At 62.0% G+C, this 82,067-nt stretch carries 76 protein-coding genes and 1 pseudogene (1 of these 77 only partly in view); 35 read left to right on the forward strand and 42 right to left on the reverse strand.

Annotation, left to right across the window (positions count from 1 at the left end; all coding sequences use genetic code 11):
* The 5 genes in view from ACNFG0_RS11085 to ACNFG0_RS11105 are tightly spaced (at most 10 nt apart) and all read right to left on the reverse strand, a layout consistent with a single transcriptional unit that may run on beyond the window.
* Window positions 1-424: the 5' portion of an SCO family protein gene (locus tag ACNFG0_RS11085; protein ID WP_196154762.1), read on the reverse strand. 209 nt of this gene lie to the left of the window's left edge; only the first 424 of its 633 coding nucleotides appear in the window; it begins with the start codon at window positions 422-424; its stop codon lies beyond the left edge, outside the window.
* On the reverse strand, window positions 421-1,320 hold the full coding sequence (gene cyoE / locus ACNFG0_RS11090) for a heme o synthase (RefSeq protein WP_196145148.1): 900 nt from the start codon (window positions 1,318-1,320) through the stop codon (window positions 421-423). Before cyoE ends, ACNFG0_RS11085 begins: the two co-directional genes overlap by 4 nt.
* Window positions 1,305-2,378, reverse strand: coding sequence for a COX15/CtaA family protein (locus tag ACNFG0_RS11095; protein WP_196145149.1), 1,074 nt, complete (start codon window positions 2,376-2,378; stop codon window positions 1,305-1,307). Before ACNFG0_RS11095 ends, cyoE begins: the two co-directional genes overlap by 16 nt.
* Window positions 2,379-2,388: 10 nt before the next feature.
* A complete protein-coding gene (locus ACNFG0_RS11100) occupies window positions 2,389-2,973 on the reverse strand; it encodes a hypothetical protein (RefSeq protein WP_416764822.1) in 585 nt (194 codons plus the stop codon).
* Entirely contained in the window at window positions 2,939-3,682 is a 744-nt protein-coding gene (locus tag ACNFG0_RS11105) for an SURF1 family protein (protein WP_416764823.1), read from the reverse strand. Before ACNFG0_RS11105 ends, ACNFG0_RS11100 begins: the two co-directional genes overlap by 35 nt.
* Before the next feature lie 63 nt (window positions 3,683-3,745).
* On the opposite strand from ACNFG0_RS11105, the gene ACNFG0_RS11110 reads away from it, so the two are divergent.
* The gene (locus ACNFG0_RS11110) at window positions 3,746-3,949 is read left to right on the forward strand and encodes a twin transmembrane helix small protein (protein ID WP_196145152.1); all 204 of its coding nucleotides are present in this window, start codon (window positions 3,746-3,748) and stop codon (window positions 3,947-3,949) included.
* A 72-nt stretch (window positions 3,950-4,021) separates the two neighbouring features.
* Here the strand turns inward: ACNFG0_RS11110 and ACNFG0_RS11115 are convergent, their stop codons facing one another.
* From ACNFG0_RS11115 to coxB, 4 genes are read right to left on the reverse strand one after another with little or no spacing between them, the layout of a single operon-like run.
* Window positions 4,022-4,909 carry a cytochrome c oxidase subunit 3 gene (locus ACNFG0_RS11115; RefSeq protein ID WP_196145153.1) on the reverse strand — a complete coding sequence of 296 codons (888 nt, stop codon included), beginning with the start codon at window positions 4,907-4,909 and terminating at the stop codon, window positions 4,022-4,024.
* A gap of 16 nt (window positions 4,910-4,925) precedes the next feature.
* Entirely contained in the window at window positions 4,926-5,492 is a 567-nt protein-coding gene (locus tag ACNFG0_RS11120; protein ID WP_196145154.1) for a cytochrome c oxidase assembly protein, read from the reverse strand.
* Between the two features lie 9 nt (window positions 5,493-5,501).
* Window positions 5,502-7,091, reverse strand: coding sequence for a cytochrome c oxidase subunit I (gene ctaD, locus ACNFG0_RS11125; protein ID WP_196145155.1), 1,590 nt, complete (start codon window positions 7,089-7,091; stop codon window positions 5,502-5,504).
* Between the two features lie 43 nt (window positions 7,092-7,134).
* Complete coding sequence (gene coxB, locus ACNFG0_RS11130) at window positions 7,135-8,262, reverse strand: cytochrome c oxidase subunit II (RefSeq protein ID WP_196145156.1); 1,128 nt, start codon at window positions 8,260-8,262, stop codon at window positions 7,135-7,137.
* Window positions 8,263-8,638: 376 nt separating this feature from the next.
* Between coxB and ACNFG0_RS11135 the strand changes: the two genes are divergently transcribed.
* The 4 genes from ACNFG0_RS11135 to ACNFG0_RS11150 all read left to right on the forward strand — a co-directional run bounded on the left by ACNFG0_RS11135 (window position 8,639) and on the right by ACNFG0_RS11150 (window position 12,756).
* The gene (locus ACNFG0_RS11135) at window positions 8,639-9,280 is read left to right on the forward strand and encodes a hypothetical protein (protein ID WP_196145157.1); all 642 of its coding nucleotides are present in this window, start codon (window positions 8,639-8,641) and stop codon (window positions 9,278-9,280) included.
* Between the two features lie 149 nt (window positions 9,281-9,429).
* Window positions 9,430-10,773, forward strand: coding sequence for a CHASE2 domain-containing protein (locus ACNFG0_RS11140; RefSeq protein WP_196154756.1), 1,344 nt, complete (start codon window positions 9,430-9,432; stop codon window positions 10,771-10,773).
* A 34-nt stretch (window positions 10,774-10,807) separates the two neighbouring features.
* The gene (locus ACNFG0_RS11145; protein ID WP_196154755.1) at window positions 10,808-11,167 is read left to right on the forward strand and encodes a hypothetical protein; all 360 of its coding nucleotides are present in this window, start codon (window positions 10,808-10,810) and stop codon (window positions 11,165-11,167) included.
* Window positions 11,164-12,756 carry a M48 family metalloprotease gene (locus tag ACNFG0_RS11150; protein ID WP_416764825.1) on the forward strand — a complete coding sequence of 531 codons (1,593 nt, stop codon included), beginning with the start codon at window positions 11,164-11,166 and terminating at the stop codon, window positions 12,754-12,756. Before ACNFG0_RS11145 ends, ACNFG0_RS11150 begins: the two co-directional genes overlap by 4 nt.
* Window positions 12,757-12,804: 48 nt before the next feature.
* Here the strand turns inward: ACNFG0_RS11150 and ACNFG0_RS11155 are convergent, their stop codons facing one another.
* The 6 genes from ACNFG0_RS11155 to prlC form a co-directional block, all read right to left on the reverse strand.
* On the reverse strand, window positions 12,805-14,334 hold the full coding sequence (locus tag ACNFG0_RS11155) for a SulP family inorganic anion transporter (RefSeq protein ID WP_416764826.1): 1,530 nt from the start codon (window positions 14,332-14,334) through the stop codon (window positions 12,805-12,807).
* A gap of 185 nt (window positions 14,335-14,519) precedes the next feature.
* Window positions 14,520-15,239, reverse strand: coding sequence for a carbonic anhydrase (locus ACNFG0_RS11160; RefSeq protein WP_196145159.1), 720 nt, complete (start codon window positions 15,237-15,239; stop codon window positions 14,520-14,522).
* A 309-nt stretch (window positions 15,240-15,548) separates the two neighbouring features.
* Window positions 15,549-16,607, reverse strand: coding sequence for a PA0069 family radical SAM protein (locus ACNFG0_RS11165; protein ID WP_416764827.1), 1,059 nt, complete (start codon window positions 16,605-16,607; stop codon window positions 15,549-15,551).
* An 80-nt stretch (window positions 16,608-16,687) separates the two neighbouring features.
* Window positions 16,688-18,703, reverse strand: coding sequence for a M3 family metallopeptidase (locus ACNFG0_RS11170; protein ID WP_416764829.1), 2,016 nt, complete (start codon window positions 18,701-18,703; stop codon window positions 16,688-16,690).
* Between the two features lie 127 nt (window positions 18,704-18,830).
* Window positions 18,831-19,112 carry a YheV family putative zinc ribbon protein gene (locus ACNFG0_RS11175; RefSeq protein WP_196145162.1) on the reverse strand — a complete coding sequence of 94 codons (282 nt, stop codon included), beginning with the start codon at window positions 19,110-19,112 and terminating at the stop codon, window positions 18,831-18,833.
* Window positions 19,109-21,160 (reverse strand): oligopeptidase A, encoded by a 2,052-nt coding sequence (prlC, locus tag ACNFG0_RS11180; RefSeq protein WP_196145163.1) that lies wholly within the window; start codon window positions 21,158-21,160, stop codon window positions 19,109-19,111. Before prlC ends, ACNFG0_RS11175 begins: the two co-directional genes overlap by 4 nt.
* Window positions 21,161-21,263: 103 nt before the next feature.
* Between prlC and ACNFG0_RS11185 the strand changes: the two genes are divergently transcribed.
* Together ACNFG0_RS11185 and ACNFG0_RS11190 are read left to right on the forward strand one after the other, a co-directional pair.
* Window positions 21,264-21,806: a gamma carbonic anhydrase family protein gene (locus tag ACNFG0_RS11185; RefSeq protein WP_416764830.1), complete on the forward strand. Its 543-nt coding sequence runs from the start codon at window positions 21,264-21,266 to the stop codon at window positions 21,804-21,806.
* 149 nt (window positions 21,807-21,955) lie between these two features.
* Window positions 21,956-22,606, forward strand: a complete 651-nt coding sequence (locus ACNFG0_RS11190; RefSeq protein ID WP_196145165.1) for an HAD family hydrolase — start codon at window positions 21,956-21,958, stop codon at window positions 22,604-22,606.
* A gap of 247 nt (window positions 22,607-22,853) precedes the next feature.
* Here the strand turns inward: ACNFG0_RS11190 and ACNFG0_RS11195 are convergent, their stop codons facing one another.
* Window positions 22,854-23,945: an aminopeptidase gene (locus ACNFG0_RS11195; protein ID WP_196145166.1), complete on the reverse strand. Its 1,092-nt coding sequence runs from the start codon at window positions 23,943-23,945 to the stop codon at window positions 22,854-22,856.
* Between the two features lie 66 nt (window positions 23,946-24,011).
* Between ACNFG0_RS11195 and ACNFG0_RS11200 the strand changes: the two genes are divergently transcribed.
* Together ACNFG0_RS11200 and ACNFG0_RS11205 are read left to right on the forward strand one after the other, a co-directional pair.
* Window positions 24,012-24,425 (forward strand): hypothetical protein, encoded by a 414-nt coding sequence (locus ACNFG0_RS11200; RefSeq protein ID WP_196145167.1) that lies wholly within the window; start codon window positions 24,012-24,014, stop codon window positions 24,423-24,425.
* Between the two features lie 77 nt (window positions 24,426-24,502).
* Window positions 24,503-24,916 (forward strand): hypothetical protein, encoded by a 414-nt coding sequence (locus ACNFG0_RS11205; RefSeq protein WP_416764832.1) that lies wholly within the window; start codon window positions 24,503-24,505, stop codon window positions 24,914-24,916.
* Between the two features lie 100 nt (window positions 24,917-25,016).
* On the opposite strand, the gene ACNFG0_RS11210 is transcribed toward ACNFG0_RS11205, so the two are convergent.
* A complete protein-coding gene (locus tag ACNFG0_RS11210; RefSeq protein WP_196154747.1) occupies window positions 25,017-25,250 on the reverse strand; it encodes a DUF1161 domain-containing protein in 234 nt (77 codons plus the stop codon).
* Between the two features lie 78 nt (window positions 25,251-25,328).
* Window positions 25,329-25,754: an OsmC family protein gene (locus tag ACNFG0_RS11215; RefSeq protein WP_416764833.1), complete on the reverse strand. Its 426-nt coding sequence runs from the start codon at window positions 25,752-25,754 to the stop codon at window positions 25,329-25,331.
* Window positions 25,755-25,905: 151 nt separating this feature from the next.
* Here ACNFG0_RS11215 and ACNFG0_RS11220 point away from each other — a divergent pair, with 151 nt between their 5' ends.
* Window positions 25,906-26,910, forward strand: coding sequence for an LLM class flavin-dependent oxidoreductase (locus ACNFG0_RS11220; RefSeq protein WP_416764835.1), 1,005 nt, complete (start codon window positions 25,906-25,908; stop codon window positions 26,908-26,910).
* Between the two features lie 121 nt (window positions 26,911-27,031).
* Here the strand turns inward: ACNFG0_RS11220 and ACNFG0_RS11225 are convergent, their stop codons facing one another.
* Together ACNFG0_RS11225 and ACNFG0_RS11230 are read right to left on the reverse strand one after the other, a co-directional pair.
* Window positions 27,032-27,253: a DUF1161 domain-containing protein gene (locus tag ACNFG0_RS11225; RefSeq protein WP_196145172.1), complete on the reverse strand. Its 222-nt coding sequence runs from the start codon at window positions 27,251-27,253 to the stop codon at window positions 27,032-27,034.
* Window positions 27,254-27,359: 106 nt separating this feature from the next.
* A complete protein-coding gene (locus ACNFG0_RS11230) occupies window positions 27,360-27,575 on the reverse strand; it encodes a dodecin (RefSeq protein WP_042121737.1) in 216 nt (71 codons plus the stop codon).
* A gap of 153 nt (window positions 27,576-27,728) precedes the next feature.
* Here ACNFG0_RS11230 and ACNFG0_RS11235 point away from each other — a divergent pair, with 153 nt between their 5' ends.
* A complete protein-coding gene (locus ACNFG0_RS11235; RefSeq protein WP_084855216.1) occupies window positions 27,729-28,052 on the forward strand; it encodes a DUF883 family protein in 324 nt (107 codons plus the stop codon).
* On the opposite strand, the gene ACNFG0_RS11240 is transcribed toward ACNFG0_RS11235, so the two are convergent.
* Entirely contained in the window at window positions 28,049-28,945 is an 897-nt protein-coding gene (locus tag ACNFG0_RS11240; protein ID WP_196145173.1) for a LysR family transcriptional regulator, read from the reverse strand. The two genes, ACNFG0_RS11235 and ACNFG0_RS11240, sit on opposite strands and share 4 nt — an antisense overlap.
* A gap of 199 nt (window positions 28,946-29,144) precedes the next feature.
* Between ACNFG0_RS11240 and trpB the strand changes: the two genes are divergently transcribed.
* Both trpB and trpA read left to right on the forward strand, forming a co-directional pair.
* Window positions 29,145-30,362: a tryptophan synthase subunit beta gene (gene trpB, locus ACNFG0_RS11245; protein WP_196145174.1), complete on the forward strand. Its 1,218-nt coding sequence runs from the start codon at window positions 29,145-29,147 to the stop codon at window positions 30,360-30,362.
* Window positions 30,359-31,168 (forward strand): tryptophan synthase subunit alpha, encoded by an 810-nt coding sequence (gene trpA / locus ACNFG0_RS11250; RefSeq protein WP_196154744.1) that lies wholly within the window; start codon window positions 30,359-30,361, stop codon window positions 31,166-31,168. The genes trpB and trpA overlap by 4 nt, the downstream gene beginning before the upstream one ends.
* 106 nt (window positions 31,169-31,274) lie before the next feature.
* Here the strand turns inward: trpA and ACNFG0_RS11255 are convergent, their stop codons facing one another.
* A complete protein-coding gene (locus tag ACNFG0_RS11255; protein WP_196145176.1) occupies window positions 31,275-31,607 on the reverse strand; it encodes a DOPA 4,5-dioxygenase family protein in 333 nt (110 codons plus the stop codon).
* A 53-nt stretch (window positions 31,608-31,660) separates the two neighbouring features.
* Between ACNFG0_RS11255 and ACNFG0_RS11260 the strand changes: the two genes are divergently transcribed.
* Window positions 31,661-32,278 (forward strand): NAD(P)-dependent oxidoreductase, encoded by a 618-nt coding sequence (locus tag ACNFG0_RS11260; protein WP_416764838.1) that lies wholly within the window; start codon window positions 31,661-31,663, stop codon window positions 32,276-32,278.
* Window positions 32,279-32,408: 130 nt separating this feature from the next.
* Here the strand turns inward: ACNFG0_RS11260 and ACNFG0_RS11265 are convergent, their stop codons facing one another.
* Window positions 32,409-33,308 carry a choline sulfate utilization transcriptional regulator gene (locus tag ACNFG0_RS11265; RefSeq protein ID WP_196145178.1) on the reverse strand — a complete coding sequence of 300 codons (900 nt, stop codon included), beginning with the start codon at window positions 33,306-33,308 and terminating at the stop codon, window positions 32,409-32,411.
* A 109-nt stretch (window positions 33,309-33,417) separates the two neighbouring features.
* Here ACNFG0_RS11265 and betC point away from each other — a divergent pair, with 109 nt between their 5' ends.
* The 3 genes from betC to ACNFG0_RS11280 all read left to right on the forward strand — a co-directional run bounded on the left by betC (window position 33,418) and on the right by ACNFG0_RS11280 (window position 37,586).
* Entirely contained in the window at window positions 33,418-34,935 is a 1,518-nt protein-coding gene (gene betC / locus ACNFG0_RS11270) for a choline-sulfatase (protein ID WP_416764839.1), read from the forward strand.
* Between the two features lie 14 nt (window positions 34,936-34,949).
* Window positions 34,950-35,876 (forward strand): choline ABC transporter substrate-binding protein, encoded by a 927-nt coding sequence (gene choX, locus ACNFG0_RS11275; RefSeq protein WP_416764840.1) that lies wholly within the window; start codon window positions 34,950-34,952, stop codon window positions 35,874-35,876.
* 144 nt (window positions 35,877-36,020) lie between these two features.
* A complete protein-coding gene (locus tag ACNFG0_RS11280; RefSeq protein WP_416764841.1) occupies window positions 36,021-37,586 on the forward strand; it encodes a SulP family inorganic anion transporter in 1,566 nt (521 codons plus the stop codon).
* 132 nt (window positions 37,587-37,718) lie between these two features.
* Here ACNFG0_RS11280 and ACNFG0_RS11285 read toward each other — a convergent pair whose 3' ends face one another.
* The 3 genes from ACNFG0_RS11285 to hemF all read right to left on the reverse strand — a co-directional run bounded on the left by ACNFG0_RS11285 (window position 37,719) and on the right by hemF (window position 40,131).
* Window positions 37,719-38,192 (reverse strand): hypothetical protein, encoded by a 474-nt coding sequence (locus tag ACNFG0_RS11285; protein WP_416764842.1) that lies wholly within the window; start codon window positions 38,190-38,192, stop codon window positions 37,719-37,721.
* Window positions 38,193-38,369: 177 nt separating this feature from the next.
* The gene (gene aroE, locus ACNFG0_RS11290; protein WP_416764844.1) at window positions 38,370-39,194 is read right to left on the reverse strand and encodes a shikimate dehydrogenase; all 825 of its coding nucleotides are present in this window, start codon (window positions 39,192-39,194) and stop codon (window positions 38,370-38,372) included.
* Window positions 39,195-39,219: 25 nt separating this feature from the next.
* A complete protein-coding gene (hemF, locus tag ACNFG0_RS11295) occupies window positions 39,220-40,131 on the reverse strand; it encodes an oxygen-dependent coproporphyrinogen oxidase (protein ID WP_196145184.1) in 912 nt (303 codons plus the stop codon).
* Between the two features lie 136 nt (window positions 40,132-40,267).
* On the opposite strand from hemF, the gene ACNFG0_RS11300 reads away from it, so the two are divergent.
* Window positions 40,268-41,245 carry an NADPH:quinone reductase gene (locus tag ACNFG0_RS11300; RefSeq protein WP_416764846.1) on the forward strand — a complete coding sequence of 326 codons (978 nt, stop codon included), beginning with the start codon at window positions 40,268-40,270 and terminating at the stop codon, window positions 41,243-41,245.
* Between the two features lie 121 nt (window positions 41,246-41,366).
* Here the strand turns inward: ACNFG0_RS11300 and ACNFG0_RS11305 are convergent, their stop codons facing one another.
* Complete coding sequence (locus ACNFG0_RS11305) at window positions 41,367-41,924, reverse strand: L-threonylcarbamoyladenylate synthase (RefSeq protein ID WP_196145186.1); 558 nt, start codon at window positions 41,922-41,924, stop codon at window positions 41,367-41,369.
* A gap of 37 nt (window positions 41,925-41,961) precedes the next feature.
* Window positions 41,962-43,059, reverse strand: a complete 1,098-nt coding sequence (dprA, locus tag ACNFG0_RS11310) for a DNA-processing protein DprA (RefSeq protein ID WP_416764848.1) — start codon at window positions 43,057-43,059, stop codon at window positions 41,962-41,964.
* Window positions 43,060-44,441: 1,382 nt separating this feature from the next.
* On the opposite strand from dprA, the pseudogene ltrA reads away from it, so the two are divergent.
* The 6 genes and pseudogenes from ltrA (at window position 44,442) to ACNFG0_RS11340 (ending at window position 50,778) form a co-directional block, all read left to right on the forward strand.
* Window positions 44,442-46,148 (forward strand): annotated as a pseudogene (gene ltrA, locus ACNFG0_RS11315) (group II intron reverse transcriptase/maturase).
* Between the two features lie 108 nt (window positions 46,149-46,256).
* Window positions 46,257-46,763 carry a peptide deformylase gene (gene def / locus ACNFG0_RS11320; RefSeq protein ID WP_176511735.1) on the forward strand — a complete coding sequence of 169 codons (507 nt, stop codon included), beginning with the start codon at window positions 46,257-46,259 and terminating at the stop codon, window positions 46,761-46,763.
* A gap of 59 nt (window positions 46,764-46,822) precedes the next feature.
* On the forward strand, window positions 46,823-47,755 hold the full coding sequence (gene fmt, locus ACNFG0_RS11325) for a methionyl-tRNA formyltransferase (protein ID WP_416764850.1): 933 nt from the start codon (window positions 46,823-46,825) through the stop codon (window positions 47,753-47,755).
* Entirely contained in the window at window positions 47,752-49,062 is a 1,311-nt protein-coding gene (gene rsmB / locus ACNFG0_RS11330; RefSeq protein WP_196145189.1) for a 16S rRNA (cytosine(967)-C(5))-methyltransferase RsmB, read from the forward strand. Before fmt ends, rsmB begins: the two co-directional genes overlap by 4 nt.
* 21 nt (window positions 49,063-49,083) lie before the next feature.
* Window positions 49,084-50,457, forward strand: a complete 1,374-nt coding sequence (trkA, locus tag ACNFG0_RS11335; RefSeq protein ID WP_196145190.1) for a Trk system potassium transporter TrkA — start codon at window positions 49,084-49,086, stop codon at window positions 50,455-50,457.
* 12 nt (window positions 50,458-50,469) lie between these two features.
* Window positions 50,470-50,778 (forward strand): tetratricopeptide repeat protein, encoded by a 309-nt coding sequence (locus tag ACNFG0_RS11340; RefSeq protein ID WP_416764851.1) that lies wholly within the window; start codon window positions 50,470-50,472, stop codon window positions 50,776-50,778.
* A 132-nt stretch (window positions 50,779-50,910) separates the two neighbouring features.
* On the opposite strand, the gene ACNFG0_RS11345 is transcribed toward ACNFG0_RS11340, so the two are convergent.
* Entirely contained in the window at window positions 50,911-51,798 is an 888-nt protein-coding gene (locus ACNFG0_RS11345) for a lysophospholipid acyltransferase (RefSeq protein WP_196145191.1), read from the reverse strand.
* A gap of 41 nt (window positions 51,799-51,839) precedes the next feature.
* Window positions 51,840-52,391, reverse strand: coding sequence for a DNA-3-methyladenine glycosylase I (locus ACNFG0_RS11350; protein ID WP_196145192.1), 552 nt, complete (start codon window positions 52,389-52,391; stop codon window positions 51,840-51,842).
* An 87-nt stretch (window positions 52,392-52,478) separates the two neighbouring features.
* Here ACNFG0_RS11350 and glyQ point away from each other — a divergent pair, with 87 nt between their 5' ends.
* The 4 genes from glyQ to ACNFG0_RS11370 all read left to right on the forward strand — a co-directional run bounded on the left by glyQ (window position 52,479) and on the right by ACNFG0_RS11370 (window position 56,843).
* Window positions 52,479-53,426: a glycine--tRNA ligase subunit alpha gene (gene glyQ / locus ACNFG0_RS11355; protein WP_084855238.1), complete on the forward strand. Its 948-nt coding sequence runs from the start codon at window positions 52,479-52,481 to the stop codon at window positions 53,424-53,426.
* Window positions 53,423-55,477: a glycine--tRNA ligase subunit beta gene (glyS, locus tag ACNFG0_RS11360; protein WP_196154731.1), complete on the forward strand. Its 2,055-nt coding sequence runs from the start codon at window positions 53,423-53,425 to the stop codon at window positions 55,475-55,477. The genes glyQ and glyS overlap by 4 nt, the downstream gene beginning before the upstream one ends.
* A 3-nt stretch (window positions 55,478-55,480) precedes the next feature.
* Window positions 55,481-56,008 (forward strand): D-glycero-beta-D-manno-heptose 1,7-bisphosphate 7-phosphatase, encoded by a 528-nt coding sequence (gmhB, locus tag ACNFG0_RS11365; RefSeq protein WP_196145194.1) that lies wholly within the window; start codon window positions 55,481-55,483, stop codon window positions 56,006-56,008.
* Between the two features lie 64 nt (window positions 56,009-56,072).
* Complete coding sequence (locus ACNFG0_RS11370; RefSeq protein WP_196145195.1) at window positions 56,073-56,843, forward strand: lysophospholipid acyltransferase family protein; 771 nt, start codon at window positions 56,073-56,075, stop codon at window positions 56,841-56,843.
* Window positions 56,844-57,035: 192 nt separating this feature from the next.
* Here ACNFG0_RS11370 and ACNFG0_RS11375 read toward each other — a convergent pair whose 3' ends face one another.
* Together ACNFG0_RS11375 and ACNFG0_RS11380 are read right to left on the reverse strand one after the other, a co-directional pair.
* Window positions 57,036-58,658, reverse strand: a complete 1,623-nt coding sequence (locus ACNFG0_RS11375) for an MFS transporter (RefSeq protein WP_416764853.1) — start codon at window positions 58,656-58,658, stop codon at window positions 57,036-57,038.
* 96 nt (window positions 58,659-58,754) lie between these two features.
* Window positions 58,755-60,404 (reverse strand): GMC family oxidoreductase, encoded by a 1,650-nt coding sequence (locus ACNFG0_RS11380; RefSeq protein ID WP_416764854.1) that lies wholly within the window; start codon window positions 60,402-60,404, stop codon window positions 58,755-58,757.
* A 259-nt stretch (window positions 60,405-60,663) separates the two neighbouring features.
* Between ACNFG0_RS11380 and ACNFG0_RS11385 the strand changes: the two genes are divergently transcribed.
* Entirely contained in the window at window positions 60,664-61,551 is an 888-nt protein-coding gene (locus ACNFG0_RS11385; RefSeq protein ID WP_196145198.1) for a LysR family transcriptional regulator, read from the forward strand.
* Here the strand turns inward: ACNFG0_RS11385 and ACNFG0_RS11390 are convergent.
* Genes ACNFG0_RS11390 through ACNFG0_RS11400 form a run of 3 tightly spaced genes read right to left on the reverse strand, consistent with a single transcriptional unit; the run spans window position 61,540 to window position 64,560 of the window.
* Window positions 61,540-62,358, reverse strand: a complete 819-nt coding sequence (locus tag ACNFG0_RS11390) for a sulfite exporter TauE/SafE family protein (RefSeq protein WP_416764855.1) — start codon at window positions 62,356-62,358, stop codon at window positions 61,540-61,542. The genes ACNFG0_RS11385 and ACNFG0_RS11390 overlap by 12 nt on opposite strands.
* Window positions 62,355-63,635, reverse strand: coding sequence for an NAD(P)/FAD-dependent oxidoreductase (locus ACNFG0_RS11395; protein ID WP_416764856.1), 1,281 nt, complete (start codon window positions 63,633-63,635; stop codon window positions 62,355-62,357). Before ACNFG0_RS11395 ends, ACNFG0_RS11390 begins: the two co-directional genes overlap by 4 nt.
* Before the next feature lie 40 nt (window positions 63,636-63,675).
* On the reverse strand, window positions 63,676-64,560 hold the full coding sequence (locus ACNFG0_RS11400) for an MBL fold metallo-hydrolase (protein WP_196145201.1): 885 nt from the start codon (window positions 64,558-64,560) through the stop codon (window positions 63,676-63,678).
* A 224-nt stretch (window positions 64,561-64,784) separates the two neighbouring features.
* On the opposite strand from ACNFG0_RS11400, the gene ACNFG0_RS11405 reads away from it, so the two are divergent.
* On the forward strand, window positions 64,785-66,083 hold the full coding sequence (locus ACNFG0_RS11405) for a sigma-54 interaction domain-containing protein (RefSeq protein WP_416764858.1): 1,299 nt from the start codon (window positions 64,785-64,787) through the stop codon (window positions 66,081-66,083).
* 365 nt (window positions 66,084-66,448) lie between these two features.
* On the opposite strand, the gene ACNFG0_RS11410 is transcribed toward ACNFG0_RS11405, so the two are convergent.
* The 7 genes from ACNFG0_RS11410 to dnaA form a co-directional block, all read right to left on the reverse strand.
* Window positions 66,449-68,818: a TOTE conflict system archaeo-eukaryotic primase domain-containing protein gene (locus ACNFG0_RS11410; RefSeq protein WP_416764859.1), complete on the reverse strand. Its 2,370-nt coding sequence runs from the start codon at window positions 68,816-68,818 to the stop codon at window positions 66,449-66,451.
* A 190-nt stretch (window positions 68,819-69,008) separates the two neighbouring features.
* Window positions 69,009-69,608 carry a hypothetical protein gene (locus ACNFG0_RS11415; protein ID WP_328311498.1) on the reverse strand — a complete coding sequence of 200 codons (600 nt, stop codon included), beginning with the start codon at window positions 69,606-69,608 and terminating at the stop codon, window positions 69,009-69,011.
* Between the two features lie 5 nt (window positions 69,609-69,613).
* Window positions 69,614-70,771 (reverse strand): ImmA/IrrE family metallo-endopeptidase, encoded by a 1,158-nt coding sequence (locus tag ACNFG0_RS11420; protein WP_230390373.1) that lies wholly within the window; start codon window positions 70,769-70,771, stop codon window positions 69,614-69,616.
* 399 nt (window positions 70,772-71,170) lie between these two features.
* Entirely contained in the window at window positions 71,171-73,591 is a 2,421-nt protein-coding gene (gene gyrB / locus ACNFG0_RS11425; protein ID WP_196145205.1) for a DNA topoisomerase (ATP-hydrolyzing) subunit B, read from the reverse strand.
* Window positions 73,592-73,595: 4 nt separating this feature from the next.
* Entirely contained in the window at window positions 73,596-74,699 is a 1,104-nt protein-coding gene (gene recF / locus ACNFG0_RS11430; protein ID WP_416764861.1) for a DNA replication/repair protein RecF, read from the reverse strand.
* 15 nt (window positions 74,700-74,714) lie between these two features.
* Window positions 74,715-75,818: a DNA polymerase III subunit beta gene (gene dnaN, locus ACNFG0_RS11435; RefSeq protein WP_416764863.1), complete on the reverse strand. Its 1,104-nt coding sequence runs from the start codon at window positions 75,816-75,818 to the stop codon at window positions 74,715-74,717.
* Window positions 75,819-75,858: 40 nt separating this feature from the next.
* A complete protein-coding gene (dnaA, locus tag ACNFG0_RS11440) occupies window positions 75,859-77,391 on the reverse strand; it encodes a chromosomal replication initiator protein DnaA (protein WP_196145208.1) in 1,533 nt (510 codons plus the stop codon).
* 581 nt (window positions 77,392-77,972) lie between these two features.
* Here dnaA and rpmH point away from each other — a divergent pair.
* The 5 genes from rpmH to mnmE all read left to right on the forward strand — a co-directional run bounded on the left by rpmH (window position 77,973) and on the right by mnmE (window position 81,904).
* The gene (gene rpmH / locus ACNFG0_RS11445) at window positions 77,973-78,107 is read left to right on the forward strand and encodes a 50S ribosomal protein L34 (protein WP_003253163.1); all 135 of its coding nucleotides are present in this window, start codon (window positions 77,973-77,975) and stop codon (window positions 78,105-78,107) included.
* 13 nt (window positions 78,108-78,120) lie between these two features.
* Window positions 78,121-78,525: a ribonuclease P protein component gene (gene rnpA, locus ACNFG0_RS11450; RefSeq protein ID WP_196145213.1), complete on the forward strand. Its 405-nt coding sequence runs from the start codon at window positions 78,121-78,123 to the stop codon at window positions 78,523-78,525.
* Complete coding sequence (yidD, locus tag ACNFG0_RS11455; RefSeq protein ID WP_011536514.1) at window positions 78,518-78,763, forward strand: membrane protein insertion efficiency factor YidD; 246 nt, start codon at window positions 78,518-78,520, stop codon at window positions 78,761-78,763. The genes rnpA and yidD overlap by 8 nt, the downstream gene beginning before the upstream one ends.
* Window positions 78,764-78,765: 2 nt before the next feature.
* Entirely contained in the window at window positions 78,766-80,448 is a 1,683-nt protein-coding gene (gene yidC, locus ACNFG0_RS11460) for a membrane protein insertase YidC (RefSeq protein WP_196145209.1), read from the forward strand.
* 85 nt (window positions 80,449-80,533) lie between these two features.
* The gene (gene mnmE, locus ACNFG0_RS11465; RefSeq protein ID WP_416764866.1) at window positions 80,534-81,904 is read left to right on the forward strand and encodes a tRNA uridine-5-carboxymethylaminomethyl(34) synthesis GTPase MnmE; all 1,371 of its coding nucleotides are present in this window, start codon (window positions 80,534-80,536) and stop codon (window positions 81,902-81,904) included.
* Window positions 81,905-82,067 lie beyond the last annotated feature (163 nt).

Below are 82,067 nucleotides of genomic sequence, written 5' to 3' on the forward strand. Positions count from 1 at the left end.
TCACCCCGACGAAATCCTTGTCGAAGTAGCCCAGGTACTGCTTGAGCTGGTTCGGCGTGTCCCGGTTCGGGTCGACGCTCACCAGCACCACCCGCAGGCGCTCCAGCGCCTCCTTGGGCAGCTCGCTCTTGACCTGGCGCAGCTGGGCCAGGGTGGTCGGGCAGATGTCCGGGCAGTAGGTGTAGCCGAAGAACAGCAGCGACCACTTGCCCTTGAGTTCATCCAGCGCCACCGGCTGGCCGTCCTGGTCGGTCATCTTCACATCCGGCACGCTGCGGCTCTGGGGCAGTAGGATGATGCCGGCATCGATGAGGTCGGCAGGGTTGGCCTGGCCGCGGTCGTTGAGCACCTTGTTCACGGTCAGGCCCAGGATCAGGGCGACCACGGCGACGAGGATGAAGACGGTTTTCTGGGTTCGGGTCATAGGCTCGGCAACAGGTAGTGGTCCAGAAGCAGCGCGATGAACAGCAGGAACAGGTACACGATGGAGTACTTGAAGGTGCCGATCGCGGCGTGCGGCTGGGTGCCACGGTACAACACCCAGGCCCAACGGACAAAGCGCAGGCCAAGCGCCAGGGCACAGGCCAGGTACAGCAGGCCACTCATGTGGATGACGAACGGCAGCAAGCTCGCCGCCAGCAGCACGAAGGCATAGAGCAGGATGTGCAGCTTGGTATAGCGTTCGCCATGGGTCACCGGCAGCATGGGGATGTCCGCCTTGGCGTACTCCTCCTTGCGGTGGATGGCCAAGGCCCAGAAGTGCGGTGGCGTCCAGGCGAAGATGATCAACACCAACAGCAGCGGTTCGGCGCTGACGTGCCCGCTCACCGCCACCCAGCCCAGCAAGGGCGGCATCGCGCCCGCCAGGCCGCCGATCACGATGTTCTGTGGCGTGGCCCGCTTCAGAAAGCCCGTGTAGATCACTGCATAGCCGACCAGAGAGCCCAGCGTCAGCCAGGCGGTCAGGGCATTGGTGAAGACCAACAGCACGGCCATGCCCAGCAGCGCCAAGGCCAGGGCGAACGCCAGCGCCGGCATGGGCGCAACCCGGCCCTCGGCCAGGGGGCGTTTGTGGGTACGGGCCATCAACGCATCGATGCGCCGGTCCACCACGTGGTTGACCGCCGCCGCACCCCCTGCGCACAACGCGATACCGAGGTTGCCGAATACCAGCACGGTCCAGGGCACGCCGGCACGGGTGGCGAGGAACATGCCCACCAGGGACGTGATCAGCATCAGCACCACCACCTTCGGCTTGGTCAGCTCCAGGTAGTCGCGCCAGCTGGCTTGTCGCCTGCCTTGATCTAGAAGCGTCGCCACGACTCATGCCTCATCTGGGGAGTGATCGCCACGCCCGCCACCGGCGTCAGACGCCAGCCATGGCCCACGCGGACCTTATCGACCACGCGGATGCGGTAGTTGACCAGCACCATGCACAGCAACAGCAGGGCGCCACCGGCGTTGTGCGCCACCGCAACGCCCAGGGGCAGGTGCAGCAGCACGTTACTGATGCCCAGGCCCACCTGCACCGCCAACGCCAGCAACACCAGGCGCGCCAGCGCGGTGAGGCCGTTGCGATGCAGTTTCCAGCTGAGCAGCAACAACACCGCGACCACCATCAGGGCACCGAGGCGGTGGCTGATGTGGATGGCCGTGCGCGCATCGCTGTCCAATTGCCCGCCCAGGTAGTTGGGCCCTACGTGCTGGGTCAGGTGGAAACCATTGCTGAAATCCGCCGCCGGCCACCACTGACCATGGCAGGTGGGCAGGTCGATACAGGCGACCGCCGCGTAATTGGCGCTGACCCAGCCCCCCAGGGCGATCTGCCCGATGACCACCAGCAGGGCCAGCGCCGCGATTCGGCGCAGGCTCAAGGGCAGCTTGGGCAACGGCGCAAAGGCCCGGGACAGACGCAGCGACAACAGGAACAACAAGCTCAGGGTGGTGAAGCCGCCCAGCAGATGGGCCGTGACCACCTGGGGCCAGAGCTTGAGCGTGACTGTCCACATGCCGAACGCTGCCTGGGCGAGCACCACGCCAAGCAACAGCAGCGGCAGGCGATACGGCTGGCCATCACGGGCATGGCGGCGCACTGCCTGGAACGCCAGCAGCGCGATCACCGTCGCCAAGGTACCGGCGAAATAGCGATGGACCATCTCCGCCCAGCCCTTGGCCTGTTCCACCGGATGGTCCGGGAAGCGCAGCTCGGCATGGGCGAGCTGCGCTTCGGTCTTGGGCACGCCGATGAAACCGTAGCAGCCCGGCCAGTCCGGGCAGCCGAGGCCGGCATGGGTGAGCCGGGTGTAGGCGCCGAGCAGGACGACCAGCAGTGCCAGCAGGGTGGCGAATACAGCGAGACGGTATCCGGGTCTGGCCATGGGTGGCCTCCTAGCCGATGTTGGACAGCTTGAGCAGATGGCGCAGATCGTCCAGCACATGCTTGCCGTTAACCTTGGCGTCGTAGCGCAGCACCAGGTTGCCGTGGGGGTCGACGATCCACAGCTGCGGGCCCGGCTCACTGACGTTCTGGCCGTAGCGCTGGGTATCCAAGGAATAGCGCTGCAACTGCGGGTATTCGCGGCCCAGCAAGGCCTGGTAGTCGGCCGCTAACGGTTGCGCCGTGGCCAGTGCATGGCTGGCACGGGCGGCATCTCGGCCCAGGCCGATCTGGATCTGCCGCGCCAGGTACACCAGTTGCTGGCAATCCGCGGCGCAGGCCGACGGCGCGCTGACCAGCAACTGCCAGCGCGTCTCCTGGGCATCGATGCCGATATCGCTCCGGCCCTGGCCGTTGCCGATCATCTGGCCGTGGTAGCTGCGGCCGTCCGGCACCCAGAACTTGAGCTTGTACATGCTGGTGGCGAGGATCATCGGCCCCAGCACCACCAGCAGGATCAGGATCAGCTGCAAACGCCCGCGTGCACGGGGTTTGTCGCGTTCAGGCATGTCCAGTGGACTCGTTGCGGCGCCCATGGTCGTTCTCCTTTTTCTTGTCACGCCAGCCGAAATAAAGGAAGAGCAGCACCAGTGCCGTGGCCAGGGCAAACCACTGCACGGCGTAGCCCAGGTGTTTTTCCGGGCCCATGGCGACCACCGGCCAGTCCAGCCGATAGCTGGCCGGGCCCGGCTCCAGGCGCAGTTCATGGGCGAAACCTTCACGGCCCAGTTGTTGCCACAGTTGGGCCGGGTCGATGGCGGTCAGCAGGTGCGGCCACTGGCCGCCCACCGGATCGGGGTGCAGCTGGAAGGCCGCGCCGGGCGCGACGTAGACCGAGGCTTCGAGGGCCAGCGCCTGATTGGGGGTGTCGAAGCGCACGGGCTCACGGCGATCTGGCCAAGGCAGCCAACCGCGGTTGACCAGTAGCCACACGCCGGACGCCTGGTCATGGAAAGGCTGCAGCAACTCGACGCCTGCCCGGCCATCGCGCATGCGGTTGTCCAGCAGCAGGCTGTGCTCGCCGTCGAAACGTCCGTACAGGTGCACGCGGCGGTAAGCCGGGTCAGGCACCTGCGCCAGCTGCCCGCTGGCCAACGGCGCTTCGACTCGGCGCTCGGCATGGATGGCCAGCAGCGCCCGCTTCTCGTCAGCTCGCCCCAGTTGCCAACAGCCGAGCGCAATCAGCCCTGGCAGTAGCGCGAGCACCACCAGGGTCGGTACCCAGCCTGGGCGAAACGGCCTCACCACAGCCTCGTCAGGCCGATCGCTATACTGATGTTCATCATTGCATCCCCCCGGAGTTTCGCCATGCTCAAGGCCGCGATTGTCCTGATGCTGTTGGCTACCATCGCCAGCCTGTTCAGCGGCCTGGTGTTCCTGGTCAAGGACGACGACCACTCGACCCGCCTGCTCAAGGCCCTGACCGTACGGGTGGCCCTTGCCACGCTCACCATCGCCCTGGTGGCCTGGGGCCTGATCAGCGGCCAGCTGGTGTCCCACGCCCCCTTCTAATCCCTACACCGCCCCCTTTTGTAGGAGCGGCCTTGTGCCGCGATGGGGCGCGCAGCGGCCCCAAATCCGATATCAGAGCACATACACAAAGATGAACAGCCCCACCCACACCACATCCACGAAGTGCCAATACCAGCTGGCCGCTTCGAAACCGAAGTGCTTGTCGGGGTCGAAGTGCCCGCGCAAAACCCGCACGAACATCACGATCAGAATCAGGGTGCCCAAGGTCACGTGAGCCCCGTGGAATCCGGTGAGCATGAAGAAGGTCGCGCCATAGATCCCCGACCCCAGGGTCAGCCCCAGCTTGGTATACGCCTCGTGGTACTCGTAGGCCTGCAACGCCAGGAACGACAGGCCCAGCAGAATGGTCAGCCCGAGCCAGAGTTTCAGCGTGCCGCGATGGTTCTTGCGCAGCGCATGGTGGGCGATGGTCACCGTCACGCTGGAACTGACCAGCAGGATGGTATTGATCAGCGGCAGGTGCCACGGGTCGATGATTTCCTTCGGTGGCGGGAACAGCTTCGGGTCCGGTGTATGCAGCAGTGGCCAAGCGAACTCGAACGTCGGCCAGAGCATATGGGCGATGCCTTTGTGCCCCTCGCCACCCAACCAGGGCCCAGCCAGCACCCGCACGTAGAACAGCGCACCGAAGAACGCCAGGAAGAACATCACCTCGGAGAAGATGAACCAGCTCATGCCCCAGCGGAACGAGCGATCCATCTGCGCGCTGTACAGCCCCGCACGGCTTTCCTTGACCACCGCGCCGAACCAGCCGAACAGCATGTAGGCCAGGAACAGCGCGCCGATGAAGAAGATCAGCGGCCCATGGGACTCGGGGTGACCGGCCTTGAGGTCGTTGAACCAGGTAGCCAGGCCGAACACCGTGATGAACATGCCGATCGTCGCGATGATCGGCCACTTGCTCTGCGCCGGGACGTAGTAGTGCTCGTGACTTGCCATTGCTGTTCTCCTTCCCTTAACGGGCGCCCTGGTCGTCCTGGGCCGCGATACGGGCGACCGGCGGGTGGCGAGCGGTGATGTCGAACAAGGTGTAGGCCAGTGTCAGGTGCTTCACGTTGGCCGGTAGGTCGCGGTCGACGATGAACCGCACCGGCATCTCGATGCGTTCGCCAGGCTGCAGCACCTGCTGGGTGAAGCAGAAGCACTCGGTCTTGTGAAAGTACGCCGCGGCCTCGGCCGGGGTGATGCTGGGAATCGCCTGGGCGCTCATGGGCTTATCGGTCGGGTTGCGGGCCACGAAGACCATCTGGTTCACCGCCCCGGGGTTGACTTCCAACTGATCGGCCGTGGAGTGAAACTCCCAGACCATGTCGCTGGCGTTGGTCGACATGAACTGCACCCGCACCGTGCGCGTCGGGTCGCTGACCTGGCTGCCCTCGTACTGCCCGCCGGTCTTGCCGTTGATGCCGAACGCCCTGCACATCACGTCGTAGATCGGCACCAGGGCGAAGCCGAAGGCGAACATCACCACCGTCAGCATCAACAGGCGGCTGACCAGGCGCTTGAGCGAGAGGCTGTTCATAGCCCGGCCCTATTTCACTTCCGGCGGAGTCTGGAAGGTGTGGTAAGGCGCCGGCGATGGCACCGACCATTCCAGCCCGTCGGCGCCATCCCAGGGCTTGGCCGGTGCCGGCGCGCCGCCACGGATGCACTTGATGACGATGAACAGGAAGAAGATCTGCGTAGCGCCGAACATGAAGGCACCGATCGACGACACCATGTTGAAGTCGGCGAACTGCAGGTTGTAGTCCGGTATGCGCCGCGGCATGCCGGCCAGCCCAACGAAGTGCATGGGGAAGAAAGCCAGGTTCATGCCGATGAACGACAGCCAGAAATGCAGCCTGGCCAGGGTTTCGTCGTACATGTGCCCGGTCCATTTCGGCAGCCAGTAGTAGGCCGAGGCGAAAATACCGAAGATCGCCCCCGGCACCAGCACATAGTGGAAGTGGGCGACCACGAAATAGGTGTCGTGGTACTGGAAGTCCGCCGGGGCGATGGCCAGCATCAGGCCGGAGAACCCACCGATGGTGAACAGGATGACGAAGGCGATGGCGAACAGCATTGGCGCTTCGAAGGTCAGCGCCCCCTGCCACATGGTGCTGACCCAGTTGAACACCTTCACCCCCGTGGGCACGGCGATCAGCATGGTGGCGTACATGAAGAACAGCTCGCCCACCACCGGGATGCCGACCACGAACATATGGTGGGCCCAGACGATGAACGACAGGAAGGCGATGGCGCCGGTGGCATAGACCATCGAGGTGTAGCCGAACAGTGGTTTGCGCGAAAACGCCGGGATGATCGAACTGACCGCACCGAACGCCGGCAGGATCATGATGTACACCTCGGGGTGGCCGAAGAACCAGAACACGTGCTGGAACAGCACCGGGTCACCGCCCCCGGCCGCACTGAAGAAGCTGGTGCCGAAATGGATGTCCATCAGCATCATGGTCACCACGCCGGCCAGCACTGGCATCACCGCGATCAGCAGGAACGCGGTGATCAGCCAGGTCCAGACGAACAGCGGCATCTTCATCAAGGTCATGCCGGGTGCGCGAAGGTTGAGCACGGTAGCGATCACGTTGATGGCGCCCATGATCGAGCTGATACCCATCAGGTGGATGGCGAATATAAAGAAGGTCACGCTGGCCGGTGCATACGTGGTCGACAGCGGCGCATAGAACGTCCAGCCGAAGTTCGGCCCGCCGCCGGGGCTGAACAAGGTCGAGACCAGCAACAGGAAGGCCGCCGGCAGCAGCCAGAAGCTGAAGTTGTTCATCCGTGGCAGGGCCATGTCCGGCGCGCCGATCATCAGCGGGATCATCCAGTTGGCCAGGCCGACGAAGGCCGGCATCACGGCGCCGAACACCATGATCAAACCGTGCATGGTGGTCATCTGGTTGAAGAACGCCGGTTCCACGATCTGCAGCCCAGGCTGGAACAGCTCGGCGCGGATCACCATGGCGAAGGAACCGCCAAGCAGGAACATGGTGAAGGCGAACCACAGGTACATCGTGCCGATGTCCTTGTGGTTGGTGGTCAGCACCCAGCGCATCAAGCCCTTGGCCGGGCCGTGAGCATGGTCATGGCCCTGGGCGTGGTCGTCGATCACTGCACTCATGTCCTGTCTCCTGCAATCCATTGATTGCCGCGAGTAACCCGGTTCATTGCGCTTCGGCCTGCTTGAGCGCCAGCACGTCCTTCGGCGTGACCATGTCACCCTTGTTGTTGCCCCAGGCGTTGCGCTCGTAGGTCACCACGGCGGCGATATCGACTTCCGACAGCTGCTTGCCGAACGCGGCCATGGCGGTGCCGGGCCGGCCATGGAACACCACGTTCAGGTGCTCTTCCTTGGGCCCGGTGGCGATCTTCGAGCCTTTGAGCGCCGGGAACATCGGCGGCAGGCCCTGGCCCTCGGCCTGGTGACAGGACACACAGGTGGTGTGGTAAACCTTGTCGCCCCGTTCGACCAACTCCTCGAGGGTCCACTCTTTGCTGGTCAGCTCCTTGAGCTTGGCCGCCTCGGCCTTGCGCTCGCCAAGCCAGGTGTCGTAGTCAGCCTTGGACTTGACCTCGACCACCACCGGCATGAAACCGTGGTCCTTGCCGCACAGCTCGGTGCACTGGCCGCGGTAGATGCCGGGCTTCTCGATGCGCGTCCAGGCCTCGTTGACGAAGCCGGGGATGGCGTCGCGCTTGACCGCGAAGGCCGGCACCCACCAGGAGTGGATGACATCGGCGGCGGTCACCAGGAAGCGCACCTTGGCGCCGACCGGCAGTACCAGCGGCTGGTCCACTTCGAGCAGGTAGTGCTCATCCTTGGGCGCCTTGTTGTGGATCTGCTCGGCGGGGGTGGCCAGGTTGCTGAAAAACTCCACGTCCTGCCCCAGGTACTTGTAGTGCCACTTCCACTGGTAGCCGGTGACCTGGATATCGATGTCCGACTCGCTGGCATCGTAGATGTCGATCAGGGTCTTGGTGGCCGGGATGGCCATGGCCACGAGGATCAGGAAGGGGACAACCGTCCAGAGGATTTCCACCCAGGTGTGCTCGTGGAAATGCGCAGGTTCCTGGCCCGTGGAGCGGCGGTGGATGACCATCGACCAGAACATCGCGCCGAACACCACGATGCCGATGACCACGCAGATCCAGAAGATGGTCATGTGCAGGTCGAACACGGCGTTGGAGACTTCCGTCGCCCCCGGTGCCATGTTCACGGTCCAGGCGGCATGGGCCTGGCCAAACACCAACCACAACAGGAGGCCCATCCAGACATGTGGATGTCGCATCATTGCGGGTTCCCCTTATCGTTCTTGTTGTCCCGGAGGCGTGGACGACCTTACGGCTAAGGAGGGGTGGGTGGCCAAGACTGCCTGGCTTCGACGACCGAGCCCCTGCAAACGGCAGTCGGGCCTCATCAACGAATCACGTTCACCGGGAGTATAGACAGCGACCAACGGCACGCAACGGCAGCCATGAAATCAACTTCATCGATTCACGCAATCGTTTGAAAGCCTTGCAGTTACTGGGATGGAGCAAAATGATGGCACATTGATATAACCACAGCGACACACGTGTCTCGGGGTTATAACAAATGCGTCTTAGGCATTCTCACAACCGAGCTAATTTAGTGTCTTCCGTTTGTAACGCCTTGTCCCTGGAGTTGTCATGAACATCGCTGCTGTGCGCGAGCAGATCACCCACGCCCATCAACATGAGGGCCAGACCGGCCAACTGAAACAGCGTCTGGAACAACAACTGCCGCATCTGCATCCTTCGATCCATCTGCCCGAGCAGGATGCCCAGGGTACCTTGGCGCGCTTCGTCAGCGCCTACATCGACCAGGTTCCGGAACTGCTGGAAGCCGCCCATGAGGTGGCCCGCGAGGCTGGCATCGAGTCGCAGATCAGGCCGGTACTGAAGATCGCCGAAGCCTATTTCCTGCAACCGCCCAGCGTCATGCAAGGCCATGTCGGCCTGGACTGCCTGCTGGACGAAGCCTACCTGGCCCATCGCCTGGTCGAAGAGGTCAATGATCTGTACATCCGCCATTTCCAGCAGCCATTGATCCCAGTAGACACCACTGTGGCCAACCTGATCGCCCACCAACTGATCGGCGAAACCTTCGCCAACCAGCTCGATGAAGTGGTGCATCATTCGGTGGACCAGATGCTCGACGACGAGAGCTTCGCCGTGGAGTCGGTCGAAGCCTACCGAGAGAAACTCTGCAGCCCAGAGACCGGCGCCGCCTGGAAGCGCTGGCCATGCCTGTCGCGCCAGCTGGGTGTGGAACTGGGCCAGCCGGCTTGAAATGACGTCTACAGGTCACAGGCCGAGCATTGGCCTGTAGCCCCTGAATCCTCGGCCCAGGGACAGGGCCGTCACAGCCAGACTGATGGCACTTTCGCATCATTGAAAGGTGATGGCAAAATGACGCCATTCAACTGTCTGAGACATGGATGCTCACGTTATCGCCCTTGGTCCTGCGCCAATTGCTGTTTGGCTTCGCAGTCGTCCTCATCGCCTTACTCGATCCCTTCGGCCTGGCCAGCGCCACGGATGATGCGTCTTCCCGTTGGTTGAACCGGCTGTTGGCCAGCTGGTACGCAGAAAAAGGCCAGCAACAGGTAGTCGTCATTCTGATCGACGACGCTTATCTGCAGCGCAACCAGACCTATTGGCCACTGCCTTACAGCGAGCAAAGCAAATTGTTCAAACGCTTGCTCGCCTACAAGCCTGGCGCGGTTTTTATCGACCTGCTGTACAGCCATGACCATTCCCGGAAGCCCCCCGACCAGGCGCCGCGGATGGAAAGCCAATTGCTGGCCAATGTCTTGGAACGCTATCGACGTCAAGGCATTCCTCTTTTTCTGGCCAATACCGGTTTGTCCGCAGACACCCAAGGCGCAGTCAATGCCTTGCCACAGTTTGCAGAGGTCAGCGAACCCGCCTTGGTGAGCTGGAGCGGCCATGGAAACCAATATCCCCTGGCTGTGCCCACCGCGGTCGGCGTCTTGGAGACACCGGCCCTGCAGCTTTACCGCGAATATTGCCGCCACCATGCCTGCGCACCGTTGCCGGCCGATGCCATTGCCGCGGCACGCTTGCCCGACATGACGGTGCAGTGGGGGCTGAAGCAGTCGCCGTCGCAGGCAAAGGTTTCGGATATCAGTGAATGTTCCTTCCCTGGCCTGGCCGACCAGTTGTTGCACGCGGTGTTCTGGAAGCTTGGCAACCAAGCTCAGGCGAACTGCGCCTATAGCTTGACTTTGTCGGCCAGCGATCTTGAAGCCACGGACGCCGACGATCAAGCGCTGCTCAAGCAACTACTGGCCGGCAAGTTGGTGCTGGTAGGTGCCCGTATTGCCGGGACCGGCGACGTCACGCTCTCACCGCTGCATGGGAAAATAGCCGGCGTGTATGTCCATGCGATGGCATTGGACAACCTGATCAATTGGGGCATGGGCTATTACCGATCGACGCAGAGCCTGGCCGAACTGGGTATACCCGGCACTGGCTCAGTGGACGTGCTGGATGTAGGCGAGTTGTTGTTGCTGGCGCTCATCGCCGGCCTCAAGGGTCGACTGGAAAGCCCGGTATTGAGCCTCTCGCAAACCGCAAACCGACGCCGCCTGTTGCTTCAACCGCTCGCAGCCTGGGGTGTGGTGCTCACGCTTGTGCTGGGCCTGAGTGCGGCACTTTGGCGATGGAATTTCACACCCGCCAACGTGCTCGGGCTGCTGCTGCTTTCCCTTACGTTGTTCAAAGCCAGGGTTCAGGCTCTGCTGGAGGACAAGGCGTGAGCAAATCTGGATTAGATACTCAAGGAGATCAGAGATGAATAAGGCTTCCCTTTTCCTGATGTCGGCGCTGTTCAGCCAGAGCCTTCTGGCATCCCCGATCGTGGATGCATTTCTTGCCGACCCGGTTACCGTCCTGGATGACCAGGGTAGGTTGCAGCGCGAGGTAGCACGCAACGGCCTCCCGCAAACACTGCCGGTGTTGCAGTACAACAAGGAACTGGACTTGGTGCAGGTCGAATTGGCGGGGCAGAAGGTCTGGCTGGACACGATGGATGTACGCGTTTCCCCGCCACTGAATGTAGTCAAGCTGCCGTGCCAGAAACTTTCCAGCAGCCAGGCGGACGATCACCAGAACAACTCCACCATCGGTTTCGGCTCGGGGTGCAGCAAGTGAGCGGATCAGTCGCCAATGGCGCCAAGCGTGTCCTGTTATTGGCTGCGGCAGCCTTGCTCGGCGGTTGCCAGACATTCAACGGTGCCAGCGATGCGGTCTTGAACCTTGTAGGCCCGTCCACACAGTCACGTCTGCAGGGCCGCTATTTCGAACAGGCCGAGGTGCGACAGTACTACCGCCTGGACCCACAACACGCCAACCAGCTGCGCTTGAGTTTCGATGGCCGCACGATCCGGGCCGATGAGGTCAACCAGCAGAACCAGGTGCGCATTCCCAAGCTCGAGGCCTATCTGCAGGGCATCGTCACGCGCCTTGCCAAAGGCTGGCCAGGGGAAACACCGGCCCTTCGGGTACGTATCGTCGACAGCTATACCTTCGGCCCTTCGGCTGACCCCTACGGCAACATCTTCGTGCCACTGGGCATGCTCGACAATGTCGAAAGCGAGGACGAGATCGCGGCCATGCTGGGCCACGAAATGAGCCACGTGCTGTTGCGTCATCATGACCGCCTGGCCGCTTTCCAGCAGCAGAAGGAGCTAATGACCAACATCGCCACCACGGTGGTGATCGCCGCCGTTGCCAGGAATACGGGCGTAGACCGCAGCAGCGGTGGACTCAAGCTGATCAGCAAGGATCCGCTGGGCACCCAGAAGACCATCGGAAATACCGTTCTCTATACCGCCCTGGCCAACAGTTTCTCAGACAATGTCTGGAGCACCGCCTGGGGGCGCGCTCAGGAAGACCAGGCCGACTTGCTCGGCTCCGACCTGATGGTTCGCGCCGGCTATGCACCGCGTGCTTCAAGCGTGAGCCTACAACGCCTGAACGATTTTCAGGGCAAACAGAAGCCATTGCTGACCGGTTTCCTGAAGGAGCGCCAGAGCGCCATGCAGGACTCGCTCAGGCAGTTCGACCTCAACCGCTTCAGCCAAGAGTTGCAAACCCTGCTCAATCAAGGGCTTGGTACTACGATCGCCGCTACCAGCCAGTACCTCACTCGCTCGCACATGTCCCCCCTGCAGCGCGACGAAGAGCTGCGCCACTATTTAAGACGCGAATACCGTCAACAAGCGCGAGTACGTGTAGATCGACGTAGTTGGCCGCAGGTTCGCGACGAGCCATCAGTCCGCCTGGCGCTGCAAGGCTACAAGGACGCCTACGCGGCAACCACGGCGCTTGAGCAGAACAAGCAACGTGAGGCGAGTGCCTTCGTGGCCAGGGCACTGGCATCGCCCGTCGGCAACCAGCCAGGCATCCGCCGGGCGGCGTTCACCCTTCACCTGGCACAAGGCAACGGCCGTGCAGCGCTCGCGGACCTTGAATCGATTCAGGACTGGTCGCTTGCCGGCCCCTCGATCTATGACCTGATGATCGGCTACCACCTCAAACGTGGCGACCCACAGGCAGCACTGGCGATGATCGACAAGGCCGAGCGCAACCTGGGGTCGGAAGAGCTGTTCATCACCGAGAAGCTGCTGGCAAACCGGCAGCTCAAGGCCGACGACAGGGTGAAACAGGTCATGCAAAAGTGTCAGCAATATCCCAGTCGCAAGGAAAGCTGTCGCAAGCTGGTACCGCAGTCGGCTTGAATATGGATCTGGCGCCGATACTTTCGTTCACGGCGTCATCCTACCCATTCACGCCGACACGGCCGAGCGCAGGCGCCCTTCGACCCTGCGCTTGAGCCCGCGCTGCTCGATCAACAGCCGAGACCCCTTGGCCGCATTGCTGCGCCCCCAGTCTTCGAGCAGTTCCAGGCAGGAATGGTCGATGTAGCTGAGGTTGTTCAACGGCACGTGCAGCGTGGTACCCGCCGGTACGCTTTCGAGTACCTGGGTCAATGCCGGCACCTTGAGGAAGGTCGCGGCGCCACTGAGCCGTAGCTCCATGTGTCCAGGCTCTTGCAGCGTGGCCAGGTTGATCTTCAGCCGCGCCGCCTTGAGCGCCAGTTTCAGCAAAGTCAGGGCAAAGCCAAGCAGCACGCCGGTCAGCAGGTCGGTGAAGATGATCGCCAGCGCCGTGGCCGCATAGGTGAACATCGGCATGCGGCCGTACCGGCCCAGCCCACGGAACGCCTTGAAGTCCACCAGCTTGATACCGGTATACACCAGCACGCCGGCCAGGCTGGCCACAGGGATCTGTTGCAGCACGCTGCTGAGCGCCACCACGAATGCCAGCAACCACAAGCCATGGAAAATCGCCGACAAACGCGTCTGGGCACCCGCCTGGACGTTGGCCGAACTGCGTACGATCACCCCGGTCATCGGCAATGCGCCCAGCACACCGCAGAGCATGTTGCCCAGCCCCTGGGCCGACAGTTCACGGTCGAAGTCCGAGCGCTGGCCACTGTGCATACGATCCACCGCAGCCGCCGAGAGCAGGGTTTCGGCGCTGGCGATGAAGGCCAGGGCAAAGGCGGCGACCAGCAGGGTAGGGTCGGCCAACTTGAGCAGGTCGTCCGGACGCAGCCAGTCGATGGCTTCGGACAGGTCCGCCGGTACCTGCACACGATTCACCGGCAGCGCCAGCCACAGGCTGACGGCGGTCATCGCCGCCACACCCAGCAAGGCCCCGGGAATGAAGCGCAGGCGCTGCGGGCGCCAGCGCTCCCAGCCCCACATCAAGGCGATGGTCCCAAGCCCTAGGGCGCCGGCCTGCCAGCCATGGCCCGCGCGCTCCAGCGGCAGGGCCGCGGCCACCGTTGCCGGGAAGCCCAGCAGGTTCTGAACCCCTGATGGCTGGGGCGCGTTGTCGAACATCACATGCACCTGGGACAGCACGATCAACACGCCGATCCCGGCAAGCATTCCGTACACCACCGCAGGGGCCGTGACGCGGAACCAGCAGCCCAGGCGCAGCCGCCCGGCCAACAGCTGCAACAAACCCGCGAGCAACAGGATCGGGCCCAACATGGCCACACCATGCTGACGCACCAGCTCGAATACCAGTACCGCCAGGCCCGCTGCCGGGCCGCTGACCTGCAAGGGCGAACCGGCCAGGAAGCCGACCACGATGCCGCCGATGATGCCAGTGATCAGCCCCTTGGCCGGAGGCATGCCCGAAGCGATCGCAATGCCCATGCACAACGGCAAGGCCACCAAAAAGACCACTACCGACGCCAACAACTCACGCGGCAGGGCCGCTTTGATCTGTGTCTTGTTCACCATGAAGCTCCTTTCTCGATACGCGGCCAGTCCGCCAGCCGCAGGCACAGGGATCCCCGACACGCGCGCAGGCGCGGGCCGCCGGCGAGCCGGTAAGGCAGTCAGGGGAATTCAAGGCAGCCGACAACTGGCCACACCCTCAGCAGGTGCGGCCGGCCGGCAAAAAGTTACTGCGAGGCGTGGGCCGCTTAGTAGCGGCCTCTCGGTGTAGCGCAGGGGATCGGCTGATCGGCGGTCAGCGGCAAGAAACTGTCGCTGGCAGCGTCATAGGCTTCGATCTGGCTGGTCTCGATGTCGTAGACCCAACCATGGATGAACAGCTGGCCGGCGGCCAGGCGCGAGGCGACCGAGGGGTGGGTGCGCAGGTGGTGTAACTGCGCAATGACGTTTTCCTTGGTCAGTACCTGCATGCTCTCGTGCTCGCTGCCGCAGGAGCAATTGTCCTCGACCACGGTACGGGCGACTTCGGCGTGGCGCAGCCAGGCCTTGACCGTGGGCATCTTCTCCAGCGAGTTGGGGTTGAGTACCGCTCGCATGGCACCGCAATCGGAATGGCCGCATACGATGATGTGATGCACGCCGAGGGCCAGCACGGCGTACTCGATGGCCGTGGAGACGCCGCCGTTCATCTGCCCGTAGGGCGGTACAACGTTACCTACGTTACGGGTCACGAACAGGTCGCCGGGTGAGCTTTGGGTGATCAGTTCGGGAACGATGCGCGAGTCGGCGCAGGTGATGAACATGGCGCGCGGCGTCTGCGCAGTGGCGAGCTTCTTGAACAGCTCCTGCTGCTCGGGGAAGACGTCATGGTGAAACCGCAGGAAGCCGTCGACGATATGCTTCAGGGCGGCATCGGCACTTTCGGCGGGGGCAGCCGGGACGACCTTGGATGGGTCCTTGACGGGCATGATTCATCCTCTTGACGGTGTGTAGGGTAAGTTCCAGTTTACCGGGTAAAGATTCTGGTTATGCAGGGCGTTAGATGCCGGGCACGGGCCATTCATCACAATCTCTTGTGGGCTCACGCTACCGTGGAAAACTTAACTCAAACTGAATTTGGAGGCTCTAGAACGGGCGTTCCAGCTCCGAAAGGCGGGAAATCGATAATAGCAAAAAAGCATCAGCCGCCAATAGCCTGGAAGAAAAATATTGGATGCCATGAGCCAGGCTAGGGATGGCTTTTTAACCTATTGCGGCTGCACAACGCCCCAGGCCGTTCAAAACAACGCCATCTGCCCACCCGGCGGGCAGAATGCGGTGCAGTCCAGCGGCTGTGCCTCCCGCCCTTGGAACCCCAACCGGCGCATGGCCTTGGCGAACCGCTGCGCCAGGAGCTCGGCGAAGATCCCTTCGCCGCGCATCCTCGAACCAAAGCGACTGTCGTACAGCTCGCCACCTCGACTCTGACGGATCAGGCTGAGCACATGGGCAGCCCGTTGCGGGTAGTGATCGTGCAGCCATTGCTCGAACAGCGGCGCAACCTCCAGCGGCAGACGCAGCATCATATAGGCCGCGCTCTGCGCACCGGCTTCCTTGGCTGCTTCCAGCAAGTGCTCCAGCTCGCTGTCGTTGATCATCGGGATCATTGGCGAGCACAACACGCCCACCGGCACGCCTGCCTCACGCAACACCCGAATGGCCCGCAACCGCGCCTTGGGCGACGCGGCCCGCGGCTCCAGGGTGCGCTTGAGATCGTCATCCAGCGTGGTCAGGCTGATCATCACCCGGGCCAGCCGCTGGCTGGCCAGCTCGGCGAGCAAATCCAGGTCGCGCAGCACCAGCGAGCCTTTGGTGACGATGGTCACCGGGTGGCGATAGCGCAGCAACACGTCCAGCAGGCGCCGGGTCAGGCGTTGTTCCCGTTCGATGGGCTGGTAGGGGTCGGTGTTCGAGCCCAGGTTGATCGGCGCACAGATATAGCCCGGCTTGCTCAATTGCTGCTCGAGCACCTCTGCCGCGTTGGTCTTGGCGATCAGCTTGGTCTCGAAGTCCAGCCCAGGGGAAAGATCCCAATAGGCATGGCTGGGGCGGGCGTAGCAGTATATGCAGCCATGCTCGCAGCCCCGGTAGGGATTGATGGAGCGGTCGAAGGGCAGGTCGGGCGACGTATTGCGGGTGATGATACTCTTGGCCGTTTCGACCCGCACCTCGGTGCCCTGGGTCTGCGGCACTTCCTGGTACCAGCCATCGTCTTCCGCCACGCTGTGGGCCGGGGAAAAACGATTGTGCGGGTTATGGGCCGTGCCTCGGCCCTTTTGCGGTGCTGGAGAAAACATCGCGCACTCCTCACTGTATATATATACAGTAATCCTGTACGGAGGTTCATTCCAGCACCTTTGGTCAGCCGACAACCGGGTCAGGCGATGCCAAGCCAGCGCAAGCACGGCCCGATGCTTGTCTTGCGACCGAGGAAGGCTTCAATACCTTCCGATACTTGCCGCGAGGCACCCGGATCGAACAGTGCCTCCTGGAAGCGCCGGCCGACCTCACGATCGAGCAGGCCGTGCCGCTCGAAACGGGTAAACAGATCGGCGGCGTTCACCTCTGCCCAAATGTAGGCGTAGTACCCGGCTTCATAGCCTTGAACGATGTGGTTGAAGCCATGCGCAGGTTTCTCGAAATCCGCCAACGGCCAGCACCCGCAACGTTCGCGGCACTCCACCAGGCGCTGCTCCACAGGTTTGCCATCCAGCGGGGTCGAGTGCAATTCGAGGTCGAACAGCGCCAGGCTCAAATCATCGGCAAATGTCTTGAGCGCATTGGACCGCCGCACGGCCAATTCAGCCTCGATCTCGTCCTTCGTCGGCTTTTGCCCAGTCGCAGCGTGGACACCGATCCCGGCCAGGTACTCGGCATCCCATACCCAGCGCTCGAGCAGCTTGCCATAGAGCTCCACACCATCGGTGCCGTTTCGGCGCGGGTCCGACAACAGATGATTGGTCGTGCGCACCGACAGCAGGTGTAGGCCATGCCCAAACTCATGGAACAATTTTCTCAAGGCCAAATGGTCGAGCAGTGCCGGCCCTCCCTCCGCGCCGGGGGGGACTTCGCTGTATACGATGGCCATGGCGGGATGGTAGCGACCTTCGGCATCCACCCGCCTGTTGCGGACATAATCCGTGACCGGAACGTTGAATGTCTTGTTCGGATACAGAAGCAGATCCAGGTATAGGTAACCGACGAATGCATGGTCCTGGTGCACTTCGAACGTCATGACGCTGGGATGCCAGCGAGGCAACGAAGCTGTGGTCACGGTCAGGCCGAACAGTCGCTGTGCCAGGTCGATCAAGGCCACGACGACGTGGTCCAAGGCGAAGAATTCCCGAAAATCGGTGGTGGGGGTCGCAAGTCTGCGCGATAGCAGATAATCGATGTCCCATGGCTGCACCTCATCCAGCCCTCGCGCCTTGCCCTGCGCCTCGATTTCGCGCCGAGCCTGCAGCATCGCAGGGCGAACCCGGTCCGCCAGTTCGAGCAGCAACAGGCGTACCTGCTCTACCGAGCGTGCATCCTTGGCTTCGATGGCTAGCTGCGAAAAGCTGCCGAACCCCAGTAAACGGGCGTACTGGTGGCGCAAATCTGCCAATTTCCCGAGGATCGTACCATTGTCCTGCTCTGGGTCCTCATGGACACCGCGCTGGTGATAGGCCCGGTAGGCCTGCTCGCGGAGGCTGCGATCCTCGGCAAATTCAAGCACCGCCTTGCAAGGGCCGTCCTCGCACGCTATCAGCCAGTCGCCTTGGGCCAATGCCTGAGCACCGGCGCGCTCGGCCATTTCTGCACGCACTGGCTTCGGCAGCCCGAGCAAACGCTGTTCGTCGTCGATCCAGATACCCGACTGCCCTACGCTTGTATCGACGTTGAGGAAGAATTCGAATGCCAGCGCGCCGATCTGTTTTTCCAGCGCGTCGAGGCGGTCGCGCTGATCGTCGTCCAACAACACGCCGGCCAGCCTGGACTCCTTGAGTATGCGCTGCAAGGTGGCGTGTTCATGGGCATCCAGGCTGGCCCCGACGGCACTGTCGGCCAGACGCTCATACAAGGTATACAGAGGCCTGCTTCGCACCTTTTTCCGGAACAGCTTATCGATGCGGTCGCGCCCCTGCCAGATCGCGTCCGCCCATTCATCGCCCCGGTATGCCAGCGGCGTGGAGGCATAGGTCACAGCCTGCATGTCGGCGTCCAGGGCTTCGACCGCAAGCACCAGATCGTCCCATGTGGGCAGCTGTCGTTGATTCTCGATGATCCTTTCCATGCCCACTTCATGCTCCGTGGCGCGCTGCTCGAAGGCAGCAGGCACGTGTTCGAGCAGCACGGCGTCATAGTCGACCGGCGTGAGACTGTCGTTAAGTAAGGGGTTTTTCTCTTGCATGGCATGACTCCCTGCCCGTGTTGATCACAACACGAGCATGGAGCGACGAAGACGATGCGAGGGGAGGCATATCTACCGCCCGCAGTAGAAGAGGCACGCCACGGGCGATCCACGTGGCGCGACGGCCTTATTCAGCCGGTTTCTTCAGCTTCGGATTGGGGAAGAACTGCACCGTCTGTACCTGGACCGGCGCCGCCTTGGGCGCCGCCTGGTTGACCCGCGTGCCCAACTCCTTGGGTACCGAGAGGCCCTGTTCGTTCAGGGTGTCGGTGAAGCCACAGGCCACGCATTCACGGTGCGGTACGCCGTCCTCGCTCCACATCATCAGCTTGTCGGGTTCGCTGCACGCCGGGCAGACAGCCCCGGCGATGAAGCGCTTCTTGGTCTTGGTCACAGGTGCCTCGCTCATGCCGCCGCGTCCTCGGTCAGGCCACTATGGCGCAGCAAGGCGTCGATGGAAGGCTCACGACCGCGGAAGTCGACGAACAGCACCATCGGCTCTCGGGAGCCGCCACGGGCCAGGATCGCCTCGCGGAAAGCGCGGCCGGTCTCGGCATTGAGCACGCCTTCTTCCTCGAAGCGCGAGAAGGCATCGGCCGAGAGCACTTCAGCCCACTTGTAGCTGTAGTAGCCCGCCGCATAACCGCCCGCGAAGATATGGGCGAAGCTGTTGGGGAAGCGGTTGTAGGCCGGCGGGCGCATCACCGACACCTCGTCGCGCACCCCTTCGAGCACCTGCAGCACGCTGCGGCCATCGCCGTGGTTGGCGTGCAGCTCGAAGTCGAACAGCGAGAACTCCAGCTGGCGCACCATCATCATGCCGGACTGGAAGTTCTTGGCTGCCAGCATCTTGTCCAGCAGGTCTTGGGGCAGGGGCTCGCCGGTCTCGTAGTGGCCGGAAATCAGCGCCAGGCCTTCAGGTTCCCAGCACCAGTTCTCCATGAACTGGCTCGGCAGCTCCACCGCATCCCAGGCCACGCCGTTGATGCCGGAAACGCCAGCATGCTCGATGCGGGTCAGCAGGTGGTGCAAGCCATGGCCGAACTCGTGGAACAGCGTGGTGACTTCGTCGTGGGTCAGCAGCGCAGGCTTGCCGGGCGCGGCCGGGGTGAAGTTGCACACCAGGTTCGCCACCGGGCTCTGCAGTGCACCGGCCGCCGTGCGACGGCGGTCGCGAGCGCCATCCATCCAGGCGCCGCCGCGCTTGTTGGCGCGGGCGTACAAGTCGAAGAAGAAGCGGCCCACATGCTGGCCGTTTTCCTTGATCTCGAACAGGCGCACGTCTGGGTGCCAGGCGTCGAAGCCCTTGAGCTCGGTAATTTCGATGCCGTACAGGCGCTGGACGATAGAGAACAGGCCCGACAGCACCTTGTCGATCGGGAAGTAGGCGCGCAGGGCCTCTTGCGACACGCTGTAGCGCTGCTCGCGCAGTTTCTCGCCGTAGTAGCCGGCGTCCCAGCTGGACAGCTCCGGGCAACCTTGCTCGGCCGCATAGGCCTTGAGCTGTTCCAGGTCCTGGGCAGCGAACGGCTTGCTGCGCTTGGCCAGGTCACGCAGGAAGCTCAGCACCTGGTCGCTGGACTCGGCCATCTTGGTGGCCAGGCTCAACTCGGCGTAATGCTTGTAGCCCAGCAACTCGGCCAGCTCCTGGCGCAGGTCGAGAATCTCGCTCATCACCGGGCCGTTGTCGAACTGGCCGGCATTTGGGCCTTGGTCCGAGGCGCGGGTGCAGTAGGCGGCGTAGAGCTCTTCACGCAGGGCGCGATCGGTGGCGTAGGTCATCACCGCGTAGTAGCTGGGGAATTCCAGGGTGATCAGCCAGCCGTCCAGGCCTTTGGCCTGGGCCGCGGCGGCCATCTGCGCCTTGGCCGAGTCGGTCAGGCCGTCGAGCTGCGCCTCGTCGCTGACATGCTTGGTCCAGGCCTGGGTAGCGTCGAGCAACTGGTTGGAGAAACGGCTGCCCAATTCGCTCAGGCGGCTTTGCACTTCGGCGTAGCGCTGTTGCTTCTCGGCCGGCAGGTCGATACCGGACAGGCGGAAGTCTCGCAGGGCATGGTCGATGATGGTTTTCTGGGCAGCGTCGAAGCCAGCGGCTTCCGGGCTATTGGCCAGGGCCTGGTAGGCTTCGAACAGCTCGCGGTTCTGCCCCAGCTCGGTGGAGTAGGCGCTCAGGGCCGGCAGGCACGACTCGTACGCTTCGCGCAGCTCCTTGCTGTTGCACACCGCATTGAGGTGGCTGACCGGGCTCCAGGCAGCGCCCAGGCGGTCGTTGAGTTCATCCATGGCCAGCACCAGGCCGGCCCAGGTCGGGTTCTTGCCTTGCTGTTCGAGGATCTTTGCAATGGCTTTGCGGTTGTCGGCCAGGATCTGCTCGATCGCCGGCAGCACATGTTCGGCACGGATCGCCGAGAAGGGCGGCAGATCGTAGGACTGCAGAAGCGGGTTGTTCGCACTCACGGTTTAGATACCTTGGCAGGAGGAAACACGGGACCATCTTAATTACAATCGACGCCGACCGCAGCAGGCAGCCCGCCTATCGGCATTCAAGAGGGGCGCTATCATGGCCATTCGAAGCTTTCAGCAACACACTCCCAAGCTTGGACCACGGGTTTTCGTCGACCGTTCGGCAGTGGTGCTGGGTGACGTCGAGATCGGCGAGGACAGCTCGGTCTGGCCGCTGACCGTGGTGCGCGGCGACATGCACCGTATTCGCATCGGGGCACGCACCAGTGTGCAGGATGGTAGCGTGCTGCATATCACCCACGCCGGGCCGTTCAATCCAGAGGGCTTCCCGTTGCTGATCGGCGATGACGTGACCATCGGTCACAAAGTCATGTTGCACGGCTGTACACTGGGCAGCCGCATTCTGGTGGGCATGGGCAGCACCCTCATGGATGGCGCGGTGGTCGAGGACGACGTGATCATCGGCGCCGGCAGCCTGGTACCGCCTGGCAAGCGCCTGGAAAGCGGCTACCTGTACGTAGGCAGCCCGGTGAAGCAGGCACGCCCGCTGACCGACAAGGAGCGTGCGTTTTTCCCCTACAGCGCCGCCAACTACGTCAAGCTCAAGGACCAGCACCTGGCCGAAGGCTACGACCGATAGCCCACCACGCACCGGTAGGAGCGGGCTTGTCCCGCGATGAAGCCGGGCCCGATATCACCGTCGCCCTTGTGGGGGCAAGCCCGCCCCCACAAGGGATCAACGCTAGCCGCTGCCACACAGTGAAACGGCTCATAGATACCGAGAACACCATGCACCAGCAGAACATCCTCTTCGACCTCGACGGCACCCTGACCGACCCGCGCCTGGGCATCACCCGCTCGATCCAGTACGCCCTGGCCAAGCTGGGTATCGACGAGCCGGACCTGGCCCGCCTCGAGCACTTCATTGGCCCACCCTTGCTGCAGGCCTTCATGCAGTTCTACAACTTCGACGAGGCCAAGGCCTGGGATGCGGTGAACTTCTACCGCGAGCGCTTCAGCGTCACCGGCCTGTACGAGAATCTGGTATTCGACGGCGTACCGGAGCTGCTCGAGGCCCTGAACGGCCAAGGCCGTACGCTGTACATCGCCACCTCCAAACCCTGGGAGTTCGCGCGCGAGATCGCCCGGCACTTCGCCTTCGATCACCACTTCAAGGTGATCTATGGCAGCGAACTGGATGGCACCCGTACCAACAAGGTCGAGCTGATTCGCCATTTGCTGGACGAGGAAGGCCTGGACCCGGCGCAGACCCTGATGATCGGTGATCGCAAGCATGACCTGATCGGCGCGCACAGCAACGGTTTGCAGGCAGTGGCGGTGGGGTATGGCTTTGGCAGTCACGAAGAGCTGTCGGCCGAAGCGCCAGCGTTCCATTTCCAGACGCTGGCGCAGATGCATCAGGCATTCGCCAGCCGGTGATTGCGTGGGGCTGCGCTGTCGCACAAAGAACAAGCGGCTAGCGCAGCCTCCCTCTGTGGAAGCGGCGGTGCGGCGGTCCGACTTGTCCCGCGATCAAGGGCGAAGCCCTTGCCAGGCGACGGTGATATCGGGCCCGGCCCAATCGCGGGACAAGCCCGCTCCCACAAAGACCTGCAAAATCAAATAGTTATGCGTTGTTCTGTGAGAGCGGGCTTGCCCCGCGATTTGGGCCGCAAAGCGGCCCCCTTCACCCCCGCCCGGCCAACCTCGCCAACTCAGCCTTGCGCGCCGAAGCCGGCAACCGTCCCAACGCTTCGACCCGCCCGTAGAACGCGCCCCAATCGCCATTCACGTCCTCGAACAACGCCGCAAACCCAGGCACCCATTGGTCATACAACCCGAACGGCAGCAGCTTGGCGTTGTTCATAGGCCCATACACCCACGCATCGTAACGCCCATCACCCTTCCAAGGCCCGTCACGCAACTGCCGATACGCGCGCCGCAAGCGCTCGAATTCCGCCTGCTTGGCGGCGCGCTTGCCAGCCTCGTTCAACGGCCCGACATAAATCGCCTGCAGGCGCGAACGGCTGTCCAGTACCAGCCGAACGAACTGCTCGCGCTGCCGCGCCGCGTCATCCCGAATCGCTGGAAGCCCGCGCGCCACGCGCCATTGCCGCGATCCTTCCTGTTCCACGAAGGTGGCGAACGACTCATTGAACTCGGTGTCGTCCTTCACATAGACACGCTGGTGCGCCAGCTCGTGGAAAATCACCGCGGCCAAGCGTTCATCGCCCCAGGCAACCATCGAGGAAAGGATCGGGTCGTCGAACCAGCCCAGGGTCGAATAGGCCTCCACGCCCCCGACATACACGTCCATCCCTTCCTGGCGCATCAACGCCGCTGCGCCACGGGCAGCGCCTTGCTGGTAATAGCCGCGGTAGGCCACGCAACCGGCAATCGGAAAGCAATGGGTGACCGGCTGCAATGAGAGTTCAGGGGTGGCGAAGACATTCCACACCACGTACGGCCGCCCCAGGTCGGCATAGACCCGATAGCTGCGGTTGTCCGGCAGCTTCAACCGCTCGCTGGCGAATTGCCGGGCCTGCTCGGCATGGGCCAGGCGCTGGCGCAACGATGCGCTGGTGGAAGGGTCGCCCAGCACCTGCGCAACGGGCTGACGCGCCCGCAACAGCTGCCATTGCCCCTCGGCCAGTTGCCCGTAGTAGCCGACGCTGGAACAACCGCTCAGCAGGAAGACCGCCAGTACGGGAACCAAACGCCTGAAAACGCGGTCGAGAGGCCCATGGCTTGAGCGCTGTAAAAGAAAAAGTCGAAACATCAGGGCTGTCTATCTCGCTCACGGCCAGTGCGGTCCAAGACTATCTCGCCTAGGGGGAGTTTCGCCATGCGTTCACTGATTGCCGTCGGCACGCTCGTGCTGTTGTCCGGTTGCTCCACGCTGCCCGACCCGGACCCCAACCAGGCCTGGGTCGATCTGGCGCCCTTCGACAACACCTCGCTGCATGCCGTGCAGGTGGACGAACGCGACTGGGCCGACAAGCGCTATTTCGAAGTCCAGCCCGGCAACCACGAGCTCACCGTGCGCTACCAGTTCGCCGTGGCGCCGAGCAATATCGGCCCGGTGGACGAACCGCTGTGGCGTGACTGCCAGCTCAACCTGACGTTCAAGGATTTCAGTGCCGGCCAGCGCTACCAGTTGCAGGCCGGCAGCATCGGTTTCCGCCCATGGGTCAAGCTCTACGACCAGCAGCAGAAGCTAGTGGGGCAGGGGATGCCAGCGGGTTGCCAACGCACCTGAAACACCACAGTTTCACGACAGCACGGGCCTGTCGGCGCTATGCTTATAGCCTGTAAACCGCGAGCGGGAGTTTCGCCATGCGCCAGCCCATGATGCTGATTGCCCTCAGTGCACTGGGGGCTTGCGCCAGCCCCTTGCCGCCCGTCGATCCCAAGCAGGCCTGGGTCGACCTCTACACCATCACCCCTGGCAGGACCATCATGGCCGATCGCCTGGATGGCCAGCGGCTGGAGGATGGCCGCTACTTCCAGGTCACGCCGGGCCGCCACGAGTTGGTGGTGCGCTTCGACTATGAAGTGTATTCGGGCGGCTTCAGCACCGCCCCCACCGAACGCACCTGCTACCTCACCGTGCGCTACGACGGCTTCAAGGCCGGCGAACGTTACCGCCTGGAAGCACGCGCGCCAGTGATGCAGCCACAGGTGCTGTTGTTCGATGCCAGTCGCAAGGTGGTAGTGGACGAACCGAGCAAGGTGTTCTGCGTTCCGTAACCCCAGCCTCGCGGCACAATGCCGCGCCTACAGGCTGCGCCGTACCTGTAGGAGCGGCCTCGTGCCGCGATGGACTGCGCAACAGCCTTATGCCTGGAGGCTAGCGGTCGTTCTTCTGATAGATGATCTTCTTGGTACCACCATCACAGCTGCCGACGATCATGTTCTGATCGCGGACCTCGCTGTTGGGCACGATTTCCAGGGTATAGGACGTCACGCCCGCGGCCTGGATCTTCGCTTCGATCTCGGCCTTGAGTTCCTCGCAGGGCTTGGGCGCAGCCGATACAGCCGTGGCCAGCAGGGAAACCAGCACGGCGGTTGCAACGCGAATCATGGGACGGCTCCTGAAAAGGCAGTCGGGCTGCCAACGCTGATTAGACTACAGGAAACCGCCCCCGTTGCGCCGCCTGCCCTAGCCGAGCAGGGTGGCGTCCAAGGTGATCGTCGCGTTCAGCACCTTGGAGACCGGGCAACCGGCCTTGGCCTTGTTGGCGATTTCCTGGAACTGCGTATCGCTCGCCCCAGGCACCTTGGCCTTGAGGGTCAGGTGCACGGCCGTGATGGCGAAGCCGTCCGGCTGCTTGTCCAGGCTGACTTCGGCAATGGTGTCGATGCGCTCGGGGGGCAGGCCCGCCTCGCCAAGCATCATCGACAGCGCCATGGAAAAACAGCCGGCATGGGCCGCGCCGATCAGCTCTTCCGGGTTGGTGCCTGGCGAGCCTTCGAAACGGGTGTTGAAGCCGTAGGGGTTCTGCTTGAGGGCACCGCTTTCCGTGGAGATCGATCCCTTGCCATCCTTCAACCCGCCTTGCCAGATCGCCGATGCTGTCTTTTTCATGTTGCCTCCTGTCTCAGGGTGGGTACCTATGGGTTCTGAGGTTCAGGCTTACAGCAAGTTCAGCTGAATCTGACGCCTAGCATTGAAACCCCGGAAAGTGCCCATACAGAGAACCCAAGGCCCCAGGGCCAACCTTTCTGCGGAGGCACCCATGACGCACCTGCGTGACCTGAAGATATCCACCCTCGACCTGGTACCGGTACGCGCCGATGGCGGCCCTGCCCAGGCCCTGCGCAACTCCCTGGACCTGGCCCAACACGCCGAGCGGTTCGGCTACAACCGTTTCTGGGTGGCCGAACACCACAATATGGACGGCATCGCCAGCTCGGCCACGGCCGTGCTGATCGGTTACCTGGCAGGTGGCACCTCGCGCATCCGCATCGGCTCCGGCGGCGTGATGCTGCCCAACCATGCGCCCCTGGTGATCGCCGAGCAGTTCGGCACACTGGCGAGCCTCTACCCCGGGCGCATCGACCTGGGCCTGGGCCGTGCACCGGGCTCTGACCAGATGACGGCCCGCGCCTTGCGTCGCGAGCGCTCCGGCAGTGCCGACGACTTCCCGGACGACGTTGAAGAGCTGTCCCGCTACCTGGGCCCGCGCACGCCGGACCAGAAGGTCATCGCCGTGCCGGGCCACGACACCGATGTGCCGCTCTGGCTGCTCGGCTCCAGCCTGTTCAGCGCCCAACTGGCGGGCATGCGCGGGTTGCCCTATGCCTTCGCCTCGCATTTCGCCCCGCGCTACATGCATGAAGCGATCCGCATCTACCGCGATCACTTCAAGCCTTCCACGGTACTGGACAAGCCCTACGTGATGCTCGGCGTGCCCATGGTTGTGGCCGAAACCGACGAAAAAGCCGAATACCTGGCGACGTCCGTCTACCAGCGCATCCTGGCGCTGATTCGTGGCCAGAGCCTGATGCAGCGCCCCCCGGTGCCAAGCATGGACGGCCTGTGGCTACCCCACGAACGCGATGCGGTGGGCAGCTTCCTGGGCTTGGCGATGATCGGCAGCCCGCAGAAGGTGCGGGCCAAGGTCGAAGTGCTGCTGGAGCAGACCGGGGCCGATGAACTGATCTTTACCTGCGACTTGTACGAGCATGCGGACCGGGTGCGGTCGTATGAGCTGTTGGCGCAGGCCTTGAAACACGGGTAGACGACGGCTGCGCCGTCAATCGCGGGCAAGCCCGCTCCCACAGGGAGCGCGGGAACCGCCTCATCAGGTTTGTCCTTGAGGAAGCGGGCTTGCGCCACGATTGGGCTCCAGGCGTCACCGATCACTCGCGACGGTAGACGATCTCCTTGGTCCCGCCCTCGCAGCTGCCGATCACCTTGCCGCCTCCGGCCCCCTTGTCGACGATTTCCAGCACATAGCCGGTAACGCCTTTGGCCTGGAGCTTGGCATCGATCTCGGCCTTGAGCTCTTCGCACGGCTTGCCCGCCGCCAGCGCGCTGCCCGCCAGCGCCATCAGGCCCATCGCCCACAGCAGTTTCTTCATCGATCGCTTTCCTTGTTCAGATCAAAAAAGTACAGGGCGCCAATCCAGGACTGGCACCCACAAACCTTTACTCCATCTCGCCGGGCCAGGCCAGCCCGACCTTGTTTCAACTGTTGGCGATACGGAAACCGACCTTCAGCGTGACTTGGAAGTGCGCTGCCTTGTTGTCGCGGATATGCCCACGGGTATCGACCACCTCGAACCATTCCAGGTGCTTGATGCTCTTGCCGGCTTCGGCCAGGGCATTGTTGATCGCGTCCTCGATGCTGGTGGGCGAGGACCCGACCAGCTCGATCTTCTTGTAGGTGTGGTGATCGGACATGAGCGCTCTCCTTGGTTGGCGTGTGAGATTGAGCCTAGCAGTGCAGGCCCGGTTTACCTGCGAACCATCGCCCGGGGGCAAAGTTCGATCGCACTTTCGCTTCGCTGCACAGTCGCACCCCTTACAGCCCAACCACCGCGAAGGAGAGTCATCATGGCCTACAACTCGCTGCGTAAAGCGTCGCTGGAAAGCATGGAAGCGGAGATCGAAAGCCTGCTCAAAACCCTCGAACACCTCAAGCACGATGCCTCGGAAGAGTCGCAGAAATCCATGAAGGCGATCCGCAGCAACGCCGAGAATGCGCTCAAGCATTCGCGCACGCTGCTCGGCGATGCCTACGAGGAAGTGAAGACCCGCACCCGCCAGACCGGCATCGCCACCCGCGACTATGCCCAGGAACACCCCTGGACCACCGCCGGCGTGGCCATCGGCGCCCTCGGCCTGCTGGCCGCCTGGTTGATGTGCAAACGCAACTAAGCCGTTTGCAGTTCCAGTTCGTTGCGCAGCCACTGCGCCAACTGCTCGGCGCGCCCGTCCGCGGCGCGCCGGGGCACCCATAAGGCCAACGCCGCGCGGGTCGGTGAGAAGCCCCAGGGCGCGCTCAGGCGCCCGGCGCGCAGGTCGTCCGCCACCAGCGGCTGCGGTGCGATGGCCACGCCCAGGCCAGCCACCGCCGCCTCCAGCAAGTAATACAGATGTTCGAACGCCTGGCCGAAGGTCAACGCCGACGGCTCCAGCCCCTGCTGCGCGGCCCAGGTGGGCCAGGCTTGCGGGCGCGAGGTGGTATGCAGCAAGGCCTCGTCGAGCAGGGCCTTGGCCGGCGCCTCACGCAGCCGCTCGAACCCAGGAAAGTGCGGGCTCAACACCGGGCCGATGCGCTCCTCGACCAGCACATGCACCTGCATGTCCGCAGGCCACGGCGGCTCGGCGTACACCAGCAATGCATCCAGCCCCGGACGACGCGGGTCCAGGTCGCCTTCGCCAGCCGACAGGTGCAAGCGCAGCGCCGGCAAATCCGCCTTCAATCGCCCTAGCCGAGGGATGAACCAGCGCGCCAGCAGGCTGCCAGAGCAGCCCAGGACGAATGGTGCCTCGCTGACGTCGCGGCTGAGCTCGGCGCACACGCTGCGCAGGCGGTCGAACGCATCGGTGCTGGCCTCGCGCAGGCGTACGCCGGCATCTGTGAGTTTGATGCCGCGTCCATCCTTGATGAACAAGGCCACGCCAAGGTGCTCCTCGAGCACCTTCAACTGCCGGCTGACGGCCCCATGGGTAACGTGCAACTGTTCGGCCGCCTGGCTGACGCTGTTGAGCCGGGCGGTGGCCTCGAAGGCGCGCAAAGCGTTGAGGGGAGGCAGGTCGTGGGCCATATGACTTGTGAGATTTTCTGACAGGTTGTCGCAATCTTATCGGTTTTCAGCCGGACGCGCGCTGGTTAGAGTAGGCCCATCGATCGGCGTAAGCCTATCGCGGGGCAAGCCCGCTCCCATAGGTGCTTTGGTGGGAGCGGGCTTGCCCCGCGAAGCAGGCGGCACGGTCCCTCTATCGAATATGCCTATGGAGCGCCCCATGACCCAGACCCAATACCGCGCCGGTCCCGATGCCAACGGCCTGTTCGGCTCGTTCGGCGGCCGCTACGTGGCCGAAACCCTGATGCCGCTGGTCCTGGACCTGGCCCGTGAATACGAGGCGGCCAAGGCCGACCCGAAGTTCCTCGAAGAGCTGGCCTACTTCCAGCGCGATTACATCGGCCGCCCCAACCCACTGTACTTCGCCGAGCGCCTGACCGAACACTGCGGCGGCGCCAAGATCTTCTTCAAGCGTGAAGAGCTCAACCACACCGGCGCGCACAAGGTGAACAACTGCATCGGCCAGGTCCTGCTGGCCAAGCGCATGGGCAAGAAGCGCCTGATCGCCGAGACCGGCGCCGGCATGCACGGCGTGGCCACCGCCACCGTCGCGGCGCGCTTCGGCTTGCCTTGCGTGATCTACATGGGCGCCACCGACATCGAGCGCCAGCAGGCCAACGTGTTCCGCATGAAGCTGCTGGGCGCCGAGATCGTCCCGGTCACCGCCGGCACCGGCACCCTCAAGGACGCCATGAACGAGGCCCTGCGCGACTGGGTCACCAATGTCGAAGACACCTTCTACCTGATCGGCACCGTGGCCGGCCCGCACCCGTATCCAGCGATGGTTCGCGACTTCCAGTCGATCATCGGCAAGGAAACCCGCGCCCAGCTGCAGGAAAAGGAAGGCCGCCTGCCCGATAGCCTGATCGCCTGCGTCGGCGGTGGCTCCAATGCCATGGGCCTGTTCCACGACTTCCTCGATGACCAGAGCGTCAAGATCATCGGCGTCGAGGCCGGTGGCCACGGCGTGCATACCGACAAGCACGCGGCCAGCCTCAACGGTGGCGTACCGGGCGTACTGCACGGCAACCGCACCTATCTGCTGCAAGACGAGGACGGCCAGATCACCGACGCCCACTCGATCTCCGCGGGCCTGGACTACCCGGGCATCGGCCCGGAGCACGCCTACCTGCACGAGGTGAAGCGCGTCGAATACGTCAGCATCACCGACGATGAAGCCCTCGAAGCCTTCCACACCAGCTGCCGCCTGGAAGGCATCATCCCGGCCCTGGAGAGCTCCCATGCCCTGGCCGAGGCGATCAAGCGCGCGCCGAACCTGCCCAAAGACCACTTGATGGTCGTGTGCCTGTCCGGCCGTGGCGACAAGGACATGCAAACCGTGATGAACCATATGGCCGCCCAGGAGAAACAGGCATGAGCCGTCTTGAACAACGCTTCGCCGAGCTGAAGGCCGAAGGCCGCTCGGCACTGGTCACCTTCATCACCGCGGGCGACCCGGGCTATGACGCCTCGCTGCAGATTCTCAAAGGCCTGCCGGCAGCCGGTGCCGACGTCATCGAGCTGGGCATGCCGTTCACCGACCCGATGGCAGACGGCGTGGCCATCCAGCTGGCGACCCTGCGCGCCCTGGATGCTGGCCAGACTCTGGCGAAAACCCTGCAGATGGTTCGCGAATTCCGTGTGGATAACCAGACCACGCCGATCGTGCTGATGGGCTACTACAACCCGATCCACCGCTTCGGCGTGGAGCAGTTTGTGGCACAGGCCAAGGCAGCGGGCGTCGATGGCCTGATCATCGTCGACCTGCCACCGGAGCATGATGCCGAGCTGGCCACCCCGGCGCAGGCTGCCGGCATCGATTTCATCCGCCTGACCACCCCGACCACCGACGACGCCCGTCTGCCGCGCGTACTCGAGCGCAGCTCCGGCTTCGTCTACTACGTCTCGGTGGCCGGTGTGACCGGCGCAGGTTCCGCCACCACCGAGCACGTGCAACAGGCCATCGCCCGCCTGCGCCGCCACACCGACCTGCCGATCAGTGTGGGCTTCGGCATTCGCACGCCGGAGCAGGCAGCCGCTATCGCCAAGCTATCCGATGGCGTGGTGGTGGGCTCGGCGCTGGTCGACAAGATCGCCCAGGCCAAGGATGCCGAGCAGGCCGTGAGCGATGTGCTGAGCCTGTGCTCGGCACTGGCCGAAGGTGTACGTTCGGCGCGCAGCTGATTGCGAGGGCTACGCCCTCGATCGCGGCACAAGGCCGCTCCTACAGGCGATCACCGCTCCCTGTAGGAGCGCCCTTGCGCCGCGAAAGGGCCGCAAAGCGGCCCCACTATCCCCCAAAGATCGACAGGTCCAAAGGCCGCACGGCCCCCATCCAGATCGCATGGTCCCGGTGATCCGCCAGCTCATCCCCTGTCAGCGGATGCAGGAATACCACCAACCCCTTGCGGTACAACGCCAGCCACGGCAACAGCACCCCCACCACCTCCGGCCCGAAGGCCAACTGGCAGCTCCAGTCCGGGTGCGGCCCGACCGGCTTCTGATGCATGCGCCCCATGGTCACGGGAAACAACCGGACCGCTTCCTCGCACAGCTGCCGGGCCTGCGCCATGGTCGAGGCGTCGTAGTACACATGGGCGTGGTAACCCTTGATCCTTTGCACGATTACTCCTGGAAAAGGTCAAACGATCACTTGCCAGCAAAGGGAGTGATCCGGTGAAAAATGCCGAAACCCCAGTGTTCAAACTGGTCCTGTTCGGGATCGAAGGCAGCCTGGGCAGTGCCTTGGCCGTCGAGCTGCTGTCGCGCCAGCACGAAGTCACGGCCGTGGTCGACGACCTCAACCGCCACGCCCCACGCCCGGGCCTGCATTTCAAGATAGGTGGGCTGGGCAATACCTACCAGGCCGAGCAGAGCACGGCCGGTGGTTCGGCGGTGATCGCCTTGCTGTCGGCGTTGGCCCCTGGCGATTTGCCGGCGCAACGGCAAATGGCCGAAGCCCTGGTGGCCGGCCTGCAGCGCACGACTATACGCCGGCTGATGCTGGTGGGCGATTTCAACGTATTGGATGAGCCGGCCCGGCACAGCGACGAAGAGCGCGAATGCATGGACCAGATCGTTGACCTGCTGCAACGCAGTGCGCTGCGCTGGACGCTGGTGAATGCGCCAAATGAAGTGCCGGGGCTGGGAATCGAACATTTTCGCAACCTCGACGGAACCCTGGAGCCCGGGCTGGCCGGGCCTTTGCAACGATTGGCACGGGTTGCGGCGGGGATGGTGGATGCATTGGAGCTGAACCTGCATCAGGGTGAACACCTTAACTTCGTACCCTAGCTTTTCCGGGCCGCTACGCGCCCCAGCAGCGCTCTTGCGGGCTGCGCTGTCGCGCAAAGAACAAGCGGCTAGCGCAGCGTCCCCCTGTGGGAGCGGGCTTGTCCCGCGATGGGCTGCAAAGCAGCCCCAGTCATGCGCCCCGCTCAGCCTCCAGCCAATCCACGAACCGCTGGATCAACGCCCCGCGCCGCTTGCGCGGCGGCAATACCACGTAATACCCACGCTCCGAGCGCAAGCTGCCCTCCAACGGCCGGCACAACAACCCTTGGTCCACCAACCCATCCACCAGGTGCCGCCAGCCGATCGCCACCCCTTGCCCAGCGATCGCCGCCTGGATCAGCAAGGTGTAGTTGTCGAACCGCAACTGCCCAGGCGGTGGCGGGCTGGTCACGCCCAGGCCACGGAACACCCCCGCCCAATCGAACCAGCGGCTGGCCTGCTCGCCACGCAGATGGAGCAGGGGTAATCGTTGCAAAGCCGCGGCTGACGTGGGTTTGCCATGAATCAGCTTGGGGCTGCAGACCGGAAAAACCTCCTCGTCGAACAGCCATCTGCTCTCGCCCTGATGGAAACGCCCATCGCCAAACAGCACCGCCACGTCGATATCCGGCCGCAACATGGCCTGGCTGCGCTCGCCCGTCACCAAGCTCACGTCCACTTGCGGGTAGGCCTGGTGAAACCGAGGCAAGCGCGGCATCAGCCAGAAGGCGGCGAAGGCAAAGTCGGTGGCCACCTGCAGCACCTCGCGCTGGGCACGCCCGCTGGCCTGCCCGATACCCTCGTCCATGGCTTGCAAGCCTTGATGGACCTGCTCGAACAGCAGCTGGCCCACCTCGGTCAACTCGATGCCCCGGTAGATCCGGTCGAACAACCGGGTACCCAGTTGCGCCTCCAGACGCTTGACCTGCTGGCTCACCGCCGGCTGGGTGGTGCCCAGCTCCAGCGCAGCCGCGGTGAAGCTGCGCTGGCGCGCGGCGGCCTCGAAGACGCGCAGCGTGTCCAGGGACAGGTCGGCAAGGTGTTCAAACATAAGCGTGGCTAATCCGAATCATTGCCCGCCATGGGCTTTACCCATGTTATCCACAGTCGCATCCTGATTCGCAAGCGGTTCCCATAACCTTCAACGATGGAAGGCAACCATGAAGCGACCCAACATCCTGTTCATCATGGCCGACCAGATGGCCGCGCCCTTGCTGCCGATCTACAACCCGTCACCGATCAGGATGCCGAACCTGAGCCGCCTGGCCGAGCAGGCCGTGGTGTTCGATGCTGCCTATTGCAACAGCCCGCTGTGCGCGCCGTCGCGCTTCACCTTGGTCAGCGGCCAGTTGCCCAGCCGCATCGGTGCCTACGACAACGCGGCGGACTTCCCGGCCGACGTGCCGACCTACGCCCATTACCTGCGCCGCCTGGGCTATCGCACTGCGCTGTCGGGCAAGATGCACTTCTGCGGCCCGGACCAACTGCATGGCTACGAAGAACGCCTGACCAGCGATATCTACCCAGCCGACTATGGCTGGGCGGTGAACTGGGATGAGCCGGACGTACGCCCAAGCTGGTACCACAACATGTCCTCGGTGCTGCAGGCCGGCCCGTGCGTACGCACCAACCAGCTGGACTTCGACGAGGAGGTGGTGTTCAAGGCCCGCCAGTACCTGTACGACCATGTGCGTGAAGGCGATGGGCGGCCGTTCTGCCTGACGGTGTCCATGACCCACCCCCATGACCCCTACACCATTCCCAAGCCGTACTGGGATCTCTACGAGGGCGTGGATATTCCTCTGCCGGGCGACGTCCTGGCCCAGAATGAACAGGACCCTCACTCGCAACGCCTGCTCAAGGTCTACGACCTGTGGGACAAGCCACTGCCCGTGCACAAAGTGCGCGATGCCCGCCGCGCCTACTTCGGCGCCTGCAGCTATATCGACGACAACATTGGCAAGCTGCTGCAGACCCTCGAGGAGTGCGACCTGGCCGACGACACCCTGATCGTCTTCTCCGGCGACCATGGCGACATGCTTGGCGAGCGTGGGCTCTGGTACAAGATGCACTGGTTCGAGATGTCGGCGCGGGTGCCGCTGCTGGTCCATGCGCCCAAGCGCTTCGCTCCGGCACGGGTGAGCGCGGCCGTGTCCACCTGCGACCTGCTGCCCACCCTGGTGGAGCTGGCCGGCGGCGAAGTGGAAAAACACCTGCACCTCGATGGCCGTTCGCTGCTCGGTCACCTGCAAGGGCAGGGCGGGCACGACGAAGTGATCGGCGAATACATGGCCGAAGGCACGGTCGGCCCGCTGATGATGATCCGCCGTGGCACGTACAAGTTTGTGTACAGCGAAGACGACCCCTGTTTACTCTATGACCTGAGCCGCGACCCGCACGAGCGGGAGAACCTCACCAGCAGCCCGGACCACCAGGCGCTGCTGCAGGCATTTGTCGATGAAGCCCGCCAACGCTGGGACATTCCCGCCCTGCGCGAGCGAGTGCTGGCCAGCCAGCGGCGCCGCCGCCTGGTGGCAGAGGCACTGGCCATCGGCAAACTGAAAAGCTGGGACCATCAACCCCTGGTCGATGCCAGCCAACAGTACATGCGCAACCACATCGATCTCGACGACCTCGAGCGCAAGGCGCGTTATCCACAGCCCGCACCCCTGGATTGAGTAGAGAGGCCGCCATGAAGAAGTTCTCCACAACCGTGATCGCCCTGGCCCTTGGCCTGGCCGCCGCCACGGCCCACGCCGACAGCGATGCCCAATGCACCACCGTGAAGATGGCCGACCCTGGCTGGAGCGACATCGCCTCCACCAACGCCATAGCCCGCCTGCTCCTGGAAAGCCTCGGCTACCGGGTGAAGATCGACAACCTGGCCGTGCCGATCATCTACGGCGGCCTGAAGGACGGCCGGGTGGATGCCTTCCTCGGCAATTGGATGCCCGCCCAGCAAGGCTTCCATGACAAGTTCATCGCCAGTGGCGATGTGCAACGGCTGTCTCGCAACCTGCAAGGCACCGAGTTCACCTTGGCGGTGCCTGACTACGTCTGGAATGCCGGGGTGAAGGATTTCGCCGACCTGCAAAAACATGCCGACCAGTTCGACCAGAAGCTCTATGGCATCGGCTCCGGTGCCCCAGCCAACCTGTCGCTCAAGGACATCATCGACAAGAACGAATTCGGCCTGGGTGACTGGAAGCTGGTGGAGTCCAGCGAGCAGGCCATGCTCACCCAGGTGCAGCGGGCCACGCAGAAACAGCAGTTCATCACCTTCCTCGGCTGGACCCCGCACCCGATGAACGTGAAGCTGAAGATGCATTACCTGACCGGCGGGGAGAAATGGTTCGGCAGCAAGGGCGACGTGTACACCCTGGTGCGCAACGGTTATCCACAGGCCTGCCCGAATGCCGCCAAGCTGCTGGGCAACCTGAGCTTCAGCCTGGACATGGAAAACAGCATCATGGCCGAGGTTGTGGATAAGAAAGTGAGCTTCGACGAGGCGGCCAAGGCATGGGTAAAGGCGCACCCAGACGTACTGGAAGGATGGTTGGCTGGGGTGACCACCAAGGCGGGTGGTAATGCCCTGGAGACTATAAAAGCTAAACTCTGATTCTTTGTAATGCATATAACCCCCTGTGGGAGCGGGTTTACCCGCGAACACCGGCAAAGCCGGTGCCATACACCGCGGCAATCGCCTCGCGGGTAAACTTGCCTCCACAGGGGCTGGTGAAAATCTTCAGGAATTGTATTCCCCATGCCCCGCCTGACCCTCCTGCTGCCCTTCCTCTCCTGGCTCCCCCGCCAAACGGGCCGCAGTGTTCGCCAAGACCTGCTGGTAGGCCTGAGCGGCGCCATCCTTGCCCTGCCGCAGTCCATCGCCTACGCCCTGATTACCGGCCTGCCTGCCGAGTACGGCCTGTACGCCGCCATCGTGCCGGTGCTGGTCGCATGCCTGTGGGGCTCGTCCTGGCACCTGATCTGCGGCCCTACCGCTGCCATTTCCATCGTTCTCTACACCAGCGTCAGCTCACTGGCGGTGGCTGGTAGCAATGACTACATCACCTTGGTGTTGTTGCTGACCTTCCTCGCCGGGGTGTTCCAGTGGCTGCTGGGGATGCTGCGCTTCGGCGCACTGGTCAATTTCGTTTCCCATTCCGTGGTGCTCGGCTTCACCCTCGGCGCCGCCGTGGTGATCGCCCTGGGCCAGTTGCCCAACCTGCTGGGCATGGACCTGCCCAGCCAGGCAACGGCCCTACGCACTCTGGAAGGCCTGCTCGGCCACGCCGGCGAAGTCGACCTGCCGTCACTGGCGCTGGGGCTGGCCACCTTGCTGATTGGCGTGGCGCTCAAGCTCTGGCGGCCACGCTGGCCGAGCCTGCTGATAAGCCTGGTGCTGGTCAGCCTGGTCGCCTGGCTGCTGCCGGGTGCGTTCGGTCATGTGCAACGGGTGCCAGCGTTCACTGGTCAACTCCCGCCGCTGAGCCCCTTGCCGCTGCTGGACCTGGAGCTGATCCTGCGCCTACTGCCCAGTGCCGTGGCAGTGGGCATGCTCGGCCTGGTCACCAGCTTGTCGATCGCGCGCTCGCTGTCGGCACGTTCCGAACAATTGATCGATGCCGATCAGGAAATCCGCGCCCAGGGCCTGTCTAACATAGTCGGTGCGCTCTTCTCCGGCTCCCTGTCCGCAGGTTCTTTCACCCGCTCGGGCCTGAGCTACGATGCCGGCGCCCGCTCGCCATTGGCGGGTGTGTTTTCAGCGTTGTGGGTGGCCTTGTTCGCCGTGGCGGGTGCCGGGTTGATCGCGCACCTGCCGATCCCGGCCATGGCTGGCAGCATCTTGCTGATCTGCTGGGGGCTGGTGGATCACCGCGCCATCCGCTCGCTGTTCCGGGTCAGCCGCTCGGAGTTCCTGGTCATGGCCCTGACCGCCGCCGCCACGCTGTTGCTGGAGTTGCAGACGGCGATCTATGCCGGGGTGCTGGCATCACTGTTCTTCTACCTCAAGCGCACGTCTCGACCACGGGTGCAGCAGAGCCGGGAAGGGGAGACAGATGTACTGAAGGTCGGCGGCTCGATCTTCTTCGGCGCCGCGCATTACCTGCAGGTGCGTTTGCAACGCTGCCAGGGGCCGAACGTGATGGTCGATGCGCGGCAGATTAACTTCATCGACTATTCCGGGGTGGACATGCTGCACAGGGAGGCACGGCGATTGAAGCGCAATGGCGGAAGTTTGACCTTGCATCGGGCCCGGCCGCAGGTGATCGAGGAATTGCAAAAACTGGAAGGCGCAGCCTTGTGCCCGATCCGGTTTGAAGAGTGAACCAATCACAGGACAAGCCCGCTCCCACAAGGGCCATCGCTATCCTTGTGGGAACGGGCTTGTCCCGCGATTGGGCCGCAAAGCGGCCCCGACATAACGTCAATCAGCGCAAATCAGGAATGTTCGTAAAGCTCAGGCATTGACATCCTGGATACCCAGTGTGACGAAGTCGATATAGGTATGATCCTTGACCGTAATTGCCATACGCGTCAGACGCTGGCCCACTGGCGCTTTGAAGTCGATCCAGCGACGGCGGCCGGTGCCCAGCGTTCGGGTTTCCAGGCAAACATCGCCATTGTAGAAACCAATCGTGGCCTCGAAATCAAGTTCAGTCAGTGCGAAGCGGATGGAAGAAACGGTGCCGTTCAGTTCAATATGTGTTTCTTGCAGATCCGCACTTTGGCTCTTGGCCAGGATCAGCGCCTGCCCTTCGGCCATCCCAGGTACTTGCACATTAGCCCGTTCAACGCCGATCTTTGCGCCCTTTATACTGGAAATATGACGAACGGTGAAGTAATCCAGATTCAGTTCTTCACCAGCCGAAATATGGGTAGTTGGGGTGTTTTCGAAGTCGACGGTTACTTCATGGGTGAGAGTTGCATTCATATCAGAGGTCTCCTCAGTTAGATGAGGCCCTAGTCAATCATGATGCAAAGCCATGAACTACTCGCACAAATATTAGGTAACCAAGAGATTATAGAAAAACTTTGAAGACAATTGTATTCCACTCAGCATTTTTATACCCGAAACTTCATCGAAGGCTGCAGGGCAGCCCCCGCAAAGTTAGCCGCGCGCCAGCTGCCGGCGCAACTCATCCAATACCGGTCCGGTCTCCGGCCGCACACCACGCCAGATGAAGAACGCCTCGGCCGCCTGTTCAGCCAGCATCCCCAGCCCATCCAGCACCTTGGCCGCGCCCAGCTTGCTCGCCCACCGGCAGAACGGCGTCGGCTCCTTGCCGTACATCATGTCGTAGCACACGGTGCGCCCGGCCTCGACCAGGCTTTCGGCAATCGGCGGCAACTCGCCGGCCAGGCTCGCCGACGTGGCGTTGATGATCACATCCACCGGCTCCTGCAACCAGGCGTACCCACTGGCGACCGCCGGCCCCAGTTCATCGAACTCACGCGCCAGCTGCTCGGCCTTCTCCACAGTGCGGTTGGCGATCACCAACGATTGCGGCTTGTGCGCCAGGATCGGCTCCAGAACACCTCGTACAGCGCCACCGGCGCCAAGAATGAGAATACGCTTGCCGAGCAGCTCGACCCCGGCATTGACCGTCAGGTCGCGCACCAGGCCGGCGCCGTCGGTGTTGTCACCTTGCAAGGTGCCGTCGGCGAGCTTGGTCAGGGTGTTGACCGCGCCGGCACGCCGGGCCCGTGGCGTCAGGCTGTCGCACAGGCGGTAGGCCTCTTCCTTGAACGGCACGGTCACGTTGGCGCCGCTGCCCTGCTTGAAGAACCCACGGGCGCAGTCGCTGAAATCATCCAGCGGCGCCAGCAGGGTGCTGTACTCCAGGGCCTGGCCGGTCTGATCGGCGAACAGGCGGTGGATCAACGGCGACTTGCTGTGGCCGATGGGGTTGCCGAATACGACATACTGGTCCATTGGGGACTCCTCGGGTTGGCAGGGCTTACTGGCCGAGCCAGTCACGGTCTTGCAGGAAGTACTCGGTCAGGCGCGCTTCCTCGCTGCCCGGCTCGGGTTTCCAATCGTAGCCCCAGCGCACCTGCGGTGGCAGCGACATCAGGATCGACTCGGTGCGGCCACCCGATTGCAGGCCGAACAGGGTGCCACGGTCGTAGACCAGGTTGAACTCCACGTAGCGCCCACGGCGAAACTCCTGGAATTCACGCTGCTGGGCGGTGTAGGGCGTGTCCTTGCGGCGCTGGACGATCGGCAGGTAGGCATCGATGTAGGCATCGCCGATGGCGCGGACGAAGGCGAAGCAGGTGTCGAAGTCCCACTCGTTCAGGTCGTCGAAGAACAACCCGCCGATGCCACGGGGTTCGCCACGGTGCTTGAGGTGGAAATAGCGATCGCACCAGGCCTTGTAGCGTGGGTAGACGTCGGCACCGAACGGCGCACAGGCCTGCTCGGCGATACGGTGCCAATGGATGCAGTCTTCCTCGTTGCCGTAGTACGGGGTCAGGTCGAAGCCACCGCCGAACCACCACACCGGTTCCTCGCCTTCCTTCTCGGCGATGAAGAAGCGCACATTGGCGTGGGAGGTCGGCACGTGGGGGTTATGCGGGTGGATCACCAGCGACACGCCCAGGGCTTCGAACCCGCGGCCCGCCAGCTCCGGGCGGTGGGCACTGGCCGACGGCGGCAGGCCGGCGCCGAATACGTGGGAGAAGTTGACGCCGCCTTTCTCGATTACCTTGCCCTCGCCGATCACCCGCGTGCGGCCACCGCCACCGGCTTCGCGCACCCAGGCGTCCTCGACGAAGCGGGCGCCGCCGTCTTCGGTCTGGAGGGCGGAGCAGATGCGGTCTTGCAGGTCGAGCAGGTAGGCTTTCACGGCCTCGGTGCGGCTGGTCATCGGGTCACCTGGAAGGAGCGGAGGAAAATTCGCCGGCTAGCATACCACCGGCAGCCGCCACGCCGCAGTTGACGGCGATCAAGCAAAGGCGTCCGATAGAAGGCCTTTTCCGATCCCGATGACAACGGAGTGCGAGATGGCCAAGCGTATCCAATTCAGCCAGCACGGCGGCCCGGAAGTCCTGCAACTGGTCGAGTTCGACCCAGCCCCACCCGGCCCAGGGCAGGTACGCGTGCGCAACCACGCGATCGGCCTGAACTTCATCGACACCTACTACCGCAGCGGGCTGTATCCGCCACCCTCGCTACCTTCGGGCCTGGGTACCGAAGGCGCCGGCGTGGTCGAAGCGGTCGGTGAAGGCGTCGGCCGGCTCAAGGTCGGCGACCGCGTCGCCTATGCCGGCGGCCCGCTGGGCGCCTACAGCGACGTGCACACCCTGCCCGAGGCCAACTTGGTCAAGCTGCCAGAGGCGCTCAGCTTCGAACAGGCCGCTGCGGTGATGCTCAAGGGCCTGACCACTCAGTACCTGCTCAAGCAGACCTACGCCGTGCAGCCCGGTGATTTCATCTTGTTCCACGCGGCCGCCGGTGGCGTAGGGTCGCTGGCCTGCCAATGGGCCAAGGCCCTCGGCGCCAGGCTGATCGGTACCGTGAGCTCGGCCGAAAAGGCCGAGCGAGCCAAGGCACTGGGCGCCTGGGCGACCATCGACTACAGCCACGAAAACGTGGCCAAGCGGGTGCTGGAGCTGACCGACGGCCAGAAGTGCGCGGTGGTGTATGACGGCGTGGGTGCCGACACCTGGCTGACCTCTCTGGACTGCCTGCGCCCGCGTGGGTTGATGGTGAGCTTCGGCAATGCCTCGGGTGCGGTGACCGGGGTGAACCTGGGCATCCTTTCGCAGAAGGGTTCGTTGTACGTCACCCGGCCTACGCTGGGGACGTATGCCAACAATGCCGAGAACACCCAGGCCATGGCCGACGATCTGTTCGGGATGATTGCCAGCGGCAAGTTGGTTGTGGATATCCAGCAGCGATATCCGCTGGGCGAAGCGGCCAAGGCCCAGACCGAGCTGTCGGCGCGGCATACAGTGGGCTCTACGGTTCTACTGCCCTGAACCCCGGGCCGCTGCGCGGCCCTTCGCGGTACAAGGCCGTTCCTACAGGTCATGTGCGCGCCCCCTGTAGGAGCGGCCTTGTGCCGCGAACGAGGGCAAAGCCCTCGCCAGACTCACCTCGTTACCCCGGCCGAACCACTTCGCCGGTAACCAGGTTACGAATCACGCTCGGGTTCTTCCGCCCGCCCAAAGCCCCGCCGAGCACCAGGTCCAGCTCGCCATGGAAATATTGCTCCACCCGCAACCGGCTCTTGGCCGCTGGGCGCCCGCCGGGGTTGGCGGACGTGGAGATCAGCGGCCCGACCAACGCACACAGCTCGCGAACCAAGGGGTGATCACTGACGCGCAAGGCCACGGTGTCGTGCTGGCCCGTCACCCACTCCGGCAACAGGTCCTGGTGCGGCACCAACCAGGTGTTCGGCCCAGGCCAGGTGCTGCCCATGCGGTCGATCCAGTCTTCGGGGAAGTCCTCGAACAGGAAGTCGAACTGGCGGATATTGTCGGCAATCAGGATCAATCCTTTATCCACAGGCCGCGACTTGAGCGCCAGCAGGCGATACACCGCGTCCTCGTTCCAAGGGTCGCAGCCCAGGCCCCAGACCGCTTCCGTCGGGTAGGCAATGACCGCACCCGCCCGAATTTCACGCGCGGCTTGTTGCACACGCCAACTGCTCACCATTTCGTCTCTCCGCATTAACGCCTGATGCGCAGTGTACTTAGCTGCACCTGGCAAACCAACGCCCGGCTTCGTTGCTGACCCGTCCTTCGAGTTCCAGTTCCGTGAGGCTGGCCAGCACCTCGGCCAATGGCTGGCCGCTGCTGCTGGCCAGGCCCTCGCTGGTCTGCGGTGCGGCATGGAGCAAGGCGAGCAGGGGATGGGCCGGTTTTTCCACAGGCGCCGGTGGCAGGTTTTGCCAGCCGCGCAGGCTTTCAAGAATCTGCTCGACGCTTTCGACGAGCAAAGCGCCGTCGCGGATCAGTTGGTGGCAACCCTTGGCGCCAGGGTGGTGGATCGACCCCGGCACCGCATACACCTCGCGGCCTTGCTCGGCCGCCAGTCGAGCAGTGATCAACGAACCGCTGGCCAGACTGGCCTCCACCACCAGCACGCCCAACGACATACCACTGATGATCCGGTTGCGCCGGGGGAAGTTCGCAGGCTGGGGCGCGGCGTCCAAGGGGAATTCGGATACCAGCGCGCTGCCACCTTCGATCATGGCCTTTGCCAACTCGCGGTGGCGCTGTGGATAAAGTTTCTGCAAGCCCGTCCCGAGCACGCCAATGGTGTGCCCGCCAGCCTCCAGCGTCGCCCGATGAGCGGCACCGTCGATCCCCAGCGCGAGCCCGCTGGTGATGGTGAAACCGGCCTGGGCAAGGCAACGGGAGAAGGCCCTGGCCGTGTCCAGCGCCGGCGGTGAAGCACGTCGACTGCCCACCACGGCGAGCTGGGGACGCTCCAGCAAGGCAGGGTTTCCCGCCACGAAAAGCAGCGGCGGGGCATCGTCCGTTTCGCCAAGCAAGGCGGGGTAGCCAGGTGCGTCCCACATCAGCAAATGCTGGCCCGGCCGCTCTAGCCAGGCGATTGCAGCGCTTGCGCCATCGCGCACCTCGGGGCTGCGCCGGGCCTCGGCACACGTGGCGGGCAGCCCCAGCGCGCGCCAGGCACTGGCCGGTGCGCTCAAGGCTGAGCAGGCGTTGCCGAAGGCTTCGATCAAGGTCAGGAAGCGGCGGGGGCCGATGTCGGGAAGCCGATGCAAGCGCAAACGCGCCTCCAGTTCGGCAGGGGAGCAAGGGGCTTGGAACAGGTCGCGCATGGCGGATCATCCTTGATCGACGAGGGGTCATCCCAGGCGCACAACCTGTGGATAACTTTGTGAATAATACTTTGACAAGCTGTCCATGAAATGGCGCTCTAGCCGTCCTTTCACACCCTAGCCGAGCTTTGCCAGGTGCCGAATCCCCCGATTCCCTTTATTATGTGTGCTCAGGTGCGACACGCGTAGCGTGTCTCCGGTCCCAAGCTGTAGGGTCAGCTTGGGAGATTCTCCAGAGGAATCAAATACTTGGGTATCCATCCCCTTGAACCAAAACCCGCCCAGAAGTCCCTCGCCTTGAAGGACTTGCCGCAGCGGCGGTGGCGAAACCTCTAGGTCGCTAAGCACTCGGAAGCGCGACTGCGGACCGATTTTATCGGTCTTGGAGTGCCATTCGTCGGAAAGTGATATGTACGAAATGAGTCATGACACATTTGGCATCATTTGCCTCACTAGCCTCCTAATCTTTTGCTTAGGGCTGGCAACGTGGGCAAAGTGGCCAGAAGTCAAGAAACGTTTCAAACGGTCACCTCCACGACACTAATTCAAGCCCTTGCGGCTTTAACCCTTGCGGGAGAAATCCCCGCTGGGGTTTCTCCTGCCTCAAAACAGGAGATAGCCAACTCAGGCGAGCTGCTACAGCAGTCCCCGCCCCCACCAACGGAGACATGAGCGAAAGCTCTGTCTGTCATTGTCCAACTGCCGCCTGTACGGAGCAGTAGCGGACTCGTTGTGCGACCAACGGTAGCCTACGACGGCGTGCATCACTAGTAATGGTGGTGTTCGAAGCCCGTCCGACAATGTAGCCCCCCTTTAGGGGTGCCGTTCTCTTGCGAGGGAGGCGGCAGATACTCGGAGCAGTACCGGGTTGAGGCGCTAGGCTGACTGGTATGGACAACATACGTGAACTGCTACTAAACACCGTAAACATAGCCAAGCCAAAGCTGCTGATAGGCTTGAACCAAAAGGTACGTGATCGGTTACTCCCGTCTGAGCTGGGGGTACGTCGCCTTACAAGATCACCGGTGAAAAGGCAGGTCCTAACCCAGTCGTGTGACAGATAGGGAACGTGGTAAGCCCGTATCGCTGCCCTTGGGCAGGTGAACCGTAAGGGACACTGTTGGCGGTGCGGGTATGGGATCGCAGAGAAAGCGAATGTCAGGCTGTAATGGCCTGGATAGGGGTTGGAACATCACCTCACGGGAAACCGGGCAGACTTCTGCGTGGTCTTCCGTCGCAATAACTCTGACTGAGACCGTCTCATTAACCTCAGGGCCTAGCTCCATTGGCCATTGATAATCTTACCCTGACGGGGTGCATGCACCCCTCAGGGGGTACGTGCGCCTTCCGCTCGGGTGGATTCACTTTGAGAGGAAAGCAGCATGAAAGAGCTCAGCCAGCAAGGTGAGTCTGCGCTTTCCGGCACTCCGCAGCAGTGGCACGACGTCGATTGGCGCCGGGTCCAGCGGAATGTTCGGGAAATGCAGAGGCGAATTGCGAAGGCTTGTCGGGAAGGCAAATGGCGCAGGGTCAAATCTCTGCAACGGATGCTCACCCGCTCGAAGTCGGCCAGATACTTGGCTGTACGGAGAGTCACGGAAAATCAGGGGCGCCGCACGGCGGGAGTCGATAAGCAACTCTGGGATACACCCAACGCAAAATGGAATGCGGTTGGTCAGTTGAAGACGCGGGGATACAAGGCTCTGCCACTACGGCGAGTCTACATCCCGAAGTCGGATGGACGGGAGCGCCCACTGGGCATACCGACCATGACGGACAGAGCCATGCAAGCGCTGTACATGCTGGCCCTGTCTCCCATCGCTGAAACCCGAGGCGATCCGAATAGCTACGGCTTTAGGATCGAACGTTCCACGGCGGATGCGATGGCGCAGCTGTTCTTGTGTCTATCCAAACGGGCCTCGGCCTGCTGGGTATTGGATGCAGACATCGAAGGGTTCTTCGACAACATCAACCACGACTGGCTATTAAGGAACGCCCCCACGGATGCGCGGATTCTCCGACAATGGTTAAAAGCTGGAGTTATCCACAAGGGGCAATTGCATGCGACGGATGCGGGCACGCCGCAAGGAGGGATCATCTCTCCAACATTGGCAAACCTGGCACTGGATGGTCTGGAATCACTTCTGAAGCAGCATCTAGGAGTGGTAAGAGCCAAGAAGCTGAAGGTGAATGTAGTGCGATACGCAGACGACTTTGTGATCACAGGGGCCTCTCCGGAGGTGCTGGAGAATGAAGTAAAACCTTGGGTAGAGCAGTTCCTCGCAACGCGCGGGCTGCGGTTGTCACTCAAGAAAACGCATATCACCCACATCGACGAAGGCTTCGACTTCCTGGGATGGAATTTCCGGAAATACGACGGAACGTTGCTGATCAAACCGAGCAAGAAGAACGTCAAGGCGTTCTACAGCAAGGTAAGAGAGGTGATCGACTCTCACAAGACGGTTAAGCAAGAGGATCTGATCCGAATGCTCAACCCGAAACTGAGGGGATGGGCGCTATACCACTAGCCAGTAGTCGCGAAACAAGCGTATAGCCAGATGGATAACAGGGTCTTTATTAAACTCTGGCGTTGGGCGAAAAGGCGGCACCCCAATAAGTCCCTGGACTGGGTAAGGAAGAAGTATTTCCGGACCTCAGGCGACAGGGGTTGGGTGTTTGCCACCACGGTAACAGATGAAGCTGGAAACAAAAGGGAGACCGAACTGTACTCGCTCGCGAGTACACCGATCGAGCGACACAAGAAGGTGAATGGGGATTACAACCCCTACGATCCCGCCATGGAGGCTCAAGGCGAGAAACTGCGGATGGACCGGATGCTGAGCAAGCTCAAATACCGGAAACAAATCGGCAGCCTCTTTGCCAGTCAAAATGGAGTGTGTCTGCTGTGTAAGCAACCGATCACCAGGGAAACGGGGTGGCATGACCATCACGTCGTCCACCGCTCCCTTGGCGGTGGAGACGAACTGGCCAATCGGGTACTCTTACATCCTAACTGTCACAACCAGCTCCACACCCGTGGTCTGCATGTGGACAAACCGGCTTCCATAGGAAGCTTAGTGAAGGCTTGAGCCGTATGCGCCGACAAGGCGCACGTACGGTTCTTAGGGGGGAGTTGGCCAGCAATGGCCGGCTCCCACCCGACTTTTCAACCGAACGCACAGTGACTGCCTGACCTTATGGCCATCTTGAACATTCTCGAATTCCCGGACCCGCGCCTACGCACCCTCGCCAAACCGGTGACAGAGTTCGACGACGCCCTGCGCCAGTTGATCGACGACATGTTTGAAACCATGTACGAAGCCCCTGGCATCGGCCTGGCCGCTACCCAGGTCAACGTACACAAGCAGGTCGTGGTCATGGACCTGAGCGAAGACCGCAGCGAGCCACGCGTCTTCATCAACCCCACGGTCGAGGAGCTGACCCACGACATGGGCCAGTACCAGGAAGGCTGCCTGTCGGTACCGGGCTTCTACGAGAATGTCGACCGCCCGCTGCGTGTGCGCGTCAAGGCCCAGGACCGCGACGGCAAGCCGTTCGAACTGGAATGCGAAGGCCTGCTGGCCGTATGCGTGCAGCACGAATTCGACCACCTCAACGGCAAGCTGTTCGTCGACTACCTGTCCCAGCTCAAACGCGATCGGATCAAGAAGAAGCTGGAAAAGCAGCACCGCCAGCAAGCCTGATCCCTACCTTCCAGAAGGCTTGCCCCGGCAAGCCTTTTTCTTTTTCAAGCGAGAACTCCATGCGCATCGTCTTCGCAGGCACCCCAGAGTTTGCCGCCGAACACCTCAAAGCCCTGCTCGACAGCCCCTATGAGATCGTGGCCGTCTACACCCAGCCCGACCGCCCTGCAGGCCGTGGCCAGAAGCTCATGCCGAGCCCGGTAAAACAGCTGGCAGTGGCCCACGACATCCCGGTGTTTCAGCCGCCGACCCTGCGCAATGCCGAGGCCCAGGCGGAACTTGCCGCACTCGCGCCGGACCTGATGGTCGTGGTGGCCTACGGCCTGATCCTGCCCCAGGCGGTGCTGGATATCCCGCGTCTGGGCTGCATCAACAGCCACGCTTCCCTGCTGCCGCGCTGGCGCGGTGCGGCGCCTATCCAGCGCGCCGTCGAAGCGGGCGACGCCCAGAGCGGCGTGACCGTGATGCGCATGGAAGCGGGGCTGGACACCGGCCCCATGCTGCTCAAGGTGGTCACGCCGATCAGCGCCGAAGACACCGGCGGCACCCTGCACGACCGCCTCGCCCAGCTGGGCCCAGGCGCAGTGGTGCGGGCCATCGCCGGCCTTGCCGACGGCAGCCTGCAAGGCGACGTGCAGGACGACGCCCTGGCCACCTATGCGCACAAGCTCAACAAGGATGAAGCCCGCATCGACTGGAGCCGCCCGGCCATCGAGCTGGAACGCCTGGTCCGCGCCTTCAACCCGTGGCCGGTGTGCCACAGCACCCTCGACGGCGAAAGCGTGAAGGTCCTGGCCGCCCATTTATCCACAGGCAAGGGCGCGCCCGGCGAAATCCTCTCCGCCAGCAAGGACGGCCTGGTCGTGGCCTGCGGTGAAGGCGCCCTGAGCCTGACCCGCCTGCAACTACCCGGCGGCAAGGCCCTGGCCTTCAGCGACCTGTTCAACAGCCGCCGCGAGAAATTCGCAAACCACAAGGTACTCGGCCAATGAACCCACGCCTGGCCGCCGCCCGCGCCCTTGCCGCCGTGCTCAGCGGCAAGGCCTCGCTGAACAGCTCGTTGCCGGCGCAACTGGACAAGGTCGAGGAACGCGACCGTGGCCTGGTCCAGGACCTGGCCTTTGGTACCGCCCGCTGGCAACCACGCCTGGACCTGCTGGCCGCCCAGCTGCTGCAAAAGCCTTTCAAGGCCGCCGATGCAGACGTGCAGGCATTGCTGCTGGTCGGTCTGTACCAGCTGTTCTACTCCCGTATTCCGGCCCACGCCGCCATTGGCGAAACCGTTGGTTGCGCCGACAAACTGAAGAAGCCTTGGGCCAAGGGCCTGCTCAATGCCGTGCTGCGCCGTGCACAGCGAGAAGGCGAGCAGATCCTCGCAGGCCTCGAGCGTGATCCGGTGGTGCGTACTGCCCATCCACGCTGGCTGCAGAAGTCGCTCAAGGCCTTCTGGCCGGATCACTGGGAGGCGATCACCGCCGCCAACAATGCCCACCCGCCGATGATCCTGCGGGTCAACCGCCGCCATCACAGCCGCGACGCCTATCTGCGCCTGCTGGCCGAGGCCGGCATCAACGCCAGCGCCTGCTCCTACAGCCGCGATGGCATCGTACTGGCCGAAGCCTGCGACGTGCGCGGGCTGCCAGGCTTTGCCGAAGGCTGGGTCAGCGTCCAGGACGAGGCCGCGCAGTTGGCTGCCGACCTGATGGAGCTGGCGCCCGGCCAGCGTGTGCTCGATGCCTGCTGCGCGCCCGGCGGCAAGACCTGCCACCTGCTCGAAGCCGAAGCGAAGCTGGGCGAAGTGGTGGCCATCGACCTCGAGGCCAAGCGCCTGGCACGGGTACGCGAGAACCTCGACCGCCTGCAGCTGGACGCCAAGCTGATCGCTTGCGATGCCCGCGATACCGCCAGCTGGTGGGACGGCAAACCGTTCCAGCGCATCCTGCTCGATGCGCCGTGCTCGGCCACCGGGGTGATCCGCCGTCACCCGGATATCAAGCTGACCCGCCAGGCCGAGGACATCCCGGCCCTGGCCACACTGCAAGGCGAACTGCTCGATGCCTTGTGGCCGACGCTGGAAGTCGGCGGCATGCTGGTGTACGCCACCTGCTCGAGCCTGCCGACGGAAAACACCGAAGTGATCGACGCCTTCCTCGCCCGCACACCCGGTGCCCGCGAGCTGGACCTGGCGCTCGAGGCCGGCCTGCGCCAGCCCCATGGTCGCCAGTTGTTGGCCCAGGAAGGCGGCCACGACGGTTTCTACTATGCCAAGCTGATCAAGATCGCCGCCTCGCGCGGATAAAAACAGGTTAGGAGTGAGCGGATGAAGATCATCATCCTCGGGGCAGGGCAGGTAGGCGGCACGCTGGCAGAACACCTGGCCAGCGAAGCCAACGACATCACCGTGGTCGACACCGATGGCGACCGCCTGCGCGACCTGGGCGACCGCCTGGACATCCGCACCGTGCAGGGCCGTGGCTCGCTGCCCACGGTGTTGCGCCAGGCCGGTGCCGACGATGCCGACATGCTGGTGGCGGTAACCAACAGCGACGAAACCAACATGGTCGCCTGCCAGGTGGCCTATTCGCTGTTCCACACCCCGACCAAGATCGCCCGGGTGCGTGAGTCAGCCTACCTCACCCGCGAGGAGCTGTTCGACAACGACCATATCCCGGTGGACGTGCTGATCAGCCCCGAGCAGGTGGTGACCAACTACATCAAGCGCCTGATCGAGCACCCAGGCTCGCTGCAGGTGATCGACTTCGCCGAAGGCAAGGCACAGCTGGTAGCGGTCAAGGCCTACTACGGCGGCCCGCTGGTGGGTCAGCAGTTGCGCCAGATCCGCGCCCACATGCCCAACGTCGATACCCGCGTGGCGGCGATCTTCCGCCGCGACCGCCCGATCACGCCCCGTGGCGACACGGTGATCGAGGCCGACGACGAAGTCTTCTTCATTGCCGCGCGCAAGGACATCCGTGCGGTCATGGGTGAATTGCGGCGCATCGACGAAACCAACAAGCGCGTGGTCATCGCCGGCGGCGGGCAGATCGGCGAACGCCTGGCCGAGGCCATCGAGAGCCGCTACCAGGTCAAGATCATCGAGATGAACCCGGCGCGCTGCCGCCAGCTCTCCGATACCCTGGAAAGCACCGTGGTGCTGCAGGGCAGCGCCTCGGACAAGGACCTGATGCTCGAGGAGAACATCGCCGACGCCGATATCTTCCTGGCCCTGACCAACGACGACGAGGCCAACATCATGTCCTCGCTGCTGGCCAAGCGCCTGGGTGCGCGCAAGGTGATGACCATCATCAACAACCCGGCCTACGTGGACCTGGTCCAGGGCGGCGACATCGACATCGCCATCAGCCCGCAGCTGGCGACCATCGGCACGCTGCTGGCCCACGTGCGCCGTGGCGACATCGTCAGCGTGCACTCCCTGCGCCGTGGCGCGGCCGAAGCCATCGAGGCGGTGGCCCACGGCGATGCCAAGTCGAGCAAGGTGATCGGCAAGGCCATCGAGGATATCGCCCTGCCACCGGGTACCACCATCGGCGCGATCATCCGCGATGAGCAAGTGCTGATCGCCCACGACGACACGGTGATCGAAGCGGGCGACCATGTGATCCTGTTCGTTGTGGATAAAAAACATATCCGTGACGTGGAAAAGCTGTTCCACGTGGGCTTGAGCTTCTTCTAAGGAGAAGGCGGCATGCGCGAATCACTGGAAAAGATGCTGGCCAAGGGTGTGGATAACCCGTTGCTGAGGTTTGGGCTGGGCAAGGCCTGGCTGGACGAAGGCAATGGCGCTGAAGCAGCTGTGCATCTAGCACGCTGCGTGGAGCAGGACCCGAAGTATTCTGCGGCGTGGAAGCTACTGGGCAAGGCCTACCAGCTGCAGGGCGACCAAGTGGCGGCGCGCAAGGCTTGGGAGGAGGGGATCATGGCGGCCCAGACCCATGGGGATAAGCAGGCCGAGAAAGAGATGACCGTTTTTCTCAAGAAACTGAACAAGGCCTGAGATCGCCGGGGCTGCTTTGCAGCCCATCGCAGGCAAGCCAGCTCCCACAGGTACTGCACAAGACTCAAGGTCGATGCGGTCGGTGTGGGAGCTGGCTTGCCGGCGAAAGGGGCACAGAGTGCCCCCAAGTTCTCAATACCAGCGCGGCTCGCCAGCCGGGCGCTTCTTGAAGCGCTTCATGCTCCACATGTACTGGCTCGGGTACTCGCGCACATAGCGCTCGACCACCTTGCTCATGGCCGCTGCCGATACGTTCACGTCCGTGCTGTACATCTCTTCTGGCGCAGCTTCCAGGAACACCTTGAACCCCGACCCATCCGGCAGGCGCAGGGCATGCAGGAACACGCCGACCGCCTTGCCGCCGGCGAGCATGTTCGGCACGAACTTGCTGGTCAGCGCCTGGGTACCTAGGAACGGCACGAACACGCCCGCCGACTCGGCCGGCTCCGGGTCTGCCGGAATCCCCACCTGGCCGCCACGACGCACTTCCTTGATCACGCTGAGGATGCCTTCCTTGGTCGAAGGCGCCACCCGGTTGCCCATCTGCACCCGCTGCTCGCGCAACAAGTCATCCACCGCCTTGAGCTTCGGCGGGCGGTAGAAGATGATCGGCTTGCACTGGCTGCAATAGAAGTGGTTCAGCACTTCCCAGTTACCCAGGTGGCTGGTGATCCCCACCACGCCCTTGCCCGAAGCCAGGGCCTGCTCCAGTACTTCCAGGCCATGCACTTCCTTGACCAGATCCAGCGACCGCTGCGGCGGCCAGATCCAGGCGCAGGCGCTTTCGACGAACGACTTGCCGATGTCCATCAGCGCACGGCCCACCAGCTTTTCACGCTCGGCAGCGTCCATCTCCGGGAAGCACTTGGCCAGGTTGATGCGCACGACGTTGCGCGAACCGTTGGGCACCTTCCACATGAGCCAGCCGATCCCCGCACCGACGCGCTGCACAGCACCCCAGGGCAGCTTGGCGAACAGTCGCAGCACCCCGACCATCAGGGCGCCTTTGAATTTTTCCACAGGCCGATTCCTTATTTCTGCAAGGCGGGCATTGTAACGCTTCAGCGCACCAGCGCGGCGTAGCGATCGCAGTCGGTGGTGTGGTCCATGACCATGCCGGTGGCCTGCATGAAGGCGTAGCAGATGGTCGGGCCCACGAACGTGAAGCCGGCTTTGTGCAGGGCTTTGCTCATGGCCTTGGCTTCGTCGGTGACCGCCGGTACGTCGCTGCGGCTGGTGAAGTGGTTGATCTTCGGCTCGCCCCCCACGAACGACCACAGCCACTGGCTGGGGTTATCCACAGCCAGCCAGGCCTGGGCATTGCGCCGGGCGGCCTTGAGCTTGAGGCGGTTGCGGATGATGCCGGCGTCGAGCATCAGCTCCTCGATCCGTTCGTCGCTCATCCGCGCCAGTTGCACCGGGTCGAAGCCGTGCAATACCTGACGATAACGCTCGCGCTTCTTCAATACGGTGATCCATGAGAGCCCGGCCTGGAACCCTTCGAGCAAAAGCATCTCGAAGAGCAACGCCGGGTCGCGCTGCGGCGTTCCCCACTCCTGGTCGTGATAGGCCTGGTACAACGGATCGTCGGTACACCAGAAGCAGCGTGGCATAAGGCTCCATTCCATGAGTAGAGGGCGAGGCGAATCAGGTTATACTCCCGCTCTTTACATCCGCATCCCCAGATACAGGTGAATTTCGTGAGCCAGCCTACGCCAGCCGTGCGTACCTTCCAAGACCTGATCCTCGCCCTGCAGCAGTACTGGGCCGAGCAAGGTTGTGTGGTGCTTCAGCCCTACGATATGGAAGTAGGCGCCGGCACTTTCCACACCGCCACTTTCCTGCGTGCCGTCGGCCCGGAAACCTGGAACGCCGCCTATGTGCAGCCCAGCCGTCGTCCAACCGACGGGCGGTATGGCGAAAACCCCAACCGCCTGCAGCACTACTACCAGTTCCAGGTGGTGCTCAAGCCGAACCCGGCCAACTTCCAGGAGCTGTACCTCGGCTCCCTGAAGGCGATCGGCCTGGACCCGCTGGTCCATGACATCCGCTTCGTCGAAGACAACTGGGAGTCGCCGACCCTCGGCGCCTGGGGCCTGGGTTGGGAAATCTGGCTCAACGGCATGGAAGTGACCCAGTTCACCTACTTCCAGCAGGTCGGCGGCATCGAGTGCTTCCCGGTCACCGGCGAGATCACCTATGGCCTCGAGCGCCTGGCCATGTACATCCAGGGCGTGGACTCGGTCTATGACCTGGTCTGGGCCGACGGCCCGTTCGGCAAGGTCACCTATGGCGACGTGTTCCACCAGAACGAAGTGGAGCAGTCGACCTACAACTTCGAACACGCCAACGTCGAGAAGCTGTTCGAACTGTTCGACTTCTACGAAAGCGAAGCCAACCGCCTGATCAAGCTGGAGCTGCCGCTGCCGACCTACGAAATGGTCCTGAAGGCATCGCACACCTTCAACCTGCTCGACGCCCGCCGTGCCATCTCGGTGACCGAGCGCCAGCGCTACATCCTGCGCGTGCGCACCCTGGCCCGGGACGTGGCGCAAAGCTACCTGCAAGCCCGCGCACGCCTGGGCTTCCCGATGGCTACCCCTGAACTGCGTGACGAAGTGTTGGCTAAGCTGGAGGCTGCACAATGAGTGCTCAAGATTTCCTGGTTGAACTGGGCACCGAAGAGCTGCCACCCAAGGCCCTCGCCAGCCTCGGCGACGCCTTCCTGGCCGGCATCGAGAAAGGCCTGCAGGCCGCCGGCCTGAACTACACCGGCAAACAGGTGTACGCCGCACCGCGCCGCCTGGCCGTGCTGATCCGTCAGCTGGATGTGCAGCAGCCTGACCGCAGCATCAACATCGACGGCCCACCCCGCCAGGCGGCCTTCGACGCCGAAGGCAACCCGACCCAGGCCGCCCTTGGCTTTGCCAAGAAGTGCGGCGTGGAACTGGCCGAAATCGACCAGAGCGGCGCCAAGCTGCGCTTCTCCCAGCATATTCCGGGCAAGGCCACCGCGAGCCTGCTGCCGACCATCGTCGAAGACTCGCTCAACGACCTTCCGATCCCCAAGCGCATGCACTGGGGCGCCAGCCGTGAAGAGTTCGTGCGCCCGACCCAGTGGCTGGTAATGCTGCTCGGCGACCAGGTCGTCGACTGCACCATCCTGGCCCAGCAGGCCGGTCGCGAATCCCGTGGCCACCGCTTCCACCACCCGGAAAACGTCGCTCTAACCACCCCGGCCAACTACGTCGAAGACCTGCGCAAGGCCTACGTCCTGGCCGACTTCGCCGAACGCCGCGAGCTGATCGCCAAGCGCACCGCGGAGCTGGCCATGCAACAAGAAGGCTCGGCCATCGTGCCGCCTGCGCTGCTGGATGAAGTGACGGCTCTGGTCGAATGGCCGGTGCCGCTGGTGTGCTCGTTCGAGGAGCGTTTCCTGGAAGTGCCACAGGAAGCCCTGATCACCACCATGCAGGACAACCAGAAGTACTTCTGCCTGCTGGACAGCGAAGGCAAGCTGCTGCCGCGCTTCATTACCGTGGCCAACGTCGAGAGCCGCGACCCGAAGCAGATCGTGCAGGGCAACGAGAAGGTCGTGCGTCCGCGCCTGACCGATGCCGAGTTCTTCTTCAAGCAAGACAAGAAACAACCGCTGGAAACCTTCAACGAGCGCCTGAAGAACGTCGTGTTCCAGGCCCAGTTGGGCACCGTCTACGACAAGGCCGAGCGGGTTTCCAAGCTGGCCGCGTTCATCGCCCCGCTGATCGGCGGCGACGCCCAGCGCGCCGGCCGTGCCGGCCTGCTGTCCAAGTGCGACCTGGCCACCGAGATGGTCGGCGAGTTCCCTGAAATGCAGGGTGTGGCCGGTTACTACTACGCACTCAACGATGGCGAACCGGAAGACGTCGCCCTGGCGCTGAACGAGCAGTACATGCCGCGCGGTGCCGGCGCTGAGCTGCCGCAGACCCTGACCGGTGCTGCCGTGGCCATTGCCGACAAGCTCGACACCCTGGTCGGCATCTTCGGCATCGGCATGCTGCCCACCGGTAGCAAGGACCCGTACGCCCTGCGCCGCGCCGCCCTGGGCGTGCTGCGCATCCTGATCGAGAAGCAGCTGGACCTGGACTTGACCACTGCGGTCGAGTTCGCGGTCAAGCAATACGGCACCAAGGTCAAGGCCGCGGGCTTGTCCGAGCAGGTACTGGAATTCGTCTTCGACCGCCTGCGCGCGCGCTACGAGGACGAAGGCATCGACGTCGCCACCTACCTGTCGGTACGTGCCCTGAAACCGGGTTCAGCCTTGGATTTCGATCAGCGCGTACAAGCCGTGCAGGCCTTCCGCAAGCTGCCGGAAGCCGAGGCCCTGGCTGCGGTGAACAAGCGCGTGTCGAACCTGCTGAGCAAGGCCGAAGGCGCCATCGCCGAGCAGGTCGAGCCGAAGTACTTCGACAACGCCAACGAGTTCTCCCTGTACTCGGCCATCCAGCAGGCCGACCAGGCTGTGCAGCCGATGGCCGCCGCGCGCCAGTACAGCGAGTCGCTGGCCCGCCTGGCCGCCCTGCGTGATCCGGTCGACGCCTTCTTCGAGGCGGTGATGGTCAACGCCGAGGATGCCAAGGTACGCGCCAACCGTTATGCCCTGCTCAGCCGCCTGCGCGGCCTGTTCCTGGGCGTGGCCGACATCTCGCTGCTGGGGTAAGCCTTGAAACTGCTGATTCTTGATCGGGACGGCGTGATCAACTACGACTCGGACGCCTATATCAAGTCGCTGGAGGAGTGGGTGCCCATTCCCGGCTCGATCGAGGCCATCGCGCAGTTGAGCAAGGCGGGCTGGACGGTGGCCGTGGCCACCAACCAGTCCGGCATTGCCCGCGGCTACTACCCGCTGGCCACCCTCGAGGCCATGCATGCGCGCCTACGCGCGCTGGTGGCCGAGCAGGGCGGCGAGGTGGGTTACATCGTGCATTGCCCGCATGGGCCGGACGAGGGCTGCGATTGCCGCAAGCCCAAGCCTGGCATGCTGCGGGCGATCGCTGAGCATTACCAGGTGGGCCTGGCCGGCGTGTGGTTTGTCGGCGATAGTAAAGGTGACCTGGAGGCCGCCCTGGCCGTCGATGCACAACCTGTGCTGGTGAAGACCGGCAAAGGTGAGCGAACGCTGGAAAAAGGCGTTCCTCAAGGCACTTTGATTTTCGACGATCTGGCAGCCATCGCCAGAGCACTAATTTAAGCAGTGCGCCCACTGCGGCGCACTTTTCCTTAGGCGGGCACGCCCCGCAACGGTACATGCCACTATGTCGATCCTGCAGGCGATCAGAATCTTTCTTTTTTACCTGCTGTTGGGCACCAGTTCGCTGCTGTGGTGCTCGCTGAGCTTCTTCGTCGCGCCGTTCCTGCCGTTCCACAAGCGCTACCGGTTCATCAACGTTTACTGGTGCCGCTGCGCCGTGTTCCTGGCGCGGGTGATCCTGGGTATTCGCTACAAGGTCACCGGGGCCGAGAACGTGCCCACGCAGCCCTGCGTGATCCTGTCGAACCACCAGAGCACCTGGGAGACGTTCTTCCTGTCCGCCTACTTCTCGCCACTGAGCCAGGTGCTCAAGCGCGAGCTGCTGTACGTGCCGTTCTTCGGCTGGGCCATGGCCATGCTGCGACCCATCGCCATCGATCGGAAGAACCCCAAGGAAGCCCTGCGCCAGGTCGCCAGCAAAGGCGACGAGCTGCTCAAGCAAGGTGTGTGGGTGTTGATCTTCCCGGAAGGCACCCGTGTGCCCCATGGCCAGGTCGGCAAATTCTCCCGCGGCGGCACCGCACTGGCGGTGAATGCAGGCCTGCCGGTGCTGCCGATTGCCCATAACGCCGGCAAGTTCTGGCCCCGGGAAGGTTGGGGCAAGCGCCCAGGTACCATCGAAGTGGTGATCGGCGAGCCGATGTACCCGGTCGGTACCGGCCCACGTGCCATCGCCGAGCTCAACGACCGCGCCCAGGCCTGGAACGAAGCGGCCCAGCGGGCCATGGGTTCGCTGCCACCGGTGGCGGAAAATCCTGCGCAGCAAAGCGCCTGATGATCTGTGGATAACTTGTGAGCAAGTTTTGGATCAATGCCTTGAAATGCTAGATAAGTGATTGATTTGGTTAGTTATTTCTTTGTATGACCTTTTTCTGAAAATCGTGCATAAGTTTTTTCGAGGCATAAAAAAACCGGCTTTTACGCCGGTTTTTTTATGCCTCCCGCTCCACAGGTAGCAGTGCCACATTCAGACCTTGTCGATATCCACATCCTTGGTTTCTTTCAGGCAGAAGATCCCCACCACCAGGCTCACCCCGGTGATCAACACCGGGTACCACAGCCCGTAGAAGATATCCCCGGTATACACCACCAGCGCGAACGACACGGTGGGCAGGAAGCCGCCGAACCAGCCATTGCCGATGTGATAGGGCAGCGACATGGAGGTGTAGCGGATGCGGGTCGGGAACAGTTCGACCATCACCGCCGCCAGCGGCCCGTAGGTCATTGTGGCGATAAGGATCATGGCGACGATCAGCACCACCACCATCACCTGGTTGACACTCGCCGGGTCCGCCTTGGCCGGGTAGCCTGCCTCTTCGATGGCCATGCGCATGGCGGCTTCGTCGAACCCATCGATGTGCTGCTCACCGATGCTCACCACCACCGAGTCACCTGCAGGGGCATCCACCGAGCTGTAGGGCAGGCCCTGCTTGACCAGGAACGTCTTGACCTTGTCGCAGGGGCTGTCGAAGCGTGCCTTGCCGACAGGGTCGAACTGGAACGTACAACCTTGCGGGTCGGCCGTCACGACGATAGGCGCCTGCTGGCTGGCCGCGGCGATCTGCGGGTTGGCGTAATGGCTCAGGGCCTTGAACATCGGGAAGTACAACACGGTGGCCAGGAGCAGGCCGATCATCAGGATCGGCTTGCGCCCCACCCGGTCGGACAACCAGCCAAAGAATACGAAGAACGGCGCGCCGATCACCACGCTGATGATCAACAGCGTATTGGCCTGGGCCGGGTCCATCTTGAGCATCTGGGTCAGGAAGAACAGCACGTAGAACTGCGCGGTGTAGAAGGTCACGGCCTGCCCGGCATTGATGCTGAACAAGGCGGTGAGCACCACCTTGAGGTTGGGCCAGGAGGTGAAGGATTCACGAATCGGCGACTTGCTGACCTTGCCCTGGGCCTTCATCTTCACGAAGGCCGGCGACTCCTCCATGCTCATGCGGATCCAGGTGGAAATCGCCAGCAGGAAGATCGATAGCAGGAACGGCAAGCGCCAGCCCCAGGCTTCGAACTGGTCACCACTGATATAGCGGCTGCCCAGCACGACCACCAGCGAAAGCAGCAACCCAAGGGTGGCCGTGGATTGAATGAAACCGGTATGGAACCCGCGCTTGCCGGGCGGGGCGTGCTCGGCCACGTAGGTCGCCGCGCCGCCGTATTCGCCCCCCAGCGCCAAGCCCTGGAGCATACGCAGTAGCACCAGGATGATCGGCGCTGCGATACCGATGCTGGCGTAGGTCGGCAGCAAGCCAACGGCAAAGGTGGACAAGCCCATCAGCACGATGGTCACCAGGAAGGTGTACTTGCGCCCGATCATGTCACCCAGGCGACCGAACACCAGCGCACCGAATGGCCGCACCAGGAAGCCTGCAGCGAAGGCCATCAAGGCGAAGATGAACGCCGTGGTGTCGTTGACCCCAGCGAAGAACTGCTTGCTGATCACCGCTGCCAGGGCGCCATAGAGAAAAAAGTCATACCACTCGAACACCGTCCCGAGGGATGACGCGAAAATGATCTTGCGTTCCTCACGTCGGCTGACCGTGCTGGCTGCCGTGCCTTGCTCTTGGATGTAATCCGACATCGTTGCTGTCCTCGGCCCGCAGGCCACAGTGATTATTGTTGTTTTCCACTGTCGACGGCTTCTGACCACAAGCCGCCGGTGTTGCACGCACCCGGGTCAGGGCGTCGGTATCGCGTTCAGGTCGCTGAGGTTGGTCTGTGTAGGGCTCCCGTTGCGGATCAGTTGCGCCGCCTTCTCGGCGATCATCAGTGTGGGTGAACAGGTATTGCCCGAGACGATCTGCGGCATGATCGAGGCATCGGCGATGCGCAAGCCTGGTATGCCATGCACCCGCAGTTGGCTGTCCACCACATCCAGCGGGCCGCTGCCCATGCGGCAGGTACCGACCGGATGGAAGATGGTGGTGCCGATTTTGCCGGCGGCCTCGTGCAGCTGCTGCTCGGTCTGCAGGGCAGGGCCTGGCAGGTATTCACGAGGGTCGAACGCCGCCAGGGCAGGGGCCTGGACGATGCGCCGGGTAAGGCGGATGGCATCGGCGGCCACGCGCAGGTCCTCGGGGTCGCTCAGGTAGTTCGGGTCGATCAAGGGCGCGGCGTGCAGGTCGGCCGAACGGATATCGATACGTCCACGGCTGGCGGGACGCAGGTTGCACACCGACGCGGTGAACGCCGGGAAACGATGCAACGGCTCACCGAAACGCTCCAGCGACAAGGGCTGGATGTGATACTGCAGGTTGGCAGTGGCCTGCTCGGGTCCGGAACGAACGAACGCGCCCAGCTGGCTCGGTGCCATGGCCAGTGGGCCACTGCGATCGTAGAGATAGCGCAGGCCCATTTCCATCTTGCCCCATAAGCTGTTGGCCATTTGGTTGAGCGTACGGGTGTTGCGCACCTGGTAGATCAGGCGCAGTTGCAGGTGGTCCTGCAAGTTGCCACCCACGCCGGGCAGCTCATGACGCACACCGATTCCAAGGCCCTCGAGCAGCTTGCGCGGGCCGATGCCGGAACGCTGGAGGATGCCAGGCGAACCCACGGAGCCTGCGCAGAGAATGATCTCCCGCTGCGCCTTGAATGCATGCCAGGCGCCTTGCCATCGTGCCTTGACGGCCGTGGCGCGGGTGTTGTCGAGAATCACCTGGTCGACCTCTACCCCGGTGAGCACGGTAAGGTTGGGGCGCGTCTGCACAGGCCGCAGGAAGGCCTTGGAGGCATTCCAACGCACGCCGCTGCGCTGGTTGACCTGAAAATATCCACAGCCTGCGTTGTCGCCGGTGTTGAAGTCGGCCACCTTGGCGATGCCGCTTTGCTCGGCGGCGTCGCGGAAGGCATCGAGGATCGGCCAGCTGTAGCGTTGCTGCTCGACCCGCCATTCCCCATCGCCACCATGGCTGTCGCTGGCGCCAGCGAAATGGTGCTCGCTGGCCTTGAACAGGGGCAGCACGTCCTTCCATGCCCAGCCGTCGTTGCCCTGCTCGGCCCAGCGGTCGTAGTCGGCGGCCTGGCCGCGCATGTAGATCATGCCGTTGATCGAAGAGCAGCCGCCCAGCACCTTGCCTCGTGGGTAGCCCAGGCTACGACCACCCAGGCCTGGCTGCGCCTCGGTGTTGAAGCACCAGTCGGTACGTGGGTTGCCGATGCAGCGCAGGTAACCGACGGGAATGTGAATCCAGGGATAGTTGTCACGGCCCCCTGCTTCGAGCAGCAGGACGCGGCAGGAAGGGTCGACGGACAAGCGGTTGGCCAGCAGGCAACCGGCGGGGCCGGCACCGACGACCACATAGTCGAAGACAGAATCGGCTGATGGCATGTGAAACCTCGCGCCTGATTTTTATTCTTGTCGAGGACCATCTTATTGATTAATTTCGCTGACGAAACACGAGATTTCGCGCAGCCGCTGTGCGTTTTAGCACAGCGCCCACCGCAGCCGTAATGCCGATCTCTGTGGGAACGGGCTTGTCCCGCGATTGCGTAACAGCTGACAACGCTGGCGGCCTGGCCGATGCAATCGCGGGGCAAGCCCACTCTCACAGGGTGCAGTGAAGCCCCCAAATTCACAGGGAAACAGCATGTTCGACTGGAATGATCTGCGGTTTTTCCTCGAGTTGCAGCGCAGCGGCCGGCTGCTGACCGCCGCCAAGCGCCTCAACACCACCCACAGCACCGTCGCCCGGCATATCGAGAGCATCGAACAGAGCCTGGGTACTGCGTTGTTCGTCCAACATGCTCAGGGCTACGAACTCACACCTTCCGGCCAGGCACTGCTCAAGCATGCCGAGGCCATGGAAAACGTGGCCCTGCTCGCCCAGGAAGAAATCACCCAGGCCGCCGCACCTTTGGGCAAGATCCGCCTCGGCGTCACCGAAGGCATCGGCATCATGTTCTTCACCCCGCGCATGAATGCGCTCTTCGAACGTTATCCGGGGCTCGAGGTGGAATTGGTCGCGGTGCCGCGTTTCGTGAGCATTCTCAACCGCGAGGCGGAAATCAGCATCCACCTGGAACGCCCCAGCGCCGACCTGTTGATCACGCGCAAGCTCACCGACTACCGCCTGGCCCTGTATGCCAGCCAGGCGTACCTGGACCGGGCACCGCCCCTGCGTAACCGTGAAGACTTGGCCCGGCACAACTGGATCGGCTACGTCGATGATTTACTGTTCAGCCAGGAATTGCTGTTTCTCAACAGCTTCTGCCGCGCGCCCAACGTGGTGTTCCGCAGCACCAGCGTGATCGCCCAGCAACAGGCCGCCAGCGCCGGGTTGGGCATTGCCGTGCTGCCCAACTACATGGCGCGGCACGACCCCTCGCTGGTTCGGGTATTGCCTAGCGAAACCATCCAGCGCAGCTACTGGATCTGCACACGCCGCGAACTGCACAAGTCGGTACGCCTGCGAGTGGTCTGGGACTACCTGCTGGCGCTGTGTAACGCAGAGCAGGCCGAGCTGCTAGCCGACTAGCACCTTGCCCGCCAGCAACAGCGCCGCGCCGATGCCGGTCACAGCGAACAATTGCTGCAGGCGTGGCCCGGCCAGCTTGCTTGCCAGAGGCCGCGCCAGCAACAGACCAAGCACGGCACCCACAGCAAACGGCGCACCTACCGTCCAATGCATGACGCCGGCCAGGCTGGCGCTGGCCACGCTGCCCACGGACACCAAGGCGATCACCGCCAGTGAAGTGGCGACAATGCTCTTCATGTCCAGGTTGGTGTAGCGGTTCAAGGCCGGGATGATGACGAAACCACCACCCACACCCAGCAAGCCGGACAACAGGCCCGCCAGCACGCCGGTGAACGCCAGCGCGCGGGCGCAGGGGAGGGTCCAGCGCAGCCGCCCCTGCAGCGGGTTGAGCACGCAGGGCATGATCTGCCGATCGCCACAGGCCGGTTCGCCGCGCAGCTCACGCCTCGCCTTGCGCCAGATGCGCAAGCAGGCATAGACCAGCACTCCGGCGAACACCAGCGCCAGCGGGGTGTTCGGCAAGCGATGCGCGAGCATCAGGCCGAACGGCGCAGCAATCACACCGATGGCCGCGATGAACATGGCTGCGCGGTAGCGCACCAGGCCCTGGCGCAACCCCAGCAACGCTCCGACCGCCGCCGCCAAGCCCACGGCAAGCAAGCCGATGGGAGCCGCCTCGACCATCGACAGCCCCAGGCCGAACACCAGCAAGGGCACCGCGAGAATCCCGCCACCGGCACCGGTCAGGGCCAGCACAGCGCCAATGGCCGCCCCCAGCACAGCACCAACGAGTTGCTGTTCGATCACTGCCCGGCCTCGACTACCAAGGGTTGTGGCCGCGCCAACCATTCGCGGCCCTTGAGCATCCCTCGCCAGTACAGCGGCGGCAGTATCCGTGCCTTGAGCAACCAGGCCAGGCGCGTGGGCTGGCGCCCGTCGAGCAGCCAGCGAGGGAAGCTCGGCGCCACCTTGCCGCCGTAGGTGAATTCGGCGAGCACGATTTTGCCCCGTTCGACCGTCAACGGGCAGGAGCCGTAGCCATCGTATTGAGCCAGAGTGGCCAAGCGTTCCAAACCCACCAGCACATTGTTGGCGACTACCGGAGCCTGCTTGCGCGCAGCCGCGGCGGTCTTGGCATTGCTGGTGTTGATGACGTCCCCAAGGGCATGGATATTGGCGAATCGACGATGGCGCAGGGTCGCTGGGTCCACATCCACCCAACCGGCGGCATCGGCGAGCGAACTTTGCCGGATGAAGTCCGGCGCGACCTGTGGCGGCACCACATGGAGCATGTCGAAGGCTTCGACCCGGGTCTCGCTGCTGCCGTCTGGCAGTGTGCGCACGAAGGTAGCGCGCCTGTTCGGCCCGTCCACCGCCACCAAGCGATGGGAGTAGTTGAGATCGACGCCATACTTGTCGATATAGGCCATGAGTGCGGGCACATATTCGGCAACGCCGAACAACACTCCACCAGCGTTGAAGAAGCAGGGTTTGATCGCGCCCAGGTGCCCCTGGCGCAACCAGTGGTCACATGACAGGTACAACGCCTTTTGTGGCGCACCGGCACACTTGATTGGCATCGGTGGCTGGGTGAACAGCGCACGACCCTGTTTGAGCGTTTGCACCAACTGCCAGGTATAGGGCGCCAGATCGTAGCGGTAATTGGACGTCACGCCATGGCGGCCCAAGGTTTCTTCGAGCCCTTCGATGGCGCTCCAATCCAGCTTGAGGCCTGGGCAAACCACCAGTTGCTCATAGCTGATGGCACGACCATCCGCCAAGGTGACCAACTGCGCCTGAGGGTCAAAGCCTTCGACCCGCGCCTTTATCCAACGCACGCCACGGGGAATGATCGAGGCCATGGTGCGGGCCGTGTTCGGTGCCTTGAACACACCAGCGCCGACCATGGTCCAGCCAGGCTGGTAATAATGGACGTCCGCTGGGTCGACCAGGGCGATGTCCAGGGAAGGGTCACGGGCGATAAGGCTTGAGGCGGTGGCGATACCGGCAGCACCGGCGCCGACGATCACCACTTTATGGTGGTCGGCACGGGACGTATCGGCAGGGGACAGCAGGGCAGGCATGGCAGTGTTCCTTGAATCGCGTTATGGGTGCAGCGCGGGCTTACAGCGTGTTCAGCGGGATTTTCAGATAGCTCACGCCATTCGCTTCAGGCTCGGGGAATTGCCCGCTGCGCATGTTGATCTGCACCGAAGGCAGAATCAGCACAGGCATGTCGAGGGTGGCGTCGCGGGCTTCACGCATGGAGACGAAACTGTCCTCGCTGACACCTTCATGGATATGGATATTGCCGGCACGCTGCTCGGCGACAGTGGTCACGTAGCACAGCTCGCGACCGCCTGGCAGGTAGTCATGGCACATGAACAGGCGGGTCTGGTCAGGGAAGGCCAACAGGCGACGGATCGACCGATACAGGGTGCGAGCACTGGCACCGGGGAAATCGCAACGGGCAGTGCCGTAGTCGGGCGTGAACAACGTATCGCCGACGAACACGGCAATCTCGCCTGCATCCTCGACCATGTAGCTCATGCAGGCCGGGGTATGCCCAGGCGTGTGCAGGGCTCGGGCATTCAGGTTGCCGATGCGAAAGCCTTCCTCATCCTCGAACAGCACATCGAACTGGCTGCCGTCACGAGCGAAACCAGGCTCGGCATTGAACAGCGTGCCGAAAGTCTTCTGCACCTGGGTAATCTGCGCGCCGATGGCGATGGTGCCTCCGAGCCGGCCCTTGAGATAAGCCGCGGCAGACAGGTGATCGGCGTGAACGTGAGTTTCGAGAATCCATTGCACCTTGGCCTCGAGCGACTCGACCAACGCGATCAGGCGGTCAGCCGACTCGGTGCTGGTGCGGCCGGACTTGGGGTCATAGTCCAGCACGCTGTCGATCAGCGCGCACTGGCGCGTCTCGCCATCCATGACCAAGTAGCTGAGGGTCGAGGTCGCCTTGTCGAACAAGGCTTCCACATGAAGGTTGTTGCCGATGATCATTTCACTCTCCAGTTATCCACCCGGCCTTCTTGAAAGGCTTAGGCGGTGCAGAGAGCTTTATCAAGATACATGCCACCATTGCGCCCCCTGTAGGAGCGGGCTTTTCCGGCGATGAAGGCAGCGTGGCTTGTCTTTTCCCCGGCAGAAATGGCAGTCGACTGACAGCCAATGGCAGTGTTTGGCAGTCCTTGCTACGCTCGCCAAGTCCTTTATTTGGTGCCGTCATGCAAGCTGCTTCCCAACCCGCGATTCTCGCGCTGGTGTCCTACCTCGAACACGATGTGCTGCCCAGCATCGTGCTGGACACCGACTACAACATCCTTGCCGCCAACGCCGCCTATCGTCGTCAGTTCGGCAGCCAGGACCATGCGCCCATCGGCGAGAAATGCCATCGGGTCTCGCACCATTACGCCGTACCTTGCGACCAAGCCGGCGAGCATTGCCCGTTGCGCAAATCGCTGGACAGCAAAATGCCGGAGCGCGTGCTGCATATTCACCATACGCCTCGAGGCCCCGAGCATGTGGATGTGGAACTGCGCCCGATCCTCGATGACGAGGGCAGGGTGATGGCATTTGTCGAACGTCTGACCAGCGTTACCCTGGCCTCCGCCCAGCCGCAAGAACAGGGGCTGGTCGGTCGGGCTCCAGCGTTCAAGTCGGCCGTCGCCAGCCTGCAACGGGCAGCACCGGCACAGATCCCAGTGCTGCTGCAGGGGGAGTCCGGTACCGGCAAGGAGTTGTTCGCGCGTGCTTTGCACCTGGGTAGCCCTAGGGCTAATGGTCCGCTGGTGGTGGTGGACTGTACTGGGCTGACCGAATCGCTGTTCGAGAGCGAGCTGTTCGGCTATGAGAAGGGAGCGTTTACCGGTGCGACTCAGCGCAAGATCGGGCTAGCCGAAGCGGCCCATGGGGGCACGCTGTTTCTCGACGAAATCGGTGAAGTCCCCTTGGCCATGCAGGTGAAGCTTTTACGCCTGATCGAGTCGGGCAGTTTCCGCCCGGTGGGCAGCACGCGAACGGTCCATTCGGATTTCCGCCTGGTCTCGGCGACGCACAAGCCCTTGAAGCAAATGGCCGCGGAGGGTTCATTCCGTGAAGACCTGTACTACCGCATCAGCGGCTTTCCGATTCGCCTGCCGGCTTTGCGTGAACGGGTGGAAGATTTGCCCCTGCTATGCGAAAGCCTGTTGCAACGAATGGCAGGCAAGCAGTCGCCGCAAATGACTGCCGAAGCACTGGACCGGCTTAGCCTGCATACTTTTCCGGGCAATATCCGTGAACTGCGCAATATCCTGGAACGAGCCCGGCTGTTTGCCGACGACGGACTGATTCGACCGGAACACCTACAGGAGGATATCTATCCGGTGGCCGAGCCGATTGTTCCACGAGGACGCGCTCGAAAAGAGAAGGCCGACCTGATTCACGCATTGGAGACCTTCAAAGGGTCTCGAAGTGAGCTGGCCGAGCACCTGGGGATGAGTGAACGGACCTTGTACAGGCGGCTGAAAGAGTTGGGTTTCTAGAACGTTCCACGTGAAACATTGACGATGCTTTTCCATCAGGCAAAAAAAGCCAATCCATAAGGACTGGCTTTTTTCTGCTGCTCGCTAATTGTCGATGGGCATATAAATTGTCACAGCTCCCCTCGAGAAAATGGGGGTTCCACGTGGAACATGGGCGCCATAAATGTCGCGTATGTAACCGAATTCGTGTCGTATTGCGGCTTCCTGGCCCTATTAAATGTCGTTTCAAAACCGGCCTCTTCACGCTAGTAGAATACGAACAGACGACAGGAGCATGTTTCGCTACAAGCCACCATCTAGCCACAGGCCTCCAAGCATGCGGAAGCATACGCCCACACCAACGAGGGCGGATCAGGTACCCCATCCTAGAGCAGTTTCATAGTAGCTAGGGTATCCATCATCCGGTACCCCATCGTCCTGTAGCCCATTTTGCGCTTTTCCCACATCCGCATTAATGCGACGTTGCCCTCATCCACAAAATCGATGACTTGTACGTCAGTCTTGGCAGTGTGCGCTCGATGCAGCCGACCGGTGTACTGCTGGAGAATTCCTCGCCAGGAAATGGGCATAGCCAACACGAGAGTATCCAATGCAGGATGGTCAAATCCCTCACCAATCAATTTTCCGGTAGCAAGAAGCACACGAGGTGCGTCTTCAGATAAGGACTCAAGCTCTGAAAGCCGAGCTAACCGCTGCTTCTTAGGCATTCGCCCATGGAGGGTGTAGAGGTTTTCGACATGTCCCTTCAGTGCATGCTCTAGAACATCTACATGCTCGGTGCGCTGTGTCAGCACGAGTACTTTTCTACCTTGGTCATACGCGGAGCGAACGTCCGAAACAATCAGCGCGGTACGCCCCGTATCATCAGCAAGAGTTTTGAAGACGTCCTGTATCCCCGCACCTCCAGGTAATGGGATCGGACCTGAGAGCATTCGAGGAATGACTGACAAATCATGGGGAGCGCTTTCTGGTCGAGCGGCAGTATGCCGAATGGGACCGCACTGCATGAAAATGATTGGCTGCTGCCCATCTCGACGGATGGGTGTAGCGGTCAGCCCAAGCACATATCGCGCGGGGGCGCTCCTAAGCAATGCTTCAAAAGACACCGCCGAGAGGTGATGGCACTCATCGACAATGACCTGACCGTAATTTTTGATCAGATCGCTGATTTCACCTTTCCGCGAAAGTGACTGCATCACAGCAATGTCGATCTGCCCAGTTGTCTTGGGCTTCCCACCGCCAATCGTACCGACGACCTCTTTGCCTACGCCCAAGAATGTTTGTAACCGAGCTTGCCACTGTCGAAGCAGTTCTGTGCGGTGCACCAGCACTAGCGTGTTGACTCTACGCCTGGCGATGAGTGCGGCAGCAGTTACTGTTTTGCCAAACGCAGTAGGGGCGCAGAGTATCCCGGTGTCGTATGGCATTAAAGCGTGGATCGCCGCGTCTTGATCTGGCCGTAAAGTACCTAAGAAATCGACGTCGAGGCTAACGCCAGCAAAGCGTTCATCCTGTAGCTGTGGGGTAATTTTGTACTCATTTAACAGGTCCAGTACCGCATCCCAGCAACCCCGGGGAATCCCAATATGCTGAGGAAAATTTTGTGCACAGCCGATTACCCTGGGCTTGTTCCAGACTGATAGGCGCATGGCCTGTGCCTTGTAAAAGTCAGGATTTTGAAAAGCAGCGAGTCGGATTAGCTGGTTAGCCAAGGGTTGCGGCAACTGCGATTTTTCAAAGTAAATCAGGTTCGCCAGCGTGACGTTAAGGGTAGCTGGCAGAGGGCAGGTCAACGACCGGGACGTTCGCTCACGCTGTTTCCATGGCTCGGTATCGTTCTGCTCGTCGACAAAAGCAACCCCCAATGGATCGCGATTGCCCATAGCTTGATTGATAACGGGTTGGATATCCTCAGGGCTCATCCGTCGAACAGAGGCTAGGAACCGCCATTGGTCGGGATATGGCTCAAAGGAATCATCGACAAAAACACTGTGATTGTTAGCCCTGGCTCGCTTTTGCAGTGGCAACGCAATTAGGTTACCGAACCCACCCTTAGGCATGAAATCCTGATTCGGGAAGAGCCTGTCGTAGGAACTGAGTGACAGTTGTCGGGTGCGTTCACAAGCATGACTGATGATCGCGGCTCCCAGACGACGGGCCTCAATCGCAGGCACTTTATCTTGGAAGAAAATCCATGCGTGTGCTCCATTACCAGAGCGAGAGATTTCAAGTGCTACGGGGACATCGAGAGAGCGAGAAGCTTGCACAAAGGCCAATGCATCTTCTCGCCAATCAGCCTCATCGAAATCGACAGCTAGGAAGTGGCACGTATCATCCAAAAGCAACGGATACACGCCGACCACAATCGTCCCAGCTAAATGTCGATAAATAACCTCGTCACTCACCGACAGGAGCTGGCGCTGCCCACAATCACTGCATTTGATGCGTGGCTTCTCGCAGACTCCAGGTCGCCATTCGTTGGCGCAGGCCGGTGCATAGCCAGATTTGCCGCCCCTGCTTTCCCAGCGCAACGGATAGGTATCAATACGGCCTTTGAACAAACTGCGAAAAAGGGCGAGTTTGCTATTAGTATCAAGGTTGGTAAGCGACTGATCCACTACCGGCATACATACAGACTCAGCTGGAAGCTGCCACTCAATACCATGTGATTCAAGCAAAGCTATCAGTCGAGCATTTTCAGCCCGCAATTTCGCCACAAGCGTGGAATCAGTCACCGCTTCGGAACCCCAGCCGTTGAGAGATCAACCTTTGAACAGGCTATCAGCAGGGGCAAAGCGGATCAAACAGCTACGGTTTAGCAGAGTGCAGCCCAAGCCCGGACAAGCATCAATCAAGCTATAGATGCAAAGCTACGGATTTCCTCCCATCCTGCTTATGGAATCTCTGTAGGTCCAATGTCGGACATCACCCATTTAGCCCCTTACCGAACAGCTTCACAAAGGCAGTGTGCTTCGCTTGCCGCCATGTCTCAGTCAGATCACCATTTAGCTCTAGCGCTTCGAAAATGCTTTTGACTTGCTCATTAGTGACGAGCTTTGCCGTAAGCATTTTCTTGAGCAGCTCATGGCCGTGCCAGACAGCAATACCGAAATCTTGAGCCAGCTTGTGCATACCTAGGTCATCCGTGACCACTATGGCGTTTCGGATTTGACCAAATGCAAGCACTCGACAGTCCGTCGAGGAAGGAGGTGAGCGGCCCGCCGTGGTATAGACTGCCGGATTCATTAAGACCCAACCCCGCAGCACGCTTTGCGCAGCCGCCAACTGGCCTCTCTCATCAGCGCTGAGGCGAACCTGCTTCGCAATTCGCTCAGCGGCGAGATCCGCACCGTCGAACCAAGGAAATTTGAACTTCAATGCACCACTGCGATGCACTTCTTCCTCAACGTCTTTCAGAATAGTCAAAACGTAGTTTTTCTGGCCAAACGCAACGCCCAACATCGGCCGCACCCGCTTCGCCAGCCGGAGATACGCATTAGTATCCAGCAAGACGAGCGTGAGCACCGCATTCAACGCGCCAGCTCGCCATAAATTGCAGTGGCATCACTGAGGGACACGTCCATGATTTGCTGAACATAGGACGGGCCCGTGCCGTGCTCACGAATCATGCGTTTGAGCGCAAGAAAAAACTCCGACTGAAATACATTCGACGCAGCCGCAAGATATTGCGCCGGCTTGGGCGGAATCGGTTCAAACAAGAGCGTGCTGACCAGTCGCGGTTCTGAGCTGTTTCGCACTTTATGGATTGTTGTTTCGATCACCCGCAATGACGGCAGCTGGTTTTCCGCTGCATAACCTTGGGTCTGCTGGAACACCGTGTTCAATGAAATTTGGTGATGCCGGGCATGTCGCTGAAGGACATGCACTTCCCCAGCAGCGCTGGACGCTTGAGCCGCCTCAGAATACGCGAGCTGCGCACAGGTCTCAGGAAACAGTAGTGCGCCAGCAAAAGCGTCCGCAAAATCTTCCCCTGCATCACTCCCTGCCAGGTCAGGGGTGTAGACATGCGCCAATTCGTGAGCCATCCAGAACTTAAAGTCTTCCAGCTTAGTGTCCAGATTGACGAACACGAAAGTGGCGTCTGACGCCGGCAATAGAATGTGCAGCGCATTCTTGTGTTGCTGCTTGTGTCCCCAGAGAACGGGCACGAGCACAGCTCCACACGCCTTGAATTCGGCAATCAGCGCTTCATACCCCAGCACACTGCGCTCACCCAAGCCCAATTTCTCGCGCACTTGGGACACATCGCTCTGCAAACGCGCATAGCTGATGGAAGGCGACGAAATCTGAGTGCGTAAGGTGGGCAGCTTAGGCAAAAAATCGACGAGAGGCTTGAGCAAACCGCCGATACCTATCGCTTTCAGAATGTGTTCATCGGTGGTTTTGGTGCCAGCCTTCTTGCGGAACGCCACTACCGGCTGATCCGGAGGTGGGGCAACCAACTGCGAAAACGGCAACTGCAGCGTCGTGGCCAACTTCAGCAGTTTGTCCGGACGGGGAAAGTCCTTGCCTTTAAACCAGTTAGTGACGGATTGCGCCGAAACTCCCATCTGGTCTGCCAAGTCTTTTTGAGTCCAGCCACGCTGAACAAGGGCCGCGCGAAGCGACTCGGTGTGTAGGGTATTTTGCATAGTCGTTAATGTAGGGGTTCGCTCGATCAAAATCAAGTTTGATCAAGTTTCTCGCGTGCCTGTAGCGAACCCCTGAGCACTGAGGATTGCCTGGAGGGCCCAATGAGCGGGAGGCGAAACCTGACGTCGACCTACGCAGGTTCAATACGCCCTCACGCCTGTATCAGGGTCGGGGACCGCTTGGCCGACGGTGGTTGCCGGCGTGCATTCCTGCGCTATATGAGATCCTGGTGATTGGTTGAGTAGGAGTAGAAGGGCATGAGAAAGGCGGTTGAGTAGGACACCTTGCAATCATTGGCTGAATCCTTCCTAAAGAAAACCCCAGCAGGCACATGACCTACTGGGGCTTCTTTCTTCTAGCCACTAATTTTGGCTATCAAGCTTAACTCTGGCCGAAAAGGCAAATAACTCTGCTCTCCATAGCTAACTCGCTAATCAGAAGTCCAAGTTGGACACCGACAGCGCATTGCTTTCGATGAAGTCACGACGCGGCTCGACCGCATCGCCCATCAAAGTGTTGAACAGCTGATCGGCAGCGATAGCATCCTCGATGGTCACCTTGAGCATGCGGCGCACGGTTGGGTCCATCGTGGTTTCCCACAGCTGGTCAGGGTTCATCTCGCCCAAACCTTTGTATCGCTGGATGGTGTGACGCTTGGTGGTTTCGTTCATCAGCCAGTCGAGGGCTTCCTTGAACTCAGTGACCGCCTTGCGACGCTCGCCACGCTGAACATAGGCGCCTTCGCCCAGCAGGGTCGCCAACTTGGCGCCCACCGCGACAACCGAGCGGTAGTCGTTGCTTCCGAAGAAATCGCGGTTGAAAGTGACATAGCTGGCCAGGCCGTGGGAGGTGATTTCCACTTCCGGCAGCCAGATGTTGCGCTCCTTGTCTTCGCGCAGGCTGGCTTGATAGGTCAGGCCGGACTTCTGGCTGTTGTTCAGGCGCTCCTGGAACTTGCCCAGCCATGCCTGCATGCCGGCATGGTCTGCCAAGTGCTCGAGGGTGACTTCCGGCAGGTAGATGAAGTGCTCGGTCAACTCTTCCGGATACAGGCGCGACAGACGCTTGAGCGTCTTCATCACACCACGGAATTCGTTCACCAACGCTTCGAGCTGCACGCCGGAAACGGCTGGCGCCGACTCATCCAGGTGCAGGCTGGCATCCTCCAGGGCCGACTGGGTCATGTATTCTTCCATGGCCTCGTCGTCCTTGATGTACTGCTCCTGCTTGCCTTTCTTCACCTTGTACAGCGGCGGCTGGGCGATATAGATATAGCCACGCTCGACCAGCTCCGGCAACTGACGGAAGAAGAAGGTCAGCAGCAGGGTACGGATGTGCGAACCGTCAACGTCAGCATCGGTCATGATGATGATGTTGTGATAACGCAGCTTGTCGATGTTGTACTCTTCGCGGCCGATGCCACAGCCCAGCGCGGTGATCAGCGTGCCCACTTCCTGGGACGAGATCATCTTGTCAAAACGTGCTTTCTCGACGTTGAGGATCTTGCCCTTGAGCGGCAGGATCGCCTGGGTACGACGGTTACGGCCTTGCTTGGCCGAACCACCGGCGGAGTCACCCTCCACTAGGTAGAGTTCGGAAAGGGCAGGGTCCTTTTCCTGGCAGTCAGCGAGCTTGCCTGGCAGGCCGGCGATGTCCAGCGCACCTTTACGGCGGGTCATCTCACGAGCCTTGCGCGCGGCTTCACGGGCACGGGCTGCATCGATCATCTTACCGACAACCGCCTTGGCCTCGTTGGGGTTCTCCAACAGGAAGTCGGCGAAGTACTTGTTCATCTCCTGTTCCACGGCGGTTTTCACCTCCGAGGAAACCAGCTTGTCCTTGGTCTGGGAGCTGAATTTCGGGTCCGGCACCTTGACCGAAATGATCGCGGTCAGGCCTTCGCGGGCATCATCACCGGTGGTCGCGACCTTGTTCTTCTTGGCCAGGCCTTCTTGCTCAATGTAGTTGTTCAGGCTACGCGTCAGCGAAGAACGGAAGCCGACCAGGTGGGTACCACCATCGCGCTGCGGAATGTTGTTGGTGAAGCACAGCAGGTTTTCGTTGAAGCTATCGTTCCACTGCAGGGCAACTTCAACACCCACGCCGTCATCACGCTGAACATTGAAGTGGAACACCTGGGAGTTGACCGGGGTCTTGTTGGTGTTCAGGTACTCAACGAATGCGCGCAGGCCGCCTTCGTACTTGAAGAACTCTTCCTTGCCGGTGCGTTCGTCCTTGAGCAGGATGCCGACGCCCGAGTTCAGGAAGGACAGTTCGCGAATCCGCTTGGCCAGAATGTCCCAGCTGAAGTGGATGTTCTTGAAGGTTTCAGCCGAAGGCTTGAAGTGGATATGGGTGCCGGTGGTTTCGCTATCACCGACAACGGCCATAGGCGCCTGTGGAACACCATGGACGTAGGTCTGTTCCCAGATTTTGCCGCTGCGGCGTACGGTCAATACCAACTTCTCGGACAGGGCGTTTACCACGGATACGCCCACACCGTGCAAGCCACCGGAAACTTTATAGGAGTTGTCGTCGAACTTACCACCGGCGTGCAGGACGGTCATGATGACCTCGGCAGCCGATACACCTTCTTCCTTGTGGACATCAACAGGAATGCCGCGACCGTTGTCGCGAACACTGATGGATTCGTCAGGGTGAATGATGACAGTGATGTCGTCGCAATGACCGGCGAGGGCTTCGTCGATCGAGTTATCGACCACTTCGAATACCATGTGGTGCAGGCCGCTGCCATCATCGGTGTCGCCAATGTACATGCCGGGACGCTTGCGCACGGCATCCAGCCCTTTCAGCACCTTGATGCTGGAGGAGTCGTACGTTTGATTTTCGCTCATGCCTTCACTCCCGATGGTCGTGGGTCTGGGTGATACGGCCTTGTTCCACGTGGAACAAAGCAACTGGCGTTTCCGTCTGCCAGCCTTCCCTCAGTAATTCGTGATCTACACAGGTAATGAAAACCTGGCAGTGTAATTCTTCAAGCAAGCGGCATAGAGCACGGCGATGCTGCTCGTCCAACTCGGACGGCAAGTCATCCACGAGATAAATACAGTGTCCACGACGGGCCTGGCTGACGAGGTGGCCCTGGGCAATCCGCAAGGCACACACCACGAGCTTCTGCTGGCCCCGTGAGAGGATGTCGGCGGCATTGTTCGCTCTCAGTCGAAGGCGCAAGTCCGCACGCTGCGGGCCGGCCTGGGTATGGCCCATCTGCTGGTCCCGAAGTAGAGAGGAGGCGAGTACTTCGTTAAGTTCCCGGTCCTTGTCCCAGCCTCGGTAGTAGCTCAGGGTCAACCCGTCCAGCTCCACCAGTTCGCTCAGGGTTCGCTCGAAGACAGGCTTCAAGGCCTTGATGTAGTTGCGACGGTATTCATCTATCTCCGCGCTGGCCAGGCACAATTCCCGGTCCCAGGCGGCTTGCGAAGCAGCGTCAAGTGTACCATGACGCAACCATGAGTTCCGCTGCCGCAGCGCCTTCTGCAGGCGCTGCCAGGCAGCCATGAACCGAGGTTCCACGTGGAACACACCCCAATCGAGGAATTGCCGCCGTATCTTCGGGGCACCTTCGAGCAGGCGGAAACTGTCCGGGTTGATCAGCTGAAGCGGCAACATCTCGGCTAACTGAGCCGTGCTGCGCGCATTCTGCCCATCAATGCGGATGGTGAACTCTCCCTGGCGGTCCCTGGAAATACCCAGGCTGCTGGTACCACCTTCGACAAGCTGAACCTCGCCAAATACAGTGCAAGTTGGCTGCTCGTACTGGATGACCGGGTTCAGGCGTGTGCTACGGAAGGACCGAGCCAACCCCAACAGATGCACAGCCTCCAGCACACTGGTCTTGCCGCTGCCGTTGGCGCCGTAGAGGATGTTGATGCGGGGAGAGGGGGAGAGCGTCACCGGGTGCAGGTTGCGCACCGCGGTGACCATGATACGTCGAAGGGACATTTGGCCTGCTACAGATTACAGGCGCATCGGCATGACGACGTAGGAGGAATCATCGTTACCGGCTTCCTGGAGCAAGGCGCTGCTGTTGGAGTCGGACAAGATCAGGCGCACCTGTTCCGTGGTCATGACGCCCAGCACATCCAAGAGGTAGCTGACGTTGAACCCGATCTCCAGCGAGCTGCCGCTGTAGTCGACGCTGATTTCTTCTTCCGCTTCTTCCTGCTCCGGGTTGTTGGCCTGGATTTTCAATTGGCCAGAAGCCAACTGCAGGCGAATGCCGCGGTACTTTTCGTTGGACAGGATCGCGGTGCGGCTGAACGCTTCGCGAAGCGCCTGGCGGTCACCAATCACCAGTTTGTCGCCGCCCTTGGGCAGGACACGCTCATAGTCCGGGAACTTCCCATCCACCAGCTTCGAAGTGAAGGTGAACTCGCCGGTAGTCGCGCGAATGTGGTGTTGGCCCAGAACGATACTGACCATGCCTTCCGGGTCGGTCAGCAGGCGCGCCAGTTCGAGGATACCTTTGCGCGGCACGATGACCTGGTGGCGTTCAGCCTGGCCGATTGCCGCCTGCATGGAGCACAGCGCCAGGCGGTGACCATCGGTGGCAACGGCGCGCAGGGTGTCGGTCGACACTTCCAGCAGCATGCCGTTGAGGTAGTAGCGCACGTCCTGTTGGGCCATGGCGAAGCTGGTGCGCTCGATCAGACGGCGCAGTTTGCTTTGCTCCAGGTTGCAGGTCAGCGAGCCTGGGCCTTCCTCGACGGTCGGGAAGTCATTGGCCGGCAGGGTCGACAGGGTGAAGCGGCTGCGACCGGCCTTGACCAACAGCTTCTGCTCGTCGACCTTGATATCGATCAGGACGTCGTTGGGCAGGCTCTTGCAGATGTCCATCAGCTTGCGCGCCGGGACAGTGATCTCGCCAGGCTCCGCCGGCTCTTCCAGTTGCACGCGGCCAACCAGCTCGACTTCCAGGTCGGTACCGGTCAACGACAGTTGCTGGCCTTGCACGACCAGCAGCACGTTGGACAGGACCGGCAAGGTCTGACGGCGCTCGACGACGCCTGCGACCAGTTGCAGGGGTTTCAACAGGGCTTCGCGTTGAATGGTGAAATGCATGGTCTAGTCCCTTGCCTTCAATTAGCTGCTCCGACGCCCATCAGGTCGTCAGCGTACGCAGCAGGTTCTTGTAGTCCTCGCGGATGTCCGCGTCGGATTCCTTCAATTCGTTGATCTTGCGGCAGGCGTGCAACACCGTGGTGTGGTCCCTGCCGCCGAACATATCGCCGATTTCCGGCAAGCTATGGTTGGTCAGCTCCTTGGACAACGCCATGGCGACCTGACGCGGGCGGGCCACGGACCGCGAACGCCGTTTGGACAACAAGTCGGCGATCTTGATCTTGTAGTACTCGGCCACGGTTCGTTGGATGTTATCCACACTGACCAGCTTGTCCTGAAGCGCCAGCAGGTCCTTGAGCGATTCGCGAATCAACTCGATGGTGATATCCCGACCCATGAAATGCGAGTGCGCGATTACCCGCTTCAGGGCGCCTTCGAGCTCACGCACATTGGAGCGGATGCGCTGAGCGATGAAGAATGCTGCATCGTGGGGCAGCTCAACCTTGGCCTGATCGGCCTTCTTCATGAGGATCGCCACACGGGTTTCGAGCTCTGGAGGCTCGACGGCAACCGTCAGGCCCCAGCCGAAACGCGACTTAAGGCGCTCTTCCAGCCCTTCGATTTCCTTCGGGTAGCGGTCACTGGTGAGGATCACCTGCTGACCACCTTCGAGCAGGGCGTTGAAGGTGTGGAAAAACTCCTCCTGGGAGCGCTCCTTGCGGGCAAAGAACTGGATATCGTCGATCAGCAACGCATCGACGGAGCGATAGAAACGCTTGAATTCATTGATTGCGTTGAGCTGCAGCGCCTTGACCATGTCTGCCACGAACCGCTCGGAATGCAGGTAGACGACCTTGGCATTGGGGTTCTTCTTGAGCAGGTGGTTACCCACAGCATGCATGAGGTGGGTTTTACCCAAGCCCACGCCCCCATAAAGGAAGAGCGGGTTGTAGCCATGCTTGGGGTTGTCGGCGACTTGCCAGGCCGCAGCCCGGGCCAACTGGTTTGACTTACCTTCGACAAAGGTCTCGAAGGTGAAGGTGCGGTTCAGGTAACTGGTGTGCTTGAGGGCGCCTTCGACCTGAACGGTACGCTGCTCGGTTCGACCGGTGGTGGCCGGTGCCGAGGAGGATTCGCCCATGGCGTCGAAACTGTCACGCGAAGACGGCTCTTCGATCTCTAAGGCAGGGGCAAGCTCCAGCGCAGGCTCGACGGCCGGTTCGCTAGGGACCACGACCTGGGCTGGCTGCACCTGGGTCTGCTGGGCCATGGATGCGGCCACGGCAGCACTGACCGGCGCATTGGGCGCGGCACGCGGAGCGGAGCTGCGGCGGCTGCCTATTAATAAGGAAAGGGCAGGCGCGATGCCGCTGCCATGCTCGCCCAACAGCTCGAGCAGGCGGCCCAGGTATTTTTCATTGACCCAATCGAGAACGAAACGGTTGGGCGCATACACGCGCAACTCGTCGCCTTCGGCTTCGACCTGTAGCGGACGGATCCAGGTGTTGAATTGCTGGGCAGGCAGTTCATCGCGCAGAAGCTCCACGCACTGCTGCCAAAGTTCCACTGACACGGATATCCCCTGAGTTGAAAGCCGGATGAGGCAAAAAACCAAACCGCCATTGTACCGGGAGGCCAGTCACTTATCCACATGTGGTCGCCACTCAGGCCGGGGCAGATTCGCCAAAACACCCTCAAAGCGACACCAAGGATTGTGAATAAGCTCTGTGGATAACCGACCATGAGGGCTATGCACAACCCTGGCCTCTAGCCTGTTGATAACTCTGCTGTGGATAACGATGCTTTTGATCCACAGCTTTTCCGAGGGCACAGCACAGCGAGAGCACGCCTTACAGACAAGGTTATGAATCGCTACATCGCCTATATACAAAGGCCTGTAGATGGTTATCCACAGAAGGTTATCCACCTAAGATCTATAAGTTCTTCAGAAAAGCTTTTTATATGTCCTTCTATTTTTTTCATGTTGTCCTGCGTGAGGTGTCCGATCAAGCCGGCGACGCTCATCCAGGGTCACGCCTTCTATAAGCAAACGTTGGTTGGAAATTGACCTACGGGCTTGCTTTCTCTAGAATCGCCGATCTCTTAAAAAGGGGGCCATTCCGGCCCGTTGTCGACAAACCCAGGTAACACGCCATGAAACGTACTTTCCAACCAAGCACCATCAAGCGCGCGCGCACCCACGGCTTCCGTGCCCGTATGGCTACCAAGAACGGCCGCGCTGTTCTGTCGCGTCGTCGTGCCAAAGGCCGTAAGCGTCTGGCAATTTGATTTTTCGGCACAGGTGGTGAGTCAGGACTTCAGTCGGGACAAGCGGCTGCTTACACCCCGGCATTTCAAAGCGGTCTTCGACTCCCCAACCGGCAAGGTTCCAGGGAAAAACCTGCTTATCCTTGCTCGCGAGAACGGTCTCGATCATCCACGCCTCGGCCTGGTGATCGGCAAGAAGAGCGTCAAGCTCGCCGTTCAACGCAACCGCCTCAAGCGCTTGATGCGCGATTCGTTCCGTCTGAACCAGCAGATGCTCGCTGGGCTGGACATCGTGATCGTCGCGCGCAAGGGATTGGGCGAGATTGAAAACCCAGAATTGCACCAACACTTTGGCAAGCTCTGGAAGCGACTGGTACGCAGTCGGCCCTCTCCAGCGGTTACTGCCGATTCCGCAGGGGTAGACAGTCACGATGCGTAAACTGGCACTCGTACCGATCCAGTTTTACCGTTATGCCATTAGTCCACTGATGGCCAGTCACTGTCGTTTCTACCCCAGTTGCTCCTGTTACGCCTACGAAGCCATTGAAAACCATGGCCTCTTGCGTGGTGGGTGGCTGGCCGTTCGTCGCCTGGGGCGTTGTCATCCGTGGAACGACGGTGGTTTCGATCCCGTTCCACCTGCTCCTTCCTCCCGAACTTCTTCGATAGCCGAGTAATCATGGATATTAAACGCACGATCCTGATCGTCGCCCTGGCAATCGTGTCCTACGTCATGGTCCTGAAATGGAACCAGGACTACGGCCAGGCTGCCTTGCCGACTCAGAATACTGCTGCCAGCAATGTTGCCCCGGCGCTGCCGGACACCGTGCCGGCCGGCAACAATGGCGCCAGCGCCGATGTGCCGAGCGCCAATGCTGAATCCAGCCCAGCCGAACTGGCACCGGTCGCGGTCAGTAAGGACCTGGTCCGGATCAAGACCGATGTCCTGGACCTGGCTATCGACCCGGTGGGTGGCGACATCGTCCAGTTGACCCTGCCCAAGTACCCGCGTCGCCAGGATCATCCGGACATTCCGTTCCAGCTGTTCGACAACGGCAGCGAGCGCGTGTACCTGGCACAGAGCGGCCTGACCGGCGCCAATGGCCCGGACGCCCGAGCCAGCGGTCGCCCACTGTATGCTTCCGAACGCAAGAGCTACCAACTGGCCGACGGCCAGGATCAACTGGTGGTCGACCTTAAGTTCAGCGAGAACGGCGTCAATTACATCAAGCGCTTCAGCTTCAAGCGCGGTGAGTACGACCTGACCGTCAGCTACCTGATCGACAACCAGAGCGCCCAGGCCTGGACCGGTAACCTGTTTGCCCAACTCAAGCGTGACGCCAGCTCCGACCCGTCGTCGAGCACGGCCACCGGCACCGCCACCTACCTGGGTGCTGCCCTGTGGACAGCTTCGGAGCCGTACAAGAAAGTGTCGATGAAAGACATCGACAAAGGCAGTTTGAAAGAAAATGTGTCCGGCGGCTGGGTTGCTTGGCTGCAGCACTACTTCGTGACCGCCTGGATCCCGAGCAAGTCGGACAACAACGTCGTCCAGACCCGCAAGGACAGCCAGGGCAACTACATCATCGGCTACACCGGCCCGGCATTGAACGTGCCTGCCGGTGCCAAGGCCGAAACCAGCGCCATGCTGTATGCCGGCCCGAAGATCCAGTCCAAGCTCAAGGAACTGTCCCCAGGCCTGGAACTGACCGTCGACTACGGCTTCCTGTGGTTCATCGCCCAGCCGATCTTCTGGCTGCTGCAACATATCCACAGCCTGCTGGGTAACTGGGGCTGGTCGATCATCGTCCTGACGATGCTGATCAAAGGCCTGTTCTTCCCGCTGTCCGCCGCCAGCTACCGTTCGATGGCGCGCATGCGTGCCGTGGCGCCGAAACTGGCCCAGCTCAAGGAACGCTTCGGTGACGATCGCCAGAAGATGTCCCAGGCGATGATGGAGCTGTACAAGAAAGAGAAGATCAACCCGCTGGGCGGCTGCCTGCCGATCCTGGTGCAGATGCCGGTATTCCTGGCCCTGTACTGGGTATTGCTGGAAAGCGTCGAGATGCGCCAGGCACCGTGGATGCTGTGGATCACCGACCTGTCGATCAAGGATCCGTTCTTCATCCTGCCGATCATCATGGGCGCAACCATGTTCATCCAGCAGCGCTTGAACCCAACGCCGCCGGATCCGATGCAGGCGAAGGTCATGAAAATGATGCCGATCATCTTCACCTTCTTCTTCCTGTGGTTCCCGGCTGGCCTGGTGCTGTACTGGGTTGTGAACAACTGCCTGTCCATCGCGCAGCAGTGGTACATCACCCGTAGCATCGAGGCAGCGACCAAAAAAGCCGCTGCTTGACGGGCGGCTACGCTGGTCTGTGAATAAAACGCCCCCTCGTGGGGCGTTTTTGCTATCTGTGTATTTTTCCTAGAGGTTTTCGAGCATGAACACTGTGCGTGAAACCATCGCGGCCATCGCCACCGCCCAAGGGCGAGGAGGTGTTGGCATCGTCAGGTTGTCCGGTCCGTTGGCCAGCCAGGCTGGTCAGGCCATCACCGGCCGCACGCTGACGCCACGTCATGCCCATTACGGCCCGTTCCGGGACGGCGACGGGCTGGTGCTGGACGAAGGCATCGCCTTGTTCTTCCCAGGGCCGAACTCCTTCACCGGCGAGGATGTCCTGGAGCTGCAAGGCCATGGCGGCCCGGTGGTCATGGACATGCTGCTGCAACGCTGCCTGCAGTTAGGTTGCCGCTTGGCGCGCCCGGGCGAATTCAGCGAGCGGGCGTTTCTCAACGACAAGCTCGACCTGGCCCAGGCCGAGGCGATCGCCGACCTGATCGAAGCCAGTTCCACCCAGGCTGCGCGCAATGCATTGCGATCGCTGCAGGGGGCATTTTCGAAACGCGTGCACGCGCTGACCGAAGCCTTGATCGCCCTGCGCATCTACGTGGAAGCAGCAATCGACTTCCCCGAGGAAGAAATCGACTTCCTTGCAGATGGCCATGTGTTGTCCATGCTCGATGCGGTTCGCGGCGAGTTGTCCACAGTCGAGCGCGAAGCCGGGCAGGGCGCCTTGTTGCGCGACGGCATGACCGTGGTCATTGCCGGGCGGCCCAATGCCGGTAAATCGAGCTTGCTCAACCAGCTGGCAGGGCGCGAGGCGGCCATCGTCACCGACATCGCCGGCACTACCCGGGATATCCTGCGCGAACATATCCACATCGATGGCATGCCGCTTCACGTCGTCGATACCGCGGGCCTGCGCGACACCGACGACCATGTGGAAAAGATTGGCGTGCAAAGGGCGCTCAAGGCCATAGGCGAAGCCGATCGTGTGCTCCTGGTAGTGGACTCCACAGCACCCGAGGCCAACGACCCGTTCGCCCTGTGGCCGGAATTCCTCGACCAGCGGCCGGACATGGCCAAGGTGACCCTGATTCGCAACAAGGCCGACCTCAGTGGCGAAACGGTGGGCCTGGAGCAGAGCGACGACGGCCATGTGACCATCACCTTGAGCGCCCACGATACCGGCCTGGGGCTGGACATGCTGCGGGACCATCTCAAGGCCTGCATGGGCTATGAGCAGACCGCCGAAAGCAGCTTCAGCGCCCGTCGCCGGCATCTGGAAGCCTTGCGTCAGGCCGGTGTTCACCTCGAGCATGGCCGTGCCCAACTGACCCTGGCGGGCGCCGGCGAGTTGCTGGCCGAGGACCTGCGCCAGGCACAGCAAGCCCTGGGCGAAATCACCGGTGCCTTCAGCTCGGATGACCTGCTGGGGCGGATCTTCTCGAGCTTCTGCATCGGTAAATGATCCACAGCCCCGGCAAGGCCCAAGGCCGCTCCTTCTGGAGCGGCTTTTTTTAGTGCGCCAGGCATGGCGCGTTGCGCGCAAGCGCAACCTGCTTGGCTGTGGTGGTCGAGTGGGTGACTTGGAGGTGAAAGTCCTCTACACACCCGGCAAGGGGAAGTGTTAG

Source organism: Pseudomonas sp. NY15372, assembly GCF_048068215.1.
Lineage (GTDB): Bacteria > Pseudomonadota > Gammaproteobacteria > Pseudomonadales > Pseudomonadaceae > Aquipseudomonas > Aquipseudomonas guariconensis_A.

Bases quoted from the DNA above. Each gene is read 5' to 3' on its own strand.
- ACNFG0_RS11095 (WP_196145149.1), bottom strand. From the start codon at position 2,378: ATGGCCAGACCCGGATACCGTCTCGCTGTATTCGCCACCCTGCTGGCA.
- ACNFG0_RS11100 (WP_416764822.1), bottom strand. From the start codon at position 2,973: ATGGGCGCCGCAACGAGTCCACTGGACATGCCTGAACGCGACAAACCC.
- ACNFG0_RS11110 (WP_196145152.1), top strand. From the start codon at position 3,746: ATGCTCAAGGCCGCGATTGTCCTGATGCTGTTGGCTACCATCGCCAGC.
- ACNFG0_RS11115 (WP_196145153.1), bottom strand. From the start codon at position 4,909: ATGGCAAGTCACGAGCACTACTACGTCCCGGCGCAGAGCAAGTGGCCG.
- ACNFG0_RS11120 (WP_196145154.1), bottom strand. From the start codon at position 5,492: ATGAACAGCCTCTCGCTCAAGCGCCTGGTCAGCCGCCTGTTGATGCTG.
- ctaD (WP_196145155.1), bottom strand. From the start codon at position 7,091: ATGAGTGCAGTGATCGACGACCACGCCCAGGGCCATGACCATGCTCAC.
- coxB (WP_196145156.1), bottom strand. From the start codon at position 8,262: ATGATGCGACATCCACATGTCTGGATGGGCCTCCTGTTGTGGTTGGTG.
- ACNFG0_RS11135 (WP_196145157.1), top strand. From the start codon at position 8,639: ATGAACATCGCTGCTGTGCGCGAGCAGATCACCCACGCCCATCAACAT.
- ACNFG0_RS11140 (WP_196154756.1), top strand. From the start codon at position 9,430: ATGCTCACGTTATCGCCCTTGGTCCTGCGCCAATTGCTGTTTGGCTTC.
- ACNFG0_RS11145 (WP_196154755.1), top strand. From the start codon at position 10,808: ATGAATAAGGCTTCCCTTTTCCTGATGTCGGCGCTGTTCAGCCAGAGC.
- ACNFG0_RS11155 (WP_416764826.1), bottom strand. From the start codon at position 14,334: ATGGTGAACAAGACACAGATCAAAGCGGCCCTGCCGCGTGAGTTGTTG.
- ACNFG0_RS11160 (WP_196145159.1), bottom strand. From the start codon at position 15,239: ATGCCCGTCAAGGACCCATCCAAGGTCGTCCCGGCTGCCCCCGCCGAA.
- ACNFG0_RS11165 (WP_416764827.1), bottom strand. From the start codon at position 16,607: ATGTTTTCTCCAGCACCGCAAAAGGGCCGAGGCACGGCCCATAACCCG.
- ACNFG0_RS11170 (WP_416764829.1), bottom strand. From the start codon at position 18,703: ATGCAAGAGAAAAACCCCTTACTTAACGACAGTCTCACGCCGGTCGAC.
- ACNFG0_RS11175 (WP_196145162.1), bottom strand. From the start codon at position 19,112: ATGAGCGAGGCACCTGTGACCAAGACCAAGAAGCGCTTCATCGCCGGG.
- ACNFG0_RS11185 (WP_416764830.1), top strand. From the start codon at position 21,264: ATGGCCATTCGAAGCTTTCAGCAACACACTCCCAAGCTTGGACCACGG.
- ACNFG0_RS11190 (WP_196145165.1), top strand. From the start codon at position 21,956: ATGCACCAGCAGAACATCCTCTTCGACCTCGACGGCACCCTGACCGAC.
- ACNFG0_RS11195 (WP_196145166.1), bottom strand. From the start codon at position 23,945: ATGTTTCGACTTTTTCTTTTACAGCGCTCAAGCCATGGGCCTCTCGAC.
- ACNFG0_RS11200 (WP_196145167.1), top strand. From the start codon at position 24,012: ATGCGTTCACTGATTGCCGTCGGCACGCTCGTGCTGTTGTCCGGTTGC.
- ACNFG0_RS11205 (WP_416764832.1), top strand. From the start codon at position 24,503: ATGCGCCAGCCCATGATGCTGATTGCCCTCAGTGCACTGGGGGCTTGC.
- ACNFG0_RS11210 (WP_196154747.1), bottom strand. From the start codon at position 25,250: ATGATTCGCGTTGCAACCGCCGTGCTGGTTTCCCTGCTGGCCACGGCT.
- ACNFG0_RS11215 (WP_416764833.1), bottom strand. From the start codon at position 25,754: ATGAAAAAGACAGCATCGGCGATCTGGCAAGGCGGGTTGAAGGATGGC.
- ACNFG0_RS11220 (WP_416764835.1), top strand. From the start codon at position 25,906: ATGACGCACCTGCGTGACCTGAAGATATCCACCCTCGACCTGGTACCG.
- ACNFG0_RS11225 (WP_196145172.1), bottom strand. From the start codon at position 27,253: ATGAAGAAACTGCTGTGGGCGATGGGCCTGATGGCGCTGGCGGGCAGC.
- ACNFG0_RS11230 (WP_042121737.1), bottom strand. From the start codon at position 27,575: ATGTCCGATCACCACACCTACAAGAAGATCGAGCTGGTCGGGTCCTCG.
- ACNFG0_RS11235 (WP_084855216.1), top strand. From the start codon at position 27,729: ATGGCCTACAACTCGCTGCGTAAAGCGTCGCTGGAAAGCATGGAAGCG.
- ACNFG0_RS11240 (WP_196145173.1), bottom strand. From the start codon at position 28,945: ATGGCCCACGACCTGCCTCCCCTCAACGCTTTGCGCGCCTTCGAGGCC.
- trpB (WP_196145174.1), top strand. From the start codon at position 29,145: ATGACCCAGACCCAATACCGCGCCGGTCCCGATGCCAACGGCCTGTTC.
- trpA (WP_196154744.1), top strand. From the start codon at position 30,359: ATGAGCCGTCTTGAACAACGCTTCGCCGAGCTGAAGGCCGAAGGCCGC.
- ACNFG0_RS11265 (WP_196145178.1), bottom strand. From the start codon at position 33,308: ATGTTTGAACACCTTGCCGACCTGTCCCTGGACACGCTGCGCGTCTTC.
- betC (WP_416764839.1), top strand. From the start codon at position 33,418: ATGAAGCGACCCAACATCCTGTTCATCATGGCCGACCAGATGGCCGCG.
- choX (WP_416764840.1), top strand. From the start codon at position 34,950: ATGAAGAAGTTCTCCACAACCGTGATCGCCCTGGCCCTTGGCCTGGCC.
- ACNFG0_RS11280 (WP_416764841.1), top strand. From the start codon at position 36,021: ATGCCCCGCCTGACCCTCCTGCTGCCCTTCCTCTCCTGGCTCCCCCGC.
- ACNFG0_RS11285 (WP_416764842.1), bottom strand. From the start codon at position 38,192: ATGAATGCAACTCTCACCCATGAAGTAACCGTCGACTTCGAAAACACC.
- aroE (WP_416764844.1), bottom strand. From the start codon at position 39,194: ATGGACCAGTATGTCGTATTCGGCAACCCCATCGGCCACAGCAAGTCG.
- hemF (WP_196145184.1), bottom strand. From the start codon at position 40,131: ATGACCAGCCGCACCGAGGCCGTGAAAGCCTACCTGCTCGACCTGCAA.
- ACNFG0_RS11300 (WP_416764846.1), top strand. From the start codon at position 40,268: ATGGCCAAGCGTATCCAATTCAGCCAGCACGGCGGCCCGGAAGTCCTG.
- ACNFG0_RS11305 (WP_196145186.1), bottom strand. From the start codon at position 41,924: ATGGTGAGCAGTTGGCGTGTGCAACAAGCCGCGCGTGAAATTCGGGCG.
- dprA (WP_416764848.1), bottom strand. From the start codon at position 43,059: ATGCGCGACCTGTTCCAAGCCCCTTGCTCCCCTGCCGAACTGGAGGCG.
- def (WP_176511735.1), top strand. From the start codon at position 46,257: ATGGCCATCTTGAACATTCTCGAATTCCCGGACCCGCGCCTACGCACC.
- fmt (WP_416764850.1), top strand. From the start codon at position 46,823: ATGCGCATCGTCTTCGCAGGCACCCCAGAGTTTGCCGCCGAACACCTC.
- rsmB (WP_196145189.1), top strand. From the start codon at position 47,752: ATGAACCCACGCCTGGCCGCCGCCCGCGCCCTTGCCGCCGTGCTCAGC.
- trkA (WP_196145190.1), top strand. From the start codon at position 49,084: ATGAAGATCATCATCCTCGGGGCAGGGCAGGTAGGCGGCACGCTGGCA.
- ACNFG0_RS11340 (WP_416764851.1), top strand. From the start codon at position 50,470: ATGCGCGAATCACTGGAAAAGATGCTGGCCAAGGGTGTGGATAACCCG.
- ACNFG0_RS11350 (WP_196145192.1), bottom strand. From the start codon at position 52,391: ATGCCACGCTGCTTCTGGTGTACCGACGATCCGTTGTACCAGGCCTAT.
- glyS (WP_196154731.1), top strand. From the start codon at position 53,423: ATGAGTGCTCAAGATTTCCTGGTTGAACTGGGCACCGAAGAGCTGCCA.
- ACNFG0_RS11370 (WP_196145195.1), top strand. From the start codon at position 56,073: ATGTCGATCCTGCAGGCGATCAGAATCTTTCTTTTTTACCTGCTGTTG.
- ACNFG0_RS11375 (WP_416764853.1), bottom strand. From the start codon at position 58,658: ATGTCGGATTACATCCAAGAGCAAGGCACGGCAGCCAGCACGGTCAGC.
- ACNFG0_RS11380 (WP_416764854.1), bottom strand. From the start codon at position 60,404: ATGCCATCAGCCGATTCTGTCTTCGACTATGTGGTCGTCGGTGCCGGC.
- ACNFG0_RS11385 (WP_196145198.1), top strand. From the start codon at position 60,664: ATGTTCGACTGGAATGATCTGCGGTTTTTCCTCGAGTTGCAGCGCAGC.
- ACNFG0_RS11395 (WP_416764856.1), bottom strand. From the start codon at position 63,635: ATGCCTGCCCTGCTGTCCCCTGCCGATACGTCCCGTGCCGACCACCAT.
- ACNFG0_RS11400 (WP_196145201.1), bottom strand. From the start codon at position 64,560: ATGATCATCGGCAACAACCTTCATGTGGAAGCCTTGTTCGACAAGGCG.
- ACNFG0_RS11405 (WP_416764858.1), top strand. From the start codon at position 64,785: ATGCAAGCTGCTTCCCAACCCGCGATTCTCGCGCTGGTGTCCTACCTC.
- gyrB (WP_196145205.1), bottom strand. From the start codon at position 73,591: ATGAGCGAAAATCAAACGTACGACTCCTCCAGCATCAAGGTGCTGAAA.
- recF (WP_416764861.1), bottom strand. From the start codon at position 74,699: ATGTCCCTTCGACGTATCATGGTCACCGCGGTGCGCAACCTGCACCCG.
- dnaN (WP_416764863.1), bottom strand. From the start codon at position 75,818: ATGCATTTCACCATTCAACGCGAAGCCCTGTTGAAACCCCTGCAACTG.
- rpmH (WP_003253163.1), top strand. From the start codon at position 77,973: ATGAAACGTACTTTCCAACCAAGCACCATCAAGCGCGCGCGCACCCAC.
- yidD (WP_011536514.1), top strand. From the start codon at position 78,518: ATGCGTAAACTGGCACTCGTACCGATCCAGTTTTACCGTTATGCCATT.
- yidC (WP_196145209.1), top strand. From the start codon at position 78,766: ATGGATATTAAACGCACGATCCTGATCGTCGCCCTGGCAATCGTGTCC.
- mnmE (WP_416764866.1), top strand. From the start codon at position 80,534: ATGAACACTGTGCGTGAAACCATCGCGGCCATCGCCACCGCCCAAGGG.